The sequence below is a fragment of the Christiangramia fulva genome (genome assembly GCF_003024155.1).
GTDB lineage: Bacteria > Bacteroidota > Bacteroidia > Flavobacteriales > Flavobacteriaceae > Christiangramia > Christiangramia fulva.
The window spans coordinates 2,593,703-2,709,045 of sequence record NZ_CP028136.1 but is presented as its reverse complement, the minus strand read 5'-3'; the positions used below and the strand labels follow the sequence as shown (position 1 = coordinate 2,709,045).

General features: G+C 40.5%; 101 protein-coding genes, 1 tRNA gene and 1 other RNA gene (2 of these 103 running past the window's edge). 54 read left to right on the top strand and 49 right to left on the bottom strand.

Annotation, left to right across the window (positions count from 1 at the left end):
• Window positions 1-137, top strand: the 3' end of a protein-coding gene (locus C7S20_RS12090) for a hypothetical protein (RefSeq protein WP_107012707.1). It extends 1,003 nt beyond the left edge of the window; 137 of the gene's 1,140 nt are visible here — the last part of the coding sequence; the start codon falls outside the window, past its left edge; the stop codon is at window positions 135-137.
• 45 nt (window positions 138-182) lie between these two features.
• Here the strand turns inward: C7S20_RS12090 and C7S20_RS12085 are convergent, their stop codons facing one another.
• A complete protein-coding gene (locus C7S20_RS12085) occupies window positions 183-602 on the bottom strand; it encodes a nucleoside-diphosphate kinase (RefSeq protein WP_107014225.1) in 420 nt (139 codons plus the stop codon).
• 300 nt (window positions 603-902) lie between these two features.
• Between C7S20_RS12085 and C7S20_RS12080 the strand changes: the two genes are divergently transcribed.
• From C7S20_RS12080 to C7S20_RS12070, 3 genes are read left to right on the top strand one after another with little or no spacing between them, the layout of a single operon-like run.
• The gene (locus C7S20_RS12080; RefSeq protein WP_107012706.1) at window positions 903-1,919 is read left to right on the top strand and encodes a DHH family phosphoesterase; all 1,017 of its coding nucleotides are present in this window, start codon (window positions 903-905) and stop codon (window positions 1,917-1,919) included.
• Window positions 1,916-2,476, top strand: a complete 561-nt coding sequence (gldI, locus tag C7S20_RS12075; RefSeq protein ID WP_107012705.1) for a gliding motility-associated peptidyl-prolyl isomerase GldI — start codon at window positions 1,916-1,918, stop codon at window positions 2,474-2,476. Before C7S20_RS12080 ends, gldI begins: the two co-directional genes overlap by 4 nt.
• Window positions 2,477-2,482: 6 nt before the next feature.
• The gene (locus C7S20_RS12070; RefSeq protein WP_107012704.1) at window positions 2,483-3,622 is read left to right on the top strand and encodes a peptidylprolyl isomerase; all 1,140 of its coding nucleotides are present in this window, start codon (window positions 2,483-2,485) and stop codon (window positions 3,620-3,622) included.
• A 180-nt stretch (window positions 3,623-3,802) separates the two neighbouring features.
• Here the strand turns inward: C7S20_RS12070 and C7S20_RS12065 are convergent, their stop codons facing one another.
• Window positions 3,803-5,260 (bottom strand): aminoacyl-histidine dipeptidase, encoded by a 1,458-nt coding sequence (locus C7S20_RS12065; RefSeq protein ID WP_107012703.1) that lies wholly within the window; start codon window positions 5,258-5,260, stop codon window positions 3,803-3,805.
• Window positions 5,261-5,348: 88 nt separating this feature from the next.
• Between C7S20_RS12065 and C7S20_RS12060 the strand changes: the two genes are divergently transcribed.
• The 8 genes from C7S20_RS12060 (at window position 5,349) to C7S20_RS12025 (ending at window position 16,975) form a co-directional block, all read left to right on the top strand.
• Complete coding sequence (locus C7S20_RS12060; RefSeq protein WP_107012702.1) at window positions 5,349-6,416, top strand: DUF3810 domain-containing protein; 1,068 nt, start codon at window positions 5,349-5,351, stop codon at window positions 6,414-6,416.
• A gap of 87 nt (window positions 6,417-6,503) precedes the next feature.
• The gene (locus C7S20_RS12055) at window positions 6,504-9,476 is read left to right on the top strand and encodes an amidohydrolase family protein (RefSeq protein ID WP_107012701.1); all 2,973 of its coding nucleotides are present in this window, start codon (window positions 6,504-6,506) and stop codon (window positions 9,474-9,476) included.
• Between the two features lie 12 nt (window positions 9,477-9,488).
• Entirely contained in the window at window positions 9,489-10,805 is a 1,317-nt protein-coding gene (locus C7S20_RS12050; protein WP_107012700.1) for an amidohydrolase family protein, read from the top strand.
• Window positions 10,806-10,880: 75 nt separating this feature from the next.
• Window positions 10,881-11,687 carry a TrmH family RNA methyltransferase gene (locus C7S20_RS12045; protein ID WP_107012699.1) on the top strand — a complete coding sequence of 269 codons (807 nt, stop codon included), beginning with the start codon at window positions 10,881-10,883 and terminating at the stop codon, window positions 11,685-11,687.
• A 39-nt stretch (window positions 11,688-11,726) separates the two neighbouring features.
• A complete protein-coding gene (locus C7S20_RS12040) occupies window positions 11,727-12,965 on the top strand; it encodes a M48 family metallopeptidase (RefSeq protein ID WP_107012698.1) in 1,239 nt (412 codons plus the stop codon).
• Window positions 12,966-13,000: 35 nt separating this feature from the next.
• Window positions 13,001-15,211 (top strand): RelA/SpoT family protein, encoded by a 2,211-nt coding sequence (locus tag C7S20_RS12035; RefSeq protein WP_107012697.1) that lies wholly within the window; start codon window positions 13,001-13,003, stop codon window positions 15,209-15,211.
• 24 nt (window positions 15,212-15,235) lie between these two features.
• Entirely contained in the window at window positions 15,236-15,691 is a 456-nt protein-coding gene (locus tag C7S20_RS12030) for a Fur family transcriptional regulator (protein WP_107012696.1), read from the top strand.
• 12 nt (window positions 15,692-15,703) lie between these two features.
• Window positions 15,704-16,975, top strand: a complete 1,272-nt coding sequence (locus C7S20_RS12025) for an adenylosuccinate synthase (protein WP_107012695.1) — start codon at window positions 15,704-15,706, stop codon at window positions 16,973-16,975.
• A 64-nt stretch (window positions 16,976-17,039) separates the two neighbouring features.
• Here C7S20_RS12025 and C7S20_RS12020 read toward each other — a convergent pair whose 3' ends face one another.
• Window positions 17,040-17,897, bottom strand: coding sequence for a ferritin-like domain-containing protein (locus tag C7S20_RS12020; RefSeq protein WP_107012694.1), 858 nt, complete (start codon window positions 17,895-17,897; stop codon window positions 17,040-17,042).
• A 36-nt stretch (window positions 17,898-17,933) separates the two neighbouring features.
• Complete coding sequence (locus tag C7S20_RS12015; protein WP_107014224.1) at window positions 17,934-18,722, bottom strand: ferritin-like domain-containing protein; 789 nt, start codon at window positions 18,720-18,722, stop codon at window positions 17,934-17,936.
• A 233-nt stretch (window positions 18,723-18,955) separates the two neighbouring features.
• Between C7S20_RS12015 and C7S20_RS12010 the strand changes: the two genes are divergently transcribed.
• The 8 genes from C7S20_RS12010 (at window position 18,956) to C7S20_RS11975 (ending at window position 29,222) form a co-directional block, all read left to right on the top strand.
• Window positions 18,956-20,731, top strand: a complete 1,776-nt coding sequence (locus tag C7S20_RS12010; protein ID WP_193510813.1) for an OstA-like protein — start codon at window positions 18,956-18,958, stop codon at window positions 20,729-20,731.
• Window positions 20,724-21,902, top strand: coding sequence for an aspartate aminotransferase family protein (locus tag C7S20_RS12005; protein ID WP_107012692.1), 1,179 nt, complete (start codon window positions 20,724-20,726; stop codon window positions 21,900-21,902). The genes C7S20_RS12010 and C7S20_RS12005 overlap by 8 nt, the downstream gene beginning before the upstream one ends.
• 110 nt (window positions 21,903-22,012) lie before the next feature.
• Window positions 22,013-23,410 carry a tetratricopeptide repeat protein gene (locus C7S20_RS12000; RefSeq protein ID WP_107012691.1) on the top strand — a complete coding sequence of 466 codons (1,398 nt, stop codon included), beginning with the start codon at window positions 22,013-22,015 and terminating at the stop codon, window positions 23,408-23,410.
• Between the two features lie 39 nt (window positions 23,411-23,449).
• On the top strand, window positions 23,450-24,388 hold the full coding sequence (locus C7S20_RS11995) for a DUF368 domain-containing protein (RefSeq protein ID WP_107012690.1): 939 nt from the start codon (window positions 23,450-23,452) through the stop codon (window positions 24,386-24,388).
• On the top strand, window positions 24,375-25,391 hold the full coding sequence (locus C7S20_RS11990) for a DUF368 domain-containing protein (RefSeq protein WP_107012689.1): 1,017 nt from the start codon (window positions 24,375-24,377) through the stop codon (window positions 25,389-25,391). Before C7S20_RS11995 ends, C7S20_RS11990 begins: the two co-directional genes overlap by 14 nt.
• Window positions 25,388-26,116: a shikimate dehydrogenase family protein gene (locus C7S20_RS11985; RefSeq protein ID WP_107012688.1), complete on the top strand. Its 729-nt coding sequence runs from the start codon at window positions 25,388-25,390 to the stop codon at window positions 26,114-26,116. The genes C7S20_RS11990 and C7S20_RS11985 overlap by 4 nt, the downstream gene beginning before the upstream one ends.
• Window positions 26,117-26,234: 118 nt before the next feature.
• Window positions 26,235-28,586, top strand: coding sequence for a DUF349 domain-containing protein (locus C7S20_RS11980; RefSeq protein ID WP_107012687.1), 2,352 nt, complete (start codon window positions 26,235-26,237; stop codon window positions 28,584-28,586).
• Between the two features lie 9 nt (window positions 28,587-28,595).
• Window positions 28,596-29,222, top strand: a complete 627-nt coding sequence (locus tag C7S20_RS11975; protein ID WP_107012686.1) for a class I SAM-dependent methyltransferase — start codon at window positions 28,596-28,598, stop codon at window positions 29,220-29,222.
• On the opposite strand, the gene mazG is transcribed toward C7S20_RS11975, so the two are convergent.
• The 4 genes from mazG to C7S20_RS11955 form a co-directional block, all read right to left on the bottom strand.
• Window positions 29,219-29,992, bottom strand: a complete 774-nt coding sequence (gene mazG, locus C7S20_RS11970; RefSeq protein ID WP_107012685.1) for a nucleoside triphosphate pyrophosphohydrolase — start codon at window positions 29,990-29,992, stop codon at window positions 29,219-29,221. The two genes, C7S20_RS11975 and mazG, sit on opposite strands and share 4 nt — an antisense overlap.
• 229 nt (window positions 29,993-30,221) lie before the next feature.
• A tRNA-His gene (locus tag C7S20_RS11965) sits at window positions 30,222-30,295 on the bottom strand.
• A gap of 59 nt (window positions 30,296-30,354) precedes the next feature.
• On the bottom strand, window positions 30,355-31,071 hold the full coding sequence (bshB1, locus tag C7S20_RS11960) for a bacillithiol biosynthesis deacetylase BshB1 (protein WP_107012684.1): 717 nt from the start codon (window positions 31,069-31,071) through the stop codon (window positions 30,355-30,357).
• 11 nt (window positions 31,072-31,082) lie between these two features.
• Window positions 31,083-32,225 carry a trans-sulfuration enzyme family protein gene (locus C7S20_RS11955; RefSeq protein ID WP_107012683.1) on the bottom strand — a complete coding sequence of 381 codons (1,143 nt, stop codon included), beginning with the start codon at window positions 32,223-32,225 and terminating at the stop codon, window positions 31,083-31,085.
• Between the two features lie 178 nt (window positions 32,226-32,403).
• Here C7S20_RS11955 and C7S20_RS11950 point away from each other — a divergent pair, with 178 nt between their 5' ends.
• From C7S20_RS11950 to C7S20_RS11940, 3 genes are all read left to right on the top strand, one after another.
• Window positions 32,404-33,450, top strand: coding sequence for an NAD(P)-dependent alcohol dehydrogenase (locus C7S20_RS11950; RefSeq protein ID WP_107012682.1), 1,047 nt, complete (start codon window positions 32,404-32,406; stop codon window positions 33,448-33,450).
• 118 nt (window positions 33,451-33,568) lie between these two features.
• Entirely contained in the window at window positions 33,569-34,804 is a 1,236-nt protein-coding gene (gene hutI / locus C7S20_RS11945; protein ID WP_107012681.1) for an imidazolonepropionase, read from the top strand.
• A 1-nt stretch (window position 34,805) separates the two neighbouring features.
• Window positions 34,806-35,801, top strand: coding sequence for a formimidoylglutamase (locus C7S20_RS11940; protein WP_107012680.1), 996 nt, complete (start codon window positions 34,806-34,808; stop codon window positions 35,799-35,801).
• A gap of 2 nt (window positions 35,802-35,803) precedes the next feature.
• On the opposite strand, the gene C7S20_RS11935 is transcribed toward C7S20_RS11940, so the two are convergent.
• Both C7S20_RS11935 and treF read right to left on the bottom strand, forming a co-directional pair.
• Entirely contained in the window at window positions 35,804-36,166 is a 363-nt protein-coding gene (locus C7S20_RS11935; RefSeq protein WP_107012679.1) for a DUF1622 domain-containing protein, read from the bottom strand.
• A 9-nt stretch (window positions 36,167-36,175) separates the two neighbouring features.
• Window positions 36,176-37,798, bottom strand: coding sequence for an alpha,alpha-trehalase TreF (treF, locus tag C7S20_RS11930; RefSeq protein WP_107012678.1), 1,623 nt, complete (start codon window positions 37,796-37,798; stop codon window positions 36,176-36,178).
• Window positions 37,799-37,903: 105 nt separating this feature from the next.
• On the opposite strand from treF, the gene C7S20_RS11925 reads away from it, so the two are divergent.
• Window positions 37,904-38,362: a GNAT family N-acetyltransferase gene (locus tag C7S20_RS11925; RefSeq protein ID WP_107012677.1), complete on the top strand. Its 459-nt coding sequence runs from the start codon at window positions 37,904-37,906 to the stop codon at window positions 38,360-38,362.
• Window positions 38,363-38,425: 63 nt separating this feature from the next.
• Window positions 38,426-39,253 carry an MBL fold metallo-hydrolase gene (locus C7S20_RS11920; RefSeq protein ID WP_107012676.1) on the top strand — a complete coding sequence of 276 codons (828 nt, stop codon included), beginning with the start codon at window positions 38,426-38,428 and terminating at the stop codon, window positions 39,251-39,253.
• Between the two features lie 68 nt (window positions 39,254-39,321).
• Here the strand turns inward: C7S20_RS11920 and C7S20_RS11915 are convergent, their stop codons facing one another.
• Both C7S20_RS11915 and sucC read right to left on the bottom strand, forming a co-directional pair.
• Window positions 39,322-39,642: a hypothetical protein gene (locus C7S20_RS11915; protein WP_107012675.1), complete on the bottom strand. Its 321-nt coding sequence runs from the start codon at window positions 39,640-39,642 to the stop codon at window positions 39,322-39,324.
• 145 nt (window positions 39,643-39,787) lie between these two features.
• Entirely contained in the window at window positions 39,788-40,981 is a 1,194-nt protein-coding gene (gene sucC / locus C7S20_RS11910; protein ID WP_107012674.1) for an ADP-forming succinate--CoA ligase subunit beta, read from the bottom strand.
• Between the two features lie 219 nt (window positions 40,982-41,200).
• Between sucC and C7S20_RS11905 the strand changes: the two genes are divergently transcribed.
• Both C7S20_RS11905 and lysA read left to right on the top strand, forming a co-directional pair.
• Window positions 41,201-42,382 (top strand): MFS transporter, encoded by a 1,182-nt coding sequence (locus tag C7S20_RS11905; RefSeq protein WP_107012673.1) that lies wholly within the window; start codon window positions 41,201-41,203, stop codon window positions 42,380-42,382.
• 99 nt (window positions 42,383-42,481) lie between these two features.
• On the top strand, window positions 42,482-43,684 hold the full coding sequence (lysA, locus tag C7S20_RS11900; RefSeq protein ID WP_107012672.1) for a diaminopimelate decarboxylase: 1,203 nt from the start codon (window positions 42,482-42,484) through the stop codon (window positions 43,682-43,684).
• 61 nt (window positions 43,685-43,745) lie between these two features.
• Here lysA and C7S20_RS11895 read toward each other — a convergent pair whose 3' ends face one another.
• Window positions 43,746-44,825, bottom strand: a complete 1,080-nt coding sequence (locus C7S20_RS11895; protein WP_107012671.1) for a hypothetical protein — start codon at window positions 44,823-44,825, stop codon at window positions 43,746-43,748.
• Window positions 44,826-44,998: 173 nt separating this feature from the next.
• Here C7S20_RS11895 and C7S20_RS11890 point away from each other — a divergent pair, with 173 nt between their 5' ends.
• Window positions 44,999-45,892 carry a CHAD domain-containing protein gene (locus C7S20_RS11890; RefSeq protein WP_107012670.1) on the top strand — a complete coding sequence of 298 codons (894 nt, stop codon included), beginning with the start codon at window positions 44,999-45,001 and terminating at the stop codon, window positions 45,890-45,892.
• A gap of 71 nt (window positions 45,893-45,963) precedes the next feature.
• Window positions 45,964-46,506, top strand: a complete 543-nt coding sequence (locus C7S20_RS11885; protein WP_107012669.1) for a 2'-5' RNA ligase family protein — start codon at window positions 45,964-45,966, stop codon at window positions 46,504-46,506.
• On the opposite strand, the gene C7S20_RS11880 is transcribed toward C7S20_RS11885, so the two are convergent.
• The 5 genes from C7S20_RS11880 to C7S20_RS11860 form a co-directional block, all read right to left on the bottom strand.
• Window positions 46,503-47,801, bottom strand: coding sequence for a cation:proton antiporter (locus C7S20_RS11880; RefSeq protein ID WP_107012668.1), 1,299 nt, complete (start codon window positions 47,799-47,801; stop codon window positions 46,503-46,505). The genes C7S20_RS11885 and C7S20_RS11880 overlap by 4 nt on opposite strands.
• A gap of 66 nt (window positions 47,802-47,867) precedes the next feature.
• Window positions 47,868-48,524, bottom strand: a complete 657-nt coding sequence (gene trhA, locus C7S20_RS11875; RefSeq protein WP_107012667.1) for a PAQR family membrane homeostasis protein TrhA — start codon at window positions 48,522-48,524, stop codon at window positions 47,868-47,870.
• A 116-nt stretch (window positions 48,525-48,640) separates the two neighbouring features.
• Window positions 48,641-49,747, bottom strand: a complete 1,107-nt coding sequence (locus tag C7S20_RS11870) for a sensor histidine kinase (protein ID WP_107012666.1) — start codon at window positions 49,745-49,747, stop codon at window positions 48,641-48,643.
• On the bottom strand, window positions 49,747-50,508 hold the full coding sequence (locus C7S20_RS11865) for a LytR/AlgR family response regulator transcription factor (RefSeq protein WP_107012665.1): 762 nt from the start codon (window positions 50,506-50,508) through the stop codon (window positions 49,747-49,749). Before C7S20_RS11865 ends, C7S20_RS11870 begins: the two co-directional genes overlap by 1 nt.
• A 143-nt stretch (window positions 50,509-50,651) precedes the next feature.
• The gene (locus C7S20_RS11860) at window positions 50,652-51,206 is read right to left on the bottom strand and encodes a hypothetical protein (RefSeq protein WP_107012664.1); all 555 of its coding nucleotides are present in this window, start codon (window positions 51,204-51,206) and stop codon (window positions 50,652-50,654) included.
• Between the two features lie 403 nt (window positions 51,207-51,609).
• On the opposite strand from C7S20_RS11860, the gene C7S20_RS11850 reads away from it, so the two are divergent.
• From C7S20_RS11850 to C7S20_RS11830, 5 genes are all read left to right on the top strand, one after another.
• Window positions 51,610-52,980, top strand: a complete 1,371-nt coding sequence (locus tag C7S20_RS11850) for a short-chain fatty acid transporter (RefSeq protein ID WP_107012662.1) — start codon at window positions 51,610-51,612, stop codon at window positions 52,978-52,980.
• 529 nt (window positions 52,981-53,509) lie between these two features.
• The gene (locus C7S20_RS11845) at window positions 53,510-54,799 is read left to right on the top strand and encodes a hypothetical protein (RefSeq protein WP_107012661.1); all 1,290 of its coding nucleotides are present in this window, start codon (window positions 53,510-53,512) and stop codon (window positions 54,797-54,799) included.
• Between the two features lie 65 nt (window positions 54,800-54,864).
• Window positions 54,865-55,224, top strand: a complete 360-nt coding sequence (locus C7S20_RS11840) for a cupin domain-containing protein (protein ID WP_107012660.1) — start codon at window positions 54,865-54,867, stop codon at window positions 55,222-55,224.
• A gap of 214 nt (window positions 55,225-55,438) precedes the next feature.
• Entirely contained in the window at window positions 55,439-55,906 is a 468-nt protein-coding gene (locus tag C7S20_RS11835) for a DUF4168 domain-containing protein (protein WP_227009002.1), read from the top strand.
• 326 nt (window positions 55,907-56,232) lie between these two features.
• Complete coding sequence (locus C7S20_RS11830; protein WP_107014222.1) at window positions 56,233-56,814, top strand: M48 family metalloprotease; 582 nt, start codon at window positions 56,233-56,235, stop codon at window positions 56,812-56,814.
• On the opposite strand, the gene C7S20_RS11825 is transcribed toward C7S20_RS11830, so the two are convergent.
• Window positions 56,815-58,341 carry a GH3 family acyl-acid amido synthetase gene (locus tag C7S20_RS11825; protein ID WP_107012659.1) on the bottom strand — a complete coding sequence of 509 codons (1,527 nt, stop codon included), beginning with the start codon at window positions 58,339-58,341 and terminating at the stop codon, window positions 56,815-56,817.
• 99 nt (window positions 58,342-58,440) lie between these two features.
• On the opposite strand from C7S20_RS11825, the gene C7S20_RS11820 reads away from it, so the two are divergent.
• The 3 genes from C7S20_RS11820 (at window position 58,441) to yidC (ending at window position 62,374) form a co-directional block, all read left to right on the top strand.
• A complete protein-coding gene (locus tag C7S20_RS11820) occupies window positions 58,441-58,719 on the top strand; it encodes a DUF3820 family protein (RefSeq protein ID WP_107012658.1) in 279 nt (92 codons plus the stop codon).
• Window positions 58,720-58,827: 108 nt separating this feature from the next.
• Window positions 58,828-60,471, top strand: coding sequence for a CTP synthase (locus C7S20_RS11815; protein WP_107012657.1), 1,644 nt, complete (start codon window positions 58,828-58,830; stop codon window positions 60,469-60,471).
• 40 nt (window positions 60,472-60,511) lie between these two features.
• Window positions 60,512-62,374: a membrane protein insertase YidC gene (yidC, locus tag C7S20_RS11810; RefSeq protein ID WP_107012656.1), complete on the top strand. Its 1,863-nt coding sequence runs from the start codon at window positions 60,512-60,514 to the stop codon at window positions 62,372-62,374.
• Window positions 62,375-62,439: 65 nt separating this feature from the next.
• Here the strand turns inward: yidC and C7S20_RS11805 are convergent, their stop codons facing one another.
• Window positions 62,440-63,414 carry a fasciclin domain-containing protein gene (locus C7S20_RS11805; RefSeq protein ID WP_227009001.1) on the bottom strand — a complete coding sequence of 325 codons (975 nt, stop codon included), beginning with the start codon at window positions 63,412-63,414 and terminating at the stop codon, window positions 62,440-62,442.
• Between the two features lie 86 nt (window positions 63,415-63,500).
• Here C7S20_RS11805 and C7S20_RS11800 point away from each other — a divergent pair, with 86 nt between their 5' ends.
• From C7S20_RS11800 to C7S20_RS11780, 5 genes are all read left to right on the top strand, one after another.
• On the top strand, window positions 63,501-64,166 hold the full coding sequence (locus C7S20_RS11800; protein WP_107012654.1) for a toxin-antitoxin system YwqK family antitoxin: 666 nt from the start codon (window positions 63,501-63,503) through the stop codon (window positions 64,164-64,166).
• 45 nt (window positions 64,167-64,211) lie between these two features.
• On the top strand, window positions 64,212-64,607 hold the full coding sequence (locus C7S20_RS11795; protein WP_107012653.1) for a lipocalin family protein: 396 nt from the start codon (window positions 64,212-64,214) through the stop codon (window positions 64,605-64,607).
• 97 nt (window positions 64,608-64,704) lie between these two features.
• Window positions 64,705-65,892, top strand: coding sequence for a tRNA 2-thiouridine(34) synthase MnmA (mnmA, locus tag C7S20_RS11790; RefSeq protein WP_107012652.1), 1,188 nt, complete (start codon window positions 64,705-64,707; stop codon window positions 65,890-65,892).
• 22 nt (window positions 65,893-65,914) lie between these two features.
• Window positions 65,915-67,501, top strand: coding sequence for a S8 family serine peptidase (locus tag C7S20_RS11785; protein ID WP_107012651.1), 1,587 nt, complete (start codon window positions 65,915-65,917; stop codon window positions 67,499-67,501).
• Entirely contained in the window at window positions 67,498-68,442 is a 945-nt protein-coding gene (locus tag C7S20_RS11780; protein WP_107012650.1) for an NAD(P)H-dependent flavin oxidoreductase, read from the top strand. The genes C7S20_RS11785 and C7S20_RS11780 overlap by 4 nt, the downstream gene beginning before the upstream one ends.
• Here C7S20_RS11780 and C7S20_RS11775 read toward each other — a convergent pair.
• Genes C7S20_RS11775 through guaA form a run of 4 tightly spaced genes read right to left on the bottom strand, consistent with a single transcriptional unit; the run spans window position 68,433 to window position 72,903 of the window.
• The gene (locus C7S20_RS11775) at window positions 68,433-68,966 is read right to left on the bottom strand and encodes a DUF922 domain-containing protein (RefSeq protein WP_227009000.1); all 534 of its coding nucleotides are present in this window, start codon (window positions 68,964-68,966) and stop codon (window positions 68,433-68,435) included. The genes C7S20_RS11780 and C7S20_RS11775 overlap by 10 nt on opposite strands.
• Window positions 68,967-68,986: 20 nt before the next feature.
• On the bottom strand, window positions 68,987-69,385 hold the full coding sequence (locus C7S20_RS11770; RefSeq protein ID WP_107012648.1) for an OsmC family protein: 399 nt from the start codon (window positions 69,383-69,385) through the stop codon (window positions 68,987-68,989).
• Window positions 69,382-71,346: a PBP1 and LysM peptidoglycan-binding domain-containing protein gene (locus tag C7S20_RS11765; protein ID WP_107012647.1), complete on the bottom strand. Its 1,965-nt coding sequence runs from the start codon at window positions 71,344-71,346 to the stop codon at window positions 69,382-69,384. Before C7S20_RS11765 ends, C7S20_RS11770 begins: the two co-directional genes overlap by 4 nt.
• 27 nt (window positions 71,347-71,373) lie before the next feature.
• Window positions 71,374-72,903 carry a glutamine-hydrolyzing GMP synthase gene (guaA, locus tag C7S20_RS11760; RefSeq protein ID WP_107012646.1) on the bottom strand — a complete coding sequence of 510 codons (1,530 nt, stop codon included), beginning with the start codon at window positions 72,901-72,903 and terminating at the stop codon, window positions 71,374-71,376.
• A gap of 178 nt (window positions 72,904-73,081) precedes the next feature.
• Here guaA and C7S20_RS11755 point away from each other — a divergent pair, with 178 nt between their 5' ends.
• Window positions 73,082-73,807: an SIMPL domain-containing protein gene (locus C7S20_RS11755; RefSeq protein WP_107014221.1), complete on the top strand. Its 726-nt coding sequence runs from the start codon at window positions 73,082-73,084 to the stop codon at window positions 73,805-73,807.
• 11 nt (window positions 73,808-73,818) lie between these two features.
• On the opposite strand, the gene C7S20_RS11750 is transcribed toward C7S20_RS11755, so the two are convergent.
• The 3 genes from C7S20_RS11750 to bshC all read right to left on the bottom strand — a co-directional run bounded on the left by C7S20_RS11750 (window position 73,819) and on the right by bshC (window position 77,364).
• A complete protein-coding gene (locus C7S20_RS11750; protein ID WP_107012645.1) occupies window positions 73,819-74,271 on the bottom strand; it encodes a YybH family protein in 453 nt (150 codons plus the stop codon).
• Window positions 74,272-74,381: 110 nt separating this feature from the next.
• Window positions 74,382-75,746 (bottom strand): pyridoxal phosphate-dependent decarboxylase family protein, encoded by a 1,365-nt coding sequence (locus tag C7S20_RS11745; protein WP_107012644.1) that lies wholly within the window; start codon window positions 75,744-75,746, stop codon window positions 74,382-74,384.
• 1 nt (window position 75,747) lies between these two features.
• The gene (gene bshC, locus C7S20_RS11740; protein ID WP_107012643.1) at window positions 75,748-77,364 is read right to left on the bottom strand and encodes a bacillithiol biosynthesis cysteine-adding enzyme BshC; all 1,617 of its coding nucleotides are present in this window, start codon (window positions 77,362-77,364) and stop codon (window positions 75,748-75,750) included.
• A gap of 111 nt (window positions 77,365-77,475) precedes the next feature.
• Between bshC and C7S20_RS11735 the strand changes: the two genes are divergently transcribed.
• From C7S20_RS11735 to C7S20_RS11715, 5 genes are all read left to right on the top strand, one after another.
• Window positions 77,476-79,959: a M14 family metallopeptidase gene (locus C7S20_RS11735; protein ID WP_107014220.1), complete on the top strand. Its 2,484-nt coding sequence runs from the start codon at window positions 77,476-77,478 to the stop codon at window positions 79,957-79,959.
• A gap of 1 nt (window position 79,960) precedes the next feature.
• The gene (locus tag C7S20_RS11730; RefSeq protein ID WP_107012642.1) at window positions 79,961-82,786 is read left to right on the top strand and encodes a M16 family metallopeptidase; all 2,826 of its coding nucleotides are present in this window, start codon (window positions 79,961-79,963) and stop codon (window positions 82,784-82,786) included.
• Between the two features lie 102 nt (window positions 82,787-82,888).
• Window positions 82,889-83,581, top strand: a complete 693-nt coding sequence (locus C7S20_RS11725) for a TVP38/TMEM64 family protein (RefSeq protein ID WP_159039920.1) — start codon at window positions 82,889-82,891, stop codon at window positions 83,579-83,581.
• Between the two features lie 79 nt (window positions 83,582-83,660).
• Window positions 83,661-84,947: an erythromycin esterase family protein gene (locus C7S20_RS11720; protein ID WP_107012640.1), complete on the top strand. Its 1,287-nt coding sequence runs from the start codon at window positions 83,661-83,663 to the stop codon at window positions 84,945-84,947.
• A 25-nt stretch (window positions 84,948-84,972) separates the two neighbouring features.
• Window positions 84,973-86,031: a class I fructose-bisphosphate aldolase gene (locus C7S20_RS11715; RefSeq protein ID WP_107012639.1), complete on the top strand. Its 1,059-nt coding sequence runs from the start codon at window positions 84,973-84,975 to the stop codon at window positions 86,029-86,031.
• A 75-nt stretch (window positions 86,032-86,106) separates the two neighbouring features.
• On the opposite strand, the gene rimO is transcribed toward C7S20_RS11715, so the two are convergent.
• The 16 genes from rimO to recR all read right to left on the bottom strand — a co-directional run bounded on the left by rimO (window position 86,107) and on the right by recR (window position 101,900).
• Window positions 86,107-87,459: a 30S ribosomal protein S12 methylthiotransferase RimO gene (gene rimO, locus C7S20_RS11710; protein ID WP_107012638.1), complete on the bottom strand. Its 1,353-nt coding sequence runs from the start codon at window positions 87,457-87,459 to the stop codon at window positions 86,107-86,109.
• Between the two features lie 94 nt (window positions 87,460-87,553).
• Window positions 87,554-88,417: an aminotransferase class IV gene (locus C7S20_RS11705; protein WP_107012637.1), complete on the bottom strand. Its 864-nt coding sequence runs from the start codon at window positions 88,415-88,417 to the stop codon at window positions 87,554-87,556.
• Window positions 88,418-88,581: 164 nt separating this feature from the next.
• Complete coding sequence (locus tag C7S20_RS11700; RefSeq protein ID WP_107012636.1) at window positions 88,582-91,827, bottom strand: S41 family peptidase; 3,246 nt, start codon at window positions 91,825-91,827, stop codon at window positions 88,582-88,584.
• A gap of 105 nt (window positions 91,828-91,932) precedes the next feature.
• On the bottom strand, window positions 91,933-92,217 hold the full coding sequence (locus C7S20_RS11695; RefSeq protein WP_107012635.1) for a hypothetical protein: 285 nt from the start codon (window positions 92,215-92,217) through the stop codon (window positions 91,933-91,935).
• Entirely contained in the window at window positions 92,210-93,850 is a 1,641-nt protein-coding gene (locus C7S20_RS11690) for an amidase family protein (protein WP_107012634.1), read from the bottom strand. The genes C7S20_RS11695 and C7S20_RS11690 overlap by 8 nt, the downstream gene beginning before the upstream one ends.
• Before the next feature lie 5 nt (window positions 93,851-93,855).
• Window positions 93,856-94,809 carry a signal recognition particle-docking protein FtsY gene (gene ftsY, locus C7S20_RS11685; RefSeq protein ID WP_107012633.1) on the bottom strand — a complete coding sequence of 318 codons (954 nt, stop codon included), beginning with the start codon at window positions 94,807-94,809 and terminating at the stop codon, window positions 93,856-93,858.
• A gap of 136 nt (window positions 94,810-94,945) precedes the next feature.
• Entirely contained in the window at window positions 94,946-95,098 is a 153-nt protein-coding gene (locus tag C7S20_RS11680; protein ID WP_107012632.1) for a DUF4295 domain-containing protein, read from the bottom strand.
• An 8-nt stretch (window positions 95,099-95,106) separates the two neighbouring features.
• A complete protein-coding gene (gene rpmG, locus C7S20_RS11675; protein ID WP_083644977.1) occupies window positions 95,107-95,289 on the bottom strand; it encodes a 50S ribosomal protein L33 in 183 nt (60 codons plus the stop codon).
• 21 nt (window positions 95,290-95,310) lie between these two features.
• The gene (rpmB, locus tag C7S20_RS11670; protein WP_107012631.1) at window positions 95,311-95,550 is read right to left on the bottom strand and encodes a 50S ribosomal protein L28; all 240 of its coding nucleotides are present in this window, start codon (window positions 95,548-95,550) and stop codon (window positions 95,311-95,313) included.
• 204 nt (window positions 95,551-95,754) lie between these two features.
• On the bottom strand, window positions 95,755-97,023 hold the full coding sequence (locus tag C7S20_RS11665; protein ID WP_107012630.1) for a competence/damage-inducible protein A: 1,269 nt from the start codon (window positions 97,021-97,023) through the stop codon (window positions 95,755-95,757).
• Window positions 97,023-97,361, bottom strand: a complete 339-nt coding sequence (locus C7S20_RS11660) for an Hpt domain-containing protein (RefSeq protein ID WP_107012629.1) — start codon at window positions 97,359-97,361, stop codon at window positions 97,023-97,025. The genes C7S20_RS11665 and C7S20_RS11660 overlap by 1 nt, the downstream gene beginning before the upstream one ends.
• A 5-nt stretch (window positions 97,362-97,366) precedes the next feature.
• Entirely contained in the window at window positions 97,367-97,981 is a 615-nt protein-coding gene (locus C7S20_RS11655; RefSeq protein ID WP_107012628.1) for a fumarylacetoacetate hydrolase family protein, read from the bottom strand.
• Complete coding sequence (locus tag C7S20_RS11650; RefSeq protein WP_107014219.1) at window positions 97,982-98,758, bottom strand: 3'-5' exonuclease; 777 nt, start codon at window positions 98,756-98,758, stop codon at window positions 97,982-97,984. It abuts the gene before it with no gap.
• 138 nt (window positions 98,759-98,896) lie between these two features.
• Window positions 98,897-99,532, bottom strand: a complete 636-nt coding sequence (locus tag C7S20_RS11645; RefSeq protein ID WP_107012627.1) for a fasciclin domain-containing protein — start codon at window positions 99,530-99,532, stop codon at window positions 98,897-98,899.
• 216 nt (window positions 99,533-99,748) lie between these two features.
• Window positions 99,749-101,086, bottom strand: a complete 1,338-nt coding sequence (locus C7S20_RS11640; RefSeq protein ID WP_107012626.1) for a dihydrolipoamide acetyltransferase family protein — start codon at window positions 101,084-101,086, stop codon at window positions 99,749-99,751.
• A 196-nt stretch (window positions 101,087-101,282) separates the two neighbouring features.
• A complete protein-coding gene (gene recR, locus C7S20_RS11635; RefSeq protein ID WP_107012625.1) occupies window positions 101,283-101,900 on the bottom strand; it encodes a recombination mediator RecR in 618 nt (205 codons plus the stop codon).
• A gap of 77 nt (window positions 101,901-101,977) precedes the next feature.
• Here recR and C7S20_RS11630 point away from each other — a divergent pair, with 77 nt between their 5' ends.
• Window positions 101,978-103,423 carry a sodium:solute symporter gene (locus tag C7S20_RS11630; protein ID WP_107012624.1) on the top strand — a complete coding sequence of 482 codons (1,446 nt, stop codon included), beginning with the start codon at window positions 101,978-101,980 and terminating at the stop codon, window positions 103,421-103,423.
• Here C7S20_RS11630 and C7S20_RS11625 read toward each other — a convergent pair.
• A complete protein-coding gene (locus tag C7S20_RS11625; protein WP_107012623.1) occupies window positions 103,394-103,756 on the bottom strand; it encodes a CoA-binding protein in 363 nt (120 codons plus the stop codon). The two genes, C7S20_RS11630 and C7S20_RS11625, sit on opposite strands and share 30 nt — an antisense overlap.
• Before the next feature lie 306 nt (window positions 103,757-104,062).
• On the opposite strand from C7S20_RS11625, the gene C7S20_RS11615 reads away from it, so the two are divergent.
• A complete protein-coding gene (locus C7S20_RS11615) occupies window positions 104,063-106,423 on the top strand; it encodes a TonB-dependent receptor (protein WP_107012621.1) in 2,361 nt (786 codons plus the stop codon).
• Between the two features lie 75 nt (window positions 106,424-106,498).
• Here the strand turns inward: C7S20_RS11615 and C7S20_RS11610 are convergent, their stop codons facing one another.
• Window positions 106,499-108,124, bottom strand: coding sequence for an ABC-F family ATP-binding cassette domain-containing protein (locus C7S20_RS11610; RefSeq protein WP_107012620.1), 1,626 nt, complete (start codon window positions 108,122-108,124; stop codon window positions 106,499-106,501).
• Between the two features lie 169 nt (window positions 108,125-108,293).
• On the opposite strand from C7S20_RS11610, the gene C7S20_RS11605 reads away from it, so the two are divergent.
• Window positions 108,294-109,709 carry a TlpA family protein disulfide reductase gene (locus C7S20_RS11605; protein ID WP_107012619.1) on the top strand — a complete coding sequence of 472 codons (1,416 nt, stop codon included), beginning with the start codon at window positions 108,294-108,296 and terminating at the stop codon, window positions 109,707-109,709.
• Window positions 109,710-109,851: 142 nt separating this feature from the next.
• Here the strand turns inward: C7S20_RS11605 and fsa are convergent, their stop codons facing one another.
• The 3 genes from fsa to ffs all read right to left on the bottom strand — a co-directional run bounded on the left by fsa (window position 109,852) and on the right by ffs (window position 111,510).
• A complete protein-coding gene (fsa, locus tag C7S20_RS11600) occupies window positions 109,852-110,508 on the bottom strand; it encodes a fructose-6-phosphate aldolase (RefSeq protein WP_107012618.1) in 657 nt (218 codons plus the stop codon).
• 37 nt (window positions 110,509-110,545) lie between these two features.
• Window positions 110,546-111,367, bottom strand: coding sequence for an SDR family oxidoreductase (locus tag C7S20_RS11595; protein WP_107012617.1), 822 nt, complete (start codon window positions 111,365-111,367; stop codon window positions 110,546-110,548).
• 43 nt (window positions 111,368-111,410) lie between these two features.
• Window positions 111,411-111,510, bottom strand: an RNA gene (gene ffs, locus C7S20_RS11590) — signal recognition particle sRNA small type.
• Window positions 111,511-111,594: 84 nt separating this feature from the next.
• Here ffs and C7S20_RS11585 point away from each other — a divergent pair.
• Window positions 111,595-112,653, top strand: a complete 1,059-nt coding sequence (locus C7S20_RS11585) for a glutaminyl-peptide cyclotransferase (protein ID WP_107012616.1) — start codon at window positions 111,595-111,597, stop codon at window positions 112,651-112,653.
• Entirely contained in the window at window positions 112,653-113,057 is a 405-nt protein-coding gene (locus C7S20_RS11580) for an acyl-CoA thioesterase (protein WP_107012615.1), read from the top strand. The genes C7S20_RS11585 and C7S20_RS11580 overlap by 1 nt, the downstream gene beginning before the upstream one ends.
• 48 nt (window positions 113,058-113,105) lie before the next feature.
• Here C7S20_RS11580 and C7S20_RS11575 read toward each other — a convergent pair whose 3' ends face one another.
• On the bottom strand, window positions 113,106-114,380 hold the full coding sequence (locus C7S20_RS11575; RefSeq protein ID WP_107012614.1) for a serine hydroxymethyltransferase: 1,275 nt from the start codon (window positions 114,378-114,380) through the stop codon (window positions 113,106-113,108).
• 110 nt (window positions 114,381-114,490) lie between these two features.
• Between C7S20_RS11575 and fahA the strand changes: the two genes are divergently transcribed.
• On the top strand, window positions 114,491-115,343 hold the 5' portion of the coding sequence (fahA, locus tag C7S20_RS11570) for a fumarylacetoacetase (protein ID WP_107012613.1). 437 nt of this gene lie beyond the right edge of the window; 853 of the gene's 1,290 nt are visible here — the first part of the coding sequence; it begins with the start codon at window positions 114,491-114,493; the stop codon falls past the right edge of the window.

Genomic DNA, 115,343 nt, shown 5'->3' with positions numbered 1-115,343 from the left:
ATTTCTGGCTCGATCCCAAAAATCATGAAAGTTTCACCTGGAAAGACCATCTGGATATTAATCAGGTTTCCCATGCTGCAAGTTTACTGGGTAATCTTGAACCTGAAGTATTTCTGGCACTTCCAAAAAAGGCATAAAAAAACCGGGCGTTAATCCCGGTTCCTTTTACATTTCCAGTTTAACTAGAATATTTCTCTGCCGGCAAAATGGAAAGCACCTTCAATTTCAGCGTTTTCATCACTGTCGCTTCCATGAACAGCGTTTTCACCCACATTTTTAGCATATTTCTTTCTGATAGTCCCTTCAGCAGCATCTTCAGGATTTGTAGCCCCGATTAAGGTTCTGAAATCTTCAACTGCATTTTCCTTTTCAAGAATAGCAGCAACGATAGGGCCGCGGGTCATAAATTCCACCAATTCTCCAAAAAATGGGCGCTCTTTATGGATAGCATAAAAAGTCTCAGCATCTCTTTGGGTCATTTGCGTAAGCTTCATTGCCACAATTCTAAATCCTGAAGCCGTGATTTGTTCTAAGATCGCACCAACATGTCCGCCTTCAACTGCATCAGGCTTAATCATGGTGAATGTTCTGTTTCCTGCCATTGTATGGTTTTTTAATTTTGCTGCAAAAATAAATAATTCCTTTCCAATAACAAGCCTATTAGGCATTTATGTGAAGTCATTTATAATCAATGCGCTAATCTTAATTTGAATTGTCTTTCAAAATCCTTTGGAAGGCAAAAACCGGCATTTTCAGAAATTATTTTTCGGTTTATTAATAGGAAAAAGGCTGGCATCGCAGCAAAAAAAAACCTGTTATTTTCATGAGGTGGGAAATTGATCCCAAATTTAAAATATCTATTATTTAAAGAGTATTATTAAATTGTATATTTAGCCCTTGATATGATTGACTCCAGAATATTCGAAATAACGGCCGAGCTGGCCAAAGCTGAAAATATTGTTATTGTACCTCATAAAGGTCCTGACGGTGATGCGATAGGAGCCTCACTCGGACTTCTTCATTATTTCAAAAACAAGGGCCATAAGGCAAAGGTGATCGCTCCAAATGATTATCCGCATTTCCTTAAGTGGTTACCGGGTAATGAGGAAGTGATCAATTATGAGCAGTCTAAAACCGAAGCTGAAAAACTAATTTCGGAAGCTGAAATAATTTTTACCCTCGATTTTAATGACCTCTCGCGTGCCGGGGATATGCAGGAAGTTCTGAAAACCTCCAAAGCTGTTTTTGTGATGATCGATCATCACCAGGAACCTTCAGATTATGCTGAATTCACCTACAGCGATGCAACGATGAGCTCCACCTGTGAAATGGTCTATGAATTCCTACACAAACTTCGCGCTGATAAAGAAATCACTCCTGAAATTGCCACCTGCCTTTATACCGGCATTATGACCGATACAGGTTCTTTCCGCTTCAGCTCCACGTCCAGCGATACTCACAGGGCAGTAGCAGAACTTATTGATCGGGGAGCAAAAAATTTTGAAATTCACAGTAGGGTTTTTGATACGAACTCTGAAAATAAACTTCAGCTTTTGGGCACCGCGCTTCAAAATCTTAAAGTGAACAAGAAATTCAAAACCGCCTACATCAGCCTTTCACAGGAAGAACTGCAAAGGCATAATTTCAAAAAAGGAGATACCGAAGGTTTCGTTAATTACGGACTTTCCCTGGAAGGAATCATTTTTGCAGTGATTTTTATAGAAAAGGAAAATGAAGACCTTGTGAAGATCTCTTTCCGCTCAAAAGGTGATTTTGACGTCAACCAGTTTGCCAGGAAGCACTTTGAAGGCGGCGGACATATAAACGCGGCAGGCGGAAAAAGCAATCTTTCATTGAACGATACCATTGTGAAATTCAACAGGATCCTGCCTGAATACAAAGAGGAATTAATGAAATGAAATTCAGAATAATTAGCATACTATCTGTTTTTCTGCTTTTGGCAGCTTGCAAGTCGCCAGAAGCCCGATATCCGGTGAGCAGAAAAAGCGGTTCCTATATTGATGAATCGGTTGCCCGGAATAAAAAGATCGTGGCACAGGAAGAAGCTCAGATACAAAAGATCATGGAGGCCGATTCTTCCACAAATTATGAATCTTCCAGCAATGGTTTTTGGTATTACTACAATAAAAAAGTGGAAGACAGCATTAGCAATCGCACGCCTCAATTCGGGGATGTGGTTACCTTTAATTACAGCATCTCCACACTCGACGGAGAAACCATTTATCCACAATCTGATGAACCCCGCCAATACGCGATAGACAAACAAAAGCTCTTCAGCGGGTTGCGCCAGGGGCTTAAATTGATGAAGAAGGGCGAAACGGTTACTTTTCTTTTTCCTTCCCATAAAGCCTTTGGTTATTATGGCGATAAGAAAAAAATAGGCACAAATGTTCCTATTATTGCAGAGGTAACCTTATATGATATAGAAAAAGAAACCAACAATAAAAACCAATAATCAAGAATGAAAACAAAAAGCATTTTTTTAGTACTATTAACGGTAATTACACTGTTTTCCTGTAAAGAGGAATATCCTGATCTCAACGATGGATTGTATGCCGAATTCAATACTTCCATGGGGCCAATAGTGGCGGAATTATATTATAAAGAAGCACCCATGACCGTGGCGAATTTCGTTTCCCTGGCTGAAGGCAATAACAAAATGGTCGATAGCGCTTACAAAGACAAAAAATATTATGATGGTTTAATTTTCCATCGTGTCATTGACGGCTTCGTTATCCAGGGAGGAGATCCTACCGGCACCGGAAGCGGCGGACCGGGTTATAAGTTCCCTGATGAATTCAGCGACAGCCTGAGCCATAATGCCAAAGGAATCTTATCTATGGCCAATGCAGGACCTGGCACTAACGGCAGCCAGTTTTTTATTACCCTTGCTCCTACTCCAAATCTTGACAAAAGGCATACTGTTTTCGGAAAAGTGGTAAAAGGCCTCGATGTGGTAGATGCCATAGGAAAAGTGGAAACCGGTCCTAATGACCGCCCCACAAAAGATGTCACCATCAAGGAAGTCAATATCATCAGAAAAGGGAAAGATGCTAAAGATTTCGATGCATCAAAAGTTTTTGAAAATCAGCTTCAGAAAAGAGAAGAAGAAAAAGCGGAAAGAGAAAAAGAACAGCAGGCTTTTAGGGATCAAAAAGCTGAAGAACTCAATCAGCTCGAAGCAAAAGCCGATTCCCTGGATAGCGGATTAAAGATTTATTTTGAGAAAAAAGGTGAAGGCCCAAAACCCAAAAACGGTCAGCAGGTACAAGTTTCGTATGAAGGCTATTTTGAAGACGGAACACTTTTCGATACCAGTGATCCTGGACTTGCTAAAGAAGCCAATATTTTTAACGAACAAAGGGCGGCGATGAACCAATATGGCCCAATGACTGTTAATTATGGTCCTGATGCCCCAATGATCCCCGGCTTCAAAGAAGCCCTTCAGCAAATGAAAATTGGAGATAAGGCCGTGGTTTGGATTCCCAGCGAATTAGGTTATGGCCAAAGAGGCGCGGGAGGAATCATCCCTCCTAATACCGATCTCGTTTTCCGTTTGGAAATGTTAGGAACCGCTGATTCTGATTCCCAGAAAAAATAAAAATAGAATTCTAAATAGAAAACCCCCGTGTTTGAACCGCGGGGGGTTTTTTATTTAAATTCCCTAAAGCTAATTGGAGAAAAGGGAATGATCGAAATCTAATACTGAATTTTCACTTAAGAAAAGCGTTTACATCCCTCCTAAATTCTTTAATTATCCAATCATATGGCAATTCGCCATTTACTTCTTCGGAATATTCTTCAATACTTCCAGTAAGAACTTCCAGTATTTTTGTGCCGAAGAGATACTTGCTCTTTCATCGGGCGAATGTGCTCCCCGGATGGTAGGCCCGAAAGAGATCATATCCATTTCAGGATAATGACTTCCTATAATTCCGCATTCAAGACCCGCATGACAGGCGGCAATATCGGCTTTTTCGCCGTTCATTTTTTGATACAGTTCATCCAGAGTTTTCAGAATTGGAGAATCCATATTCGGTGCCCAGCCCGGATACTCACCGGAAAGATTTACCTCAAATCCAGCCAACTCGAAAGCGGCTTTAAGGGAACCCGCAAGATCATCTTTGGTAGATTCAACTGAACTTCTGGTAAGGCATTTGACCTCAGCCTGCCCCTCCCTGATCGTAACATTCGCGATATTATTTGAAGTCTCCACGAGATCCTCAATATCGGGACTCATTCGATAAACGCCATTATGAGCTGCGGCAAGCGCTTTCAGAATCCTTTCCTGAGTCTCCAGGTTCATTACCTTTTCTTGAGAAGCGATCCTGTTAAGGCTGATAGCCATATTTGGTTCCAGGGAGGCATATTCGTTTTTGATCTCTGTTGCTCTTTTATCAAATTCTTTTCTGAAACTTTCTTCTTCTGTTTCGGGAAGAGCAAATTTCGCCACACTTTCCCTCGGAATGGCGTTTCGTAAACCACCACCATCAATTTCAGAAATTCTCAGCTTATAATCTGAAGTATTGATCAGAAGGCGGTTCATGAGTTTATTGGCATTTGCCAGGCCTTTGATGATATCCATTCCTGAATGACCACCCATCAATCCTTTTACTTTGATCTCATAAAAGCGGTAACTTTCAGGAACTTTTTCCTCTTCATATTCCATTTTTGCGGTAACATCTACGCCACCGGCACATCCAATTCCTATCTCGTCATCTTCTTCGGTGTCCAAATTCAGAAGAATATCTCCTTCCAGGATATTTGGATCCAGGCCTTTTGCACCGGTCATTCCGGTTTCTTCATCAATAGTGAAAAGAGCTTCGATAGCCGGGTGATCTATTTTATCACTTTCCAAAATTGCCATCATGGTGGCTACTCCCAGCCCATTATCAGCACCAAGAGTGGTTCCTTTTGCACGCACCCAGTCACCATCTACATACATTTCTATTCCCTGTTTGTCAAAATCGAAACGGGTATCGTTATTTTTTTGGTGAACCATGTCAAGATGAGCCTGGAGTACAACTTTTTTGCGGTTCTCTAAACCTTTGGTTGCCGGTTTGCGAATAACCACATTTCCTATTGCATCAACTTCAGTAGGAAGATTGAGTTTATTTCCAAAATTCTTTATGAACTCTATAACCCTTTCTTCCTTTTTTGAAGGTCTTGGTACCGCATTCAAATCTGCGAATTTGTTCCATAGTTCCTTAGGTTGGAGGGTTCTTATTTCTTCATTCATAGATTTATAATTTCATTTGCGGGCAAAGGTATTGTATTTAGACGATTTCTAAAATTTGCCGCCTTCCAAATATTTGTAATTTTAAGGCGTGAGAAAAAAATCTACTTTACTGCTGGCCATTTTTCTGCCAATCCAGATCCTGGTAATTAAACTAATTTCCGGGCACCCGCTACTGGTGGAAGATTATTATTCTAATGGCCTCTATCCGGTGATTTCTAAAGTAATGCGCTTTAGCCTGGGTTTTATTCCATTTTCACTGGGTGATTTCCTGTACGCCGCTTTTGTCATTTTAATTATCAGGTGGCTCATTAAACTCATTCGGAGCAGGTTCAGAAATCCGAAACAATGGATTCCGCAAGCTCTCGCCTCTCTTTCTATTGTTTATTTTTGTTTTCATCTTTTCTGGGGATTGAATTATTATCGGCTTCCTCTGCATGAAAGTCTGAAGATCGAAAATGACTACACCACAGAAGATCTCATCAGACTTACCGAATCACTTATAGCAGAATCTAATCAACTGCATACCCAGATCATGCACAATGATACGCTGAAAGTTCCCTTTGATTTTACCAAAAATGAGCTTTTTAAAATGACCATTAACGGTTATGATCATCTTGAAAAAGAATTTCCGCACCTCGGTTATCATGGTCATGCATTAAAACGTTCGCTTTACAGTATCCCGCTGACCTATATGGGCTTCAACGGCTACCTTAACCCGCTCACAAACGAAGCCCAGGTAAATACCATTATCGTTCCTTATAAAATTCCAACCACAGCAAGTCATGAAATTGGGCATCAACTGGGATATGCCAAAGAAAATGAAGCCAATTTCATCGCGTGTCTCGCCACGATGAACCATCCAAATATTTACTTCAGGTACTCTGGATATACCTTTGCTCTTAGCTATTGCCTGAGTGAATTGAACCGGCGGCAACCCGGTATTGTAAAAGAAATGACCAATAAACTCCATCCCGGAATTCTTAAAAATTACCGGGAAGTAAATGAGTTCTGGCTTGAACATCAAAATCCTTTTGAGCCTCTTTTTCAGGCCACTTACAATCGCTATCTAATAGTAAATAATCAGGCCGGGGGAATGAAAAGCTACAGCTATGTGGTAGCACTTTTAGTAAACTATTTAAACATGGATGAGGATTAAAACCAACTCTAAACTTTTTAAAAATTTTAGTATTTTAAGCCTCTCAATTTTTAGTATCGAATATTATTAAAAACTCCCTTAAATTTTATGAAATTAAAATTATTGATTTTGGGAGTGATCCTTTGTGCTTTTTCAGCCAATGCTCAGGATTACTTCCCGAAGAACAATGGTGTGAAAATGCGACACACCAACTACACTGTATTTAAAAATGCAAAGATCCATGTAGATCCCAAAACAGTAATCGAAAACGGAATGTTTTCTATTAAAAATGGCAAAATTGTGACCGTTGGGAAATCTATTAATGTCCCTGCAAATAGCATTATTATAGATCTTAAGGGTAAGGAAGTATATCCTTCTTATATCGATCTTTATAGTGATTTCGGGATTGAAAAGCCAAAAAAAGCACAGGGCGGAGGCGAACCTCAGTACGATGCAGGACGTGAAGGTTATTATTGGAATGACCATATTCGTCCCGAAACTGATGCCGTTTCTCATTTTAATTACGACAGCAAAGCAGCAGAATCTTTTCAGAAAGCCGGCTTTGGTGTGGTGAACACTCATATGCCTGACGGGATCATCCGCGGAACCGGAATGCTGGTTGCCCTTACTCCAGATGTAAGCGAAGGTGATCGCATTCTGGACGAGCGCTCGGGCCAATATTTGTCTTTCGAAAAAAGCGTACAGTCTAACCAGGTTTATCCTACTTCCATTATGGGGGTAATGGCACTGATCCGTCAGGCTTATCTTGACGCGAAGTGGTATGCAGGTGGAAATGCCGACAATACCGATCTGGCACTGGAAGCTTTGAACGAAAATAAAAATCTAACACAAATTTTTGTTACCGATAACCTGCTGAATGAATTGCGCGCCGATAAGGTGGGTGATGAATTCGGAATACAATATGTGATCGTGGGTAGCGGAAATGAATATCAGCGACTCGATGAAGTAAAGGCTTCCAATGCCACCTACATTATTCCGCTGAAATTTCCCGATGCTTATGACGTGGAAGATCCTTATATGGCGAATTATGTGAGCCTGGAGGAGATGAAAGAATGGAACCAGGCTCCTGCCAACCTGAAAATGCTTCAGGAAAAAGGCGTTCCTTTTACATTAACAACTCATTCTATTAATCCTGAAAAAGACTTCCGAAGCAATCTTATTAAAGCGGTTGAATATGGACTTCCTAAAGATGCTGCACTTGCCGCTCTCACCACAGTTCCTGCTCAGACCATAGGAAAAAGCGGAAAAATTGGGGTATTAAAAGAAGGTGCATGGGCCAATTTCATCATTACTTCCGGAGATTATTTCGATAAGGAAACAACATTATTTGAAAACTGGGTTCAGGGAAAGAGGAAGATCCTGCAGAGCATGGATGTGACCGATATCACCGGTGATTATAATTTAAGCCTCAACGGAAAGGATTACAGCCTTAAAATTTCAGGAGAGCCCATTAAACCAAAGGTCGAAGTAACTATGGATGACAAAAAAATAGGTTCAAAACTTACTTTTGAAAACAACTGGATGAACCTCCTTCTGTCTTCTCCCGACACCACAAAAACTGAATTTTTAAGACTTGTCGCCGATGTTCCTTCAAAAACCGACAGGATCTCGGGAAAAGCGATACTACCAGACGGAAAGGAAACTTCTTTTACCGCCGTTAAAACTTCTCCGGCAATTGAAAAAGAGAAAAACGAAAAGGATAAAAAACAAGATTTGCACGAATTAGTGCCGGTAACCTACCCGAATAAAGCCTACGGTTTTAAGGACCTTCCAGCTCAACAGGACCTATTGTTTAAAAATGCGACTGTCTGGACCAGCGAAGAGAATCCCGTTCTTGAAAATACCGATGTACTGGTAAAAGATGGAAAAATCGCCAAAATTGGAAAAGATCTTAATGCCGGGAGAGCCAAGGTCATCGACGCGACAGGAAAATATCTAACCGCGGGAATTATCGATGAACACTCCCATATTGCTGCTTCATCTATCAATGAAGCCGGACATAATTCTTCAGCTGAAGTACAAATGGAAGATGTGGTAGATCCTACAGATATCGCAATCTATCGCGATCTTGCGGGTGGTGTCACCACTATTCAGTTGCTGCACGGTTCGGCTAATCCAATCGGCGGGCAGTCGGCGATATTGAAACTTAAATGGGGAAAATCTGCTAAAGAGATGACCTTTGAGCAGGCGGCTCCCTTTATCAAATTCGCCCTGGGTGAAAACGTAAAGCAATCAAATTGGGGCAGCCATTCCCGTTTCCCTCAAACCAGAATGGGCGTAGAGCAGGTTTTTATAGATTACTTCAGCAGGGCGAAAGCTTATGAAACCGAAAAGAAGAATAATCCGAATTACAGAAAAGACCTTGAAATGGAAACTCTTGTTCAAATTTTGAACGGAGAGCGTTTCATAACTTCCCATTCTTATGTGCAAAGTGAAATAAATATGCTGATGAAGGTGGCTGAACAATTTGGTTTCCGCGTAAACACTTTCACCCATATTTTAGAAGGTTATAAAGTAGCCGATAAAATGAAAGAGCATGGAGCAGGTGCTTCAACTTTTTCTGACTGGTGGGCCTATAAATATGAAGTTAACGACGCGATTCCTTATAATGCTTCCATCATGAATGAAGTCGGACTCACCGTGGCCATCAATAGTGATGATGCCGAAATGAGCCGCAGACTCAACCAGGAAGCTGCGAAAAGCGTGAAGTATGGTGGAATGAGTGAAAGCGATGCCTGGAAAATGGTCACTATAAATCCGGCAAAACTGCTTCATATAGACGATTATGTGGGAAGTATAAAAGAAGGAAAAATGGCCGATCTGGTTCTTTGGAATGCCAATCCGCTTTCCGTCTATGCAAAACCTGAAAAGACCATGATCGAAGGAGTGGTTTATTTTGATGTTGAAAGAGATCAGCAATTAAGAGAACGTATCCGGAAAGAGCGTAATGAACTAATCGGCCAGATGCTGGAAGCCAAGAACAGCGGGCTTAAAACACAGCCTGTAATGAAAAAGGAAAAAGAACGTGTTCATTGTGACCTTCTTGGAAATATTCAATAAAAAGCATAGAAAATGAAAATAATCAAATCATATATTATACTCATTGTCCTGTTTCTGTCAGGTCAAATTTTTGCGCAGCAAACACCCGCTCAGGAACAAGCAGGACCTGTTAGCATTGTAGGAGCCACCGCGCATATAGGAAACGGAAAAGTGATCGAGAACAGTGTGATTACTTTTGAAAATGGAAAGATCACCAAAATAACCGAAGGGACTTCTTCTACTCAGCCTTCCGGGAAGATAATAGATGCAAAAGGTAAAGATGTATATCCCGGTTTTATCGCTCCAAATTCAACCTTAGGCCTGGTGGAGATCGATGCGGTAAGAGCAACCGACGATGAAGACGAAATGGGAGAAATGCTTCCTAACGTTCGCAGCCTTATCGCTTATAACGCTGAAAGTAAAGTGGTGGAATCTATGAGACCGAATGGAGTATTAATGGGTCAGATCGTTCCCCGCGGCGGAAGAATTTCCGGCACCTCCTCTATCGTGCAATTCGATGCCTGGAACTGGGAAGATGCCGTGGTTAAAGAAAATGACGGACTTCATATCAATTGGCCTTCTTCCTTTAAAAGAGGACGTCCCTGGAGAGGTGAAGAGCCGGGGTTAAAGAGGAATGAAGACTATGTGGCCGATGTCCAGGAGTTAACCGGTTTCTTTGCTGCGGCAAAAGCCTGGCTGGCCGGCGATCGTTCTTATACCAATCTTCCGTATTTGGCCATGGAACCTGTTTTTAACGGAAGGAAAAAGGTATATGTTCATGTAAATGGTGAAAAAGAGATCCTTGATGCCATTCAGTTTAAAAAAGAGCAAAATTTAGATAATTTCGTGATCGTGGGTGGTTACAATTCCATTGGAGTTGCAAAACAGATCAAAGAAAACAATATTCCCGTGCTGGTAAATCGCCCTCACAGTCTGCCGAAACAGGATTTCGAAGATTATGACTATCCCTATAAATTAGCAAAATTACTGGCTGATGAAGGTGTGCTGGTCGCTTTAGAAAGCAGCGGCGAAATGGAACGCATGCAAACCAGAAACCTGCCTTTTTATGCCGGAACGGTAGCAGCCTATGGAATGGATAAGGAAAAAGCGCTTCAGCTTATCACCCTCAATACCGCGAAGATACTCGGAATAGACGATAATTATGGAAGCCTCGAAGAAGGTAAATCAGCAACGCTTTTCATATCTGATGGTGATGCGCTGGACATGCGCACTAACCGTCTTTCACACGCGTTTATCGATGGCAGGGAAGTGAGTCTTGAAACTCATCAAACTGAACTTTGGCATCGTTATTCCAACAAGTACAAAAATCAGAAAGAAAATAGTAAATAAGAGCTATTTATTTTACAAAAAGCCTTCGGAAACGAGGGCTTTTTTTATGTTCAATATCTGTGTATTTTTACACATATGTTAAAAAAAATTACCAGTTTTCAGAACAGGGAAATTAAACGCCTTATACAATTGCAGGAGAAATCCCGGAATAGACGTAAGGAAAATGTTTTTGTAGTAGAAGGCCGGCGCGAGATCTCACTTGCTCTTAAAGGAAAATATCGCCTGTTGAGTCTCTATTTTCAGCCTGAAATTATCGATTTTGAAGAGGTTATTCAAATAGCCCGGGAAAACGAAAATCCTGAAATTACCGAACTAAATGCTGAAGTCTACTCGAAAATTGCTTACCGCGGAAGCACAGAAGGACTGATCGGGATTTTTGAAAGCCGGGAAAACTCGCTGGAAGAACTTCAGTTTAAAAACGAAAATCCGCTTATCCTTGTTGCCGAAGCCCCCGAAAAACCGGGAAATATCGGAGCTTTACTGAGAACGGCCGATGCCTCAAACCTGGATGCTGTGATCATCGCCAACCCGAAAACCGATTTGTATAATCCCAATATCATTCGCAGTAGTGTTGGTTGTGTATTTACCAATCAGGTTGCGACCGGCAGCACTTCAGAGATCATCGAATTTCTTCAGAAAAAGAAAATATCAATTTTTGCTGCCGCTCTCCAGGCTTCCCAAGCTTACCATCAGGTAGATTTCCGCCTGGCTTCGGCAATTGTCGTTGGCACCGAAGCCACGGGCCTTAGCGAAGAATGGCTTCAAAATTCCAAACAGAATATCATCATTCCCATGCAGGGTGAAATTGACTCTATGAATGTTTCTGTCGCTGCAGGAATTCTTATTTTTGAAGCAAAACGTCAGCGCGATTTCAAGGCATAGAAATTGCTATTTCAAATTATAAATCCCAAATCCATAAACTTGAAACCTGAAACACTTTTTTACATCATTATAGCGATCATTGCAATTGATTTCATAATAGACAAAATCCTGGACGCCCTCAACGCCAAACATTTTAACGATCCTGTTCCTTCAGAACTGGAAGATGTTTATGATAATGAAGAATATGAAAAATCACAGCGTTACAAAAAAGAGCGTTATAAATTCGGATTGGTGAGCTCTACCTTTTCGGTGTTGCTTACCCTTGTCTTTATTATTTTTGGCGGCTTTGCCTGGGTTGACGAGATCGCCAGAAGCATAAGTGATAATGAGATTGTTATCTCTCTTGTTTTCTTCGGAATTATTATGTTGGGAAGCGATTTACTGATGACACCGTTTTCCTTGTATTCGACCTTTGTGATCGAGGAAAAATACGGGTTTAACAAGACCACTAAAAAAACTTTCATTTTAGATAAACTGAAAAGTTTTGCAATGATGGCGGTCATTGGCGGCGGAATTTTATCGTTAATCGTTTGGTTTTATCAAATTTCAGGAGATGATTTCTGGTGGTATGCCTGGATTCTGGTGGCAGTTTTTTCAGTATTCATGAATATGTTCTACGCGAAACTCATCGTTCCGCTTTTCAATAAACAAACACCGCTGGAAGAGGGTTCTTTAAGAACAAAAATTGAAGAATATGCCAGAAATGTTGGTTTTAAGCTGGATAATATCTTCGTGATCGACGGCTCTAAAAGAAGTACCAAAGCCAACGCTTATTTTTCAGGATTTGGAAAGGAGAAACGCATCACCCTTTACGATACGCTTATCAACGATCTCGAGGAAGAAGAAATTGTTGCCGTTCTGGCCCATGAGGTAGGACATTATAAAAAGAACCATATTATTATCAATCTTTTTGCTTCGATGGTCGTGACCGGTTTTACGCTGTGGCTGTTATCATTATTTATTAGTAGCCCGGTATTATCGCAGGCTTTAGGTGTAGAGCAGCCCAGTTTTCATATTGGCCTGGTCGCCTTCGGGATTCTTTACAGTCCCATTTCTGAAATAACCGATCTTCTTATGAATTTCATCTCTCGAAAATTTGAATATCAGGCCGATAATTATGCTAAATTCACCTATAATGCAGAATCGCTGATCAGCAGTCTGAAGAAATTATCCAGAAATACGCTCAGCAATTTAACACCACATAAAGCGTACATTTTTGTACATTACTCACATCCCAGTTTGTTGCAGCGATATCGTAACTTAAAGTGTCGGGCCTAGTTGTGTCATTTTAATCTTAATCGTATTTTTAGACTATGACAGAAGCAGCTATAGAAAAAGAAAACAAGCAAATTGCCAGGCAATACAAAGAATTGCTTCGGATAAGCTATCAAACTCTCACCGAGGATGATAAAAAGCTTATCAGGAAGGCTTTTGACACTGCTGTGGACGCACATAAAGACCAGCGCCGAAAATCTGGCGAGGCTTACATTTTTCATCCTATTGCCGTAGCTAAAATTGTAGCTTCTGAAATTGGCCTGGATGCAACTTCCATCGCCGCCGCTCTTCTTCATGATGTAGTTGAAGACACCAAATACACCCTGAAGGAAATACAGAAAATGTTTGGTGATGCAGTGGCTCGAATTGTTGACGGACTCACAAAAATTTCCAGTCTGAAAAAAGACAAGGATGTTTCGCTGCAGGCAGAAAATTTCCGGAAAATGTTGCTTACTCTTAACGATGACGTTAGAGTGATCATCATTAAAATTGCTGATCGTCTTCACAATATGCAAACCATGGATGCCATGCGTCCAGATAAGCAGGTAAAGATCGCTTCAGAAACCCTTTATATTTATGCGCCTCTGGCACACCGTATAGGCTTGTACAATATCAAAACTGAACTCGAGGATCTTGGCCTGAAGTATACCGAACCCGAGGTCTATCATGATATTCTTACCAAAATCAAGGAGAGTAAGGAACAACAGGATGCGTATATCCAGGAATTCAGCAAAGTTATAAGGGATTCTTTAGATAAAGAAGATCTTCAGTACGAGATCAAGGGAAGGCCAAAATCTATTTATTCAATCAACCGAAAGATCAAAGCTCAAAATATCAGTTTTGATGAGGTCTATGATAAATTCGCGATCAGGATTATTTATAAAAGCGATCCTGCCAATGAAAAATTTCTCGCCTGGAAGATCTATTCGATCGTTACCGACCACTTCCGCCCTAATCCAACGCGCTTAAGAGACTGGATCTCTTCACCCAAATCTACTGGATATGAAGCCCTCCACATTACGGTCATGGGACCAAAAGGTCGCTGGGTTGAAGTACAGATTCGAAGTGAGCGAATGAACGAGATCGCTGAAAAAGGCTATGCCGCGCATTATAAATACAAACAGGGGGATAGCAAAAATGAGGAACGCGGTTTCGAAGAATGGGTAACGCGACTTCAGGAAGCGCTGGAAAGCCCCGATATTAATGCCGTTGATTTTGTGGAGCAGTTTAAACTCAACCTGTATTCCAAAGAGATCTTTGTATTTACCCCTCAGGGAGATTTAAAGTCTTTGCCAAAAGGTTCCACACCTCTGGATTTTGCTTTCAGTATACACACTGAGATTGGTTTACACACGCGCGGCGCAAGGGTAAACAACAAACTTGTGCCTTTGAGCCATGAGCTCAAAAGCGGCGATCAGGTAGAAATTATCACTTCAGACAATGCCAAGCCTAATATCAACTGGCTGGATTACGCCAATACGGCAAGGGCTCGTGCGAAAATAAAGTCATCACTCAAGGAAGAGAAAAAAGAGATCGCCGAAGAAGGAAAAGCTGTTCTCGCCCGAAAATTAAGGGCGCAGAAAATTCCTTTTAATGAGAAATCTATCAATGAGCTCGTGGTTTTCTTCAATTTAAAGACCAGCCTCGACCTGTTCTACCGGGTTGGTATAGGAAAGATCGATAACCAGATGCTGAAGGATTTCGCTTCTTCAAGGAGCAATGCCTTTGTTAGTTACTTCAAAAATAAGATCAAAAAACCGGCGGTTACAACCGATATACACAAGGAAGAGATCACTTCAAAATATGATCAGCTTGTATTTGGAAAAGAAGAAGAAAAACTGGAATATAAACTGGCCAACTGCTGCAACCCTATTCCGGGTGATAATGTTTTCGGGTTTATTTCGGTAAACGATGGTATAAAAGTGCATAAAAAAGACTGTCCCAATGCCTTACAGCTGCAGAGCAATTATGCCTACCGGATCATTCAGGCAAAATGGATAGACAGTTCCCAACAGGACTTCAGGGCGGTCATAAAATTGCAGGGTATTGATAATATCGGCCTCGTGAGCGAAATCACGCAAGAGATCTCGAGTAATATGCATGTGAACATGCAGAACTTAAATTTTGACAGTTCAGACGGCGTTTTTAGCGGAAGAATTACCTTAGTGGTGAAAAACAATAATATCCTGAATACCATCATTCAAAGGCTCAAAAAAATTAACGGCATAGACAAGGTTAGCCGTGAATAAAAATTTACCTTTGCAGAGCAAATTATGAGCAAAAAAGTCGTAAATAAAAACGATCAGGCGGTCGTTAAAAACGTTTTCACCAAGTATCTTGAAGAGAAAGGCCACCGAAAAACACCGGAGCGTTTCGCTATTCTTCAGGAGATCTATAATTCAGATGATCATTTTGATATTGAATCCCTCTATATTAAAATGAAAAATAAGAAGTACCGGGTTAGCCGCGCCACTCTTTATAATACCATTGAATTATTGCTGGAATGCGGTTTGGTGCGAAAACATCAGTTTGGCCAAAACCAGGCACAGTATGAAAAATCGTATTTTGACCGTCAGCACGATCACGTCATTCTTACCGATACCGGCGAAGTGATCGAGTTTTGCGATCCGCGAATCCAAAGTATAAAACAAACTATCGAAGAGGTTTTTGATATCGAGATCAAAAAACATTCGCTTTACTTTTACGGAAATAAAAAATCAACCAATTAAGTTTTAGTTTTCATGGCAGTAGATTTACTACTAGGTCTCCAGTGGGGTGACGAAGGAAAAGGAAAAATCGTTGACGTACTCACCACCAAATATGATATTATTGCCCGCTTTCAGGGCGGTCCCAATGCCGGGCATACCCTCGAATTCGACGGACAAAAGCATGTGTTACACACCATCCCTTCAGGAATTTTCCACGATAACAGTGTGAATCTGGTTGGAAACGGCGTGGTGATAGATCCGGTGATCTTCAAAAAAGAACTGGATAATCTGGCAAAACATAATATCGATTATAAATCAAAATTGCTTATTTCACGGAAGGCTCATCTTATCCTTCCAACTCACCGATTGCTGGATGCAGCTTCTGAAGCTTCTAAAGGAAAGGCAAAAATCGGTTCTACTTTAAAAGGTATAGGCCCGACCTATATGGATAAAACCGGAAGAAACGGTCTGCGTGTTGGCGATTTGGAAATGAGCGACTGGAAAGACAGATATCGTGCCCTGGCCGATAAACATGAGAAAATGATCGCTTTTTATGATGTGGATGTTCAGTACAACCTCGAAGAACTGGAGAAAGATTTCTGTAAAGCTGTGGAAAGCCTTAAAGAATTAAAATTTATTGACAGCGAAGAATACCTGCAGCAGGCGATTAAAGGCGGAAAAACAATTCTCGCCGAAGGCGCCCAGGGTTCGTTGCTTGATATCGATTTTGGAACTTATCCGTATGTAACTTCTTCAAATACCACTGCAGCGGGTGCCTGTACCGGTTTGGGAGTAGCTCCACGACAGATTGGCGAAGCTTTTGGAATTTTCAAGGCTTACGCCACACGTGTTGGAAGCGGCCCCTTCCCTACCGAACTTTTTGATGAAGTTGGTGAAACCATGGGCCGTGTAGGAAACGAATTTGGAGCGACTACCGGAAGAAAGAGACGTTGTGGATGGCTGGATCTTGTGGCTTTGAAATATGCTGTTCAGGTAAACGGGATCACCCAGCTTATCATGATGAAGGGAGATGTTCTGAGCGGATTTGACACACTGAAAGTTTGTACCGCTTATAAATACAAGGGTGAAAAAATTACTCATTTCCCTTATAATATTGAACCGGAGAATATTGAACCTATCTATACCGAGGTGCCCGGCTGGAAAGAAGATTTAACCAAAATGACCTCTTCGGAAAGCCTTCCTAAGGAATTCAATGATTATGTTGATTTTCTTGAAAAGGAACTTGAAGTTCCCATTAAAATGGTTTCGGTAGGTCCCGACAGAAAACAAACAATTAACAGATAAAAAAATCCCGCTTCGATGGCGGGATTTTTTTTTAGTGCAATTTTCCTTTTTCAAAATTTTCAAATTACATGCTGCTGTCATCAACGATGAATAAACTCGCTATGGCCACGGCGGTATCTCCGCTAATGGGTTCATCAAAAGCCTGGGTCACGGCAGCAGAAAGATCACCAACGATCTCACTGGAATAATTGATCGAAGTAAGGTCAATTCCCCCCTGCATCAGGTTTCCTTCACCATCGTAAACCGGTTGTGTTGCCTCCGGCATACCTTCGCCTCCCATACTTCCGGTGAGCCATCCTTTTAAACCTCTAATTCTTCTGATCTCAGAAGCATGGCGCGCTTCTACTGAATGGATCTGAAGTGCGGGTTCAAGATACGGTGTGTTCATTAAATTGGCCGCCTGACCTTTATAAGCTCGTACTCCTGTATCTTCAAAAGCTTGCGCCAGCGCTAAAAGCTGAGCGTACGCAGTTTCCTGACCGATTCCGTTTTCATTGAACGGATCGAAAGCTCCACCCGCGGTAAAATCGAAAGTGGGCTTTTCAACAGGAGTGACGCCTGCGCCTTCCAAACCTGTTTTTAGAAATGCAACGTGAGCCGACTCATGTTTAGAAATTTGCATATAGACCGCTTCTTCTCTGGCGTAGCCGTTCAGTACACCAGATTCCAAAGATTTCATATAGAATTCGGCTTCAAGATATTCAAGGGTTAATGCAAGTTGTAAGGCATCCACCGCCGAATTTTCCTGGAACATCATTGATGTTGCCGCCTTCATTTTAGTAGAGGCAAGACCAAAAGGAATCGCAGCCACGGCAGCTTTCTTACCGAAGGAAGATAATGTACCGAACATTTCTCTTCTCGAGGTAGATTTACTGGTTAATTTTTCAGATGTAAAATCATCTAGCAATTTTATAATACTCATAATTTCTTCTTTTTGTGGTTTATAAATGGGATTTGATTAAGAACCTGTCTTTGGTGCAGGCGGATTGTTCCAGGCGAATTCCGTTACAAAGAAGCCTCCTGCAGCTTCAAATACTTCCGAAGGATCGAGCTGTGTACCAAGGCCGGTTTCCGGATCTACAATATCATCTCCGGCAAAATAAGTTCCGTTGGTATTAATTAAAGATCTTATGGCTGAAGCATGTCGCGCTTCTACCGAAACGATTTTCCCGGCCAGTGTTAGATATGTGGCATCTGCAATGCGATCTCCGGCCCCGTTGTAAGCTCCTACGCCGGTATCTTCGAGGATCTGCGCAAATTGTAATACTGAATCCCTGCTGTCAAAATCGATAGCTGAAACATCGAATTCAAGATCGGGCAAGGTCATTTCAGCACCCACAGTGGCTGTAATTGCCGTTTTAAAGAACTCTCTGTGAATAACTTCGTGATTGTAAAGATCGTCAAAAAGAGCTATTTCGTCGGCCTCAGCACCTGCATAGTAAGCGCCGGCCCGGACTTGTGTATAAAAAGCGGCTTCAAGCTGTTCCAAAGCGTATGCATAATTTAAAATACCAACATCACCTTCACCCAGGTCAAAAACTTCAGCATCGGGATTTTCAGGTGGCATCGGATTTCCGTTAGGGTCCGCGCCTGGATTAAACATTTCATCTTCGCTGCAACCATACATAAGTACACTTGCACCCGCCAATCCCAGGCCACTCAGCCTGATAAATTGTCTTCGTGAATCTCTCTTTGATTTTTTGGAAGATGCTTCAACTACATCCACCTTAACAACAGGTTTTTTCATAATAAAAATTTTTAGTTTCATAGAAACCTACGCTGAAAAGCCCCTTGCGGTTTTTGAATAAAAGTTAAGTTTATCTTAAAGCGCCTGATATCGGGAAAGATTTATCATTTTACTGGCCTCATATTTGAAAGCATTTTGAAACAATAAAGTTGCTTACATTGCTTATTTAAGAAATTTTCAACCGCAATTTAAGTCGGCTGATTTTCGTTACTTTTGTCAAAAATTTAATCTTGCTGAAACAAATCTTTCTATTTCTGATTTTTAGTCTTTGTTTCCTGCCTTCGGCCTTGGGTCAAACTCAAAAGATCAATTATGAATCTGACCGGACCCTGCGGAATGAAGAGCGATATCCCGGTGCTTTTATCCTCAGCAAGGTCGATAACCAGGTGTATTTTGATCATAACGGAATAGAAGTCTGGTGCGATAATGCCATTTTTTATAAGGAAGCCAACTTTTTTAAAGCCTACGGAAACATAAGGATGCAGCAGGGCGACAGCGTAAGCATGACCAGTAATTATGCGGAATATAATGGAGATACTGAATTTGCCTTCGCCAGTGGAAACGTAAAAATGAGGCGTCCGGAAACCACCCTGGAAACTGACAGCCTCTTTTTTAACAGAATAACACAACAGGCCTATTATAGAAGTGGCGGAAAAGTAACCGATACCGCCAGCGTGCTTACCAGTCGCGTCGGGCGCTATTTTCTGAATGAAGATAAATACAGTTTTATTACCGATGTGGTGGTAAAAAACCCGGATTACACCATTCATTCCGAACAAATCGATTTTTATTCGGAAAATGGAAATGCCTACCTCTATGGCCCTTCAACTATTGAAAGCGAAACCAGCACAGTTTATTGCGAGCGGGGTTTTTATGACACCCGGGAAGATCATGGCTATTTTGTGAAAAATTCCCGAATAGATTATGACAACCGAATTCTCAAAGGCGACAGCCTTTATTTTAACAGAAAAAGAAGCTTTGCTTCGGCTACCAACAATATCAGGGTAATCGACACCATCAATAAAAGCAAAATTACGGGCCATTACGCAGAAGTTTACCGGGATAAAGATTCTGTTTTTATAACAAAACGAGCGGTTGCGGCAATGCTTCAGGATAAAGATTCAGTTTTTATTCATAGCGATACACTTATGGTCACCGGGAAACCTGAACAACGTGTCATCCGAGGATTCTATGATGTTCGCATTCTAAAAAATGACATGAGCGGTAGAAGCGATTCCATTTATACCAATCAGAGTTCCGGGATCACTAAACTGATCAATTTAAGGCGTATGGGAGATAAAGATCCCGTGCTATGGTCGGGCGAAAATCAAATGACCGGTGATACGATCCAGCTTATTAGTAATCCCAAGACCGAGAAACTTGATACCCTGCTGGTTTTCAACAATGCTTTTCTTATTCAGAAGGATACGATCAAGGGGTACAACCAGATAAAAGGAAAATACCTTGTAGGTTTATTTGATGATAATGAGCTTTCGCAGGTAGATATCGATAAAAATACCGAAACGCTGTATTATATGCGGAATGAGAAGGATACTTTAATAGGGATCAATAAAACACTTTCCAGTTCTATCAAAATTCTGTTTGAAGATCGGAAAATAACCGATATTTATTATTACAACCAGGTAGATGGAAAATTAACTCCCGAGCCGGACTTCCCTCCCAATGCAAGGCAGCTGAAAGGTTTTAACTGGCGTGGCGACGAACGCATTATGAGCAAAAAAGGCCTTTTTGAAGGTCAGCCGGAACCAAAACTGACCAAAATTCAGGGTATTCCGCTTCCTGATGAACCAGAAGAATTTTTCGACCAAAGAGAAAAAAATAAACCTTTGCTGAATAAAAATTCCAGGTTGGATCCAAAGATCCTTCAAAATCGAAAAGAAGACACTTTGAAATTCAAACATCCTAATTTGCCAGATATAAAAGAAGACCTGAAAAACGAAAAAAAGAAGGATTCTTTGGAAACGAAAGAGGAAGTAAAGATTGAATAAAGATTTTTTCAAATACCAGGCACAAACCACACCGCATCCTCTTGGACTAGAAGTTTCACATGCAATTGGCAGTTACATCTATACTACCGATGGCAAAAAACACCTCGATTTCGTCGCGGGTGTTTCGGCTTGTAGTCTTGGACATTCACATCCAAAAATTGTAGCCGCCATTAAAAAGCAGGCAGAAAAATATCTGCATGTAATGGTATATGGTGAATATGCACAGGGTCCTGCCGTAGAACTCTCCAAATTACTGGCGAAAAATATGCCCGGAGATCTTTCCAAAACTTATCTGGTAAATTCAGGTACCGAAGCTATAGAGGGGTCTTTGAAGTTGGCCAGAAGAGCTACGGGAAGATCTGAAATCATTGCGGCTCATAATGCCTATCATGGCAATACCATGGGTTCATTGAGCCTTATGGATTATGAAGAACGGGTAAAACCTTTCCGGCCTTTGCTGGGAGATATTTCTTTTATCACTTTCAATAACGAAAAAGATATCGAAAAGATCACTGAACGAACCGCGGCAGTGATCCTGGAAACGATACAGGGAGGCGCCGGATTTATCATGCCCCGGGATAATTATCTCAAAAAAGTCAAAAATCGGTGTGAAGAAGTTGGCGCTTTGCTTATTCTCGATGAGATACAACCCGGTTTTGGAAGAACAGGAAAGTTGTTCGGATTTGAGAATTTTGAGGTAGTTCCAGATATTGTTGCGATGGGAAAAGGTATGGGCGGCGGACTTCCTATTGGAGCCTTCACCGCTTCAGAAAAACTGATGGACCAGCTAAGCGATAATCCCAAAATGGGTCATATCACTACCTTTGGCGGAAATCCGTTGATTGCAGCATCGGCTTTGGCAACTTTAAAAGAAATCACTCAAACCAGTCTTATCAATAAAACCCTGGAAAAAGAAAAACTTTTCAGAAATCTGCTTCAGCATCCTCTAATTGAAGAAATCCGCGGCCAGGGCCTTATGCTCGCTCTTATTTTAAAGTCTGCCAAAATTGCCGATGAGCTCGTATTGAAAGCCAAAGAGAATCAGCTTGTTCTTTTCTGGCTACTCTATGAAAAACAGGCAGTCCGGCTTACTCCTCCCCTAACTATTTCAGAAGAAGAGATCAAAGAAGGTTGTGGCATTATTATTGACATCTTAAATAACTTAAAATGAAATATTAATGTAGTGTTAATTAATTTGTTAACAACAATACTTCCCAGTCCGAAAATTGCTTTTAATCATTTTTAACTTTAGTTCAGAAGAAATCCCCTAATCCCGATCTTATGCAGTTAAGCCATAACGATGAAGATAATTTCTCACTTGCCCGCTTCGAATCTATGCTGAAAACCAATGATGTTCTCTTCTTTGATTCCAATGAATTCGAAAATATTATCCATCATTATCTTGAAAACGGAAAATTTTCGCTTGCCAAAAAAGCGGTGAAAATGGGCCTTACCCAACATCCTACTTCTGTAAACCTTAGACTATTTAAGGTTGAAATTCTCGTTTTTGAAGATAAGTTAGATCTGGCAGATGGGATCCTTAACGAATTGAAAGAACTGGAGTCTTCAAATGAAGAAATTTACATTCAAAAGGCCCAGATCTATTCTAAACGCGATATGCATCATGAAGCTATTAAAATGCTGGAGGCCGCTTTGGAAATCACCCTGGAAGATGCAGAAATTTTCTCGCTGATCGGGATGGAATACCTTTTCCTCGAAGATTTCGAGAATGCGAAGTATAGTTTTATGAAGTGCCTGGAAGCCGATGAAGAAGATTATTCGGCACTTTACAATATTATGTACTGCTTTGATTTTCTTGATCAGAAACAGGAAGCTATCGAATACCTGAATATGTACCTCGATAAACATCCTTATTGTGAAGTTGCGTGGCACCAGGTAGGAAAACAGTATTTTGATCTTAAACAGTATAATAAGGCTCTCGCTGCTTTCGATTTTGCGATTATCAGCGATGACCATTTTGTTGGAGCTTACCTTGAAAAAGGTAAAGTACTTGAAAAGCTGAAACGCTATAACGAGGCCATCGAGAACTACAATATTACTCTCGAGCTAGAAGATCCTTCTTCTTTTGCTTACCTGCGAATAGGAAAATGTTTCGAAAAACTTGGATGCGACGATCTTGCACTTAAGAATTACAAGGAAACCGTGAAAGAAGATCCTTTATTGGATAAGGGATGGATCGCTATAACCGATTTTTACCTTCGTAAACTCAATTACCAAAAAGCGCTTTATTACATCAATAAAGCTCTCAATATTGATGAAGACAATGTGTTGTACTGGAAGCGGTACGCGAAGATCAACAACCGCCTGAACTTCTTTGAAGAAGCTGAATATGGCTACAAAAAAAGTCTCGAGCTGGGCAATTATGAGCTGGAAACCTGGATTAAAAGATGTGATATTCTAACCAGTCTGGGTGAATATGACACCGCGATTTCCTGTATGCTGCAGGCATTGGAATTTTATCCGGATACCGCAGAGATCGAATACCGACTTGCCGGGCTCTTTTTCTCGGCCAATAAAGGTGAAAAAGGTTATTTCCATCTTAAAAACGCCCTGAAGATAGACGCGGAATATTATATCATTATCGAGGAACTTTTTCCGAAGATCTTTAGCCGAAAAAGCGTAAAGCAAATTATAAATTCTTTCGTAAACCTCTCTTAGTTATTTTGCTACCTTTGGGCAGATTGACAAAAAAAGAGGATGCAACGTAATTTACTTGATTATTTCAAGATCACCCTCAAGGGAATGGCAATGGGAGCTGCCGATGTCGTTCCCGGTGTCTCGGGTGGAACGATAGCTTTTATTTCAGGAATTTATGAAGAATTGATCGCCACCATTGGAGGCGTTAAAATCGAACTTTTTTCTACCTGGAAAAACGAAGGATTCAAATCGATGTGGAAAGAGCTAAACGGCAATTTCATCATCGCCCTTTTCGCCGGTATTCTTGTTAGTATTTTCACCCTGATGCGCCTTGCGAATTACCTGTTAGAAAATCATCCAGTTTTAATCTGGTCTTTTTTCTTCGGGCTGGTACTTTCAAGTATCTGGTTTGTGGCCAAACAAATCCCAAAATGGAATTTTAAGATCGTTCTGGCATTAATTCTCGGCGCTGCTCTTGCTTATTATATTGTGAGCCTTCCACCCATGCATACCAGTTCCAGCTACCTTTTCATTTTCTTTTCCGGTGCTCTGGCCATCTGTGCCATGATACTTCCGGGAATTTCCGGTGCTTTTATACTTGTACTTTTAGGAGCTTATAAATCTATTACCGAAGCTGTTCATGATTTTGATTTCAAAACCATCGCTTCCTTTGGAATAGGCGCAGTTATTGGCTTGCTTTCCTTCTCAAGATTACTGAAATGGCTCTTTGAACATTACGGCAATATCACCCTTGCTGCCTTAACCGGATTTATTGCCGGTTCACTTCCAAAAATTTGGCCATGGAAGGAAGTCCTTGAATCGGCTACTTTTGGAGAAAAGAAAGTGGTGCTCAAAGAAGCTACCGTATTACCCTGGAATTTTGAAGGCGATCCTCAAACTTTATGGGCCATCTTGCTAATGATTGCAGGATTCCTCTTAATTCTTATCTTAGAATCGGTTGCCACTTTAAACTCAGATTCTGCTAATGCAGCAAACTAGAACTTTAACCGATAAGCTTCTCCTTTTTTTAAAAGGATTAGGCATGGGTGCCGCCAATAAAGTTCCCGGAGTCTCGGGAGGGGTCGTCGCTTTTGTCGCGGGGTTCTATGAAGAATTTATCTATTCCCTTCAAAAAATCAACCTAAAGGCTTTTAAATTGCTGATCTCGGGAAGGTTTAGAAGTCTTTACCGATACCTTAACGGAAAATTCCTTGGGTTATTAATCCTGGGTATGCTGGTGAGCTATTTCAGTGTTTCCAAACTTCTGGATTACCTGCTCGTACATTATGAATTATACGTTTGGTCAGCTTTCTTTGGTATGATCATCGGCTCGATCTATTACATCAGTAAAGATTTTGACGAATGGGACCGGAACTCGGTTATTTTCGCCTTAATAGGAGTTGTTGTTGGTATAGGTATCAGTTTTCTGGAACCGGCAAAAGAAAATGACAATTTATGGTTCGTATTTTTCTGTGGAATGATAAGCGTTTCAGGAATGACACTCCCCGGATTATCGGGTTCATTTATTCTTATTTTGCTGGGAAATTATGTGCTGCTACTGGTAGATTCTGTCAATGCATTATTTGATACTATCGCCAGTATCATCGCTCTTGATTTCTCGTTTGTCAGTGACCCCGAACGTTTAAATATGTTGCAGGTTTTGATAGTTTTCGCAGCCGGTTCCCTGGCGGGACTGGTAATTCTTTCCCATTTGCTGGGTTATGTCCTGAAAACTCATAAAAAAGAGACTTTTGCAACCATCATCGGTTTTATTACCGGATCACTGGGAGTAGTGTGGCCCTGGAAAGAAAAAATTTATAAGATGAACCAGGCCGGTGAAATTCTAATCGACCGCGAAGGGCATAAAATTATTGATAATTACGACCGTTACTGGCCAGATTTTAGCCTTTCAGAGACCTGGCTGGCAATATTTTTTATTTTTGTAGGTATATTTATTGTTCTGGGCCTGGCCTGGTACGAAAAGAAAAAATCTACAAAATGAAGCTATACGGACTTATTGGAAGGAATATTGATTACTCTTTTTCTCGTAAATATTTTTCGGAAAAATTCAACAATGAAAATATTGATGCAAAATACCGAAATTTCGATCTTGAAGATATTTCACAATTGACTGACATTATCAAGGAAGAAGAAATTGCAGGCCTGAATGTAACTATTCCGTACAAGCGGGACGTCATGCTCTATTTAGACAGGCTTGATGAAAATGCCAAAGAGATTGGGGCTGTTAATACCATAAAATTTGAGGAAAATGGAAAGCTTGCAGGTTATAACACCGATCATTTTGGATTCCGTAAATCCATAGAACCTTTCCTGAAAAAGCATCATCAAAAAGCACTGATTTTGGGTACCGGAGGCGCCTCAAAAGCCGTAGCCTTCGCGTTAAAATCCATGGAAATTGAATTTAAATTTGTTTCCCGTGAACCCCGTGAAGATCAATTTTCATATACCGATCTGAATAAAAATCTTCTGGAGGAATACTCGGTGATCATTAACACCACTCCACTCGGCACCTTTCCTAATATCCAGGAATCGCCTGATGTTCCTGTTGAATTTTTAGGAAAAAAGCACCTGGTGTACGATCTCATCTACAATCCTGCAGAGACTGCAATTATGAAAATGGCCATCAAACAGGGTGCAACCGCCGTGAATGGCCTGCGTATGCTGCAGTTACAGGCTGAAAAAGCATGGGAAATCTGGAATTCCTGATTTTCAGTCTTCCATTTCCTTCTGATTCATAAATAAAACCAATCGCTTGTCCATTTTTAGGGGAGTTGTTATCTTTCAGCTTTAAAAGATTACACGACGAACCCTAACATTGAAAGATATGTCTCAACAAGAAAAAGAAAATAGTAAAAAGGATCTTTCCGCAGAGGAAGTGAATAAAACCGGCCCGGAAAAGGAGATGACCGAAAACTCTGCGAAAGAAAATGAGAAGAAGGCGGAAGATTCAGTTGAGAATCAGGATACTGCTAAAAAAGATTCTGCAAAAAAAGACGATAGCGACCATGAAGATGCGATGCTGAAGGAATCGGCTTCAGGCAAAGAAACCTCTGAACAAAAAGCAAAGGAAAAAGCCAATCCTGAAGAGGAAGATCCATATCACGATATTGATGAAAAAGAAGAGGTTGAAGACCCGTTTTTCAAAAAGCCGGAGATAAAAGAGGAAGCACTGGAAAAAGAAGATCTTCCCAGCGAGAAAAGTCCTAAGGAAGAAGCTGTTGAAGATACAGAGCACGAAGACGCAATGATTGATGAAGCTGCTTCCCAAAAAAAGAAAAAAGCAAAAGAAGCAGAAAAAGATCATGATGATGAGGAGGAAGATGAAGATGATCTTGACAGCGATATAGGTCATGCAGTTGTTGAGGAGAATAAAAAATCTTCAGGCAGCCATGAAGAAGATATGGAGCGTTCGGTAGCCGAAGACAGTGAAGACGAAAGTACCAGCGAACGCCATAATATTGAAAAGAAAGATTATCATTCTATGAGCAAAGAGGCGCTAACCGATGAACTGGAGCGTCTTCTGAAAAAAGAAAAAGTTCAGGCAATCAAAGAACATGTTGCCGAAATTCGCGCTGAATTCAACGCGAAATTCGATGAGGAAATGGAAGAGAAAAAAGAAGATTTTCTTGCCGATGGCGGAAATATCATCGACTTCCACTACTCCACTCCTTTGAAAAAGCGTTTTAATTCGCTTTATTTCGATTATAAGGAAAAAAGGAATAATTACTATCGCCGACTTAAAAAGGATCTTAACGAAAACCTTCACCGGCGTTTAGAGATCATCGAAGAACTCAAAGGTTTGATCGATGTTGAAGAAAACATCAATACCACTTACAATCATTTCAAGGAAATTCAGGAAAAATGGCGAACTGCCGGTCCTATTCCCCGCACCGAATACAATAACGTCTGGAACACGTATCACCACCATGTAGAAAATTTCTATGATTTTCTGCACCTCAACCGTGAGTTCAGGGATATGGATTTCAAACATAACCTTGAACAGAAATTAAAAGTGATTGATCGCGCCGAGGAACTTCTCCAGGAGTCTGATGTCAACCGCGCTTTTCGCGAGTTACAGATGCTTCATAAAATGTGGAAGGAAGAACTTGGTCCCGTAGCCAGGGAATACCGGGAAGTGATTTGGGATCGTTTCAGCACAGCGACCAAGAAGATACACGATAAAAGGCAGGAATATTTCAGTCATCTTGATGAACAGTATGAGAAAAACTGGGAACACAAGCAGGAGATCATTGAAAAAATAAAAGCTATTGCAGAAGAAGATTTTGATTCTCATAGCAAATGGCAACAAAAGATCAGGGAAATAGAAGCTTTGCGGGAAGAGTTTTTCAAGGCCGGAAAAGTTCCGCGAAATAAAAATCAGGAAACCTGGAATGCCTTTAAGGAAAATGTACGGCGCTTCAACCGCAAGAAAAATGCGTTTTATAAAAATCTGAAAAAGCAACAGTACGATAATCTTGAGAAAAAGAAAGAGCTTATACAAATAGCGCAGGATAACAAAGACAGTGATGACTTTAAAACCGTCACTCCCCTGATGAAAAAGATCCAGGCAGAATGGAAAAAGGTCGGGCATGTTCCGCGCAAAGACAGTGATAAGATATGGAAAGAGTTCAAACAGGCCTGTAATCACTACTTCGACAGGCTTCATGCGCAACGCAATGAAGATAACAAGGAAGAACTGGAAGCTTTTGACAAGAAAAAAGAGATTCTTGATAACTTAAAAAATATTGAACTTACCGGTAATAAAAAGGAAGATCTGGCCAAAATAAAGGAACAGATCAATGCCTGGAAAGAAACAGGAAAAGTTCCCTATAACAAGCGATTTATAGAAGGTAAATTCAACAAAGCACTGGATCAGTTATTTGGTAAGATGGATATTGACAATACAAAAGCCGAAATGCTGAAATATGAGAACAAGGTGCAGGCTCTGGATAATGCCGATGACGAAAACAAAATCAGGAACGAGCATTACTTTTTAACCAAGAAAATTGAAGAAACCAAAGCTGAAATAAGGCAACTTGAAAACAATCTTCAGTTTTTCTCTAATGTTGAAGATAAGAATCCGCTGGTGCAGGAAGTTCATAAGAACATTGCCAATCATAAGGCCGATCTAAAGGTTTGGGAAGAAAAACTTCGCAAGATCAAATCGCTTTATTAATAATTGAATATGCTTTGCAGTTTATGCAATGCCGGTACCCGTAAATTTGAAATTTTTCAGAAACGGGAATTTCTGCAATGTACAAACTGCAAAGCCATTCTTCTACACTTCAAAAATTACCTCTCTCCCGAAACTGAGAAAGCCCGTTATAAACTGCATGAAAACGATGTGGAAGATGAAGGCTATATCCGTTTTGTACAACCTCTGGTAGAAAGAATAATCCAGGATTTCCCGAACACTTCCCGAGGTCTTGATTTTGGCTGTGGAACCGGTCCAGTTGCCACAACCGAATTAAAGAAACAGGGATTTGAGATAAGCCTTTACGATCCCTATTTTATGCCTGATCCACAGGTATTGAAAAGCAAATATGATTTTATTTTCTGTTCAGAGGTGATGGAACATTTTCATAAACCAGCCTCCGAATTTGCTTTACTGAAATCGCTTCTGAAAGATCAGGGGAAAATTTACTGCAAGACCTCATTATGGAACGAAAACATCGATTTTGAGACCTGGTATTATAAGAACGATCCCACTCACGTGATTTTTTACCACTCCGAAAGTCTGCACTGGATCAAAGAGAAATTCCGGTTTCGGAAACTCGAAATTTTACCGAATTTAATTGTTTTCGAAAATTAAAGTTTTTTAGCTTCATTCCAGAAAACATCCATTTCAGCAAGGCTCATATCCTTCAAATGCTTTTTATTTTCCCTGGCTTTCTTCTCGAGGTACTGAAAACGTTTAATAAATTTTTTATTGGTCCGCTCAAGAGCATTCTCGGGATTAACTTTCAGAAACCTGGCGTAATTGACCATTGAGAACAAAACATCGCCAAATTCAGCTTCAATTTCATCCCGATTGTCGCTGTTGATCTCATGCTGCAGTTCCGCAAGTTCTTCTTTTAATTTTTCAAAGACCTGCTGCGGTTCTTCCCAATCAAATCCTACCCCGGCTACTTTATCCTGAATTCTGTTCGCTTTTACCACTGCCGGCAGCGACCGGGGCACGCCTTCCAGAACGCTTTTTTTACCCTCTTTTAATTTCAGATTTTCCCAGTTTTTTTTGACATCTTCTTCATTTTCAACTTCCACATCACCGTAAATATGAGGATGCCGGTCAATAAGCTTATCACAAATGCTATTTGCCACATCGGCTATATCAAAATGATTGGTTTCACTTCCTATTTTTGCATAGAAAACGAGGTGAAGTAACACATCGCCAAGCTCTTTTTTAATTTCTTCCATATCCTTGTCGAGGATAGCGTCTCCAAGCTCATAGGTTTCTTCAATGGTCAGGTGGCGAAGAGATTCCATAGTTTGTTTGCGGTCCCACGGACATTGCTCCCGAAGTTCGTCCATTATCGTCAATAAGCGATCAAAAGCCTTCAGCTGTTCTTTTCTGGAATTCATAGAGATTAGAATTTTGGTAAAAATAGAATTTAGAATCCTGAATACCTCGATACAGCCAACAAAAAAACTCCCGATTTCTCAAGGAGCTTCTTGGATGGATGATGGGTTTCCCCTCGACTAGCTCGGGACACCTGCCTACCGGCAGGCAGGGGCTTCTCACCCATCCTTTCCACTCCCTACGTAGATTTAAGGTACAAAAAAAGCTCCCGATTTCTCAAGGAGCTTGTTGGGTGGATGATGGGTTTCGAACCCACGACCTCCGGAACCACAATCCGGCGCTCTAACCAGCTGAGCTACAACCACCATTTGATTAGCGGTTGCAAATGTAAGTTATTTGAACAATTTCGCAAAGAAAAAATTTTTTAAATAAGGTCAAAAACCGAATCTACGGCGACATGCCTTTCAAGCGTAAAACCTTCAGCATGATCTGTATTGATAAGCCTTCCCAGGTCACGGGCACGGTAGTTAATGCTTTCCAGGAAGTTACTGCTGGAAATAGGAGTTTCAGGCTCATCGCTATCCTTTTTGAAGAATTGCGATTCGTAAGCTCTTACCGCGTCAAGCTTTTTATCAATATACCCTGAAATATCGATCACCACATCAGGTTTAAGATTTTTCCATTGAATATAATGCAGCACATTTTTTGGCCGCCAGGCCTCCTGTTTTTTACCATCCATAATGGTTTCTATCTTCCTGAGGCCACTCAAAAAGCAGGCATCACTTACCAGTTTTGCGCCCTTTCCATGGTCGATATGACGGTCTTCCACCGCATTGCAGATAACGATCTCCGGTTTATATTTTCTAAGAATTTTAATGATCTCCAGTTGATGGGCAGTATTATTCTCAAAAAAACCATCACTGAATTCCAGGTTGTGGCGCAATACCACACCAAGGATTTCGGCGGCTGCTTTTGCTTCTTTTTCCCGAATTTCAGCCGTTCCCCGTGTTCCCAATTCTCCACGGGTAAGATCTAAAATTCCTACTTTTTTGCCTCTATCTATTTCTTTTGCCAGGGTTCCTGCACAGCTCAGCTCAACATCATCGGGATGTGAACCTACTGCGAGTATATCTAATTTCATTTTCTAATTTTTTAATTTTCCATTGCCTGGGTAAGATCTTCTGCCAGGTCTTCAAATTCCTCAATACCTACTGAAAATCGCATAAGATTATCATTTATTCCCTGCTTTTCCCGCTGCTCGGGAGTTAAAAGTCCATGTGAGGTCTGCGCCGGCAAAAGAATGGTACTTTCCACACCGGCAAGGCTCATGGAAGGCTTTATGAGTTTTAGCTTCTTAAGGAATTCTGAAGCATTAAAATTTTCTTTCAGTTCAAAGGAGAGCATGCCCCCAAATCCGTGCATTTGCTTTTTAGCAATTTCATGACCGGGATGATCTTTCAATCCGGGATAGAAAACTTTCGCCACTTCAGGTCTTGAACTTAAAAATTCTGCCAGTTTCATCGCGTTTTCATTCTGAGCTTTCACGCGAATACCCATCGTTTTAAGACTTCTTTCCAAAAGCCAAACGGTATAATCGCTAAGGCTTCCGCCTAAGTTCTTCGCCATTTGAAAGATCCGATCGATATTTTCTTCAGAAGAAATAACCGTTCCAGCAAGAATGTCACTATGCCCACCCATATATTTTGTAGCCGAATGAATTATTATATCGATACCAAAATCAATAGGATTTTGATTCACAGGGGAAGCAAAAGTATTGTCGATCATACTTACAAGTCCGTGCTTTTTCGCAAGTTTTGCCACGGCTTCCATATCGGTGATCATCAACAGCGGATTGGAAGGAGTTTCAATATAAATAAGCTTAGTATTCTTTTTAATCTCCTTTTCAAGGGATTCAACACTGGCATCTTTGGCGAAAGTATATTCAATACCAAATTTTTTAAATTCCTCGGTCACCAGATTACTGGTTCCTCCATACAGCGCATCCTGAAAAACCACATGATCGCCCATCTTCAAAAAAGCCATTAAACTGGTACTCACAGCGGCCATACCACTTCCGAAGATCAATGAGGCTTCACCATGCTCGAGCGCGGCCATCTTTTTTGCCAGGGCAACCTGGTTGGGAGTATTAAAATATCTTGGATATCGTTTGGTTTCGACCTCTTCAAAGGCATAGGAAGTAGACATGTATAAGGGTGAAACAGCACCTTTAAATTCATTGTCTTTGAGTTCACCAATATGAGTGCATATGGTGTTGATCCCTCTGGGTTTCTTCATAAGTAATATTTGGTTCAAAAAATAGAGGTCTAATTTACTAAGAATACTTTAAACACTTCTATTTTGGATGGCTGAATATCTAAAGGTTTACAGCTGGTAAATTATAGTTAAAGCTCGGGGCTCATTTCAGGAAAAAGTCTTTAATTAAGTAACTTTAGGCAACATTAAAAAATTTGCTATGAAGAACATCAATGCCTATGCGGCCAAAACAAAAGATTCAGATCTTAAACCTTTTAATCTGGACCGGCGGGAAGTTCTTGCCGATGACGTGAAAATTGACATCCTTTATTGCGGCGTGTGCCACAGTGATATTCATACCGTAAGAAACGATTGGGGAAATTCCAAATATCCTGTGGTTCCGGGCCATGAAATTATAGGAAGAGTATCCGAAGTAGGTAAAAATGTTTCCGATTTTAAAGAAGGGGATCTTGTGGGAGTAGGTTGCATGGTAGATTCCTGCCAGGAATGTGCCTCTTGCAAAGATGATCTGGAACAATACTGTGAAAATGGATTTGTTGGCACCTATAACGGTGAGGACAAGCATATGGGCGGACATACCTACGGCGGTTATTCTGAAATGATCGTAGTAGATCAAAAATTCGTGCTTCGAATTCCGGAAAACCTGGACACCAAAGCAGTCGCTCCCCTTCTATGTGCCGGGATTACTACCTGGTCGCCGCTTCGACAGTGGAATGTAAAAAAAGGAGATAAAGTTGGGGTTATCGGCCTTGGAGGCCTTGGCCACATGGGAGTTAAATTTGCTCATGCATTGGGCGCCCATGTGGTAATGATCACCACTTCGCCTTCAAAAGCTGAAGATGCGAAGGAACTGGGTGCCGATGAGGTACTGATCTCAAAAAATGAGGAGGAAATGAAAAAACATGCCGGAAGCTTCGATTTTTTATTGAATACCGTCCCCGTTGGTCATGATACCAATCCATATATCAATCTGCTAAAACGAGACGCGACCATGGTACTGGTAGGAGCTATAGACTCTCTTGGCGTTCACGGTGGCGGCCTGGTGATGGGCAGAAAAAGAATTGCCGGTTCCTTAATTGGTGGGATAAAAGAAACACAAGAAATGCTCGATTTCTGCGGAAAGCATAATATCGTTTCAGATATTGAAATGATCGATATTCAGAATATTAATGAAGCTTATGAGAGAGTGATAAATTCAGATGTGAAATATCGATTCGTCATAGATATGGAGTCTTTGAAAAATTAGATCTTTATGGGAAACCGGCTTCTTTTTCTTAAATAGGAAGCCGGTTCAATTCAAAGCCATCTTTCATCTCCAAAGACTTTTTTATCTTTAGCTCACCTTTCAAAAAAATCAATTTTTAATGAAATTATTGATCACCAACATCAAAGAATTACTACAGGTAAGGGAGAAGCCGGTCAGGAAAGTTTCGGGAGAAGAAATGAAGTTTTTGCCTACGATAAAAAATGCATGGCTCCTTATAGAAGATGATAAAATAGCCGATTTTGGTGCTATGAAAGACATTCCGGAAATGCTGGTAGATAAAGAAATTGATGCTACCGGAAAAATGCTGTTGCCAACCTGGTGCGATTCCCACACTCATATTGTGTACGCCGGAAATCGTGAGCAGGAATTTGCCGACAGGATAAACGGCCTCACTTATGAAGAAATTGCCAGTCGTGGCGGTGGAATTCTCAACAGTGCCAAAACCCTTCAGGAAACTTCAGAAGAAGATCTTTATAAGCAATCGGCGGCAAGGCTGGAAGAAGTTATGAAACTGGGTACCGGGGCCATTGAGATAAAATCGGGCTATGGCCTCACAAAAGAAGCCGAATTGAAAATGCTTCGGGTAATCAAAAAATTAAAGCAGAATTATGAGCTTCCGGTAAAGGCAACTTTTCTGGGAGCGCATGCGATTCCTTCAGAATATAAAAAAGATCCCGAAGCTTATCTTAAACTCGTTATTGAAAAAATACTTCCGGAAGTAGCTGAAGATGGAACAGCCGAGTATATTGATATTTTCTGTGAAAAAGGATATTTCAGCGTGGAAGACACTCAAAAACTCTTAAAAGCAGCCTCGAAATTTGGTTTACGGCCCAAGATCCACGTCAACCAGTTCAATGCGATTGGCGGCGTAAAAGCAGGTGTGGAAAACAACGCATTGAGCGTCGATCATCTTGAAGTAATGAATGAGGAGGATATTGAGATTTTGAAAAATTCTGAAACCATGCCCGTAGCCCTTCCCTCCTGCTCTCTTTTCCTTAGTATTCCTTATACTCCTGCCAGAAGGGTCATAGATGCCGGCCTTCCCCTTGCTCTGGCAACCGATTTCAATCCCGGCAGCACGCCCAGCGGAAATATGAACCTGGTGGTTTCCCTCGCCTGTATTAAAATGAACATGACGCCTGAAGAGGCGATCAACGCTGCGACCATTAACGGTGCTTATGCGATGAACCTCAGCGAGAGTGTTGGCAGTATCACAAAAGGCAAACAGGCAAATTTGATCCTTACAAAAGAAATTCCTTCCTATACTTTTTTACCTTATGCTTTTGGTACAAATTCAATTGAATCGGTTTTTATAAACGGAAAAGAGATCTGATATGGAAAGGCTGAAAATTTATCAGAAAAAAGACATTGAAAAATTGATTTCAACGAGGAAGGGCGAAAAGAAATTTGGTGAAGAGCTCATTTTTATAAAGAACCTTAATGAGCTGGAAAATCATTCTGCCCAATATGTTTTACTGGGAATTCCCGAAGATATTGGAATACGCGCCAACTCTGGTAAATCCGGAGCTTCCAAAGCCTGGAACGCGGCTTTGAAAGCGCTTGTAAATATTCAGATCAATCGGTATAACGATCCTTCAAAAATGATCCTTCTTGGAGAATTAAAGTGTGAAGAATGGATGCAAAAATCGGCGAATATCGATGCCCAGGATCCTAACTATTTTGCCAAATATGGAGATATTGTCAAAGAGATCGATGAAACGCTTTCCGAAATCATTGAAAAGATAGTTTCCAAAGGTAAAATTCCGGTAATAGTTGGCGGCGGCCATAACAATGCTTACGGGAACATCAAAGGCACGGCCAAAGCCCTTAAAAAACCTATTGATGTGCTGAATATCGATGCCCACACCGATCTTCGCCAGTTAGAACACCGGCATAGCGGTAATGGATTTAGTTATGCCATAGAAGGACAGTTCTTATGTAAATACCACATCTTCGGATTGCATAAAAATTACACTCCTGAATATATTTTCGAGGAGATGGAGCTTTCAGAAAATATCAGTTTTCAATTTATGGAAGATTTACTGGAGTTTCCCGATGAAGCCCACCGGAAATTTCAGACAGTTTTAAAAGAAATGAACTGCAGCGATATGGGCCTTGAACTCGATTGTGACTCCATTGCTGATTTTCCCAGCAGCGCCATGTCTCCCGTAGGATTTACCGTAAACCAGGTACGGGATTTTATCAGAAAAAGTAAGAAAACCGGGGTCTGCAGATATTTTCATATTTGCGAAGCAGCGCCGGATGATAAAAATGAAGGCCAGGTTGGGAAAGCCCTGGCCTATTTTATAAGTGATTTTATTCAGAATTAGGATTATTTTTCCATTCTTTTTTCTCCCGGCTGCCGCTGCCAGGGAAACCTTCCTTCTATTTCCAGTTCAATAGATAAACTTAAGAAAGTCCTTATCAAAACTATAACTGCCAGAGCCAAAACTCTTCCCATGGTTGGTTCTGTCACAACAGTCGCGATAATATCGCCGGCAACAAGTATTTCCAAGCCCAAAAGAATAGCTTTTCCTAATTCCTGTCTTAACTTCCTATAAGATCGTCCTTCAGAATTCTGCATGGAAAAAAGATATTTAAAAAGCGCTAAAAAGGTTCCCACTACAATGGTCACAATTCCGGCTACTTCTATAAATTTCGCTGTATATTCTATGTAAAGCTGTACTTCTTCCATTCTCAAAATTTATTCATTTGAAAGTTTCTGATAAACGCCATTGCTCCATCCAAAGCCGTCCTGGGTGGGATATTCACCACCACCGCTTTCTTTGGAAAGATCAACAACATTGTATTTTTCGGTCATTTTATAGGTGCGGTTATATACATCTTCATTAAGCTTCAGCCAACGGGATTTTATTTCTTTTGCCAAAGGAAGATCATAATTTTCAAGGCCTTTGATGGTCATCCATTCCAAAGGTGCCCAGCCATTAGGAGCATCCCACTGCTCCCCGGTATTGTTATTGGTCGTTAGCGCCCCACCGGGAGCCAGTAATTTTTCCCTGATCACCGAGGCTACCTTTTGTGCCTGTTCTTTAGTGGGAATTTCAAAAAATAAGGGATAAGCAGCTGCAAGGGAATAGATACCGGTTAACTGCTGTTTTTTGAAATTATAATCCATATAAAAACCTTCCTTCACATTCCATAAATATTTTTGAATAGCGGCCTTACGAGCACCGGCTTTTTTAGAAAATTCATCTGCTTTTTCTTTATCTCCAGCCAGGGAAGCAGCTTTTGAAATGGTGGTTTCCAAGTTGTAAAGCAGGGAATTAAGATCTACGGGGACAATATTGGTGGTATGAATGGTAGAAAGATCATATTCTCCCTTCTCATTTTTATCGAGCCACCTACTTGAAAAATCCCAGCCCGATTCAGCAGCGGCGCGAAGATTTCGAAAAACCTCTTCTTTGCTTAGTTCCGGATTCTTTTTTACTGCTGCTTCGGCCGTATTGATATCTTCGCGATAACTTTCAGGCCGAGGCGTGGCATTATCGTCCCAATAGCGATTCAGAATTTCACCGTCTTTCATTTTTACAACCCGGCGGTAGGCTTTTTCGTTTTCGAGTCTATCCAGGCCATCCATCCAGAATTTATATTCCTTCTCTAGTTCGGGTAAATATTTTGTCAGCACTTTCTCGCCTTTTGATTCTGCCAGAACTTTTACCATCATGGCGAAAAATGGAGGCTGGGAACGACCCAGGTAATAAGTTCGGTTTCCGTTAGGAATATAGCCGTACTCATTGATGAGATAAGCAAAATTATCAACCATATTTTGAATGGTTTTTATTTCACCGTCCTGCTGCAGGCCTAACATGGTAAAATAACTGTCCCAATAATAGATTTCACGAAAACGTCCACCGGGAACTATATAAGGATTTGGAAGGGGAATGAGAGTACCCGATTTTTGTTCATCGGCCGGTCTTTTCAAAACCTCCCATAGTTTAGTGATATGTTCACCAATCGAAGATGAATCGGTTTTATAGGTATTTTCATCATGCCCGGGGACCGTAAAATGCTGCTCAATAAATTCGGAGATCGCAGCTTTGCTGGTATCATCAAGCATTCTATAGCGCTGGCGAATGAGTCCCACATTATATTCGGGCACCACATCTACGAAGGTCTTACTATCCGGGAAAATCTGTTTGTTTTGTGCATCATAGAAAAGATCGCCGTAAAGCTCACCAGGCGGAAGCACTTCAACTTCCTGGTCAACCATTTCAAGTTCCTGTTCAGGATCCGGACCGGTTCTACATGAGAATATTGAAAAAAGAATGAGTAAATAATAAAATCTGAAGAAAATTTGGTTTTTCATGAACCTGGATTTTAAAGAATGATCATAAAGATAAATGAATTTTTAAATCTGATTCTTCTGCTTTTAAACCAATCTTGCTAATTTTGCGCCCTTCAAACATTTTGTATGGAAATAATTTCATGGAAACCGGAATATGTCGAAGATTTCAAAAATCTGAATTTTCAGTGGCTGGAAGAGTTTTTTTGGGTGGAACCTCATGATGAAGAAGTTCTTGGAAAGCCTCAGAAATATATTATTGATCCAGGAGGAATGATCTTTTTTGTACGCGAAAATGAAGAAATAATCGGTTGCGTTGCATTGATGAAAATGGAAGAAGACACCTTTGAACTAACGAAAATGGCTGTCAAACCTGGATTCCGTGGAAAGAAAATCGGACAAAAGCTGCTTCAGCATACACTGAAGTTTGCTCAGGATAAAGGCTGGAAAAGCCTCGTTATTTATTCAAATCGAAAACTGGAAAACGCCATTCACCTTTACCGAAAATACAGATTTGAAGAAATTCCAATTGGAGAGAATAATCCATATTCCCGCGGCGATATAAAACTGAGATTGAACCTTTCTTAAATCTTTACTAATTAGATAGCCAGAGACTTAGGCCTTTTATAATTTTGGGGTAAAATTAAAATTATGAAATCTATAATAAGCCTTTTTGTAACGATTATTTTGCTTATCGGGTGCAAAAACAATGAAAGTGAAAAAATGGTAGAGGAAGATCAGGCAAACGATGTAGCCGAAAATGCCTCTGTTCAGGAAATGCCGCAGGATTCTACCGAAATTGAGATCACTCCTATTTCTCATGCCACTGGAGTTTTTGACTGGGGAGATACCGTATTCTATACCGATCCGGTTGGGGGTGCAGAAGCCTTTAGCGACCAGAAAAAGCCTGACTTTGTCCTAATTACCGATATCCACCCGGACCACATGGATGCCGAAACCCTCAAGGCTTTGAATCTGGGCGACACTAAAATAATAGTCCCTCAGGCAGTAAAAGAAAAATTACCCGAAGAACTACAGACTAATCTTATAGTGATGAATAATGGTGATACCAAAGAAATTATGGACTTTAAGATAAAGGCAGTTCCTATGTACAACCTTCCTGAAAGTAAGGATGCGTTTCATCCCAAAGGAAGGGGAAACGGATACGTACTTGAAAAAAATGGTAAACGCCTTTACATTTCAGGAGATACAGAAGATACTCCGGAAATGAGAAATTTAGAAAATATTGATGTGGCCCTTGTTTCAATGAACCTGCCTTACACCATGCCGGTTAAACAGGCTGCGGAAGGAGTACTTGCCTTCAAACCTAAAAAAGTAATTCCTTATCATTACCGCGGAAAAGATGGTTTTGCAAATATTGAGAAATTCAAGGAACTTGTAAATGAAGGCGATAAAAATATAGAAGTTGAATTGATGGATTGGTATCCTGATACCGATTCTGAAAAAACGAAAGAATAGAAACAATTTTAAAAGCAATAAAAAAAGCCCGGCTGATGAACCGGGCTTTTTTGATTTTTAATGATCTTTTAGGGAGTGATCCTAACAGGAAGTGTGTATTCCTCAAAAGAAGAATCAAGACTGGCGTTCATCTTTACATGGTCCAGACGCTTTGTAATAAGCTTTCTAAGAAAAACATTTGGTGCTTTAACCGAATGAACAACCATCTCGTTTTTCTCATTCAAACTGAAGCTTACTTTTATTGAAACATCATGTTTAATTTCCAGGGGAAGATCCTGCAGGTAAGTTTTTACTTCCGAAACAAAATCAGAAGAAGGTTTTGTGCTGGCACTACAAATACTTGTTGTGATAAGAGCCAGTGTGATGAAAACTAACTGTAACTTTTTCATTTTTTGATTGTTTTAAGGTTCATAATAAAGACCCTTAATCCAATCTGTTTGTTACAGTAAATTTATTTTTTAAGAAAAATTTAATAGCATAAAAAAGAGAGCCGCATCGCTGCGGCTCCCGTTTTTCTATTGTTTGAGAAAGTTATTATGAAAGTACTTCCTGTACTTTATCGGCAGCTTCTTTAAATTCTACAGCACTGTAGACTTTAAGTCCGCTACTATCTATCAATTCTTTGGCCTGCTCGGCATTGGTTCCCTGAAGTCTTACAATAATCGGCACATTAATCGCGTCACCCATGTTCTTATAGGCATCTACAATTCCCTGGGCTACACGGTCGCAACGAACAATACCTCCAAAGATATTCACAAGAATAGCTTCAACATTATCGTCTTTTAAAATCAATCGGAAAGCCTCTTCGACCCTTTTAGCATCGGCAGTACCACCAACGTCAAGGAAGTTAGCAGGTTCCCCGCCAGCCATTTTGATAAGGTCCATGGTCGCCATTGCAAGTCCGGCACCGTTAACCATACATCCAACATTTCCGTCAAGATCTACATAATTAAGGCCTACTTCTTTTGCTTCTACTTCGGTAGGGTTTTCTTCACGAATATCACGCATCTCGGCATAATCTTTATGGCGGAAAAGCGCGTTATCATCTAAAGTTACTTTAGCATCAACAGCCAGGATCTTATCATCGCTGGTCTTCAAAACCGGGTTGATCTCGAAAAGTGAAGAATCAGATTTTTCAAAAGCGGTGTAAAGGGCCATCACGAATTTTGTCATTTCTTTAAAGGCAGTGCCGCTTAATCCAAGATTAAAAGCGATACGACGCGCCTGGAAAGGAAGCAATCCTGTAGCCGGATCAATTTCTTCAGTAAATATCAAATCTGGAGTCTCCTCGGCAACAGTTTCGATATCCATCCCTCCTTCGGTAGAATACATCACCATATTTCGGCCGGTCGCACGGTTGAGCAGTACTGACATATAATATTCTTCAGGCTCGCTGTCACCGGGATAATAAACATCCTCGGCAACCAATACCTGATGAACCTTTTTACCTTCAGCAGAAGTTTGCGGAGTTACAAGATTCATCCCGATAATATTACCGGCGATCTCTTCAACCTCCTTTAAATTTTTGGCAAGTTTTACACCTCCGCCTTTACCACGGCCTCCCGCATGCACCTGTGCTTTGATCACATGCCAGCCGGTTCCGGTTTTCTCGGTTAGTTCTTTGGCAGCCTCTACAGCTTCCTTTGCATTACGAGCTACGGTACCGCGCTGAACGCGTACGCCGAAACTGCTTAAAATTTCTTTTCCTTGATATTCGTGTATATTCATAATCAGGTATTCTACTGTATTATTTACGAAGAGCAAAAGTAACAAATACAATACGACTGTACTAATATTTTTGAGCATCTTAACGCTGAAAAAGGCTTATTTAGCTGGGTTTTTTCTTTTATAGGAAGGCGATGGCAACGAAAAGGTTATCGTAGAAAACCGAAGAATTACTGCAATTAAAACCTAATCTCTTGTAAATTTAGCACTTAACAGAAGAATATGAAAAAGGCAATTTTAGCCCTGGCAATAGGAGGATTTGGAATAGGAATGACAGAGTTTGTGATCATGGGGATTTTACCGGAGGTTGCAAGCGCTTTTAATATAAGTATTCCCACCGCGGGGCATTTTATTTCGGCTTATGCTCTTGGTGTGGTCGTTGGCGCCCCAATTTTGACTGCTGTGGCAAGTAAATGGGAGGCTCATAAGGTTTTGCTGGGATTAATGCTGTGGTTCACCGTTTTTAATTCACTTTCGGCTTTTGCCAATTCGTATTACCTGCTGCTCATTTCAAGATTTCTCTCAGGCCTTCCCCATGGAGCTTTCTTCGGAATTGGTGCCGTAGTTGCCGGAAAACTGGCAAAACCGGGTAAAGATGCGCAGGCGATAGCCATGATGTTCACCGGACTTACCGTCGCAAATGTTTTAGGAGTTCCCCTGGGCACCTGGCTGGGACAGAATTTTGACTGGAGTGTTTCTTTTATGGCCGTGGGAGTGGTTGGAGTATTCGCTGTTACAAGTATAAAACTCTGGATGCCTGAATTGCCAAAAGCTACCGGAAACGGGTTTCGTGCTGATGTAAAAGCTCTTAAACGACCTGAACTATGGATGATGATCCTGCTCACCACTATTGGCACCGGCGGATTTTTTGCCTGGTACAGTTATATCGCGCCTTTGATCACCGATGTTGCCGGTCACCCTGAAAGTATCGTTAGCTATGCGATGATCCTGGCCGGACTTGGAATGGTTGTCGGAAATCTTCTGGGAGCCAAACTCGCCGAAATTTTCAAGCCTTTAAACGCGGTTCTGATCGCTTTGAGCCTGATGGTAATCGGCCTTCTTTCGAATACCTTTTTGGCTTACGACAAAATTGGTGTGCTTGTAATGACATTTTTGTTACCGGTAATCGCTTTATGTGTCGCAACTCCCATACAAATGGCGGTGATCAATACCGCCAAAGGGTCAGAAATGCTGGGATCTTCGCTAAACCAAAGTGCCTTTAATATGGGGAATGCCAGCGGGGCTTACCTGGCCGGACTGCCCATCGCCTTCGGGTATGGGATCGTTTCCGCCCAATATGTGGGGGCGGCTATGGCTGCAATAGGAATTCTTATTGGTTTTGGCATTATTTATCTTCGGAAAAAGAAAACTTCTGAAAATATGGAAATTAGCAGCAGTTCTTAAATTTTCAGATATTACAAAAAAAATAAATCGGTTATATTTGAGATATGCCTTGCCTGACATTGCATAACTCATGTATTTTTGCCGCAAAATCTGAATAAAATGACAAATAAGGAGCTGCTTTCCGTTGCAGAAGAATTTGGGAGTCCGGTATATGTTTACGACGCTGAAAAAATCATTAGTCAGTATAACAGACTTACCAGCGCTTTTAAAGTAAACGAACTAAGAATTCATTATGCGGTAAAGGCGCTTTCGAATATTTCTATTCTGAAACTCTTAAATTCACTGGGCTGCGGATTAGATACCGTTTCGGTGCAGGAAGTGAAATTAGGACTGGAAGCAGGCGTAGATCCGTCAAAGATCATTTATACACCCAACGGAGTTTCCCTTGAAGAGATCGAAGAGGTGATGCACCTGGGAGCCCAGATCAATATTGATAATTTGTCTATTCTTGAACAATTTGGGAGCAGGCATCCAAAAGTTCCGGTATGTATCCGAATTAATCCGCATGTGATGGCGGGAGGTAATTCTAAAATATCTGTTGGCCATATCGATTCAAAATTTGGAATTAGCATTCACCAGATGCCACATTTGCTCAGAATAGTTGAAAATACAGGTATGCGGATCAACGGCATCCATATGCACACAGGAAGCGACATTCTTGATATTGGTGTTTTTCTGTATGCTTCTGAAATTCTTTTTGAAACCGCCCAACAATTCAAAGACCTGGAATTTATCGATTTCGGAAGTGGTTTTAAAGTACCTTATCGCGAAGGTGATATTGAAACAGATATTGAGGATTTGGGAAAACAGCTTACCAAAAAATTCGAGGTTTTCTGCAAATCTTATGGCAAGGAAGTCGCGCTGGTATTTGAACCGGGAAAATATTTGGTAAGTGAGGCGGGTAAATTCCTGGCAAAAGTGAATGTTATCAAGCAAACCACCTCAACAGTTTTTGCCGGAATTGACACCGGTTTTAACCATCTTATTCGCCCTATGTTCTATGGAGCGCATCACGACATAGAGAACATCTCCAACCCTGATGCGAAAACACGTTATTACAGTGTGGTAGGATACATCTGCGAAACCGATACTTTCGGAAACAATCGGCAGATTTCTGAAATTCGCGAAGGAGATCTTCTATGTTTCAGCAATGCCGGTGCCTATTGCTACTCTATGGCCAGCAATTTTAATTCAAGATATCGCCCGCCTGAAGTTTTATGGTACAAGGGAAAAGCCCACCTTATAAGAGAGCGTGAAACTTTTGAAGATCTTACGAGGCATCAGCATATTTTGGAGTTTTAAACTCCGTCCAATAAAAAAGCAGCATTTTTAAATGCTGCTTTTATCTTTATAGAATATTTCTTTATTCGTAAACGGTTTCAGCTAAATTTCCATTTTCATCATAATATTCTGTGTAATCTAGATCACCATTGGAAGTAAAATACTGAATTAGATGAATACTTCCATTAAGGTATTCTTTATGCATCCTCAAAAAGTAATTTTCCTCCTGATTTTTATAAATATCTACTTTTGATAATAGGCCATTCGCTTCAAAATCTTCGATTATTATTTCATTTTCATTGTAATTAATTACATTTTTAGAACCATCACCAAAATTTGTTATTCTAGTTAAATATTTTTCATTTAAGTCATAAGTATAAATTTTAGTCCCAAAACTTTCCTCTCCATCCTTAAATTCTTCTTCTAGTTTTTCCAAAGTATTATCTTCTCTGTAAAAATATTCCACTTTACTAAATAGACCCTCCTCATTCTGAAAATAGTAACTTTTGGGATCACCAAAATCAGTATAGGTATAATCCACTGAAGCATTTGTCATATAATATTGATGATAATCACTCGTGTATTTAGTAACATTTCCTTTTTCATCGTACGCATAATTAGTGGTCCATAATTTTACTCCGTCAGGTACCACATAACCTAATTTCGTAACAAAATTTTGAGAATTGAGTTCATCAAAAGTCCGGTAACTTCCATCTTCATCTGTCAATTTTTTTAAAGAAAAATCATCATTTAACTCTAAAGCATAAAACTTCTCATCTACCAAGGGAAAAGAAAGAAAATATGTGAAGATTTTAATCTTAACTTTCATACTTAGGTCATCTGCAGAATAATCTGAAAATGATATTTCTTTTAAAACCCTGGAAGGATATTTTTCATACATTACAGATTTGGCTAACCTTCCCTTTTCATCATATTCATGTTTCCAATCCACGGCTAAAGATGCACCCCTATAGGTATGAGTACCTATGTCTCTTCCGAAATAATTTGTAAAAGTGGGCAAGAAACTGGTTTGAAATAGTTCTTTTGTAGAAAGAACTAAGTTTGACTCCTCTTGACCAGAGCCAGGTAACTCCTTATTGTCTTTTGAGCAATTAGTTAAAATAAAACATACGAATACCCCAATTAAAATATGTCTTCTCATGATAAAAATATTGTGAAAACCTGTAGGGAAGTAATTCTGATTTATTATAAATATAATAAAATTATTTTTAAATATCTGTATTTCAATTTTTTAAGCCGTGTTCTGTGAAAATTTTAATAAATCTATAACCCTTACGATTATTCTAATTAGGTATCTTAAAATAAATTTTTAGAATGAACTACAAATTACAGCCAGGCCTTTCACTCAAGAAAAATATCGTAACGGTAGCCGAAGATGAAGTCAATGCTTCCCTAAAGTCTATTGATGAAATGAACATTCATGAAGCCGTGCATAATATTCGAAAGCGCTTTAAGAAGATCCGTGCCCTCGCGAGACTTGTGCGAGATGAAATGGGAGAAGAAAATTATAAGAACATAAATATTTTCTACCGGGATTTTGGAAGAGAACTTTCTGAATTAAGAGATCTTACCGCTCACCTGGAGACCATCCAAGCCCTGAGACAAAGTTACGGCGATCACCTATATGCGAATTTTTTTAATTCGCTTACCAAAGAAATCCAAGCTCTACGAGATAAACTGGAAGAGGAATTAAAAGAAAAAAAATTCTTTTCAGAATATATCCCCCGGCAGTTAAGGCTGGCATCCAAAAAAAAGGTAACCTGGCCGGTGGAAAAAGATGATATTCAAATAATCCTTCCCAGCATTAAAAGGGTCTATAAACGTGGGCGCAAGGCAATGTTGAAAGCTGAAGAAGAACCTACTGCCGCAGTGTATCATGAATGGCGGAAGCGAGTGAAATATTTGTGGTACCAGTTACGCCTCCTGGAAGACGCATGGCCAAATCTTTTCGACGCCTGGGAAGATGAGGTACATAGCCTTGCAAATTTTCTCGGTGACGATCACGATCTTGTGGTTTTAAAGGAAAAGATCGAAAATGGCTCTCTGGAAATTCCCGACAAACAAAAAGAACTGCTACTTGCCATTATTAAAAAATCCAGTGAAAATCTGCGGAAAAAAGCACACGAGATTGGAAAACTGATTTATGCTGAAGAGCCAAAAACCTTTAAAAACCGAATAAAGAATTATGCTGAAAATGGTTGGAAATAAGCTTTTATTAAAAAAAAGAATTTTCATTTTGTTTCCAAAATTTTTGGTTTGTAAAATGATCGCTTAAAAAAATGGAGGTCAAAAAGCTTTATTTTATTGCAGTGGTTCCGCCGAAGGAGATCGGTAAAAAAATTAGAAAATTCAAAGAGGAAATAAAGCAGAAATTTGATGTAAAACACGCATTAAAACTTCCGGCACATATCACCCTCCAAATCCCGTTTAGAATTGAAGAAAAAAAGGAGGATCTTTTAATCGTGATCTTGCAAAATCTTGTTGAATCGCTTCAAGCATTTCAAACCGCTTTAAAAGATTTCGATCATTTTTCTAGGCGTGTCATCTTTATTCCCGCCACCAATACCACAGGCTTTAAAAACCTTCATAGCGAACTTCAGAAAAAACTGCTTTCGAATTTTGATCTTCAGGGGAATGAGATTTCCACGAAGATCCATCCTCATATTACCATTGCCACAAAGGATCTTCATCATAAGGTCTTTCCCCAGGTTTGGGCAGATTTTAAAGAGAAAGATTTTTATGCTGAATTTGAAGTCAACCAACTTGTTTTATTTAAGCACGACGGTAAAAAATGGAAGATCCTAAAAGAATTCGGATTTTAGGCATTTTCCATTTCTTCTTTTTGCTCTTCCTTTCGTTCTTCTTTTCGCTCCTCTTCGTTTATTCCGATCTTTTTTATGAGTTTTCCAATACTAAGACCCTGCGCGAGTATAGAAAAGATCACTATAATATAGGTGATCACAAGAAACAATTCTCTATGCATATCGCTGGTAAGACTAAGTGCCAGGGCAATGGAAATCCCTCCCCGAAGGCCTCCCCAGGTCATCACTAAATTTGTGTGTGGGACGAAATCCAGTTTCCTTTTAAAAAATTGTATAGGGGCCAGTAGTGATATATAGCGGCATAATAAAACAACGGGGATGGCAATGAATCCAGCAAGAAGATAATGCTCTTTGAAAGTTAGCACCAGCATCTCCATACCAATTAACACAAACAGAATAGTATTAAGTAAAATATCCATCAATTCCCAGAATTTATCAACGTAAGCTTCAGTGGTTTCACTCATGGTGGAAGACCTTACGGTGTCATTTCCCACAAATAATCCTGCAGAAACCATGGCTAAAGGCGCTGAAAAATGAAAATGATGCGCGATCGCCGTGCCACCCATGACAGTCGCCAAAGTTATAATCACTTCGCTGGTATAATCGTCAATAGACTTCATTAGGCGGTAGGTAATATATCCCAAAAGCAAGCCTATAGCTATTCCGCCTAAAACTTCAGTACCAAAAAGTTTAAGAACGTGCTCTATTTTTACGGTATCTTTTGCAGAAGAAGCTATTTTAAAAATGGTTAAAAATACCACTACTCCCACTCCATCATTGAAAAGTGATTCTCCCACGATCTTTGCTTCCAGTCGTTTTGGAGCCCCGGCTTTTTTAAGAATTCCGAGAACAGCAATAGGATCGGTTGGTGCAATAAGAGAGCCAAATAAAAGGCAGTTAATATATTCTACTTTAAAAGAAATCATTTGCAACAAATAGTACATTGCTGTTCCTACCAGAAATGTTGAAACCAATACTCCAAGGGTTGCGAAGACCAGGATTGGCCACCGTTGCAACTTGAGCTGTTCAAAATTGGTATGTAGCGCCCCCGCAAAAAGCATAAAGCTCAACATGACATCCAAAAGCACCGTATGAAAATCAATGCTATTAATAATTCCTTTTTCGGCGTTCAATAATGTGGAATCATAAAAACTTAACCCCTGGACCCCCAAACTGAAAATTATTGTTATCAGCATGAGTCCGATACTATTGGGCAGTTTGAGAAATTTCACATTAATAAAGCCAAAAATGGCAGCAAGGCTCACAAGAACAGAGGTAATAAGGAAATAATCCATGCCTTCTTTAATTTTTTGGAAAGGTTTTCTGAAATGGTTTCAGCGATAAGGGATTCAACATGCTTTTCAGGTAACTGGGATCGTATAAAAATAAATTGAAATAAAATGACAAAAAGTTCCCAATAAGACGAAAATATGAAAGATAGCATGATTGAAGGGAATCTTTTCCTTCAGAAAAATAATTGCACCAAGGGTATAACTTATCCCGCCTCCAAACAACCACCAGAGCCCGGCGCCGGGCAGGTTATCAATGAGTGGTTTAATGGCGAAAACAATTAGCCAGCCCATTACCACATACATAACAGTAGATAATAACTGATAACGTCCCGTATAAAACATCTTCAAAATTATGCCCGTCAAAGCCATAAGCCATACGATTATTAAAAATGTCCATCCGGTTCTTCCGCTAAGCGTAATAAGGGCAAAAGGAGTATAGGTTCCTGCTATTAAAATATAAATAGAAGCATGATCCAGTATATTCAGCCTGTATCGAAGCCTGTTACTTTTCGCACTGTGATAAAAAGTGGAAGCAGCATACAGCAAAACCATACTTGCCCCAAATATGCTGAAACCAACGAGGTATTTTATTCCGCCCAGCTCACTGGCTCTGAATATAAGAAGGATCAGGGCAAGGATGCTCAGGGCAAATCCGATGCCATGGGAAATCACATTCCATTTCTCTTCAACCGGTGGATAAAAAGTGGGTTTGGTAATTTTCGGCATTCTAATTAATCAATTTATTATTTCTTTAATTTAGCCGAAAATTGGAGTTTACACAAGCTTTTACGTAAACTGGCTATACTTTTAGGTAATATTTATAAAAAATTGTGAGGGAGTTCTTAAATTTCAGGAATTCTTATGACTGTTTCCACACCAGATCCATCATCTTTATTTTTCATTTCCAGGTAGTACTTAGAATTATACAGGTTTTTCAATCGGTCGTTTAAATTCTTTAAACCAACTCCTTTTTTCAATAAATCTTCATGATCCAGCTCCAGTAATTTTCCATTATTTTCGACCCTTATTTCCAGTAAATCGTCTTTTTGAAAAATGGAGATCTTAATTTTTAAATCGGTATGATCATAAGAATAGCCGTGTTTAATAGAATTCTCAATGAGTGGCTGAAGGATTAGAGCCGGCACCTTCTTAAACAGAAGTGAAGTATCGATATCTTTGGAAATATGAAGATGATCGGAAAAACGGATGTTCACAATATTTAAATAATACTCCAGAATTCGCAATTCTTCTTCCAGAGTGATCCTATTGCTATCACTGTTATAGAGAATTTCCCTTAAAAAATCACTTAGGTCGGCAATGGTGTCTTTAGCCTTCGCCGCATCAATATCGGTAAGAACCGCTATGGAATTCAGGGTATTAAACAAAAAATGAGGTTGTAGTTGCGACGACAACATTTTCATTCGTGTATTCACAAGCTGATTTTCAAGTTTTGCATGGCGCTTTTCGGCTTCTTTGACCTGCTTCAGATAATAATAGGTGTAAATGATGAAAACCATGGCAAAATAAATCAGAAAGTTCAGATCAATGACATACATGAAGGCAAAGACGCTTTCAGAAAAATCATAATCAGCCAGAGTTATACGGCCAATAAGAATGGAATAAAAATCACCTATCAGCCGAATCACCAGTCCGATTAAAAGAGAAAAAACGGTGTGGATCGAGATGATCTTTATCCAGGAGTAATTCTTGTGAAGGAAACGTTTCGTGCTAATGGCAATGAGCGTCATATAAGTAATTACCACCACGTAATCAAAAAGAATATTATGAATAAGGAATTCATGCCAGGTGAACCTTTCCGCGGGATTTTCCATAAAAGCACGTAAATACGCCACTTTACAGATAAGTACAATGTCGAACAGAAGATAAAAACCGGCAAGAATAAGCACCAGTTTTCCATCGACATACTGTTTTAAATTATTTTTGGCCATTAGATACCTATTTTCTCCAGGAAATCTTTTTTATGGGATTTACTGATCCTCAATAACTTTCCGTCAGCCATTCGGGCATCAATTTCAGAATAATCGGAATGCAGGATTTCCTTTACAAAATTCATGTTTAAGATCGTGGAGCGGTGAACCCTGACAAAGCGACTATCAAGATTTTCATCCAAATTATTGAGTGATTCCCTAAGTACATATTTTTTCGAACCGGTAAAAATTTCAGCGTAATAGCCGGATGCCTGTATATAAAGAATTTCTGAGGGATCTACCAGTGCCGTTTTATTTCCCTGTTTTACGGGTATTTTTGCAACCGAATTCAAAATAGTGCCGCCCCTGGAATATTCATGGAAAAATTCCATCATTCGTTTTTCAAAAGTTGAATTAGCCTCGGCTTTGGTAGTTTTTAAAACCTTATCGATGGTTTTGAAGAATCTCTGATCTTTAAAAGGCTTCAGCAGGAAGTCAAAAGCTTCCACATCAAAAGCCTTCAGGGCATAATTATCATAAGCAGTAACAAAAATAACAATTGGTTTGGGCGAGATCTCCACATTTTTAAGCACCTCAAATCCATTCATGTCCTTCATGCTGATATCCAGAAAAATGAGATCAGGTTTCAGATCATTGATGTCTTTAATGGCTGTTTTACCGTTTGAACATTCTCCTATAACCTCAATTTGGCTGATATCTTCGAGAAGATTCAATACTCTTTTTCGGGCGAGTTCCTCATCGTCAATGACCAGTGCTTTCATAATGCTGTGCTTAACTAATGCAATTTATAATTATTTACGGTAGGGTGGATAAACCTAACTCTTATAACTAATAAGTAAGATCATAAAAGGCTATCAAAAAAATGCATTTTTGATAGCCCGGCCAATTCAAATAAAATAGATTTCTAATTACTTGCCACATTTGTTTTTCTAATTTCCATCGGATCTAATTTTACGATCTTTTTTTGACCGTCTTTTTCAAGTTTGATACGATATTTTTCTTTTTCCAGACGATCTCCATTTCCTGAAGCTACATATTTATTCTTCGTAACGGTCCAGCCAATGTTATTCCTGTAAACCTCTTGTCTTATTTCATGCGGCAATAGAATATTTATAAATTTCTGAGAAGTATTTACTAAATCTCCTTCCTTATTAAAATTGGCATGAAGAGAACCTTTTGAGCAGGAAAAACTTACCAAATAAGTGTCGTAATCTTCTCCTTCATTCTCTTCTATAAAATTCTGAATATCAAAATTGGCTTTCATAAAAGCAATAGGGTCCTGGATGAATTCACCGGTGTAGGTTTCCTTTACTTTATACGAAAAGGTATTTCCCACACGGGTTATTTTAGTGTTAAGAGAAGCGAAACCTACTTCTGCCTCATCCAGCTGAGTGATTTCCTGCGCCTGGGTAAAAGTTGCCGCCACTAGCAGCAATAGTGAAAAGATGACTGATTTCATGACTGATGAATTTTAAGATTAATGAATAACTGTTCTTTTTTAACTGATGATTAGTTGCACTAATTTAGAAGGAAAGACAGCCTGCTAGTGCTAAAATGATCTTATCTGCCTGTGAATGATGTATATAATCGGAAACTATGGTTTAAGCTTTAAAAGCTTCCCCATACATTCAAAAAATCCGAAAAGTGGTATTTTATCAGGTATTTTCGGTCACTGGAATCAATAATGAAGGGATTGACCGCAGTTTGCCCAATTTTTTGGTATATTGAATTGTTAATTTGGCAATTCTCAGTAATGTTTTTATCTGTAGTTTTTGTATCTAATTCAACAACCTGGTCAATGGCTTTAATTCTCTGATTAATGCACTTACTTTTAAACATTCTTTCCAACCTGTAGATTCAATATGAAAGCTTCCCGGTTTATCGAAAAGACTTTCAGAAAATTTATCCCGGCACCATTTACACTGGCAGTAATCCTTACGCTTTTTACCATGATCATGGCGTTTCTATTTACCGGTGATCAAAGTTTCTCTTACGGTATAGATATTCTTAAATACTGGCAATTTGGAATGTGGGATCCTTCCCTGCTGGTTTTTGCCGTTCAGATGATGCTGATCCTGGTACTCGGGCATGTACTGGTGCTAAGCAAACCGGTTTCTCTTTTGATCGATAAGCTCCTGGGTTTTGTGAATAGCCATATAACCGCGGTAATTACTGTGGCCGTCTCCACCATGCTCGTAGCATTTTTTAATTGGGGCCTCGGACTCATTTTCGGAGCAATTATGGTCCGTAAGATTGGTGAAAAGGCAAAACGGGAAAACTTCAGAATAAATTATCCTCTTCTTGGCGCCGCGGGTTATGTGGGACTCATGGTCTGGCATGCCGGGATAAGCGGAAGTGCTCCACTGAAAGTGGCAGAAAGCGGACATATGGCAAGCCTGTTCAGTGCCGATAAGAATCAGGCGATCATCGAAAAGCTACCGGAATTCATTTCAACCAATGCCACTATTTTTGCAAGCTGGAATTTGATTTTATTTGGCATCCTTTTAATTCTCATTCCTTTTGTACTGGTTTTGGTGGCGAAAAAAACTTCCGCAACCCAAATTGATCTTCCTCCCGCAAGAAAGAAAAATTCTGAAATTATTATATCAGGCGCTGAAAAACTGGATCATTCAAAATGGTTTCATTTAATTTTTGGGGCAATTTTACTGATCGCCTTTTTTGCAAGTTACTATCAGGAATTGGTTGCGGGATTGCTAACACCAAACATGCTAAACTTCTTTATGCTTTCCCTTTGCATATTACTACACCGGTCTTTTGCCGATTTCCTTGCAGCACTGGAAGAAGCCATACCGGGAGCCGCAGGAATTCTTATTCAGTTTCCGCTTTATTTTGGAATTATGGGAATTATGAGGGAAACGGGCATGGTGGGAGATATTGCCAATTTTTTCCTGGTGATAGCCACACAAAAAAGCCTGCCAATTTTTACATTTTTTAGTGCCGCCATAGTAAATATCTTTGTTCCCAGCGGTGGCGGACAATGGTCCATTCAGGGTCCAATCGTTTTGGAAAGTGCAGTAAAACTTAGGGTTCCATTAAATAAAGTAGTAATGGCTTTTGCCTATGGCGACCAGATCACCAATATGCTTCAGCCTTTCTGGGCATTGCCCCTTCTTGCTATTACCCGTTTAAAAGCAAGAGAGATCCTTCCCTACACTTTAATATTAATGTTGGTGGGAAGCCTGGTTTATATTGCAGGTTTACTATTGATGTGAAAAAAAATTAATTTTTGGCGTTTGCTTTTTTCACCTCGGCTATATCTCTACGATGCCGTGCAATTAGTTTTTCCTGTCTGGCATTATCTTTAAGTAAATATACCCAGATTGCCCCTACGACTATGATGCATATAATCGCAATCGAATAGAAAGCTGTTTCACTCATTAAGCTGAAATGTTATAAATAAATATTAGAGGGTAGGGAACTGCTAATATATTCTATTCCCCTGATCCTACATTTATTCCGTACTTCTTTAATAAAATTTTAACAAGTATTGTAAGTAGAATTCCTACGTAAAGCCACTTCGATTTTTTGCTGAAATTAACGGTGGAAGTTAGATCTGGATATTTTTAAAAACCAGTGATTCCAAAAATTTTAAATAGAACAGTAGAAATCTGTGGTGAATTTTCCTTTTCAGAAATTGAAATTTTTACTAAAACTTCATAAAATCAAGCTAAAAAGAGGATCTGCAGCAACAAATAGCTCCTAAAAATTATAACTTGTCTTTAACCAATAAAAAAACCTCATATGAAGAAACTGCTCGTCGGTTTTCTTATGATTATAGTGCTCTTTATCGGACTTCTATATATTTCAGTTTCCAGTACCGACAAAAAAAGAAGCAGTGTCACCGTCACATCTGGCAAAAAGTTAGAAAACATAGATTTTAGAAAACATGATTCTATAAAACTGGCAATCTCGACACTGTATGAAGGTGAAGAAATAAAAAATCTGATGCAGGGAAGCAATTATCGCCAAACCTGGGCTACTCCTGTAAAATTTCCGGTTGCTTACCTTGATACACTCAAAGGAGGAATGAAGATTTTAGGGGAAGGTGGCGGTCACCAGACCCATTCCTTAAAATTGCTTGCCAGTAATGGCGTGGAATATTCCCTTAGAAGCGTAAACAAAGATCCTGCTCCTGTGGTTCCCGAAATAGCTAAAAAACTGGGGCTGGAAAATGTTGTTATCGATGGGATATCCGCACAACATCCCTATGGAGCCATTCTCGCTGCAGCGCTTTCTGAAAAAGCAGGCGTTCTCCATACGCATCCGCAGATGGTTTTTATTCCGAAGCAAAAAAAACTGGGAAAATATAATGACCAATACGGAAATCATCTTTACCTGCTGGAATATGAAACGGAAAGCGATGTGAACTGGACCTCCTTCGATGCTGATAAAATTATAGAAACCGATGATCTTCAGGAATTAAAGCAGGAAAAAGGGGACAAATTACATATTGACAAACCGGCTCTTGTCAGGGCGCGATTATTCGATATAATTATTGGCGATTGGGACCGGCACGCCAAACAATGGGGATGGGTATTGAAAAATGAAAAGGGCAATTATATCACAGCCATTCCCCTGGCAGGGGATCGGGATAACGCCTTTTTTGATATAGATGGAATACTTCCTGAAATTTTAACCAACCCTCATATACAACCTCTCGTTCGGCCGTATAATAAGGATATTGACTATATGAAAGGCCTTGTTTATCCGTTTGATGTTTACTTTTTGAAAGATACACCGCAAGAAGTTTTTATAAACCAGGCTGAAATCCTTCAGAAAAATCTCAATGATAAAGCGATTGAAGAAGCTTTTAAGGTCTGGCCCGATACTATTTATAAACTTACCGGCAGGGAAATCAAATCAAAAATTAAATATCGGCGGGATCATCTAAAAGAATATGCGAGATCTTTTAAAAATATCATAGACCAAAAAGGGTATGTAGATCAACCGTTAAAAGGTTCAGATGACGTGGATATTGATAAGGCTTTAATAAAATGTTTTGAGTGTGATTCCATTAGCAATAAAAAATGAAATATACATCTCGCGTCTTCGGTTGTCGAAGAATTATCTTTGCCTAATGCTAAATTGAAACAATCATGGAAAAAGTAAACCTGGAAGAAAAATTTAAAATGTTCCACGACCACTGGCACCCCAGGATCGTGGGAGAACTTAACGGCCAATTGGTAAAACTGGCAAAACTCAAAGGAGAATTTATCTGGCATTCCCATAAAGATGAAGATGAAATGTTCATGATCATCAAGGGAAAACTGAAAATAGAATTCCGGGACAAAATGGTAGAATTATCAGAAAATGAGCTTTTTATAGTACCCCGGGGAGTGGAACATAAACCAATTGCCGAAGAAGAAGTACATGTAATGCTTTTTGAACCGGCTTCTACCAAACATACCGGCGAGGAGGAGCATGAGCTCACCCAAAATCAACAGGAAAGAATTTAGGCAAAAGTCTTTTCACACTTGAAAAGACAATTCGGCCCTGTTAATAAATTCATAATACAGGAAATCTGCTTATAAAATATTTGGTATTGGCAGCTGTTGTCCATAGCTTTCGCTGCCTAAATCAAAATGAGAAGGTGTGAAATTCAAATTATTGATTATCAGTATTTTGAAAATTAAAAACATACAGGCTCAATTCAAAAACAAAAATTTACAGATGAAAATTAAAAATGTAGTAAGCAGTTTACTTTTAATATTGGCTATGGGCATAATGCCTGGAAATGCTCAGAACACCCAGATGCCCCAGCAGCAAAAGGTTGAAGTAAACGATGCCGAACTTGCAAAATTCGCAGAGGCTTTTCAGAAAATGAGATTAGCCAATCAGGAAGCTCAACAAAAAATGATGCAGATCATCCAGGAAAAAGGCATGGAACTTCAAAGATTTAATGAAGTTCATCAGGCCCAGCAAAATCCCGATAGCGATGTGAAAATGACGGCTGACGAAAAAGAAAAATATAAAGAGATCGTAGCAGAATTTCAGGCTCTGCAGCCCAGCTTCCAGAAAAGAATGGAAGATATTATTTCTGAAAGCGGCTTAACTGTAGACAGATATCAGGAACTGGCAATGGCATTAAGGTCAGACCAGGAACTACAACAAAGGCTTAAGGATATTTTACAGAAATAAATATCCCGACCATTTTAATAGACCAGGCTGTCTAAAAAGACCTTTTTTCGTCAAGCTGAACTGATTTCAGGTTCTAATTAAATTTGATTTTCAATTAGTAAAGATCCTGAAAAAAATATAGGATGACGTTTTATAGCTTTTTTAGACAGCCTCTTTTTTATTTCTGAATTTTGTCAATTTTATGGGTATTTTAAAACCTCTGATTTTACAAGGCACCAATTTTGTTGTAATTTCAGGAAAAATCAAAAATGAAAGGTGTCCGGAGAAATATTATATTAATGCTCATTTCCCTTTTGCCTTTTGTTTCTTTTCCAAAGAATCTTCATATGAAGCAAAAAGACAGCCTCGAATACTCTCATAAAATCGTTCCTGACGAAATTTGGAGAGAAGCCTATATCGCCCTTTCCCATTATCCTGAATTAAAAGACACCCCTATCGAATTCCGCTTCAAAAAGAATATTAAAAAATCTTTTATGCAGGCGCAGCCTAAGTTCGGCGGACTATTTAAGAAAAGAAAGAACCGCGGCTATCTTATTTTTATCAATAGAAAGATCAATATAGAAGGTCATGAATTTGATGTGACCACCGTACCTTCAGATGTGCTCATTGGCTGGATTGGTCATGAACTGGGGCATATTATGGATTATCGTGACCGCAAAGGGATCGATCTGGTATGGTTCGGGATGAAATACCTTACTTCAAAAAATTACATCCGCGAAGCTGAAAGGGAAGCTGATACTTACGCCGTGGCACACGGACTTGGTAAATACATTATCGCTACCAAAGATTTCATCCTTAATAATGCACACCTTTCAGCTGCCTATAAAACCAGGATCCAAAATCTTTACCTTTCTCAGGAAGAGATCATGATGCTTATAGATGAAGCGCACGCTTCTTCCGGGAAATGATTAAGAGTGTTTTTTTACGAATTGCTGCCAATTGGCAAATTTTTCTTCCTTCATCACCTTTTCCATTTTTACCTGTCCGCCTTTCTTTTTATTTGCGGCATTCCACTCATGAAAAAGATCGGGTTCAATAGTAAATACTTTAACTCCTTTTAAAGCTTTGGAACGGGCAACCTTATAATTTTTATTGGCTTCCTTCAGATTTCTATCCAACGACCGGGCCAGTTTTTCCTCGTTCACTCCATCTTTTGTTCCCAGGTACCAGAAATGGTAATATTCACCATCTTCTCCCCTTTTCGCCGCTACCACAAATTCAGGAATTTTAATATTGAATTCTTCTTCAAGTTCTTTTACAGCATCGTTCATTTTATTAACTGAAAGCTGGGAACCAACCACATTCAAAAAGAATTTTGTTCGGCCGGTAATTCGTATTTCAAGTTTTTCTTTATCGGTAAATTTGATGGTATCACCTATGATATATCTCCACGCGCCGCTAACGGTGGAAATGAGCAGGACATAATCTTTTTCTTCTTCAACCTCTGCAAGCGGAATCGCCGGCGCATCTTCGGTTAAAGAACCGTCCTGCCTGATGAATTCAGGTTTAAACGGAACAAACTCAAAATAAACTCCATTATCTATGATCAGTTTCATGGAATGCGTGCCGGGGCGGTTTTGAATCGCCAGAAAACCTTCCGAAGCAAGATAGGTATCGATGACCTGCACCGGTCTTCCCCAGATTTCCTCAAAACTTTTTTCATAGGGCTCAAACGCGACTCCTCCCGAGGCATAAACCTGTAAATTGGGCCAAATTTCATGAATATTCTCCGCCTTATGATAATCTATAACCTTTTTAAGCATTAGTTCCATCCAGGAAGGAATTCCACTTAAAGCTCCAATATCCCAGTTTTTGGCATTTTCAGCAATTTTCTGTACCCGGTCATCCCATTCATCGATCTTCGAAATTTCTTCACCAGGTTTGTAATACCCGCGAAACCAAAAAGGAATATTGCTCGCGCTAATCCCGCTAATCTCACCTTCCTTATGATCGCCTTCTTTTTGCAGATCGGTTGAACTTCCCAGCATCATGATCTCTTTTTCAAAAAAATCGGAAGGCAGGTCAAAATTACTCAGGGCACTCACCTGCTTAATGCCAGCCTTTCGGATGGATTCCAGCATATCTCCAGTAACTGGAATTCTTTTACTTGACTTGCCCGTCGTTCCAGAACTCAGCGCAAAATAAGGCGGTTTTCCGGGCCAGGAAACATTTTCTTCCCCTTCATGGTAGCGGTGCCACCATTCTTCATTCATTTTATGATAATCGAAAAAAGGAAGTTTTTCAGAAAAACTTTTTTTAATATCCTTTTCTTTAAGGATTTCACTGAATTTATAATGTTTACCAAAGGCCGTGTCCCGGGCCGTTTTCAACAGATTTTTTAGCACCTGCTCCTGCTCTTTTTCAGGATCTGTTTCAGAAACTAAATTTTCTCGAAGATCGATCAGACTTTTTATGATGGAACCTATGATCGCCATTTCTTGTTTTTGCTAAAACTATGAAGACCGGTATAGACCTTCAAATGATTACAAAATATTTAACTACTCATTTCCACAATAAAATCAACAGGCTAAAAAATGGTTCTTTTCTGGCTTTTTTCGGAACTTTCCGCAAAATCTGAAAAATTGCCACAGCCCGATCAAAAGATCCTGATAGAACTTGCCCACGCCAAAATGCCTTTCGGAAAATATAAAGACCGTTATTTGTCTGATCTTCCCGAACCTTATTATGTGTGGTTTCAGCAAAAAGGATTTCCAAATGGAAAATTAGGAGACCAGATGCGACAGGTTTATGAGCTTAAACTCAACAGCCTCGAGGGCCTTTTGCGAGAGATAAGGAAACGCTATCCCAAATAAAATGTGGTGTTAAGAGGCTCTTAATATTAGCCCCTGAATTTAGGTGCTTTTTATATTCTTCTTTGTAATTTAGCGGCCAAAATAAACAACACAGCAAACCCTACCACAATGGCCGAAACCAAATATATATTTGTAACCGGAGGTGTGTCTTCATCACTGGGGAAAGGTATCATCGCGGCATCGCTTGCGAAGTTGCTTCAGTCTCGTGGCTTTAAAACCACTATTCAGAAGCTGGATCCATACATTAATGTAGATCCCGGAACATTAAATCCGTATGAGCATGGAGAATGTTACGTGACTGAAGACGGCGCCGAAACCGACCTGGATTTGGGCCATTATGAGCGTTTTCTCAACGTCAACACCTCGCAGGCCAATAATGTCACGACCGGCAGGATCTACCAGAGTGTAATTGAAAAAGAAAGGCGCGGAGAATTTTTGGGAAAAACCGTACAGGTGGTTCCTCATATTACCAATGAGATCAAGGAACGAATTCAGATACTTGGTCAAAATGGCGATTACGACATCGTCATCACCGAAATTGGCGGAACGGTGGGAGATATTGAATCCCTTCCGTATATAGAAGCGGTAAGACAGCTAAAATGGGAACTTGGCGATGATAATGCACTTGTAATTCACCTTACTTTGGTGCCCTATCTTTCAGCAGCTGGCGAATTAAAGACAAAACCTACCCAACACAGTGTGAAAACGCTGATGGAAAGCGGTATCAAGGCCGACATACTGGTTTGCCGTACAGAGCATGAACTCTCTGATGATATTCGCCGTAAACTCGCGATCTTTTGTAATGTTAGGCAGGAAGCGGTGATCCAAAGTATTGATGCTACTACCATCTACGATGTACCAAATATGATGCTGAAAGAAGGCCTTGACATCGTAACCCTGAAAAAACTGGCACTTCCAGACGACAGTACACCGAATCTGGAAAGATGGAACCAGTTTCTCCAACGCCATAAAAATCCGAAAGCCGAAGTTCATATCGGTCTTATTGGAAAATACGTGGAACTTCAGGATAGTTATAAATCAATTCTGGAATCTTTTATTCATGCCGGTGCCGAAAATGAAGTCTTTGTGAATGTAGAATATATTCATTCAGAATTCATTAATGAAAACACCATTCATCATAAAATAAGCCATCTCGACGGAATTCTGGTAGCACCGGGATTTGGAGAAAGGGGAATTGAAGGAAAGATCGATGCCGTTCAATATGCCAGGGAAAATAATTTGCCTTTCCTTGGAATTTGCCTTGGAATGCAAATGGCGGTAATAGAATTTGCACGAAATGTGCTTCAGTTAAAAGGTGCCAATTCTACTGAAATGAACCCAAAGACAAAGCATCCCGTGATAGATTTAATGGAAGCGCAGAAAAAAATCACTCACAAAGGCGGAACTATGAGGCTTGGGGCCTGGGACTGCGAACTGAAGGAAGGAAGCATCATTCGCGATGTCTATAAAACAAAAAAAATTAAAGAACGTCACCGCCACCGCTACGAATACAATAATAAGTATAAAGAACAGCTTGAAAAAGCGGGAATGGCGAGTACTGGAATCAATCCCGAAACGGGACTGGTAGAAGTGATCGAGCTTGTTGACCATCCATGGTTTGTGGGCGTACAGTACCATCCCGAGTATAAAAGTACCGTAGCCAACCCGCATCCGCTTTTTACAGCATTTGTGAAGGCTGCACATGAATTTTCTGTCAAAAATAAAAAAGCCGGAATGGCTCAAAAACAGTAAACTTTTTTTGATAATATCAAAAAACAAGTAATTAATTAGAATGGAAGAAAAGAAAGTAGATATTCAATCCATTATTGGATTTGTATTGATCGGAGCGATCTTGATATGGATGCTCTATAATAATGCTTCTCAGGAAGAAACTAAAACCGAAGGAACTGAAACAGAACAGGTTCAGGAAAATCCGGTAAATGATGATAACCTCGTAGAACCTCCAAGGGAGCAGGAAGCCACTGTTTTAAGTGATTCAGCTGCGGTTGCCCAGGCACAGAGCAAATTGGGGGCTTTCGGTTATTCAGCTACTTTGCCTTCGGCTCAGGGCGGCACCACTACCCTGGAAAACGATCTTTTGGAATTAAAAGTTTCGAATAAAGGAGGTTATATCGAGGAAGCGCGGCTTAAGAATTATAAAACCTATGACTCGGTTCCCGTTTATCTTATTAAAGACGGAAGTGCCTCTTTCAATCTGAATTTAAAGACTTCTGATGGTCGTACACTTGATACCAAAAATCTATATTTTCAGCCTGAACTAACCCGGAATGATGAAGGAAATCAGGTTCTTTCGATGAAATTAAAGGTTTCTGAAGATGAATTTCTGGAATATCGCTATGTAATGAAACCGGATCAATATATGCTTGATTTCGGCATACGTTCACAAGGACTCAGCGACGTTCTCAACACCTCTGAAAAACCAATTCTGGACTGGCAGCTTAAAGGTTACCGTCATGCAAAAAGCATCACCTATGAAAACAGGTATACCGATCTTGTTTACGAATTTAACGGCGATGATGACGATAAGGTAAGAAGCGGTGAGGAAGAAGATAAAGATGTTAGTTACATTGCTTACAGGCAACATTTTTTCACTTCTATTCTCCTAACGGACAATCCGTTCGAAAAGGCCAGATTCAAGGTAGAAAACCTGGTAAAAGATGAAGAAGTAGATACTCTTTTCACCAAAAGTTTTGCTTCGGAAGTCCCATTGGCGTTTAATAACGGGGAGCTGAACTATGATATGAACTGGTTCTACGGGCCTGCGGATTATAAGCTTCTGAACGATTATAACAGGAACCTTGATGAAATTGTTCCGCTTGGCTGGGGAATTTTTGGATGGATAAATCAATATCTTTTCATTCCTTTCTTTGCCTTTTTAAGCGGATTTCTTCCAAGTTATGGTCTTGCGATCATTGCGATGACCATTGTGGTGAGGATCTTCCTGTCGCCTGTTACTTATAAATCTTACCTGTCTCAGGCCAAAATGAAGATCTTACGTCCCGAGATCAATGAGATCAATGAGAAGTATAAAGATAACGCCATGAAAAAACAGCAGGAAACCATGAAGCTGTACAGCAAGGCCGGAGCCAGCCCGATGAGTGGTTGTTTACCCGCGCTGGCACAGATCCCGGTTTTCTACGCGTTGTTTCAGTTCTTCCCCAGTGCTTTTCAGCTAAGACATAAGAGCTTCCTGTGGGCCGATGACCTCTCCAGCTATGATGTGGTGGCACATTTGCCATTTAATATTCCTTTCTATGGTGACCACGTGAGCCTTTTCCCTATTTTGGCTTCCATCGCGATTTTTATTTATATGACGATGACCACCGGCCAGAATATGCAGGCGAATCAGCAGCCGGGAATGCCCAATATGAAATTCCTAATGTACCTGTCCCCATTGTTCATGCTGATCTTCTTTAATAACTATGCCAGCGGACTTTCTCTTTACTATTTCACCTCAAACCTGATTACCATTGGTATTATGCTGGTGATCAAACATGTGATCATCGATGAAGATAAGATCCATGCAAAGATCCAGGAGAACAAAAAGAAACCGAAAAAGCAAAACAGGTTTACCCGAAAATTCCAGGAAATGATGGAACAGGCCGAAGAGCAACAGAAAAAAGGAAAAAAATAAAAAATAAAAAGGCTGTCCGAAAAGGCAGCCTTTTTAATTCTGAAGTAGCAGATAGTTCTTTTTCGCTACATTGAAGGAAGAATCACTGTATCCAGTGCATGTATCACGCCATTAGTGGCCTGGACATCTGCAGCAATCACAGTGGCAGTCCTTGCGTTTGCATCGGTGATCGTTACATTATCTCCCAGGTTAACCGTAAAGTCATCTCCGTTCAAAGTCGAAACCATCATTCCATCAGTAAGATCAGAAGATCTTACATTTGCACCAGTAACAACGTGATAACTCAAGACCGCCGCAAGAGTATCAGCATCTATATCATCTAAAGAAGATAAGTCAAGTTCATCAAGTAAAGCTACAAATGCCGAATCTACCGGGGCAAAAACTGTAAATGGCGCAGGTGCGTTAGAAGATTGTAAAGTACTTACAAAACTATAAGAGTCCTCACGGGTCAAAGCTGATACAAGAATTGAAAAATTAGGATCGGCAAGCGCGAAAGTTGTAATATCAGGTAGACCTATCACGGCATCCACGGCATGGATTACACCATTATCTACCTGCACATCAGCTGTAGTTACCTTGCTCACTCCATTAAGAGTTACCCCGCCTTCGGTATTTACGTAAAGGCTAAGAGGTGCTTCTGAAGTACCATAAACGGCTAAACTTGGGATATAAGCGGTAGAAAGGTCTGCTGCCATTATGCTGCCTTCCTGAACATGGTATAACAATAGCTGCGTTAAAAGATCTGTAGGCACTTCATCAAGGCTGGTAAAACCGTTAGCATCAAGAAAAGCGGCAAAAGCAGCGTTGTTCGGAGCAAATACGGTATATTTTGTAGTTCCATTGAGCGTCGCGGTTAAACCGGCCGCATCAATAGCAGCTGCAAGTGACGAATAATCATCATTACTGTTAACAAAATCCACAATGGTATTTGTTTCAGGCTCGGGCATTGGAGTATCTTCGTCGTCATTACAGGAAGTAAAGGTGAATGCAAAAAAGAGAAATATCATTCCCATTTTCGCGTTTTTTAAAATAATTTTCATAGTTCTTAGTTTAATTAATGATCATTTTGAGTTTTGAGCTAAAGTAGATGCAAAGGCGTTAGACCTTTGTTTAATGTTTGTTAAATATGATTAAACATAACATAATATTATATATATCTCTCTTATTTCCAATAATTTGCCTGTCCCAGCTAAATAAAAAAGACACCGAAGGAAGAAGAGACGGTAAATGGAAAGTAAATTTTGAAGGCACCAATAAACCGAAATTCGAAGGAACTTTTGAACATGGCAAAAGAATTGGAGAATTCAAATTCTACAAAAGAGGATTTTATGAATATCCATCAGCCATTATGGATTTTGGAAAAGGGAATGACACGGTTAGCGTTACTTATTACACCCAGCAGGGAAAACCCATCAGCAAAGGAAAAATGCTGGACAAAGAAAGAGAAGGAAAATGGATCTATTTTCACAAAGATAGTGATAGTATCATGATGAGCGAGATCTATAAAGATGATCAACTCAATGGCCTGCAGGTTACTTATTTCCCCAATTCTCAAATCGCCGAAAAGACGCTGTATAAAAATGGGGAAAAAGAAGGGGAAAGTCTTATTTATTCTGAAAAGGGGCAATTGATGAAAAAACTCCAATATCACCAGGGAGAACTTAACGGCCATGCGATTTACTATAATTCTTCCGGAGAAAAAATGATGGAAGGAGATTATTCCATGGGAGAAAAAACCGGCAGTTGGAAATATTATAAAGACGGGAAATTAGATGAAGAAAAAGAATTCTGATAAAGAAAATTGAATATATTTAACAACAACTAAAACCTACTTATTATGAAAAAGATTTTAATTATGATGCTTAGTGTGGTCGCCTTAACAGCATGTAGCAAAGACGACAACAATAATGACACTGGCGAAGAAAAAATTCTTGGAACCTGGTTTCTTGTGGAAGCTCATAATGCTCCCGGTATTGAAATTAATGATTGTACTACTCAATCAAACATTACTTTTAATGCTGATAATACTGCAATTTCAGAATTTCATGCTTATTCGGATAATAATTGTGTTTCAAGCACCGACAACACTACCTGGAGCAAAACGGAAACCAAGTACACTTTTAATATTCCAACTTTTGGGCCTGCAACCGGTACAGTAACCTTTAATGGATCAAAGTTTACATTTGTCCCTGATGTTTCCCCTACCACATCTATTGTTTTTGAAAAACGCTAGCAATAAAAACCTAATTATGAGGTGGCTTTCGCCACCTTTTTTTATTTCGTAATTTTGCACCCGGTTTACCGACCATTATAGCGCATAATAAAAAGTGATGAAAAAAGTAGTTGTAGGCTTATCGGGTGGAGTGGATTCCAGTGTTACCGCATATTTACTGAAAGAACAGGGTTATGAAGTGATCGGGTTGTTCATGAAAAACTGGCACGATGATTCTGTAACCATTTCTGATGAATGTCCGTGGCTGGATGACAGCAATGATGCCATGCTCGTGGCTGAAAAACTGGGAATTCCTTTCCAGACCGTTGACCTAAGTTCTGAATATAAAGAGCGCATTGTCGACTATATGTTCAGGGAATATGAACATGGCCGAACACCTAATCCCGATGTACTTTGCAACAGGGAAATAAAATTTGATGTTTTTCTTAAAATTGCACTTTCTCTTGGTGCCGATTTTGTAGCTACAGGACATTACTGTAGGAAAGATACCATTGAAAAGGACGGACAAACTCTTTACCGTCTCCTTTCCGGAAAAGACAGGAACAAAGATCAAAGTTATTTTCTATGTCAGTTAACCCAGGAGCAACTTGCTAGAACGCTCTTCCCTATTGGCGAGCTTCAGAAATCGGAAGTCAGGAAAATAGCCGCTGAACAGGAGCTTGTCACTGCTGAAAAGAAAGATTCTCAGGGGCTCTGCTTTATTGGAAAAGTGCGACTACCGGAATTTCTTCAGCAAAAATTAAGTCCGAAAGAGGGCCAAATAGTGGAAGTTCCGGCAACTATGGAAACTTATGTGGAAGAGCAAAAAGATTTTGACTCCAAAATAGAAGAACTGAAATTTCTATCCAGAAAATACAAATACCAGCCTGAAGACGGAAAAGTGGTAGGAAAACACCAGGGAGCTCATTATTTTACCAAAGGCCAGCGCAAAGGCCTTGCTGTGGGCGGTACTCCTGAACCTCTCTTCGTTATAGATACCGATGTGGAAGAAAATGTGATCTACACCGGCCAGGGAAAAGATCATCCTGGAATCTACCGTCGCGCCCTTTTTGTAAAAAACGAAGAAGTTCACTGGATTCGTAAAGATCTTGCTATTAAAGATGGTGAAGAAATGAAACTTAAAGCACGAATTCGTTACCGCCAGCCGCTTCAGGATGCCACACTATTTCAAACCGCCAACGGACTGTACGTGGTTTTTGATGAACCTCAGGCCTCCATTACCGAAGGTCAGTTTGTAGCCTGGTACCAGGAAGAAGAATTACTCGGTTCAGGAGTAATTTCGTAAATTGTTCCGGCAAATACCTTTCATGAGAAAATTGTTGCTTCTGTTGCTTTTTTTAAGCCTCTCCGGCTTTTCACAGGAGCACGCATGGGTTTATTTCACAGATAAAGCGAATGTCGAAGAAGCTCTCACTCATCCCGAAAGTATTTTATCAGCCGAAGCCATTCAGAGAAAAGCACTTCATAATACGCCCATTGACGAACGGGATGTACCGGTAAATGAAGATTATATTGTCGCGGTTAAAGCACAAAACGGAATCCAGATAAAAGCAAAATCTAAATGGCTGAACTGCATTCATGTAATTGGAACTACTGAAGCCATTCTGGCGCTGGAAAAACTCAAATTTGTCGATTCTATTGAGTTTGCTGCCGATGCACTCAATCAGCGGGCACCATTAAAACAAACGAAAAGACATGGAAAATTAGAACAGGCTGCAGATTACAATTATGGCAGCACCGCTAATCAGGTGATGATGTTGAATACAGATTACCTGCATAAAAATGATTACACGGGCGATAATATGATAATTGCTGTTCTGGACGCAGGTTTTCCCAATGTTAAATCCCTACAGGTTTTCCAGGATATGAGAAATAATGGCCATCTTCTGGGCGGGTATGATTTTCCAAATCGATCGGATGATTTTGATAATCCTTCCCTGAGTGATCATGGAACCTTGGTTCTTTCCACCATGGGTGGCAAAATCCCAAATCTTTTTATCGGAACTGCACCTGAAGCTTCCTATTACCTTTTTCGTACCGAAATTGCTACTTCTGAAACTCCGGTGGAAGAAAGTTACTGGGTAGAGGCCGCAGAACGTGCCGACAGCCTGGGTGCCGATGTGATCAATTCTTCCCTTTCCTACTCTTTATTCGATAATCCCGCATATAATTATTCAACCGAAGATATGGACGGGGAAACTGCATTTGTTTCACGCGGAGCCGAAATCGCAATGGAAAAAGGAATGCTGGTGGTAGTATCGGCAGGGAATTCTGCCGAAGATGAAGAGTTCCCGGTTGTAGCAGCTCCCGCCGACGCCAATGTCCTCACGGTTGGTGCAGTAGATCCCAATGAAAATTATGTTTCCTTCAGTTCTACCGGCCCCAGTGCTGATAATCGGGTAAAACCCGAGGTCGTGGCACAGGGCAGTCAAGTCGCCGCAATAGATGAATCTGGGCATCTGGTGGGTGTGGTAGGAACTTCCTTCTCCTCTCCTATTCTTGCGGGTTCTGCCGCAAGTTTCTGGCAAAGCAAACCATCCTTAACCAATTTGGAGGTCAAAAATTTTATTATTGCTTCTGCTTCCTTATATCCCAATTTCAATTATAAAATCGGCTACGGAATTCCCAATTTCAAAAAAGCCTATGAACTGGCTTTTCCAGAGAATTTTGGTTCAGTAGCTTTTGCTCCTAACCCAACGTCTAATATTCTCAAAATAAGAAATACAAATTCGGAGCCCTTTCATTTTATACTTTTTGATACTCTGGGACAAAAATTATTCGAAAAACTGGACGATAACTACGAAATAAATATGGCAGGTTTTTCAAGAGGAATTTATATTGCTATGTTTGAACAGGACGGAATACGCAAATCATCACTCATCATAAAGAAATGAAAAACAACAGGATCACCAAACTTTTCAATATAGAATATCCTATCATCCAGGCAGGAATGATCTGGGCCAGCGGATGGAAACTCGCCAGCGCAGTGTCAAATGCCGGCGGCCTGGGAATTATCGGTTCTGGCTCTATGTATCCCGAAGTGCTGCGCGAACACATTCAAAAATGTAAAAAAGCGACCAACAAGGCTTTCGGAGTAAATGTTCCCATGCTCTATCCGCAAATAGAAAAGATCATGGAAATCATTATTGAAGAAGAGGTGAAAATCGTGTTTACCTCGGCTGGAAATCCTAAAACCTGGACCTCGCATCTTCAAAACCATGGAATCAAAGTTGTTCATGTGGTGAGCAGCCTGAAATTTGCGTTAAAATCGGAAGAAGCCGGTGTAGATGCCGTAGTAGCCGAAGGTTTTGAGGCAGGAGGCCATAATGGCCGGGATGAAACTACCACTTTTACACTTATTCCCATGGTAAAGGAAAAAATTAAAATCCCATTGATCGCTGCCGGAGGAATAGCTACCGGCCGTGGAATGCTTGCCGCAATGGTACTCGGCGCCGATGCGGTACAGGTAGGAAGCCGTTTTGTAGCTACTCCCGAAGCCTCTTCGCACCAAAAATTCAAAGAAAAAGTAGTTGCTGCTCAGGAAGGAGATACTATCCTCACCCTGAAGGAACTTGCGCCTGTAAGACTCATTAAAAATAAATTTTACGAAGATATTCTTAAACTCTATACTCAAACGCCAACCAAAGATGAACTTATAAAATTACTGGGGCGTGCGCGGGCAAAGAAAGGTATGTTCGAAGGGGACCTTGAGGAAGGAGAACTGGAAATTGGTCAAATTTCAGGTTTAATCCATGAGATAAAACCTGCCGCGGAAATTGTAAAAGAGATGATGGAAGAATTTGAGATCGCCAGAAAGGAAATGGTTCAATTCTGACTGGTGTTATAATTTTTTAGCCTTTCCAGTTCCTGTGCGATCTTTTTCCGCCAGGCCATTTCAGCTTCGTAATCTTCGCTATGCCTGGTTTCCCGGTCAAACTGTTTTTCAGCAGAAACCCTTTCAGATTCATATTTATTATAGATGTTCCGAAGATCCTGCCTTATCGATCTGCCTGGTTCATATTCTGCGAGGGCTTTTTTTAGTTTGCGGGCATATAATTCGGAGATGTCAAAATGTAACTGTTCATGGGCCAGTAAATAATCTGGATCTGCCGGATTTTTTACCCATGAAAGCTTCGGATAAAAATTACAGCTAACTTCAAAAGTAAGTTGAGGCTCCCCTGACGCGGTACTGTAGCTCCAGGTGTACCCAATTCCAGAATTCGTATTGGCGGTATAGCTGCTTGAGGCATCGGGTTCTCCTTTAAAATCGCTCCAGCTAAGAGGACGATCAGGATCCCAGGCAATTTTTTCATCTTTAACCTGTGCTGAAAGCAAATTTCCGCATAAAAGGAAAACCAAGAATATCAGGCTTCTTTTCATCAAAACCGAAAGGAAAGGTCTAATTCTATATTTGGGTTAAGGCTTTGGAGAACCGGACAATTTCTGGCGGTATTTTCCAGAATCTTATTGTTTTTCTCACCATAATTTGATGGAAACTGCACATTCACCTCGATTTTAGAGATCCGTCGCGGATCGGAGGCCATGGTTTTAGTCACTTCAGCAGTTGTTCCTTTCATATCTATGTCCAGACCTTCAGCTTTAATTCCCATAACGGTAAGCATGCAGGTAGCCAGCGCATTTGCAACAGTATCGGTTGGTGAAAAAGCCTCTCCCTTACCATGATTGTCTACAGGTGCATCGGTTATCATTTTAGTCCCGCTTTGCAGATGTTCAGATTCTGTTCTAAGATCTCCTTTATAAATTACTTTTGAAGTCATTTTGCATCATTTATGGTTAAATCTTCATCTAATTCCAAAATATAAACGGCATCGTTGATAAAACCTCCGGTGGTATTTGGAATATAATGGAATTTACTTTCGTAATATTCGGTATATCCGGGATATCTTTCAAATGAATCGTAAAGACTGTCAGCCGATGCAAGACGAAGCAGAATATCCAAAGTCAGGTCATATCCTCTCAAAGCAAAACGGTTAGGTTCAATTCCATATTTTGCCACATAATCATTAATAAAATCTTCAGTTCGGGTGTTGTCGTATTCGCGATCTACCGAAGGATAATGGAACTTGAGTTTTCCCAGGTGATTATTAGAAATGATATCGCTTTCAAAAGCACTGTTTTTATTGGTGGTAAGCAGGGTAATATCGTAATCCCGTGCCAGCCTGTTAAGTGCCGAAGTCGCACTGCTTACAACATTAATATTATCTGATTCCAGGATCACCCAGTTAGGCAGTCCCGGTTGCAACAGGTTCACAATCTTATTATCGGCTACAAAATTATCTGTAGGATTGACAAATTTTGCCGATGGAAGCCGCTGCGAAAGCTGGTTTTTGACCTGATAAGATTTACCATCTGCAATAATTATGATATTTTTCCCTTCAGCATGGCTTGAAATATAATCCAGCATAACCTTTCTCAGCAATTCGTCGGTAGGCCTCGACTGGAACAGATTGCGATAACCATTCATGCTGCTATTGGAAAGCGGATTAATCACGGGGATATTACGGTTTTCAAGTTTAGAGGCGGCGATTTCAGTGGTGGTTTGAATAAGTGGCCCAATTACCACATCTACATTATTAAAATTATGAGTATTAATAATATTGGCAACTTCTGAAGAGTTCTGATGAGTGTCATAAACCTGAAGATCCGTATTGATCCCCAGCGATTTGGCCTTATTGAGAGCCATTAATACCCCGCTGTAGAAATCAAGGGAAATTCGAACCACGCGTTCATTAAGAATTACATCTTTATAAGTCGCAAGGGAGTCTTCTTCTACTTTTTCGGTATGAAACGGCAACATCAAAACGAGCTGTTTTGTTTTAAAATTGCTAATCTCCCCCGAAAGATCGATTTTGTTTTCCAGATTTGGATTGTAACTAATCGCCGAGGCAGGATCATAATCAGGATTTTCCTTTTCCGGAACTTTTAAAACCATTCCTGATTTGAGGCCGTCAACCAGTCCCGGATTCAATTTCATAAGTGAATCCTGACTCACGCCGAATCGCTGGGAAAGGCTAAAAAGGGTTTCCTGTGGTTTCACTTCGTAAAAATGGAAACGTTCATCGGTGATAATTACAGGCTCATCTTTCAAAACATCAGTTCCAACCCTTATCATCATTCCCGGTTGAAGTACCTCAACATTAGGATTAAGATCTTCCAGCTCACTGACCGTCATACCATATTTACGAGCGATCCCGTATTTCGTTTCCTTTGGAAGCACAATATGCTCCCGCGTTTTTTTGGTTTGTATGGCAGGATTTTCAGAAGGTTTATTTCGGTTTAGGATACTTTCCTTGGGTTTGGTTTGAGCCGCTTCAGCTTTCCTTTCTATGGGAATGCGTATCGTTTCTCCCGTTTGAAGTTCTTTGGAATAGAGCTGTTTATTATATTTTTTTATTTCGTCTATACTTACATTGTATTGCTTTGAAAGACTGTAAAGAGTTTCCTTTCGCTGCACCACATGTTCCTTAAAATCTATATTAACATTCTGAGCAGGCTTATTTTCTGAACCACTTATTGGAATTACAAGTTTTTCATTGATTTCAATTCCATTTCGGGCATCCGGATTGTATTTGTAGATGTCTTCTTCATCAATATTGTAGGCCTGGGAAATACTAAAAACAGTTTCTCCCTTCTTAACAGTATGGTATTTATAGGCCTGGGCAAATGCCGGAGCCACATAAAACTGAAGAAGAAAACAAATTACAAACAGATATCTCATTTTGTCTTTTTTTATATTTTTCCGGTACTATTCCCACTCGATTGTGGCAGGTGGTTTCGAACTGATGTCATACACCACTCTATTAACGCCTTTTACCCGGTTAATTATTGTATTGGAAATCTTTTGTAAGAACTCATGGGGAAGGTCAACCCAATCTGCCGTCATTCCATCGGTAGATTCTACCGCACGTAAAGCCACCACCTGCTCATAGGTTCTTTCATCTCCCATCACTCCTACAGATTGAATGGGAAGCAGAATCACTCCTGCCTGCCAGACTTTATCATACAGCATCCAGTCTCTCAATCCCTGAATGAAAATATGGTCTACCTCCTGAAGGATGCGCACTCTTTCCTCAGTTACATCACCCAGAATACGAATCGCAAGTCCAGGACCCGGGAATGGATGTCTTCCTAAAAGTTCTTTATCAATACCTAGCTCAGCTCCCACTCTACGCACCTCATCTTTAAAAAGCATTCTAAGAGGTTCCACGACTTTCAATTTCATAAAATCCGGCAAACCGCCTACGTTATGATGCGATTTGATGGTCACCGACGGGCCGTTTACAGAAACCGATTCGATCACATCGGGATAAATCGTTCCCTGCGCAAGGAAGGTAACATCCTGAATTTCATGGGCCTCGTCGTCAAAAACCTCAATAAAAGTATTTCCAATAGCTTTTCTTTTTGCTTCAGGATCTACCAGGTCTTTGAGAGCATCCAAGAAACGTGCCGAAGCATCGACTCCTTTTACATTAAGCCCCATATGTTTGTACTGATCGAGAACGCTTTCAAATTCATTCTTTCTCAGTAAACCATTATTCACGAATATGCAGTAAAGATTTTTTCCTATCGCCTTATTCAGCAAAACAGCGGCCACTGTTGAATCAACTCCTCCGCTAAGACCGAGAACCACTTTTTTATCACCGATCTTTTCCTTTAATTCTGAAACGGTAAGATCGACAAAAGCACCCGGAGTCCAGGTTTGTTTTGTTCCTGCAATTTTCACCAGAAAATTTTCCAGAAGCTGTTTTCCATCGGTGGAATGATATACTTCAGGGTGAAACTGGATCCCGTAGGTTTCTTCGCCTTCAATTCGGTAGGCGGCATTCAGCACATCGGTGGTACTGGCGAGGCGGATCCCTCCTTTTGGCAGTTCGATAATACTGTCGCTGTGGCTCATCCAAACCTGCGAGTTTTCCTTGATCTTATCAAACAACTTCTCTCCATCTTTGATCACCGTAAGGTTAGCTCTTCCGTATTCACGGGTATCAGAGGCTTCCACCTTTCCGCCGCTGAAATGAGCAAAATACTGTGCGCCGTAACAAACTGCCAGAATAGGCAATTTTCCACGAATCTGACTCAGGTCAGGATGCGGAGCATTTTCATTTCTTACAGAAAACGGACTTCCCGAAAGAATCACGGCTTTAAAGCCCGAAAGATCTTCAGGAATCTTCTGATAAGGATAAATTTCACAGTAAATATTTAGTTCTCTAACTCTCCGAGCAATGAGTTGTGTGTACTGAGAACCAAAGTCCAGAATGAGTACGTTATTTTGCATAGGCAAAAATAGGAATTTGAGGCAAAAATAAAACCCGCCGAAGAATTAAATTTCCTGCTTCGAAAATACTGCGTTCATGATCTATTATTCCTAAAAATATCACAATGTATATAGCTTTCAATCTGAATAATCGCTAAGTTTAAACCCGCTATTGCTTTCAATCAAATCAGGTAAAAAAATGAAATTCATCGGTGCCATTATTTTCTCCGTAGCCATAGTCCTGGCTGCTTATTTTTTAGGTCATGCCTATGTCGCCCGGGCTAATCCGGATGGAGTAATAGCCGTAACCGGATCGGGCAGCGAAAATTTCACTTCAGATCTTATCGTTTGGGAAGGACAATTCAGCAGAATGAATCCCGACCTTGAACAGGCCTATAAAAGTTTGAATGACGACAAGGAAACCGTGAAAAATTACCTTGTTTCGAAAGGAATCGCTGCCGAAAATATCGTTTTCAATTCGGTTAATACCATAGAACAGCAGGAAAATCAGTATCAGAATGGCAATTATGTAGGCAGCATTTTTAAAGGATATGAACTCACCCAATCTGTCAAAATTGAATCTAAAGATGTAGAGAAGGTCGAAGAGGTTTCCCGCGAGATCACCGAATTACTGAACAAAGGTGTACAGTTCAATTCCCAACCGCCACGTTATTACTATACCAAACTTTCTGATCTCAAAATACAGATGATCTCCAAAGCCACGGAAGATGCCAGGCTTAGAGCAGAAAAAATTGCTGAAAACAGCGGTGAGGAACTTGGCGACCTTAAAAGCGCCAATATGGGAGTTTTCCAGATCACCGGGCAGAACAGCGGGGAAGATTTCAGCTGGAGTGGTGCTTATAATACAGCCGATAAAAATAAAACAGCCTCAATTACTATGAGGCTGGAATATGAAATTAATTAGGGTAAATATGATCAGTGGTCTTGGGCATTAATAGGCATAGTGGTACTCACCATATCCCTGAAAATTTTCCAGGTTCCATTTTCTTTTTTCCATAAAGTTCCAAAAGAACCTTTATCGACTACTTTTCCGTCTGCGGTCTGGATTTTATAATTACCGCTTTCATAGGCATAACCATTCAAATCTATTACCTCATCGGTATCAAGGACCAGTTTTATCTTCTGTTCTGCCATGGGCTTGTGAGCAGCCACTACGGCATCTACTCCCTTTAAAGTTTCATGACCAGGCATTTTCATGGTCACATCATCATCAAAATACATTGCAAAGGTACCAAAATCACCGTTATCGAGAGCTTCTCCAACTTTTTGTGAAGTCTCTTCTATTTCCTCTTGAAGATCGGAGGATTGTGCATTTGCCGAAATGGCTGCAAAAATAAATAATACAATTAAAAAACTACATTTTCTCATAATGGTGGGTTTAATTAGTTAATAAATTTTTATGGGGATAAGTAGGGTCGCCCGAAGGCTTATTCCACTTTAAATTACAAAAATTTATTTAATTAAATTAAACCTCCCTATTAATGAAGCGTTTCCAGGATTTTCCTGATATCCTCTTCGGTCGTATCAGGATTGATAAAGCAGAAACGAATGACACTTTCATTTTTATAAGTAGATGGCGTGACCAGTGCAAATCCGTCACGATGGTTTCTATAGGTCCATTCCTTATAATCCTCAGCCGTCCAGCCTTTTCTTTTAAATAAGACAACTGAAAGGCTGGCGGGCCTTACCAGTTCAAGTTCATCATCTTCAGAGATCATTTTCTCCGCGATCTTTGCCAGCTGGATGCCTCTTTCTATAGCGTCCCGATATTTATTGGTTCCATGCATGGCTAGCGAGAACCAAAGCGGAAGTCCGCGCAATCGCCTGGTGAGTTGAATTTGATAATCTGCCGGATTGAAGCCCTGAGCTCCTTCGTCTTTGAAAATTTCAAGGTAAGCTCCTTTCTGAGAATGCGCTTTTTCAGCCAGTTCCAGATTTTTATAGATCACCGCACCGCAATCATAGGGCGAAAACAGCCATTTATGAGGATCAATGGTAATACTGTCGGCCTTTTCGATACCTTCAAATAAATGTCTAACCGACTGTGCTGCGAGAGCGCCACCACCGTAGGCACAATCTACGTGCAGCCAGATCTTTTCGTTTTCACAAACTTCAGCGATGGTTTTAAGACCATCGATAATTCCGGCATTTGTAGTTCCGCCGGTAGCCACTACCGCGAATAACCTTTTATGATCTTCTTCGGGAAGGCTGTCAATTTCATTTTTAAGGTCTTCTCCCGAAAGATATTCATCTTCAGTTTCGATTAGCCGCACGTCAGCGTCCATCACCTTGGCCATAGATTTAATGGAACTATGAGCGCCGTTTGAAGTAAGCAAAAGAGCCCGGGTCCTGTCATTACCCGGATTTTTCTCCCGCCAGTCTTCCCGGGCTGCAACCAAAGCCGAAAGATTTGCCGCAGTACCGCCACTGGTAAAAACCCCGAAAGCGTTTTTTGGAAGGCCGGTTAAGGAAACCAGCCATTTCATCGCCTGGTTCTCGCAAAAAATCCCTCCTGCGCCTTCCATCCAGTAAGCGCCATGAATACTGGAAGCCGAAGTCACCAGGTCGAACATAATGGCTGCGCGGGTAGGCGCGGCAGGAACAAACGCAAGATGACGCGGATGGTCGATAGGCACGGTGGCTTTTACCAGAACATCCCTGAATAATTTAAAGGCATTTTCACCTCCAATTCCGGTAGGTGTAATGGTCTCACCAACAATTCGAAGCAATTCTTCTTCCTTTTTGGGCGAACCAAGTTCAGGAGTAACATTTGAAATACGGTCTATGGCATACTTCATGACGTCGAGCGTCATTTCTACCAAATCCATATCTATGGTGTGCATTTTAGTCTTTTCCAAAAGTGAGAATTTTAAAGTTAGACTCTAAAGGATCTAAATTTTCCAGCAGTGCTGAAATCAGCTCTTTTCCATATTCTACATAAAATTCTGAAAAGTTCGTCTGTCTTTCCTGAAGACTTCTGTTGGGAAAAAGTTCATTCTGGATTTTCGCAATTCGCTGCACCTCATCTTTTAATTTTCGTTTTTGGGCTTTCAGCAATCTTTTTTCGAGGTTTTCAAGGCCTTTTAGTTGCTTGACTTCCTGCGCCTTTACAGTCCCAAGGAAAGATTTATCGGTTTTTTCAGCCAATTCATAAAGATGCTGAAACTGTTTTACCAGATGTTGCTTCTGAGGTGAAAAATCAATGTCAATATTTGAAATCTGACGAACCTTTCTATTGATGAGCTCATGTTGCTTCAGAAAAAGTTCCTGAAGGGAAATATTCAGTTTTTGCCTTTTTTCATCCTGCTTTTCGGTTTGAAGCAATGCAGAATTCCGAAGTAACAATATGGGAAAAGTCACTTTCTCAGCATCGAAATACGATTTAAGCTCCATCCAGTAAGCCAACTCACCTCCCCCGCCAATATAGCAGAGATTTGGCAAAATCACCTCTTCATATAGCGGGCGCAACATCACATTTGGACTAAATCGCTGCGGATTTTCCTCCAGTTCTTTAAGCATTTCATCTTTAGACCAGGAAATATCGTGTTCATGTACATAAAATCTCCCATCGTGTTCAATAATTCGTTCCCTTATTTCAGAATTGAGGTAAAAAAGATTGATCTCCCTGGGATTCACCTGAACATTATAATCCAGTTTTGAAAGTTTTTCAGCACTTTCTGAAGTTTCCCGGTGAGAAATCTTTTCAAAAAGCTCATTTTTCACATAGGGGCTAAAATGTTTTTTCAGGCGCTTATCCTGTGCGTCGAGAATAACCAGGCCTTCTTTGCCAAAAAGCTCGTTGGCGATATAGCGGGTGGCATCGGTAAGGTTTTTATGCTCTAAATAGGCCTTTTTAAAGAGGTTTTTTAAGTAATCGGCTTTTTCACCTCCGCCTATTTCCGCTGAAAAAAGATCAAAAACCTCATCAAGTCCTTCGGTAGAAAGTATCCCGACCGCGGTATTACCGGCACGGTAATCGGCATTATTCCATTTGAATTTCTTTCCGTGCAGGTTGAAATAATTTATTTCTTCAAAATCATGGTCTTCCGTGGCCATCCAGTAAACCGGGACAAAATTGAATTCTGGCCAGGTTTCCTTCAGTTTTTTTGAAAGATTGATGGCTGAAACGATCTTGTAGAGAAAATACAGAGGTCCTGTAAATAAATTCAGCTGATGCCCCGTGGTAATGGTAAAGGTTTTATCAGATCGTAATTTGTTAAAATTCTGCTCTACTAAGGAATGGATTTCAAACTGCCTGTACTGATCGCTTAAAACCTCAACCAAATCTTTCCTGATTGACTGGTTATAATTTTCAGCTTTTTCTGAAATCTGTTCCCGGAAATTCTCAACGGAAGGATAGCGGTTATAAAATTCACCGATTTCCTTTTTCCGAGAGAGATAGTCAAGAATGAGAGGAGAAAAATAATTAGTTTCGGAATACGAAATACTTTCGGTTGGCATAGATTTCTGTTCTACCTGCAAAGATATTGAAGATAAGGATTTATTCACTAATTTTTAGTTAATTCAATGGTAGGTATTATATTTACTGGGTTTATAAAAATTTTTAATTTGATGAAAAATTACTTTCTAGCAGTTAGCTTTCTATTTCTAAACATCCAATTAGCAGTATCTCAAGAAGTTAAATCCCCTTCAGAATTTTTGGGTTATGAATTGGGATCTCAATTTACACGCCACGCTGATGTGGTTGATTATTTTTCAGATGTTGCAGAAAATTCTCCCTTAGTCGAATACCATACCTATGGAAAAACCAATGAACGCCGGCCACTCACCTATGCGGTAATCTCTTCCGAAGAGAACCTTAAAAACCTGGAACAGATCAGGGCCGATCATTTAAAGGAAGTGACCTCTCCCGGAACTGCTACCTCAAATAAAGCCATTGTCTGGCTTAGCTATAATGTACATGGCAATGAAGCTTCCAGTACCGAAGCTGCTATGAAAACCCTTTACACGCTCATCACCGAGAAAAAAGACTGGTTGGAAAACACTGTGGTGATCATCGATCCCTGCGTGAATCCTGATGGTCGCGACCGTTATGTAAACTGGTACAATCAGGTGAAAACCGAGCCTTACAACACAAAACAAATTGCCATAGAGCATCATGAACCATGGCCAGGCGGACGGCCGAATCATTATCTTTTCGATCTAAACCGTGACTGGGCCTGGGCTACACAGGTTGAAACAAGACAGCGATTAAAGGTTTATAATGACTGGATGCCTCATATTCATGTCGATTTTCATGAACAGGGAATTAATGAACCCTATTATTTCGCACCTGCTGCCGAGCCTTTTCATGAGGTAATCACTCCTTTCCAAAAAGACTTCCAAACCAGAATTGGAAAAAACCACGCGAAATATTTCGATGAAAACGGATGGCTCTATTTTACCGGTGAAAGATTCGATTTACTTTATCCCAGTTACGGCGACACCTATCCAACTTATATGGGAGCCATTGGGATGACTTACGAACAGGCAGGGCACGGAATGGCCGGTCTGGGCATTCAAACCGATGAAGGCTATATACTTACTTTGAAAGATAGAATAGCCCATCATTTTACCACGGGAATTTCTACTGTAGAAATGGCTGCAAAAAATGCGGATGAGCTCAATAATCAATTCAAAAAATTCTTCCAGAATGATGATTTTGATTACCAGAGCTATGTTTTAAGCGGAGATCCTGATAAACTGGAAGCGCTTACTGAATTGCTAGATAAGCATGAAATAAAATACGGCTACGGGAATCCCGGCCGTATAAGCGGGTATAATTATAAAACATCGAATAAAGGGTCTGGAAATTTTGGCGATGGAAGTCTTATCGTTTCTGTGAATCAGCCAAAAGGTAAAATGGTAAAGGTACTTTTTGAGCCAAAAACCAAACTGAATGATTCACTCACTTACGACATCACTGCCTGGAGCCTTCCTTATGCCTACGGACTTGATGCAGTCGCCAGTTCAAAACTTGTGGCTGCGACCGGAACTGCCCCCCAGAAAAATATCCAAAATACTCCTGCGCCGAATGCTGCCGCATATATTTTGAAATGGAACAGTATGCAGGATGCAAGTTTCCTCGCTGACCTTTTAAAAAATGATATAAGAGTTCGGTTTACAGAGACGCCGTTTCAGACCGGCGGACAAAAATTTAAACGCGGCAGCCTCATCATTACAAAAAGTGACAACCAGAAACTGGAAAATTTCGATGAGAAAGTGATAAAGATCGCTAATGATCACCAGCGCCAACTTTTCAATGCCAATACCGGATTTTCTTCGAAAGGTCCCGATTTTGGATCGGCTGATGTGAAGCTCATCAACAAACAGCGTATCGCTGTACTTCGCGGCAATGAAGTGTCTTCACTGAATTTTGGCGAGGTATGGTATTTCTTTGAAAAAGACCTTAATTATCAAATCACCCCAATCGGAACTGATTATTTCAAAAGAGCCGATCTGGATAATTTTGATGTTTTGGTAATGCCTTCCGGTTCGTATTCCGCCTTCCTTGACGAAGAATCCTTTAAAAAAATCACCTCCTGGGTAAAAGATGGGGGCAAATTGATCGCAATTGGCGATGCTTTACAGTCTTTCGCCGGCCGGGAAGGCTTTGACCTGAAAGAAAATAAACCAGAGCCAAAAGATACTATTTCAAAAAATAATTTGATTCCATATAGCCAAAGGGAAAGACAGAGTATCAGTAATCTCATCACCGGCAGCATTGTAAAAACAACAGTCGATCCTACACATCCCATGGCATATGGTTATGACGATGAGTATTTCAGTTTAAAATTGAGCAGCGACACTTATTCTTTTCTGGACAATGGTTACAATGTGGCGTATATTAAAAATCCGGAATTCGTTTCTGGCTTTGCCGGAAGCAAGGCTTCCAGAAACCTCAAGAATTCACTGGTATTTGGGGAAGAACGAATGGGAGAAGGAAGCATCATCTATATGGTGGACAATCCCCTTTTCAGGGCCTTCTGGCAAAACGGAAAACTGTTTTTCGCCAACGCCATCTTTTTTGTGAACAACAACGTTTTTTCACTATAACATGAAATTTTTAAAAGCTTTCTCTCTTTTTTTGGTGTTCTGCGGAAGCCTTTTCGCACAGGATAAGTCACCTAAATATCAGATAGATTTTGAAACCTTCAGCCTGGAAAACGGGCTGAAGGTGATCCTTCACCAGGATACTTCAGATCCCGTAGTGGCGGTAGCCCTTACCGCCCATGTGGGTTCGGCCAGAGAAAAAGAAGGCAAAACAGGCTTTGCGCATTTATTCGAGCATTTGCTTTTCCTTGAATCTGAAAATCTAGGCAAAGGTGGTCTTGATAAACTCAGTGCCCGGGTGGGTGGTTCTGGTGCAAATGGCTCGACCAGCCGTGATCGTACCAACTATTTCCAGACGGTGCCTGATGACGCGCTGGAAAAAATGATCTGGGCAGAAGCCGAAAAACTCGGATTTTTCATAAATACGGTGACAGAACCTGTACTGGCCAAGGAAAAACAGGTAGTCAAAAATGAAAAAAGGCAGCGGGTCGATAACCGCCCTTACGGCCACACCATGTATGTAGTCGACCGTAATTTATATCCGGAAGGCCATCCGTACCACTGGCAGGTAATAGGCAGCCTGGAAGATCTTCAAAATGCCACACTTCAGGATGTAAAAGATTTTTATAACCACTGGTATGTACCTAACAATGTGATCCTGACCATTTCAGGAAACTTTGAAAAGGAGGAGGCAAAGGAGTGGGTTCATAAATATTTTGATGAGATCGAGCGGGGACCGCAAATCGAAGAGCAGGAAAAGCAGATGGTAGAACTTGATCAAACAAAAAAACTTTATCACGAAGATAATTTTGCCAAACTTCCCGAGCTTACACTCGCCTGGCCTTCTGTTTATTCTTACCATGAAGATTCTTACGCCCTGGAAATCCTGGCAAATTACCTTGCCGATGGAAAAAATGCGCCGTTATATAAGAAATTAGTGGAAGAAAAAAACTTGAGTGGGGATGTGAAAATGGAAGATTATACGTCAGAACTTGCAGGGGAACTCCTGCTTCAGGTGCGAGCTTATGAAGGAAAGGATCTCGACTCTGTACAGCAGGCCATAAAGGAAACTTTTTCAGATTTTGAAAAAAAAGGCATTCCTGCCAAAGATCTTCAGCGTATAAAAGCCGGGCTTGAAACCAGTTTTTACCAGTCTATTTCCAGTGTGCTTGGAAAAGGTTTTCAGCTGGCACAATATCAAATCTTTGCGAATGACCCCAATTATATCAACAAGGAAGTGGAAAAAATGCTGGCGGTATCTGCCGACGATGTGATGCGGGTTTACAATAAATACATTAAAGGAAAGAATTTTGTAGCAACTTCATTTGTACCCAAAGGCCAGCCTGAGCTCGCACTCGAAAATTCAGAAAAAGCCAAAGTGGTAGAAGAAAAGATCGTTGAGGGTGCCGAAGAAGAATTTGATACCAGCAAACAGGCAAGTTATGAAAAGACCCCTTCCAGTTTTGATCGCAGCGTCGAGCCACCTTATCACGGAAAACCTGAGCTCTCAATCCCCGAGGTATGGGAAGCAAATATGCCTTCGGGAATGAAGATTCTGGGAATTACCAATAACGAGGTACCGCTGGTACAGTTCAGCCTGGATATCAAAGGCGGACAGCTTTTGGAAGAACCATCGAATGCCGGTGTCGCTCATATGCTTGCCAGCCTGATGACCAGGGGGACACAAACCAAAACTCCTGCTGAACTTGAAGAGGCCATCGAATTACTTGGTGCGTCGATCTATGTTCGTTCGGGTAAAGAGAAAATGAGCATTTTCGGCACTACCCTGGCAAAGAATTTCCCTGAAACCATGAAACTCGTAAAAGAGATTCTACTGGAGCCACGTTGGGACGAGAAGGAATTTGAATTGCTTAAACAGCAAACCCTAAGCGAATTACAGGAAGAAAAAGGGGATCCTAATGCGATCGCTCAAAACCAGTTTGACAAACTTATCTACGGAAAGGATAATATTCTTTCTTATAACGAATTGGGGACTGAAGAAACCGTGGAGGACATGAAACTTCAGGACCTGAAGAATTATTACGAAGAAAATCTCTCTCCACTAAATTCAAGTTTTCTGGTTGCTGGCGCTATCGAAAAAGATAAAGTTTCAGATGCTTTAAAAGCGATTTCTGCAAGCTGGCCCCCAAAGAGCGTCGACTTTCCAAAAGTTCCTGATTTCCAGCCTCCCAAGGAATCAAAGGTTTATTTTTATGACGTTCCAGGCGCCAAGCAGTCCGTATTCATGTTTGGAGCGCCAGCAGTTTCCGCAACCAGCAAGGATTTTTACCCCGCTGAAGTGATGAATTATCGCCTGGGAGGCGGAAGTTTTGCTTCCAGGCTAACCCAGCAACTCAGAGAAGGCAAAGGATATACCTACGGAATACGTTCAAGATTTGAAGACCGTAATTATATCGGCCCTTTTGTGATAAGCAGCGGCGTGAGAACAAATATCACCTACGAAGCGGCTTCTCTGATCAAAGAGATCTTAGAAAAATATCCCTCCACCTTTACCCCGGAAGATTTGGAGGTAACCAAAAGTTATATGATCAAAAGCAACGCGCGTAAATTTGAGACCCTGGGCGCTAAACTTAACATGCTAAGCGAGATCAGCGATTATGGCTATGATTACGATTATATAAAAAAGCAGGAAGCAAAGGTAGAGGACCTTTCGGTAATGGATATCCAGGAGCTCGCTAAAAAATATGTCAATCCAGAGCGCATGTATTACCTCATTGTGGGGGATGCGAAAACCCAGTTGGAGCGACTCAAAGAGCTTGGTTTCGGGGAGCCGATTTTGCTAAATCCTGAAAATGAGAATAGTCAGTAAACCGATATTATTTAAAGAAATTTTATAAAAGCTTTAATGATTGGCGGGAAGACTCTTTCCCGCCAATTTTTTATCTTCAGCTTTCAACAAAAAATTCAGGATTTGTCAGAAAAATTCTCGTACATCCTAACCGGAAGTTGTATTGCCGCCCTGGTAATATGTTATTTCGCCATTCCTTCTTTTCATGATTTTATAAACCAAACCTGGAATATCCTCTGGAGTCAGGATGAAATCAAAATTCGTGATTACTTCAAGGGTTTTGGTTTCTGGGGACCTTTTGCGATCATCATTATCATGATCCTTCAAATTTTCCTCGTGGTTTTTCCCTCCTGGCTTCCCATGATCGTAGCGGTGCTAGCCTATGGTTTCTGGGGTGGAGCGCTCATCTCTGTCGCCGGTGTTTTTTGTGCTTCAACGATCGCCTTCTGGATAGGAAAATTCCTTGGAGAAGACCGGCTTCAGAAAATGCTCGGCAGTTCTAAAAACAAGCAGATTAGTTACTGGGTTTCAAATTACGGCTTCTGGACCATCGCGATTTTCAGAATTTCACCTTTTCTTTCAAATGATGGCATCAGTATTATTGCCGGAATGCTCGGTATGAAATACCGCAAGTTTATTTTTGCCACCCTCTGCGGAATTACTCCTCTTGCCTTTGCCATTGCTTATTTCGGAAGAGAGACTGAAAAACTCAAAAATGGCCTCTATTGGATTGGCGGTGCCGGAATTCTGATCTACGCCGCTTATGTATATATTGATCATCGCAATAAGAAAAAACGCAAAAAGGAAAATGCTTAACTTTTTTTTAGGTTTTTTTATCATCCCTATAAGTCAGCTCCTTAACTAAAAATTTTACCTTCAGGAAAAAGCATGAATTATGTCTTTTTCTAATCAGATATCAAATTCAGAAATTTTCCATGCACTTCATTCCGAAGAAGATCTTGACCAGCTCATGGAAAAGATCGGGGATAAAAAATACGTGCTTCTGGGCGAGGCCAGCCACGGAACACATGAATATTATACCTGGCGGGCACAGATTTCAAAAAAACTAATAGAGGAAAAAGGTTTCTCTTTTATCGCTGTGGAAGGAGACTGGCCGGATTGTTTTGCCATCAATAAATGGATCAAAGGAAAAACTGAAGGAGAAATTTCAGAAGTTTTACACGAGTTCAAACGCTGGCCTACCTGGATGTGGGCAAACTGGGAGATCGCTGCATTTGCGACCTGGCTGAAAGCGCACAATGATCATTTACCATATGCCGAAAAGGTTGGTTTTTATGGCCTCGACGTCTACAGCCTCTGGGAAAGCATGGAGATCATTGTAAATTATCTCGAAAAGGAAGATCCTGAAACGGCAGATCTCGCGAAAAATGCGCTCACCTGTTTTGAGCCCTACAAGGCTAAAGATTCTTACGGTTCAATATTTGAACGTTCCAAACCAGGTTGTAAAGAAGAAGTGGTTAAGCTGCTGAAGCAGGTGCGGGAAAGAGCTCACCAATACGATAACGAGCCTGAAGCCGATCTAAATGCTGAGATCAATTCCCTGGTCATGGCAAATGCCGAAAAATACTATACGGCCATGGCCGATCTGGGCGAAAAGACCTGGAATATTCGCGACCGCCACATGATGGAAACCCTGAACAGCCTGATAAATTATCACGGCAAAGATAAAAAAGTGATCGTCTGGGAGCACAACACCCATATTGGAGACGCCAGAGCTACCGATATGCGACACAGCGGACTCTTTAATATTGGTCAGCTGGTACGCGAAGAAAAAGGGGTTGAGGATACTTTCCTTCTCGGATTTGGTTCCTACGAGGGATCTGTCATTGCCGGAAGTCGATGGGGAGCTCCTATGCGAAGAATGATGGTTCCGGAAGGTATTCCGGGAAGTTTTGAAAATGAGATGCACGAATTTACGAAAGAAGATAGCCTTTTTTTCTTTGATGAACCGAAAGCTCAGGAAATTTTCAGTGAAAGAATTGGTCATCGTGCTATTGGCGTGGTTTACCATCCCGAGCGGGAATCAGGAAATTATGTGCCTTCGCATATGCCAAAACGCTATGACGGATTCATTTTCATAGATAAAACCACTGCCCTTCACCCATTGAAATTGGAACCTGAAGGAGCTTTAACTCCGGAAACCTATCCTTTTGGAATATAAAAAAACAACCAAAAAATAAGTCATAATGAACACTATTGAATACGTAAAAGAAACACTGGGTAAAGAAGCCGATTATTATCTGGGGCATACCTGCGAAAAGATCAAAAAAGAACGGCTAAGCATTCCCGGGCCGGAAGTGGTTCGAACTTTTGAAGATTCAGACCGGAATCCACAGGTCTTAAGAAGTCTTGCCCAGCTTTATAACCACGGAAATTTAGGAGGAAGCGGATATATAAACATTCTTCCCATCGACCAGGGAATTGAACATTCAGCAGCATTTTCATTTTATAAGAACCAGGATTATTTCGATCCGGAAAATATTGTAAAACTGGCTATTGAAGCCGGTTGTAACGGTGTGGCCTCCACTTTTGGAGTATTAGCGAGGCATTCCAGAAAATATGCTCATAAGATACCGTTTATAGTCAAGATCAATCACAATGAGCTGCTCACCTATCCTAATAAATATGACCAGATTCCTTATGGATCGGTAGATGAAGCCTGGAATATGGGAGCCGTAGCAATCGGAGCGACAATTTATTTCGGATCGGAAGAAAGTAACAGGCAGCTTCAGGAAATAGCGGCAGGTTTTGAAAGAGCTCATGAGCTGGGAATGGCAACTATTCTTTGGTGCTATACAAGGAATTCAGCTTTCAAAAAAGAGGGTGAAGATTATCACAGCTCAGCCGATCTAACCGGGCAGGCAAACCACCTTGGCGTCACGATTAAAGCCGATGTGATCAAGCAGAAATTACCGACAAATAATTTCGGTTTCAAGAACATAGGTTTCGGAAAATTTAATGACGAAATGTATGAAGGGCTCACCACCGACCACCCCATTGACCTTTGCCGCTATCAGGTAGCTAACTGCTATATGGGTAAAATTGGTCTGATCAATTCCGGTGGAGGTTCCAAAGGAGATTCCGATGAAAAAGAAGCGATCAAAACCGCTGTGGTAAATAAACGTGCTGGCGGTTCCGGGCTCATTATGGGGCGAAAAGCATTTCAGCGGCCAATGAAAGATGGTGTGGCTCTTCTGAATAAAGTTCAGGAAGTTTACCTGGAAAAGAATATTAGCGTTGCTTAAACTCAATTTAAGCAAAAAATAAAACCTCCCAGGTTTTTGAAACCTGGGAGGTTTATTTTTATAGCAACTGTTCTATTAAACAGACCTTATCTTTAATTCTTTTCTCCCGGGTTTTTCAGTATTAACATTTAACGGAGTTCCGTAAAGGTCAAAATCGGCAGCATCGGTGATCTTTACATCATAGAATTCTCCAGTTTTCAGATAAATTTCGGTAGCGTCGATCAGCACTTCGTTATCCACATCGGGTGAATCATGCTCGGTACGACCAACAAAATAATTGCCTTCCTTACGATCTATAATCACTTTAAAGGTCTTTCCAATTTTTTCCTGATTCAGTTCCCAGGAGATCTGAGACTGGATTTCCATGATCTCGTTTGCTCGCTGCTGCTTCACATCTTCCGGAACATTATCTTCAAGATTAAAAGCATGTGTATTTTCCTCATGAGAATAAGTAAAACAACCCAGGCGTTCAAATCGCATTTCCTTTACCCATTCCTTTAATTCCTCGAAATGAGCTTCGGTCTCTCCCGGATAACCAACGATCAGCGTAGTTCTAATGGCCATTTCAGGAACCGTTTTTCGGAATTCCTTCAGCAATTTGGTAGTTTTTTCGTGAGTGGTGCCACGTCGCATCGATTTCAAAAGATCATCTGAAATATGCTGCAGCGGTATATCCAGATAATTGCATATTTTCGGCTCCCTTTTCATCACTTCCAGTACATCCATCGGGAAGCCTGTAGGAAAGGCATAATGAAGGCGAATCCACTCAATGCCTTCAACCTTGACAAGATTTTCGAGCAATTCTGCCAGGTTTCGTTTTTTATAAAGATCAAGACCGTAATAAGTTAAGTCCTGAGCTATAAGTATCAGTTCCTTTACGCCATTTGCTGCAAGTCCTTTGGCTTCTTTAACTATTTGTTCGATGGGTGTGGACCGATGTTTCCCGCGCATCAAAGGGATAGCACAAAACGAACACGGACGATCACAACCTTCGGCGATCTTCAAAAAAGCATAATTCTGCGGAGTCGTGGTCATTCGCTCCCCTAAAAGTTCATGTTTATAATCGGCTTCCAGGGCTTTAAGCAAGGATGGCAATTCGGTAGTTCCAAAATACTGGTCAACATTCGGAATTTCCTTTAGAAGTTCGGGTTTATAGCGTTCACTAAGGCATCCGGTCACAAAAACCTTGTCTACCTCGCCCTGCTCTTTCTTTTCAACAAATTCAAGAATCGTATTCACCGATTGCTCCTTGGCATTATCGATAAATCCGCAGGTATTGATCACGACAATATTTCCTTCCTGCTCATGTACCACATCTTTCTTGTTGGCCTTAAGCTGCCCCATCAAAACCTCGCTGTCGTAAACATTCTTACTACAACCCAGGGTAACCACATTGATCCTGTTCTTTTTTCTCGACTTCGTTCTCATACTAAAATTTAGGAGTGCAAAGATACAATCTAAAATTAGAAATAAAGAAGCTAATGAATTTGACTATGAGTTAAATATAAAATGCATTAAAAGCCTAGAGTTTTAAAGTTTTTTCCTTAAATGCCGATTGAAGTTTTTTAAGAGTTTCACTTTTCCGGCAATTTTTAAATACCGATTTTCCTTCAAAAATCATCTCATTTACCTGCATGATCTGGGTGGTGGTGCCGGTACAGAAGATCTCATCAATATTTCCGATTTCAGATAAAAGAACAGGTTTTTCCCTAATTTCAATACCGAGTTCCCGGCAAAGTCCAATCACAAATTTACGCGTGATCCCCAAAAGAATAGCAGGTCCTTCGGGATGGGTATAAATAGAATTTCCTTTAATAAAAAAGATGGAAGAATGTGAACCTTCGGTAATTACCTGGTCCCGATAGAGAATAGTTTCATTTAGGCCGAGTTCATGAGATTTTGAATTGGCCATGGTATTAGCCAGCCAGGACGTAGTTTTGATGTCACAGCGATGCCAGCGAAGGTCTTTAGATAATAGCACTTTCCAGCTCTTATTTTCAAAGCCTTCCAAGGTGGCCGGGAACGCATACATCAAAAAAGTAGGCTGAATATCGTTTGGAATAAAATGAGTTCTTGGAGCCATTCCCCGACTGATCTGCATATAAACAGCAGCATCAGAATTTGAGAGTCCAGCGCGCTCCAAAGCTTCGTAAACGAGATTTTTGATTTCAGAAGTATCGAAATTCAGTCCAATTTGCTCAAGGCAGTAATTGAGTCTTTCCAGGTGGTCTTCCAGCAAAAAAGCCATGCCATTATAAAAAGGGGTGACTTCATAAATACCATCACCGTGCATAAACCCACGATCAAATACTGATATTTTGGCCTCTTCGGTTTTTAGCCAGCTGCCATTTAGATATACTTCGGAAGGAAAAGCCGAGTTATTCATAATTTCAAAAATAAAAGAAACCGCGAAAAAAGTCCGAAATCTTCAACCTTAACTTGTTTAAGGGTCTTTTATAATTTCGTTTTTCAAATTTGCCAGTTTCTGAAATAAATTCAGAATGACAAAATTTCCTTTTTTCGCGGCTTCTTAAGAAGATTAACTCTTTATTATTCCTGATTCACCTCTTTAAGAAGTTCATTCACAGCGGCCTGAATTTGCGTATCCTTTCCATTTAGGAATGCCTTATAAGGTAGCGGTACCAAAATATCCGGTTCAAGCTGAAGGTTTTCGGTAGGTCTACCCTCGTCACCAATGGTTCCAATCATAGGAATTCCAAAAACGATCGTCGGATCTATCTGGCGTTCCCACCAAACGGCAGTACCAGTACCGGCAACCGGCATTCCAACCAGCTTTCCTATTCCATTTTGTTTGTAGATATAAGGGAAGATAAACGCGTCGCTATAATTGCTTTCGCTCATCACCACGATACTCGGTTTGGTCCATCGCGTCATAGGCTCGCCACCTTTCACAATATGACCCTGCGGAGAAAATTTCAGATATTCCTCGCCGCTTAAGAAAGTATTCAGGTCATCGTGTAGCCATCCACCCCCATTAAAGCGGGTATCGACCACAAGCGCTTTTTTACTGAGATTTTTTCCCAGGGCACTTTCGTAAACATCCCTGAAACTGCTATCGTTCATACCGCGGATGTGAAGATAACCCAACTGGCCATTGCTCAGCGAATCTACCTTGTGTTCCATCATATTGACCCAGCGGCGATACATCAATCCGCTTTCCTCATTAACCGAGATAGGCTTGAGCTTTTCTTCGAAAGTTGCGTCCCCACTTTTCACGCTCAAAAGCACATTTTTATCCTCAAGATTGAGCAAATATTTATTCCAGTTCTCCTCGCTGCCAATCTCCTCACCGTTAATCTTAGTTATGATATCACCAGCTTTAATTCGGCTTTTGGCTTTGTCGAGCGGTCCGCCGGCGATCACTTCAGAAACTTTAATTCCGTTACCAGTATAGGTTTCATCATAAAGCAATCCGAAAGAGGCTGTTTTCATACCATTGTTTTCAGGACGATATCTACCGCCGGTATGTGAGGCGTTGAGTTCTCCAAGAAGCTCGCTCAATAATTCCTGAAAATCATAGTTGTTATTGATGTACGGAAGGAATTTTGAATATTCCTCTTTATACATTTTCCAGTCAACTCCATGTAAATTGGGATCATAGAATTTCTTCTTCACCTGTCTCCAGGCATGATTGAAGATGTATTCCCTTTCTGCAGCGGCATTCACCATCATATCGCCGGCAATCTCGATATTCGTCACTTTTCCGCTTTCGGTATCAACTTTTACCAGTTTGCCATTATTGCTCAAAAATAAGGTCTTATCATCATCACTAATCTCAATACCACTGGGAGATCCACCAAGTTTGGCAAGAATTTTAGTCTCGCGAGTTCGCGGTTCAGTCACCCAAAGGTCATAGCCCTTTTCAAACGAGGAAAGATAGTATACCTTACTCGCATCTTTATTCAATACATAATCGCTAATGCTCGAGCTGTTAATTGTTAGTTTTTCTCTTCGCTGCTCAAGGTTTTTAAGATTAAGCTGAAGAGGCTCTTCTTTCTTCTCGTCATTTTTCTTCTTTGACTTTTTATTTTCCTCTTCTTTTGCTTTTTTCTCCTGCTCTACTTTTTCCTTCTGCTCACGATCGTTCAGAAGTTCATATTCTTCCTTGCTGAGCATATATTTATCGTAGGCCTCCTGGTCGAAAAATACACCGTAAATATCAACCTCTGAACTTCCCTGCATTGCCAGTGAACGTCGCCCTTCCTTACTACTTTCATAGGTCATCATTTTCCCTTTCATAGCCCACTTAGGATTGCTTTCACCAAAGCCGCTATTTACCGGGTGGAAAATCTCACCCGATCCATCGGCTTTTATAAGGGCGGTATTGTTGTTGAAAACATAACCTTTCTGATCATCTACCAGCAGCCACCGGCTATCAGGGCTCCACTGGTAAAACCAGTCGCCGTCACTGTAAGAATAGTTTCTGCCTTCCGGAAAAACAGTAGTTTTCTTCTTGCTGTCAAGATCCTTTATAACCAGGATATTTCGCTCCTCTATAAAAGCGATCTTCTTTCCGTCAGGTGAATATTTTGGCTGAAATTCTTCTGCCTCGGTGGCAATAATAGGCTCAGTATTCAATACGGTAGAAGCATAGAAATATTCTTCTTCAGGATGTGTTAAAGTAACTTTATATACATTCCAGCTACCGTCTCTTTCTCCGGAAAAAAGTAGTGTTTTTCCATCAGGAGACCAGCTGATCATGCGCTCCTGCTCCGGGGTATTGGTTATTCGTTTGGTGCGGGAATCATCAACGCCGGTTACAAAAACCTCACCTCTGTTTACAAACGCGATCTCTTTGTTATTTGGACTCACCGCAAATTCAGTTACCGTATTGATATCCATATTTTCAATCGGTTCATAACCCGCATCATCATTAACCTGAATATTCAGTTTTTGAGGCGTTCCACCCGGACTCAAAGTATAAACATCACCTTGCCAGGTAAACGAGATCAGGTCATCATTAGAAATACTTAGATGTCGAACCGGAAAATCCTTAAAAGTTGTAAGTTGTGTTTCTGAACCACCACTTACAGGCATCTTGTATAGGTTTTGAGTACCATCTTTTTCATTCAGAAAATAAACCGAAGTTCCATCAGAACTAAAAACCGGTTCACGGTTCTCCCCTTTAAAAGTACTTAACTGATCGTATAAATTATTATTAATATCATATAACCAAACATCGCGCGTAACTGCTGACGTATGATGCTTTCTGAATGCATCCTCATAGCCTTTCCTATCCTGGAAAACCAGTTTTGAGCCGTCGTTATTGTAGGTAGCTTCTTCAGCCCCAGCTGCAGACAGCAGAACCGGGCGACCTCCTTTTACAGGAATTGTATATAAATTATTGAAAAGTCCGGGGCTGGGAAATCTCACGCTTTTAGCAGGGGCGTTCCTTCCGCTCCCGAAAAGGACTTCCTGATTATCAGGAGTAAAGTCATAGGGATAGTCATCACTGCTGTTGTAGGTTATCCTAACAGGAGTTCCGCCTTCGGCAGGCATTGTATAAACATCAAAATTGCCATACCGATCACTGGCAAAGGCAAGGGTTTTGCCATCACTGCTCCACACCGGACGCATATCGTAAGCATCGCCGGTGGTGACAGGAGTTGCTACACCACCACTTGTATTTACGCGATAGAGATTGCCCATATATCCAAAAATAATGGTCTTACCATCAGGAGAGATACTGGGATATCGCAGCCAATGCACATCTTCCTGAGCACTCATAGTTAAGGCCAGAAAAGCGATAAAAATCGCAAAGAAAATTTTTCTCATAAATTCAATGGAAATTAATTTTTAAATTAAATGAAGTTCTAGTATATAATTTTGACACCAATCGCCATTGAAAGTTTAAAATCAAGCGATTTTGAGTCAGGTAAATTATTGAAAATACAGGTGCAGCTGCATCATCCATTCCTTTTCAAAATAACGCACCACGCTTATCAAAATAATCCCCGCGATCACGTAGATCCAACTATAGGAATTCCTTTTGAACATATAGCCGCCTATTAAGGCGAAAATGAGATAAGGGATTGTGAGGATCAGATTTGCCCAAATCCAGGCTCCCTGAAAGATCGCCAGTACCTTCATCACGATATAAAAAACCGAATAAAAGAAAATGATCTTCGAAATAGTTGAAAGATAGCGATCTCTAAGTTTACTCATTATAATTGTCTGGGGTTTGTCTGCGATTCGTGGTTTGTTCAAAAGTATAGGCCCAGTTCAACAATTGTTGCTCGGTAAAAGGTCTTCCTATAAAAGTGAGTCCTTCGGGAGCATGATTATCGCTGCTGTAACCCATTGGTACGGTAATCGCCGGATATTTAGCCACCGCCGCGTAACCCGCATGATAGTTATTGATGGAAAGGACCGCATCAAGATTGTGTTCTTTCATTGGCTTTTCAAAGAAACGGGTTCCATTTCGTCGCAAGGTATCTTTTATGGCCGCGAATTCTTCAGCAGTTGCCGAATCTTTGAGAATTCCGAGAAAAAGGGCCTGCCCGTAAGGAGCTCTTTTTAACGAATCCTGATTATTATATTCCACAACATCACCCACATTTTCAAAATCCACATCGCCGCCATAATTCTGAAAATAAGCGGGAAGATCCTTTTTCATATCGAGGTTGAGCAATCTGGTGAAATTTGGAAGATCGATATCTTCTGCCTCAAATTCCACAATTTCGGCACCTGCATTTTTAAGATCGTTGACGGCGCGCATATACAAAGTATCTTTCATAAGAGCTTTGATGGCACCAAAGCGTTTTCCGGTAAGAACGACTTCTTTTAAGTCTTTATAATAGTCCCGGGCATCTTTGCCTGCAGCTGCCGAAGCAGGATCTTTTTTATCAATACCAGTCATAGCGGAAAGCAAAATAGCATTATCAACCACAAATTTGGTCATCGGGCCTGGAGTATCGAGGGTGCTTGAGATTGGAACAATTCCGCCACGGCTAAGAAGTCCGATAGTAGGTTTTAAACCAACAACCGAATTCTGGCTTGACGGAGAAAGGATAGATCCCGACGTCTCTGAACCAACGGCTACCGGAGCTAAATTAGCTGCCACGGCGACACCACTTCCCGAGCTGGACCCCCCGGTATCGAGTATCTTTCTTCCATAAGGGTTAAGAGTTTGCCCACCCACGGCAGAATATCCGCTGGGACATTCGCCGCAAAAGAAATAAGCCCATTCGCTCAGATTCGCTTTTCCTAAAATAAGAGCACCGTTTTCCCTTAAACGCTTTACAATAACGGCGTCGTTGGCATTGTTCTCCTGAAGGGCAGCAGCCCCGGCCGTAGTAGGCATTCCTTCGGCATCGATATTATCTTTCAACAATACCGGAATTCCGTAAATAGGATTATGATCGGGATTTTTTTTAAGCTGTTCGTCTTTTTCGCGGGCTTCTTTCAGTAGATCAGGATTCAGAGCGATCACCGAATTCAGGGAAAGCTCATTGTTGCGGTCGTACTTTTTGATTCTCTTAAGGTAAAAAAGAGCGATTTCTTCGTAACTAAGTTTTCCGCTTTTAACCGCTTCCTGGATTTCGGGAATAGGCTTTTCAAAAACCAGGTCTTTTACTTCGTTGTATCGGGTTTCAGAAAAATTGGCTAGCGCGCTTTCAAAAGGCATCCAAAGGCTGTCATTATTGATATATTTGGAGTCGACGACCTTGAATTCCATTTCCTTAACCGTATCGGTAGAATCGGTTTCAGTTTGTATATTTTCCTGATCGTTTTGCGAGTCGTTTTTACAGGCCAGCATCGCAAAGGCCATGAGCAAAAGAAGTACTGATTTTTTCATATAAATTATTTAAAGAAGGAATCTACAAATTCATATTTATTAAATACCTGAAGATCTTCAACCCCTTCTCCCACTCCAATATACTTCACAGGAATTTTAAACTGATCGCTGATGCCTATTACCACTCCGCCTTTAGCCGTACCGTCGAGTTTGGTAACTGCAAGAGAAGTGACTTCAGTAGCTGCGGTAAATTGTTTTGCCTGTTCAAACGCATTCTGGCCGGTAGACCCGTCCAGAACCAGCAAAACCTCATGAGGAGCTTCAGCAATGGTCTTCTGCATCACCCTTTTCACCTTGGAAAGCTCTTTCATCAAGTTCACTTTATTATGAAGTCGACCCGCGGTATCGATTAAAACCACATCGGCGTCCATTTTTACGGCATGCTGAATGGTATCAAACGCCACGGAAGCCGGATCACTACCCATTTTCTGTTTGATGATTGGAACGCCGGTTCTATCGGCCCAGATCTGAAGCTGGTCGATCGCGGCTGCACGGAAGGTATCGGCTGCGCCTAAAACCACTTTTTTACCCTGACTTTTAAACTGATGTGCAAGTTTTCCGATAGTAGTAGTTTTTCCAACCCCATTCACTCCCACGACCATGATCACATAAGGCCTTTTATCGGCAGGAATATCAAGTTCGGCATACTCGCCTGTATTATTTTCTGAAAGCAAGGCGGCGATCTCTTCGCGAAGAATTTTGTTTAGTTCATCGGTGCCAACATATTTATCACGGGCCACGCGCTCTTCTATTCTGTTGATGATCTTAATGGTTGTAGCAACACCTACATCACTTCTCACCAGCACTTCTTCAAGTTCATCAAGCACCTCATCGTCGACCTTCGATTTTCCGGCAACGGCCTTGCTCATTTTATCAAAGAAACTGGTTTTTGATTTTTCCAGTCCTTTATCGAGGTTTTCCTTTTTTTCCTTAGAAAATATCTTTTTAAATAAACTCATTATTTCGGCAGGTTTTTTAAAACAAAGAAGCCTCCACGGCTTTTCTTTTTAGGGCCATAAATATACACAAAAAGAAAAAAGCCGTCCAGATAAATCCGAACGGCTTTTTTATATGATTTTACTCGCTGTTAAACGATTATTTTTGTTTCAAAAAGTCGTTTACATCTTCAGGAGCCATGATCTGCTCCACGAAAGTATAGGCACCGGTTTTCTCAGACTTTACCATTTTGATAGCTTTGGTAAGCCTTTTAGATCCTGTTTGAATACTTGCTACTGATTTCTTTGCCATGACTTATATTATTTTATTTCTTTATGAACAGTCATCTTCTTAAGAACCGGGTTGAATTTCTTCAACTCAAGTCTGTCTGGAGTGTTCTTTTTATTCTTGGTTGTGATATATCTTGAAGTACCTGGTTGTCCAGATGCTTTATGTTCTGTACATTCAAGGATTACCTGAACTCTGTTACCTTTCTTTGCCATTGTGAATGTTTTTTATCGGAATTATTTCTTAAGAAATCCTTTAGCTCTGGCCTCTTTGATCACGGCAGAGATTCCTTTCTTGTTAATATCTTTTAACGCAGATGTAGATACTTTTAAAGTTACCCATCTGTCTTCTTCAGGGATGTAAAAACGTTTTTTAACCAAATTCGCATTGAATTTACGTTTGGTCTTGTTCATAGCGTGAGAAACATTGTTCCCAACCATTGCTCTTTTCCCGGTAAGTTCACAAACTCTTGACATTGCTCTATACTTTTCTCGTTATTTCAAAACAGGCTGCAAATTAACGATTTTTTTACCTAACAGACAACTAATTGAAAAAAAATATTTCGAGGCTTCTCTACAGGCATAAAAAATCTCGCAGCACCCGGTATATATGACTTCCACTTTTTAAGAATAAAAAATTAAAATCTAAATTTCAAGTTTGATTTAAAGAATTTTTCGGGATTATTTCTGTTCCAGGTTCTCGCGGTATTCAAAAATGGCTTCCTGAAGCATTTTCATGGCCTTATTAACCGCTTTTCCTATCACTTTTTCGCGGTGGTTCCCAAAATTGAATTCTTCACTGAACACTTTCTGCGGAGTCGCAATGGCAATAAACACCGTCCCAACTTCAGCATCGCTATCTCCTTTTGTGGGCCCGGCATTTCCCGTTGTCGCTATGGAAAATTCGGTGTGAAATTTTTCGCGGGCTCCTTTGGCCATGGCCTGAGCGACTTCTGCACTGACCACAGACTTTTCTTCGATCAGTTTTTCTGAAACACCTAAAAGTTCGGTTTTAGATGGTGTTGCATAACAAACCACGCTTCCGCTGAAAGATGCCGAAGAGCCCGGAGCTTTTGAAAACTTGGTAGCCAGCCTTCCACCAGTACAACTTTCAGCAGTTGAAAGCTTCCAGCTATTCTGAGCCAGAAGCCTGCCAATAGCGACTTCTAAAGGTTCATCTTCTTCATAGCCGGAAATAATGTCTCCAATAAACTCGTGCAGACTGGTTATCTGATTCTCAATGGCATTTCTGAGGTTCTGCTCATTATCTCCTTTAGCAGTAAGCCGTAAGCGCACCTTTCCAAGATTTGGAAGATAAGCCAGCTTAATACCTTCAGGCAGGTTGTTTTCCCAGTCCTCAATACGACGCGCAATTTCACTTTCACCCACCCCGTAGGTAACCACCGTTTTATAAATAATATATTCCCGCGAAAAATTCTGCATCAGGCGCGGAACCACTTCTCTGGTGATGAGTTCCTTCATTTCGAAAGGTACTCCCGGAAGGGAGATCACTACTTTTCCGTCTTTCTCGAACCACATACCAGCAGCGGTTCCATATTCATTATGGAGCACTGTAGCTTTTTTTGGCAAAAGGGCCTGATCGCGATTAAGATCGGAAAAGGGAGTTTCTATATACTTATCGAAAAGCTCTTTGATATGCTTGAGGACATCTTTGTTTAGCTCCAGTTCATCATCAAAGAATTCACAGAGACATTTTTTGGTAATATCGTCTTTGGTGGGCCCCAGTCCACCGGTCATGATCACAATATCTGCACGGAGCATTGCTCCCTCTATGGTTTTTAATATGTGCTCACGTTCATCCTGAATGGAAGTGATTTGATGAACAGAAATTCCAATTTTGGTAAGTTCTTGGGCAATAAAAACCGAATTGGTATCTACAATCTGGCCAATGAGTATCTCGTCACCAATGGTAACAATTTCAGCTTTCATTAGAGGTCAAAATCATTTTTTAGAGCAACTACGGCTTCATCAACTTTTTTAGTGATAGCCGCGGCAGCATCAGGAACTTCATCCTTTCTCTGTCCCTGTTTAGACCAGGCCTCAATGATACGAATCTGATCCATTAAATTCAGGCCAAAAAGCTGAAGATTTGGCTTCATTTTATGCGCATATTGATAGGAGAGCGAAGGATTATCATTTTGTATGGCATCGTTCATCGCTGCGACATCTGGCGGGATTTCCTCAAGGAAAGTCTCGACCACGGTTTTCATAAATTCTTCATCGCCCCCGGCCATTTCACGAACCTCGTCAAGATTGTAGCTATCCATAGTACTTATTTTACTTTTATTGAAAACATTTTTTGGTTGTTCAGGAATCCGGTTAACCGGTCATCGGGAGAAACTTTCCCTACGCCCGCCGGAGTTCCCGTAAATATGATATCCCCTATTTTCAGGGTGAAATATGTCGAAATATAGGCAATTAATTCGTCAATTTTCCAAAGCATCAAAGAGGTATTGGCCGCCTGTACTGTCTCTTCATTTTTTTTAAGGCTAAATTCAAGATTGTCTAGCGCAGGCAAATCTTTCTTATTAAACCACTTATCACCTATCACCGCGGCACCGTCGAATCCTTTAGCTTTTTCCCACGGAAGGCCTTTTTCTTTTAATTTTTGCTGAAGGTCGCGCGCGGTGAAATCAATTCCCAGGCCGATTTCCTCGTAATACTTATGAGCGAATTTCTCCTGAATATGCTTTCCGATCTTATTGATCTTAACCAGAACCTCCACCTCATAATGCACATCATCAGAAAAATCAGGAATAAAAAAAGGCTGTTTCTTTAATAAAACTGAAGTATCGGGTTTGTGAAAAAGCACTGGTTCCTCAGGTTTTTCATTCTGAAGTTCCTCGATATGCTTCGCGTAATTACGGCCTACACAGATAATTTTCATTTACGACAATTTATTATTCAGCTTTCGCAATTTAATCGCCGTCAGGACCTTTTTTGTGTATAAAGGAAAATCGGCATTCTGTATCCACCCAAAATATCCTGGCTCCTCTTCCAGCACCCGTTCTACGCTTTTTCCTTTATATTTTCCGAAGGTAAAAACCTCTTTCCCTTTTTTATCCAGAGCAATAAATCCTGCAAAATCGACTGCTTTCTTCCTGGAGCTATATCCTGAAAGCCATTTGATATCATTCTCAAGATCCTCGTATCTATCAAGCTGAGATTTCAGTACTTCGTAAGTAGCTTCAGTATCGGCTTCAGCACTATGGGCATCTTCCAGGTTTTTTTCACAGTAAAACTGGTATGCCGCAGAAAGCGTTCGCTGTTCTTTTTTATGAAAAATCGTTTGAACATCTACAGCCACCACATTTTTCATTTCAAAATCGATTCCCGCCCGGAGCAGTTCTTCTACCAGCAATGGAATATCAAAACGGTTAGAATTATAACCTGCCAGGTCACAGCCTTTTATAAGATCGTGAACCTTGGTTGCCAATTCCTGAAAAGTAGGTTCATTGGCTACTTTTTCATTAGATATACCGTGAATCGCAACCACTTCTGCAGGGATCTCCCGCTCCGGATTTACCAGCCAGCTGTGGCTTTCTTTATTTCCATTGGGAAAAACCTTCAAAATGGCAATTTCAACAATTCGATCATGACAGATATTGGTACCGGTAGTTTCCAGATCAAAAAAACAGATTGGCCGCGTAAGATTAAGCTCCATATTCAAAAACTTTTTTTGCAAAGTTAGCATAAATTGGCAGTTGATCCCATTTATTAAAATCGAAAGACTCCCGAGCTATCTAAAACAAAAAACCGCTCCAAAACTGAAGCGGTTTCATCCTATTTATTTTATTGAAAATCAATTGGTAAATACGTCTTTGGTAGGTTCTACGATGGCGTCTACCGCATAGATAATTCCATTGGAAGCTTCCGTTCCAGAACCGATAACATGTGCACCACCGACCATAGAAATATCTCCGGGATTATTGGTGCTCACCGTAATCTCTTCTTCTGCAACGGTTTCAATTGCCTGGGTTTCATTGAAATCCATGGGGGTATGTTTTCCAACTAAAATATGTCGCTGCAAAAATAATCCAAGCTGTGCCCGGTTAGCAGGATCTATGAGTTTCTCAAATTTTTCTTCTGGCATCTTTTTAAATGCTTCATTGGTTGGCATGAAAACAGTATAATTTTTATCTGATTTCAATATCAGATCCAGATTTCCCATTGCCGCAAGTCTCCTAAAGGTGGAAAAATTCGCATCCTTCGCCGCAAGGGCAAGAATATTATAATTTTCAGGATTGTCAACATCTGAAAATGGATTCACATAATTGTCTTCATTTGGTGGTAGATCTGCAAAATCACCTATCACATCGGCCTCCTGAAAACCTTCATTAGCCGCCATGTCTTTTTTAGTATCTGATGTTCCGCCGCAGGAAGCCAGCATCAAACTCAATACTGTTGCGATTGCAAATAAATATTTCTTCCTTTTCATAATTATTGTTTTTTAATAGGTTTCTTATAAAAAGGTACGAAACACAGAAGCTGTATTCAACTGATATTCTTCATTTTAACCTTAAAACGGAGATTTTATCATTTCTTAAACAGATAAACGGACTTATCAGTTTAAATATGGACAAATTTTCTTAAAAATTTTAAATAAAAAACCCTGCGAGCGCAGGGTTTTCGGTAATTTTCATTATTTGAAAATCTAAATTTCACGATCTTTATCGAAACCTTCCAGGTACTGAGCAACTCTTTGAACAAACTGTCCGCCAAGAGCCCCGTTCACCACGCGATGATCATAACTGTGAGAAAGGATCATTTTATATCTAATTCCTATAAAATCTCCATCGGGAGTTTCGATCACCGAAGGCATTTTTCGTATCGCTCCAAGAGCCAGAATTCCAACCTGCGGTTGGTTGATAATTGGAGTTCCCATGATACTTCCGAAGGTACCCACATTGGTAACCGTATAAGTTCCTCCCTGAATTTCATCGGGTTTTAATTTATTTTTACGGGCACGAGCGGCAAGATCATTTACAGCTTTTGCCATACCCACCAGATTCAAACGGTCGGCATTTTTGATCACCGGGACAATAAGGTTTCCATCGGGCAGTGCTGCCGCCATCCCAAGATTGATATTTTTCTTTTTGATGACCTTTGTTCCATCTTCATTCACCGAAATGTTGATCATTGGGAAATCGCGTATCGCTTTGGCCACGGCTTCCATAAATATTGGTGTAAAAGTGAGCTTTTCACCTTCTCTTTTATGGAATTCTTCCTTGTGTTTATTTCTCCAGTTCCAGATGTTCGTTACATCCACCTCAATAAATGACTGCACATGGGCTGAAGTTTTTACACTTTCCTGCATATGATGGGCGATCATTTTGCCCATCCTGGTCATTTCAACGATCTCATCTTCTCCCGAGACAACCGGCTCTTCACTTTTAGCCACTGTAGATTCAAGGTCTTTGGTGTCTATAGATCTTCCTTTCGTTGCAGCAGGTTCTTTTTTAGCTGAAGGCTCCGCCTCGCGATTTTCAACATATTCCAGAATGTCATTTTTGGTGACACGACCGTCTTTGCCGGTCCCTTCTATACTATCCAGTTCCTCAAGACTAATACCTTCTTCTTTGGCTATATTCCTAACCAGGGGAGAATAAAAACGCGATGAACCTGAATAATCTCCTGTACTTTCGGTAGAAACTGTACTTTTGGCTGTTTCAATTGTTTTTTCAACTTCCGGAACCGCAGCAGGAGTTTCCTCTGTATCTTCTTCTGCAAATTCTTCCTCAGATTCCTCGCCTTCGGTTTCTATAATCGCAATAATTTGACCAACTTTTACTACATCATCGGCTTCGAAAAGCTTTTCAACCAGTTTTCCATCCACTTCACTGGGAACTTCACTATCTACTTTATCAGTGGCTATTTCGAGGACGGGCTCGTCCATTTCAATAGTATCTCCAACTTCTTTAAGCCAATTGGTTATGGTTGCTTCTGCAACGCTTTCACCCATTTTGGGTAATTTAAGTTCAAATTTTGCCATATCTATAAACGAGATGTGATTTTAGTTATCTGCTTTGCGAATTTAATTAAATTAAGGCGATTTCAGTATTAATAAAACAATAAAATTAATTTTCACTGATTTTTTTCTATTTTGAAATCACCTTGGAAATATGCCTAAAATTACAATTTCAGTAATGGAATTGAAAGAGATTAAGCTTATTTTAGGCTTCAGAAGATTAGCTCTTCATTGAATTTTCAAAAGGAACCCTGTGCACAATGCTTCTGCCAAGGGTCACCTCATCGGCATATTCGAGCTCGTCCCCGACTGAAATTCCTCGGGCGATCGTTGAAGTTTTGATGTCCTTCCCTTCCAGTTGTTTGAAAATGTAGAAGTTCGTCGTGTCTCCTTCCAGAGTGCTGCTAAGGGCAAAGATAATTTCCTGTATTTTCCCGGCCTCCACTTTTTCTATTAATGGTTTTATTGTTAATTGAGAAGGTCCCACTCCATCCATCGGACTTATTTTTCCGCCCAAAACATGATAATGCCCACGATACTGACCGGTATTTTCAATGGCCATCACATCGCGAATATCTTCTACCACGCAGACAGTTTCAGAATCTCTTGAGGGATTGGCGCAGATTTCACATAATTCGGTATCACTGATATTATAACAGTTTTTGCACAATTTGATGTTATTCCGAAGATTGAGCAAAGCCGACGAAAGCTGCTCGGTTTGGGCTTCGGGTTGTTTTAATAAATGCAGCACCAGCCTTAGCGCGGTTCGCTTTCCCACTCCCGGAAGTTGCGACATGGCATCTACCGCCTGCTCCAGTAATTTTGACGAAAAATCCATACGCGAATTTATGATTTTTTTGATGGATGGGATTACTTACCTCTTAATTTGTAAATTGCCGCGAAGAATTTTTTTGCATGCAACCATACCAAGTCTTAATTCTCGTCGCGGCCTATTTTGGCGTTTTAATTCTTATATCCTATTTCACCGGAAAAGGTGGCAGTAATGCCGAATTCTTTAAAGCAAACCAGCAGGCTCCATGGTACCTGGTAGCTTTCGGAATGATAGGCGCTTCCCTGAGCGGGGTCACTTTTATTTCAATTCCCGGAACGGTAGAAACAGATTCTTTCAGTTATTTTCAGGTTGTGCTGGGATACACGGTAGGTTATGCGGTGATCGCCACCGTGCTGCTGCCGCTTTATTATAAAATGAATCTCACCTCAATTTATACATATCTCGATAACCGCTTCGGAAATGCCTCGTACAAAACCGGGGCATCTTTCTTCCTTTTATCAAGAGTGGTAGGTTCGAGTTTCCGGTTATTTCTGGTGGCCAATGTACTGCAACTGGTTGTTTTTGATGAAATGAATGTTCCTTATTATGTGACGGTAACCATTACTATTTTGCTTATCTGGCTTTACACTTTCAGAAGCGGCATCAAAACCATCGTGTGGACCGACACTCTGCAAACGCTATTTATGCTCATTGCACTGGGAATTACCATTTATTTCATTTCCGAAGATCTTGGCCTTTCCTTTAGAAATCTGTTCACTTATATTGACCAGGACCAGCATTCCAAGATTTTCTTTTTTGAAGACTGGAAAAGCAAGGATCATTTTGTAAAGCAGTTCATTTCAGGTGCTTTTATCGCTATTGTAATGACCGGTCTGGACCAGGATATGATGCAGAAAAATTTAACCTGCCGCAGTTTAAAAGACGCCCAGAAAAATATGTTCTGGTTTACGGTGGTGCTCGTTTTTGTGAATTTCCTTTTCCTGGCTTTAGGTGTTCTTCTTACAAATTACGCCGATTTAAATGGAATCACCGAAACAAGAGATGACCTTTTCCCGGCAATTGCCACCAGCGGTCAGCTTGGTTTTGCGGTAGCAATTTTCTTTTTACTCGGTCTTATTGCCGCGGCTTATTCCAGCGCAGACAGTGCCCTTACAGCGCTCACTACCTCATTCAGTATAGACATTCTTGATATTGAAAAAAGATATGATGAGAAAAAGCAGGTGAAGGTTAGAAAACAGATCCACGTAGCGATCTCGATATTGCTCATTTTGGTCATGCTGGCTTTTAAATATGCCATCGCTGATAAGAGCGTGATCAACAAATTATTTCAGTTTGCCGGCTATACGTATGGGCCGTTACTTGGCCTTTATGCATTTGGACTTTTTACCAAATGGCAGGTAAAAGATAAATTAGTACCTATAATTGCAATTGCCGCCCCCGTTTTATCTTATATAATAAGTTTGAATAGCCGCGCCTGGTTTGGCTTTGAATTCGGATTTTTTATTTTGATCCTGAACGGATTACTGACTTTCCTTGGTTTAGTATTGCTGAGAAGAAAGCAGCACTAAGGTACAGGAATTTTCAAAATCGATATTGTTTTTCCTTAAAAGCTGATATAATTCGGGGTTTTCAGTACCGGGATTGAAAATAACGCGATTTGGCTTTAGCGATAAAATATAGTCATAATACTCGTGCTGTCTTTTCGCATTCAGGTAAAGGGTAACGGTGTCTATATTTTCAAAAGGCAGTTTTTCAGTTTGAATTTCCACTCCGGCAACCTTTCCTTTTTTTAAACCTATAGCAACCGTAGGCTGGCCATTACCTACTAACCTGTTGATTGCCAGGTACGAATATCGAGATGGATTTAAAGAGGCTCCTAGTACAAGTGTTTTTTTCTTCATAATTCCAAATTTAAACAAAATATGGTGTAACAGAAAGTGCAGTTTACAGTCTTTAGATTGAGAACCGGTTCTTGCAAGACCATCTTATTAATTTTGATGGTTAGTGTTAATTCCGATGGTTTTGCTGCCTGCATTTCTTTACCGAAATGCAGGTTTTTTTTAAAAATCCTGTAACGAACAGCTTTTTGCGTCGTCTTTATAGTAAGAGGTTTTGAATTTGCGCTGTAATGTGAATATGTATTATGCATTGCAAAGTAACTTGTAAAACCTTGTAATCATCAAATTAATCATCAAATCGATCAAAAAATGAAACAGTTTATTTTATCAATGCTATTATTCACCTCGGTATTATTAATGAGCTTTACCGATCCCGTGGGTAAAATTTCAGGATCTGTCATAGATCAGCAATTGAATGAGCCAATTCCCTACGCCACCGTAATTATTAATGATATGCAGGGCAATCTCGTTACCGGAATAACTTCCGGAGATAATGGCGATTTTACCATAGATAATGTCAGGGCCGGAAATTATGTCTTCAAAGTTCAATTTATAGGTTATAAGACCTTTTCCAAAGAAATTCATATAGATCGTGGAAGTCCGCGGGTGGATTTCGGAACAATTGCGCTCGAACCAGATGTTGCCATGCTCGATGAAACAGTGGTTGTTGCAGAAAGAACAACTATTGAACAACGCGTGGACCGCAAGGTGATCAACGTGGGAAAAGATTTAATGACCACCGGCGCAAGCGCTTCTGAAATTATGACCAATATTCCTTCTGTGAATGTTGACCAGGACGGAAATATTTCCCTGCGGGGAAATTCAAACGTAAGAATTCTTGTAGATGGAAAACCTACCAATATGGATCCTGCACAACTTTTAAAGACGATCCCTTCCACTTCTATAAAAAGCATTGAATTGATCACCAATCCTTCAGCAAAATACAACCCGGAAGGAATGAGCGGGATCATCAATATCGTACTTTTGAAAAATGCACGTCAGGGCTTTAACGGAAACCTGAATACCGGGCTTACCATCGGCGATCACACACGCTTCAACGGATCGCTGGATATGAATTATCGCACGGGAAAATTCAATTTCTTCGGAAACCTGGGAGCCAATTTCGGTACCAATCAAAACGGAGGCACTATCAATCTTATCGATCAGGACACCCGACAGACATTTTCGGTTCTAAATGAAAGAAATTCTTATCTCTACAAAATAGGTGTTGATTTTTATTTGAATGAGAAAAATACCTTTTCATTTTATACCAATCAGAATCCTTTTAGTGGGGGTCCTTCAGCATGGATTAGGGTAGAAGATTTCAATAATCCGTCAAGAGATCTTACCCAGTTACTTGACATGAATTTTGAAAGAAAAAACTCTACTTATAATTTCCTTTTCGATCATGATTTTGAAAAAGATGGCCACGACCTGCAGGTAGAATTAGATTACAATACTTACGACCAGGATGAAGAGACCTTTATCAGTTTTGAAAATACCATGCTCAATTTTTCGCCTTATACTGACTGGTTGAATGAAACCCGGGAAAATTTCACCGGAAATATCGATTATGTGAATCCCCTAAGCGAAGTTTCAAAACTGGAAATGGGAGCCGAAGTAAGATTGCTGGACACAGATAATAATTACCGCACCACCAGTGAAAATTATCAAAATTCTACCTACCAGTACGACCGTGATATTTACAGTTTCTATACCACCTTTGGTCAGAATTATGAAAAATGGTCATATCAGCTGGGAGCTCGTTTTGAAAACTATAGTGTGGACGCGATCTACCAGGGAGATAAGGTTTATGAGGACGATTATTTTACGGTATATCCTTCCGGGTTTTTAAGTTATAAGCCTGGGGAGAAAAATAATTACCAATTCAGCTTTAGCCGCAGGGTAGACCGCCCCGGATTCAGCCAGGTGAATCCTATTCGTGAAGTTGCTTCCCCGAGATTGACGGTAGCCGGAAATCCTCAACTTGACCCCCAATTCACCAACTCTTTTGAACTGAATTACACGCGCAATTTCACCAAAAAAGGAAATGCTACTGCCGGAGTCTTTTTCCGCAGAACTACCGATGAGATCAACCAGGTTTTCACTGCTGATGAAAATGAGCCCGGTTCACTATTCTTGACCTTTGCCAATTACGACACCAATAATTCATACGGGCTTGAGCTTTCAACCAATTATAAATTCACCGACTGGTGGAGCACAAATACTTCATTCGAATTATACAGCCAGACGCTGAAAGGAGCGGTAGGTGAAGATTTTATTGCAATTGATAATACTGCGTTCACCTTTAGAACAAACCATAATTTCAAGGCAACCGACGCGCTTACTTTCTCGCTATTCGGCTATTACCGCAGCAAAAGTCAGGATCTGCAGCTAGATATAGACGATATGTATTTTGTGAATGCCGGAGCCCGTTATTCTTTCTTAAAGGATGACAAGGCAACGCTAAGTCTTAACTTTAATGACATTTTCAATACCCAGGAATTTAATGTGACCGGGGGAAGGCCTTTTGACCAGGTGGGTCGATTCAAAGGAGAGACACAAACTGTTTATTTAGGCTTTTCCTACCGTTTTGGTGGCAGTAAGTTTAAAGCCGTCAAACGTAAAAATCGAGATGATAATGACGCCGGAGGAGGCGGACTTTTCTAAAGATTTGTTTTTTTTAGCCAAAAAAGCCCCACGCCGGAAAGCGTGGGGCTTTTTAATTTCTGATAATATAAAAGATCAGGCTTCTACAGCGTACATTTTTTCTCGTTGTTCCCTTATACTCTTATCACTCATATAATCATCGAAACTTAAATAACGGTCAATAATGCCATTTGGAGTAAGTTCAATCACTCTATTGGCAACCGTTTGAGCAAATTCATGGTCATGAGTTGTAAAAAGAACCGTTCCTTTAAAATTCTTAAGGGAATTATTGAAGGCGGTGATCGATTCAAGGTCCAGGTGGTTTGTCGGCTCGTCAAGCATTAGCACATTTGCCCTTATCATCATCATCCGGCTTAACATACAGCGAACTTTTTCACCTCCCGAAAGCACACGGCAAGTTTTAAGCGCTTCTTCCCCGCTAAAAAGCATTTTCCCGAGGAAACCGCGAATGTAAACCTCTTCTCTTTCCGGTTCGGTCTTGGCCCATTGGCGCAACCAGTCGACCAGCGTAAGGTCATTATCAAAATAATCGGAATTATCGGCAGGTAAATAAGACTGTGAAGTGGTAACCCCCCAGGAATATTTCCCGCTTACAGGATTCTGTTTTCCATTTATAATCTCATAAAATGCGGTAGTCGCCCTGGAATCTTTTGAAAAAACAACCACTTTATCTCCTTTAGCAAGGTTGATATCAGCATTTTTAAAAAGGGTTTCTCCTTCAATACTCGCTTCCAAACCTTCCGTATTTAAAATCTGGTCACCGGCTTCACGCTCTCTTTCGAAAATAATGGCCGGATATCGCCTGCTCGAAGGTTTTATCTGCTCAATATTAAGCTTATCGATCATTTTTTTTCTGGAAGTAGCCTGCTTGCTTTTTGCCACGTTAGCGCTAAAACGCTGGATAAATTCCTGTAATTCCTTTTTCTTCTCCTCGGCTTTTTTATTCTGCTGGGCACGTTGCCTCGCTGCAAGCTGCGAAGACTCATACCAAAAGGTATAATTTCCGCTGAAATGATTGATCTTTCCGAAGTCTATATCAGAAATATGCGTACAAACAGCATCTAAAAAGTGACGGTCGTGAGAAACCACGATCACCGTATTTTCATAATTGGCAAGGAAATTTTCCAGCCAGCCGATGGTTTCATAATCAAGATCGTTGGTGGGCTCATCCATGATCAAAACATCAGGGCTTCCAAACAGCGCCTGAGCCAAAAGCACACGCACTTTTTGTTTTGAATCCAGATCTTTCATTAACGAATAATGCAGGTCTTCAGGAATTCCCAGGTTAGAAAGAAGCGCGGCTGCATCGCTTTCGGCATTCCAGCCGTTCATTTCTTCAAATTTCACCTGAAGTTCTCCAATTCTGTCGGCATTTTCATCAGAATAATCGGCATAAAGTGCGTCCATTTCGGTTTTCACCTTGAAAAGAGGCTTATTCCCGCGCATCACTGTTTCCAGTACGGGATAATCATCATACAGGTTGTGATCCTGTTCTAAAACAGACATCCGTTTCCCTGGCTCCAGATGTACGTGGCCCGAAGTCGGGTCAGATTTACCTGAAAGTATCTTTAAAAAAGTAGATTTTCCGGCCCCGTTGGCGCCAATAATCCCGTAGCAGTTTCCCTGCGTAAAAGTGGTATTAACCTCATCAAATAAAACTCTTTTTCCGAATTGTACCGAAAGATTTGATACTGAAAGCATAAACGATCTAAATTAATTTTTTGCAAAAGTAGTTATAATCAATCTTTCGAGGAAAGATTAACGTTTTAAAAATTGCTTTTAACGCTGGATTAACACCCTTAGGCAGCGGCCCCGTTTATATTTGTTAAAAAATGAGGATGCCCGAACATCCACATACCCAATACTCCACATGAAGTATTATCTTTTAACCGGATTATGTGTTTTTTTTACTCTTTTTGGCTGCAAGGATACAAACCTGAAAGATGAGAATACAACCTATGTTGGTGGGCAAATCAACAATCCTGAGAGCAGTTATGTTATACTTTCCCAGGGCAATAAAATTATAGATACTTTATACCTGGATGAAAAAAACCAGTTTGGAAAAGATTTTCAGGATCTAAAAAGTGGTATTTATACTTTTAAACATCCGCCCGAAAACCAAACCCTTTATATAGAACCCGGTGATAGCATCGTAATCTGGCTAAACACGCTTTCTTTTGACAAATCGCTTAATTTTAGTGGTGAAGGTGCCGAGGAGAGTAATTTTTTGCTTAATATGTTCCTTAACAATCAGGAAAATAATGATCTTGTTCTTACTTACTATAAGATGTCTCCTGAAAATTTCGCCAGGGTTTCAGATTCAATTCGGAAAAGCCGATTGGAAAATTTGAATAAATTAAAGGCTAAAAATAATTTTTCAGAAGAATTTACCAGTATCGCTGAAAAGATCATTTCCTATGAATTTTATGATCTAAGGGAGCGCTATACTTTTTTAATTGAAAAATATTATCCTGAAATCGCCGAAACTATTCCCGAAGACTTCAATGATTATCGCGAGAACATCAATTTTAATGATAATGAATTGAAAGATTATTATGTCTACACTAATTTGATTGACGATTACCTCAGGACTAAAAGCATTGAATACTGCGAAAAAAATCATTTAGATAAAAAATGCTTTGATCTTAACAGTTTTGATAACATAAGGAGAAGAATGCTGCTGATCGATTCTTTATCAAATTTACAAGCATTAAAAAATGAATTTCTCGACAGGCTGGCCGACAGAAGTATCATAATGGCAGAAAGTAAAGAACGTATAGACTCCATACTTTCCACTCTTCAGGAAATAGGCTATTCAAATTTAGAAGAAGCAAAAAATCTGGCCGACGTCCAAAAAGGTTACTTTGTTGGCAATTCTTTGAAAGACCTCAAAGCCGAGAATACCAAAGGTGAAATAAAAACCTATGGTGAAATTATTAAAAAACCCACTATTACTTATGCATGGTCAATCTACGCTCCTGCCCACCACCGCTGGCAGCATAAGATCATAAAACAACTAAAAAAGAAATATCCCGAACTTGATTTTCTTGGGGTAAATATCGATCTGGGCGATCGGGAAGAATGGCTTAGGACGTTAGAAAATTACGATTATGATAAAGAAGATGAATATCAAATAGCCGAAAGATCCACCAGTAAAGAAACCTATAAGAAATATCTTAACAAAGTGCTTTTTATCGATCCTAAAGGTACCATTGTTCACGGGGATGTTCAGTTTGGAAATCCTCATTTTGAAGAAGAGATTCTCGAATTCCTTAATCGGGAATAAAAGAGCTGTTTAAAAATTTTTAACTGCGAGCAGGTTTCCCGGAAAAGCAATCTCAATAATAATGAGATTACTTCACCTCCTGCCTGCCAGCAGTCGTTCGTAATGACGATTAATTTTTAAACAGCTTTTTTATAGTAAACTCTTACTGATTTCCCTTCTTGTGATCAGAAAGAAATTTCTCCAGACCGATATCCGTAAGCGGGTGTTTCAGCAATCCTTCGATAGAAGATAAAGGCCCGGTCATTACATCAGCTCCTATTCGCGCGCATTCCAGCACATGCATGGTATGTCTTACAGATGCTGCAAGGATTTCGGTTTCGAAACCGTAGTTATCATAAATCAGGCGAATGTCTGCGATGAGATCGAGGCCGCTGGTAGAAATATCGTCCAGTCTGCCGATAAAAGGAGAAACATAAGTAGCTCCGGCTTTGGCGGCAAGCAAAGCCTGTCCGGCAGAAAAAATCAAGGTGCAGTTCGTCCTGATACCTTTATCGCTGAAATATTTTAATGCTTTTACACCTTCTTTAATCATTGGTACTTTCACCACAATTTGCTTATGCAAATCGGCAAGTTCTTCTCCTTCCCTAACGATTCCTTCAAAATCTGTAGCGATCACTTCGGCGCTGACATCACCTTCTACCAATTCGCAAATTCTTGTATAATGCCTGAAAATATTGTCTTTTCCGGTGATTCCTTCCTTGGCCATAAGCGAGGGATTGGTAGTTACACCGTCAAGAACACCAAGTTCCTGTGCTTCTTTGATTTGGTCAAGATTGGCGGTATCGATAAAAAATTTCATAGTTGTGTTTTTTATAGGAAAATTATATTTTCCAAAATTACAATTTATAATGTTTCATGAGAATTCTTTCGTATAGTTTATCGGGTAATAAACCTTTGAGTTTTACAGAGAATTTCTGAAGCTGCTCCCCCACTTTATAATGTACTCTCGGTTCCGGGGTGTTGATTATTTCAAGAATTCTTTCGGCCATCAATTGCGGATCTTTTCCCGCATCGACATGCTTATTCATGAGTTTCAGTGTTTTTCCGTAGGCATTTTTATAAGGAGAACCGTCACGAACAGGTGCATGATATCTTCCGGCAGCGATATTGGTGGCGAAATCTCCGGGAGCCACATTGGTCATTTTTATATTGAATTCTTTCAGTTCCATACGGTAAGCCTCGGCAGTAATCGCCAAAGCACCTTTTGTAGCCGAATAAATACCGCGATACGGAAGTCCCATATAGCCGGCAATGGAGGTGATATTGATGATAAGGCCCTGATTGTTCGCCCGCATGACGGGCAAAACCTGCCTGATGATATTCAGCGGGCCAAAATAATTGGTTTCAAAGGCCTTTTTGATCTCTTCTTCCGGGGTTTCTTCAACAGGACCCGTGATTCCCACTCCCGCATTATTGATAAGTATATCTATTCTTCCCTCTTTCTGAACAATATGTTTAATCGCGTCGCGAATGCTTTGCAGATTCGTAACATCAAGTTGTATCATTTTGAAGTCGCCGGAACTGGATTTTTCAGGATTCCGACTGGTACCGTAAACTTTGAAATTATTTTGCGTGAGATAAGAAGCAATCGATTTCCCGATGCCTGAGGAAGCGCCTGTAATAAGCACCACTTTTTGAGAAGCTGATCCCTGTTTCATATCGAACAAAGATGCAATAATTTTAGGAAAATTAAGAAACAAAAAATGGCAAGCGACCCACATCACACCGCTACGACCGCCTACCCTTGCTGCGTTCCCGCCCTGGGGGGATTCAGCAGGAGCTGGTTGTGTGGGACTTGCCGCTGCAAATATACAATCTTCTTAACTTTAAGCAAGCTTTTTTTAGTAGGATTTGGTTAATTTAGCCACTCATTTAAGTCCATTTTATGTTGCGAAAATTTAACTTTCTGTCTCTCTTTATCTTATGTTTTTTAATCATTTCCTGCGGAAGCAAAAACGCTAAAAAAAGCTCGCCTTTTTCGGTAGAAATTTCGGGAAACCAACAGGAATTTAAGTTACACGATCAAATAAATGCCGGAGTAAAAAGCAGGGAAAATATTCCTATAGATTCTCTTGCTCTCTATTTAGGAAACGACCGACTTCAGTATAAAGGAAATTCAAACCAGCTGAATATCAATCTGGACAATGTAAAACTGGGTAGCTTTCCGTTAAAATTCGTCATATTTTCAGAAGAAGGCACAGATACCCTGGTGAAAAACATCAAAATTTTAAATGATAAGGCACCAGTAATTTACACCTACGAAATTGTGAATACCTATCCGCATGATATCACTTCGTATACCCAGGGCCTGGAATTCCACGATGACTTTTTATATGAAAGTACGGGTTTAAGAGGTCAGTCTAAACTGCGCAAGGAAAACCTGGAAACGGGGGAGATCCTGAAAGAAATAAAACTTGACGACCAGTATTTTGCGGAAGGGCTCACGATTTTGAACGGTAAGATCTACCAGCTTACCTGGCAATCTGGTGAGGGTATTATATACGATCTTGAATCTTTTGAAAAAACTGGAATTTTCTCCTACAATCATAGTAAAGAAGGCTGGGGCTTATGCAACGACGGGGAAGTGATATATAAAAGCGATGGCACTGATAAAATATGGGTTCTCGACCCGCAAAGCCTTGAAGAGAAAGGCTATATAGAACCTACGCATCATAAATCATCGGCCACAAGGCTTAATGAGCTGGAATGGGTTGAAGGTGAAATCTACGCCAACACCTGGCAGAAAGATGGGGTCGCAATCATAAATCCTGAAAACGGGGCGATTGACGGACTTATTGATTTCAGCGGATTACGGGAAAAAGTAACACAACACGAACAGCTGGATGTTTTAAATGGAATTGCCTACAATCCTGAAACAAAAAAACTGTACGTCACCGGCAAAAACTGGGATAAAATCTTCGAAGTGAAAATTGTAAAAAAATAATGGAAATAAATCCCGAAATCTTCGAAAAACGCATTCGTGTAAGAAGAAAACATCTAGACAAACAAAAGCACGTCAATAATGTGCAGTTTGTGCAATGGATACAGGATGTAGCAGAAGAACATTGGGAAAGCAGGGCACCGAAGGAGTACAAAGACAAATTCTTCTGGGTGGTGATCCGGCATGAGATCGATTACAGGAAGGAAGCTCTTTTACGAGAAGAACTTCTGCTTCAAACCTATGTTGGTGAAACCACAAATGCTACTTCAGTAAGGCACGTGATTATAAAAAGAGTAAGCGATAAAAAGGTCCTGGTAGAAGCGAAAACCACCTGGTGCCTGATAAATTCAGAAACTAAAAGACCGGCAAGGATTACCGATGATCTCAAACGTATTTTTCTGAAATAAAAAAAGACCATTTTTCAATGGCCATTTTCTTATAATAAATTTTAGATCTTACCACTTAAACAATGGACGATCTTTCATCATTTCCTTTACTTCATTGTGAACCTTTTCAAGTTCGGCGTCATCGTTGATATTGTTGATCACACGATCTATAAAATTGAGGATTTTAGGCATATCTTCCTCTACCAACCCTCTTGTCGTGACTGCAGGTGTTCCAATTCGTATTCCGGAAGTCACAAAAGGTGATTTATCATCAAAAGGTACCATGTTCTTGTTCACGGTAATTCCGGCTTTTCCCAAAGCTTCTTCGGCCTCTTTCCCGCTCACACCTTTATTTCGAAGATCGATCAGCATCATGTGGTTATCGGTACCTCCGGAAATCACTTTATAATCTCTCTCTACAAAAGCTTTCGCGAGTTTTTCGGCATTTTTCTTAACCCTCACCATATAATGAAGGAATTCATCGGTCAAGGCTTCTCCAAAAGCCACTGCCTTGGCCGCGATGATATGTTCCAACGGACCTCCCTGGTTTCCCGGAAAAATAGCTGAATTAAGAATAGCTGACATTTTCTTAAGGTTTCCATTCTTTAGTTTTTCCCCAAAAGGATTGTCGAAATCTTCTCCCATAATAATGATTCCGCCACGAGGCCCGCGAAGGGTTTTATGGGTGGTAGAAGTTACTATATGGCAATAAGGTACTGGATCACTTATCAAACCTTTGGCAATAAGACCTGCCGGATGCGCGATATCAGCAAAAAGGATCGCTCCTACTGAATCGGCAATCTCCCTGAATCTTTTATAATCGATCTCCCGCGAATAGGCCGATGCCCCCGCAATGATCATTTTAGGCTTTTCCTTTTTGGCAATTCGGGCTACTTCATCATAATCGATCATTCCTGTTTCCTGATCAACACCATAAAAAACAGGCTGATAAAGTTTTCCGGAGAAATTAACCGGTGATCCGTGGGTTAAATGGCCGCCATGAGAAAGATCAAAACCAAGGAATTTATCACCCGGTTTCATGCATGAAGCATATACTGCAGTATTTGCCTGTGAACCGGAATGCGGCTGTACATTGGCATATTCAGCATTGAATAATTCTTTCAGGCGGTCTATTGCAAGTTGCTCCACCTTATCTACCACTTCGCATCCTCCATAATATCTCTTCCCGGGGTAACCTTCGGCGTATTTATTTGTAAGCACTGAGCCGGCTGCTTCAAGCACGGCATCACTTACAAAATTCTCGCTTGCAATAAGCTCCAAACCGTTTAATTGTCTTTCTTTTTCTTCAGTTATTAGATCAAAAAGTTGGGTGTCTCGCTGCATCTCAAATTTTTACGTTAAATATTCGGTAAAAATAACAAACATATTCGGTTAATTACAGGAAAATAATATATTTGACTCAACTAGATTTTAACAAAAAACCAACATTTTTTATGTCAATTACCGCTAACGATCCTAACAGAAAAACCTGGCTCGAAATTCCAGCGGATACCGATTTTCCTATTCAGAATATTCCTTTTGGCGTATTTCTAACACGGGATGATGTAATAACCATCGGTACCCGAATTGGTGACTACGCCATCGACCTTGGCGCTTTACACCAGCTGGGATATTTTGAAGGGATCCCTTTAACTGACGATATATTTTTACAGGATACTTTAAACGATTTTATTTCAGACGGTAAGAAAACCTGGCGGCTGGTTCGTAACCGTATTGCTGAAATTTTCGATGCTAAAAACGATAAACTGAAGAATAATCAGGAACATCGCACCCGCGTGCTTTTCACTTTAGATGAAATTGAAATGCAGATGCCGGTGCAGGTAGGTGATTACACCGATTTTTATTCTTCCAAGGAACATGCGACCAACGTGGGAACCATGTTTCGCGATCCAGATAATGCCTTATTGCCCAACTGGCTCCATATTCCCGTAGGCTACCACGGAAGGAGTTCTTCCATTATTCCTTCGGGAATCCCAGTACATCGCCCACAGGGACAGACAAAACCTGCCGATTCAGACACTCCCGTTTTTGGACCTTCACAAAAAGTAGATTTTGAATTGGAGATGGCTTTTATAACCACCGATGCTAATCATCTTGGGGAGCCTATTCCGGTTGATGAGGCAGAAGAATACATCTTTGGAATGGTGATTTTCAATGACTGGAGCGCGCGAGATATCCAAAAGTGGGAATATGTACCTTTAGGTCCCTTCCTTGCAAAGAATTTCGCCTCTTCCATCTCTCCATGGATAGTAACCATGGATGCATTGGAACCTTTCAGAACAGCAA

What these genes read in the sequence shown, in the direction of transcription:
- C7S20_RS12085 (WP_107014225.1), bottom strand. Translation starts at nt 602, where the DNA reads ATGGCAGGAAACAGAACATTCACCATGATTAAGCCTGATGCAGTTGAA.
- C7S20_RS12080 (WP_107012706.1), top strand. Translation starts at nt 903, where the DNA reads ATGATTGACTCCAGAATATTCGAAATAACGGCCGAGCTGGCCAAAGCT.
- gldI (WP_107012705.1), top strand. Translation starts at nt 1,916, where the DNA reads ATGAAATTCAGAATAATTAGCATACTATCTGTTTTTCTGCTTTTGGCA.
- C7S20_RS12070 (WP_107012704.1), top strand. Translation starts at nt 2,483, where the DNA reads ATGAAAACAAAAAGCATTTTTTTAGTACTATTAACGGTAATTACACTG.
- C7S20_RS12065 (WP_107012703.1), bottom strand. Translation starts at nt 5,260, where the DNA reads ATGAATGAAGAAATAAGAACCCTCCAACCTAAGGAACTATGGAACAAA.
- C7S20_RS12055 (WP_107012701.1), top strand. Translation starts at nt 6,504, where the DNA reads ATGAAATTAAAATTATTGATTTTGGGAGTGATCCTTTGTGCTTTTTCA.
- C7S20_RS12050 (WP_107012700.1), top strand. Translation starts at nt 9,489, where the DNA reads ATGAAAATAATCAAATCATATATTATACTCATTGTCCTGTTTCTGTCA.
- C7S20_RS12045 (WP_107012699.1), top strand. Translation starts at nt 10,881, where the DNA reads ATGTTAAAAAAAATTACCAGTTTTCAGAACAGGGAAATTAAACGCCTT.
- C7S20_RS12035 (WP_107012697.1), top strand. Translation starts at nt 13,001, where the DNA reads ATGACAGAAGCAGCTATAGAAAAAGAAAACAAGCAAATTGCCAGGCAA.
- C7S20_RS12030 (WP_107012696.1), top strand. Translation starts at nt 15,236, where the DNA reads ATGAGCAAAAAAGTCGTAAATAAAAACGATCAGGCGGTCGTTAAAAAC.
- C7S20_RS12025 (WP_107012695.1), top strand. Translation starts at nt 15,704, where the DNA reads ATGGCAGTAGATTTACTACTAGGTCTCCAGTGGGGTGACGAAGGAAAA.
- C7S20_RS12020 (WP_107012694.1), bottom strand. Translation starts at nt 17,897, where the DNA reads ATGAGTATTATAAAATTGCTAGATGATTTTACATCTGAAAAATTAACC.
- C7S20_RS12015 (WP_107014224.1), bottom strand. Translation starts at nt 18,722, where the DNA reads ATGAAAAAACCTGTTGTTAAGGTGGATGTAGTTGAAGCATCTTCCAAA.
- C7S20_RS12000 (WP_107012691.1), top strand. Translation starts at nt 22,013, where the DNA reads ATGCAGTTAAGCCATAACGATGAAGATAATTTCTCACTTGCCCGCTTC.
- C7S20_RS11995 (WP_107012690.1), top strand. Translation starts at nt 23,450, where the DNA reads ATGCAACGTAATTTACTTGATTATTTCAAGATCACCCTCAAGGGAATG.
- C7S20_RS11990 (WP_107012689.1), top strand. Translation starts at nt 24,375, where the DNA reads ATGCAGCAAACTAGAACTTTAACCGATAAGCTTCTCCTTTTTTTAAAA.
- C7S20_RS11985 (WP_107012688.1), top strand. Translation starts at nt 25,388, where the DNA reads ATGAAGCTATACGGACTTATTGGAAGGAATATTGATTACTCTTTTTCT.
- C7S20_RS11980 (WP_107012687.1), top strand. Translation starts at nt 26,235, where the DNA reads ATGTCTCAACAAGAAAAAGAAAATAGTAAAAAGGATCTTTCCGCAGAG.
- C7S20_RS11975 (WP_107012686.1), top strand. Translation starts at nt 28,596, where the DNA reads ATGCTTTGCAGTTTATGCAATGCCGGTACCCGTAAATTTGAAATTTTT.
- mazG (WP_107012685.1), bottom strand. Translation starts at nt 29,992, where the DNA reads ATGAATTCCAGAAAAGAACAGCTGAAGGCTTTTGATCGCTTATTGACG.
- bshB1 (WP_107012684.1), bottom strand. Translation starts at nt 31,071, where the DNA reads ATGAAATTAGATATACTCGCAGTAGGTTCACATCCCGATGATGTTGAG.
- C7S20_RS11955 (WP_107012683.1), bottom strand. Translation starts at nt 32,225, where the DNA reads ATGAAGAAACCCAGAGGGATCAACACCATATGCACTCATATTGGTGAA.
- C7S20_RS11950 (WP_107012682.1), top strand. Translation starts at nt 32,404, where the DNA reads ATGAAGAACATCAATGCCTATGCGGCCAAAACAAAAGATTCAGATCTT.
- hutI (WP_107012681.1), top strand. Translation starts at nt 33,569, where the DNA reads ATGAAATTATTGATCACCAACATCAAAGAATTACTACAGGTAAGGGAG.
- C7S20_RS11940 (WP_107012680.1), top strand. Translation starts at nt 34,806, where the DNA reads ATGGAAAGGCTGAAAATTTATCAGAAAAAAGACATTGAAAAATTGATT.
- C7S20_RS11935 (WP_107012679.1), bottom strand. Translation starts at nt 36,166, where the DNA reads ATGGAAGAAGTACAGCTTTACATAGAATATACAGCGAAATTTATAGAA.
- treF (WP_107012678.1), bottom strand. Translation starts at nt 37,798, where the DNA reads ATGAAAAACCAAATTTTCTTCAGATTTTATTATTTACTCATTCTTTTT.
- C7S20_RS11925 (WP_107012677.1), top strand. Translation starts at nt 37,904, where the DNA reads ATGGAAATAATTTCATGGAAACCGGAATATGTCGAAGATTTCAAAAAT.
- C7S20_RS11920 (WP_107012676.1), top strand. Translation starts at nt 38,426, where the DNA reads ATGAAATCTATAATAAGCCTTTTTGTAACGATTATTTTGCTTATCGGG.
- C7S20_RS11915 (WP_107012675.1), bottom strand. Translation starts at nt 39,642, where the DNA reads ATGAAAAAGTTACAGTTAGTTTTCATCACACTGGCTCTTATCACAACA.
- sucC (WP_107012674.1), bottom strand. Translation starts at nt 40,981, where the DNA reads ATGAATATACACGAATATCAAGGAAAAGAAATTTTAAGCAGTTTCGGC.
- C7S20_RS11905 (WP_107012673.1), top strand. Translation starts at nt 41,201, where the DNA reads ATGAAAAAGGCAATTTTAGCCCTGGCAATAGGAGGATTTGGAATAGGA.
- lysA (WP_107012672.1), top strand. Translation starts at nt 42,482, where the DNA reads ATGACAAATAAGGAGCTGCTTTCCGTTGCAGAAGAATTTGGGAGTCCG.
- C7S20_RS11895 (WP_107012671.1), bottom strand. Translation starts at nt 44,825, where the DNA reads ATGAGAAGACATATTTTAATTGGGGTATTCGTATGTTTTATTTTAACT.
- C7S20_RS11890 (WP_107012670.1), top strand. Translation starts at nt 44,999, where the DNA reads ATGAACTACAAATTACAGCCAGGCCTTTCACTCAAGAAAAATATCGTA.
- C7S20_RS11885 (WP_107012669.1), top strand. Translation starts at nt 45,964, where the DNA reads ATGGAGGTCAAAAAGCTTTATTTTATTGCAGTGGTTCCGCCGAAGGAG.
- C7S20_RS11880 (WP_107012668.1), bottom strand. Translation starts at nt 47,801, where the DNA reads ATGGATTATTTCCTTATTACCTCTGTTCTTGTGAGCCTTGCTGCCATT.
- trhA (WP_107012667.1), bottom strand. Translation starts at nt 48,524, where the DNA reads ATGCCGAAAATTACCAAACCCACTTTTTATCCACCGGTTGAAGAGAAA.
- C7S20_RS11870 (WP_107012666.1), bottom strand. Translation starts at nt 49,747, where the DNA reads ATGGCCAAAAATAATTTAAAACAGTATGTCGATGGAAAACTGGTGCTT.
- C7S20_RS11865 (WP_107012665.1), bottom strand. Translation starts at nt 50,508, where the DNA reads ATGAAAGCACTGGTCATTGACGATGAGGAACTCGCCCGAAAAAGAGTA.
- C7S20_RS11860 (WP_107012664.1), bottom strand. Translation starts at nt 51,206, where the DNA reads ATGAAATCAGTCATCTTTTCACTATTGCTGCTAGTGGCGGCAACTTTT.
- C7S20_RS11850 (WP_107012662.1), top strand. Translation starts at nt 51,610, where the DNA reads ATGAAAGCTTCCCGGTTTATCGAAAAGACTTTCAGAAAATTTATCCCG.
- C7S20_RS11845 (WP_107012661.1), top strand. Translation starts at nt 53,510, where the DNA reads ATGAAGAAACTGCTCGTCGGTTTTCTTATGATTATAGTGCTCTTTATC.
- C7S20_RS11840 (WP_107012660.1), top strand. Translation starts at nt 54,865, where the DNA reads ATGGAAAAAGTAAACCTGGAAGAAAAATTTAAAATGTTCCACGACCAC.
- C7S20_RS11835 (WP_227009002.1), top strand. Translation starts at nt 55,439, where the DNA reads ATGAAAATTAAAAATGTAGTAAGCAGTTTACTTTTAATATTGGCTATG.
- C7S20_RS11830 (WP_107014222.1), top strand. Translation starts at nt 56,233, where the DNA reads ATGAAGCAAAAAGACAGCCTCGAATACTCTCATAAAATCGTTCCTGAC.
- C7S20_RS11825 (WP_107012659.1), bottom strand. Translation starts at nt 58,341, where the DNA reads ATGGCGATCATAGGTTCCATCATAAAAAGTCTGATCGATCTTCGAGAA.
- C7S20_RS11820 (WP_107012658.1), top strand. Translation starts at nt 58,441, where the DNA reads ATGGTTCTTTTCTGGCTTTTTTCGGAACTTTCCGCAAAATCTGAAAAA.
- C7S20_RS11815 (WP_107012657.1), top strand. Translation starts at nt 58,828, where the DNA reads ATGGCCGAAACCAAATATATATTTGTAACCGGAGGTGTGTCTTCATCA.
- yidC (WP_107012656.1), top strand. Translation starts at nt 60,512, where the DNA reads ATGGAAGAAAAGAAAGTAGATATTCAATCCATTATTGGATTTGTATTG.
- C7S20_RS11805 (WP_227009001.1), bottom strand. Translation starts at nt 63,414, where the DNA reads ATGAAAATTATTTTAAAAAACGCGAAAATGGGAATGATATTTCTCTTT.
- C7S20_RS11800 (WP_107012654.1), top strand. Translation starts at nt 63,501, where the DNA reads ATGATTAAACATAACATAATATTATATATATCTCTCTTATTTCCAATA.
- C7S20_RS11795 (WP_107012653.1), top strand. Translation starts at nt 64,212, where the DNA reads ATGAAAAAGATTTTAATTATGATGCTTAGTGTGGTCGCCTTAACAGCA.
- mnmA (WP_107012652.1), top strand. Translation starts at nt 64,705, where the DNA reads ATGAAAAAAGTAGTTGTAGGCTTATCGGGTGGAGTGGATTCCAGTGTT.
- C7S20_RS11785 (WP_107012651.1), top strand. Translation starts at nt 65,915, where the DNA reads ATGAGAAAATTGTTGCTTCTGTTGCTTTTTTTAAGCCTCTCCGGCTTT.
- C7S20_RS11780 (WP_107012650.1), top strand. Translation starts at nt 67,498, where the DNA reads ATGAAAAACAACAGGATCACCAAACTTTTCAATATAGAATATCCTATC.
- C7S20_RS11770 (WP_107012648.1), bottom strand. Translation starts at nt 69,385, where the DNA reads ATGACTTCAAAAGTAATTTATAAAGGAGATCTTAGAACAGAATCTGAA.
- C7S20_RS11765 (WP_107012647.1), bottom strand. Translation starts at nt 71,346, where the DNA reads ATGAGATATCTGTTTGTAATTTGTTTTCTTCTTCAGTTTTATGTGGCT.
- guaA (WP_107012646.1), bottom strand. Translation starts at nt 72,903, where the DNA reads ATGCAAAATAACGTACTCATTCTGGACTTTGGTTCTCAGTACACACAA.
- C7S20_RS11755 (WP_107014221.1), top strand. Translation starts at nt 73,082, where the DNA reads ATGAAATTCATCGGTGCCATTATTTTCTCCGTAGCCATAGTCCTGGCT.
- C7S20_RS11750 (WP_107012645.1), bottom strand. Translation starts at nt 74,271, where the DNA reads ATGAGAAAATGTAGTTTTTTAATTGTATTATTTATTTTTGCAGCCATT.
- C7S20_RS11745 (WP_107012644.1), bottom strand. Translation starts at nt 75,746, where the DNA reads ATGCACACCATAGATATGGATTTGGTAGAAATGACGCTCGACGTCATG.
- bshC (WP_107012643.1), bottom strand. Translation starts at nt 77,364, where the DNA reads ATGCCAACCGAAAGTATTTCGTATTCCGAAACTAATTATTTTTCTCCT.
- C7S20_RS11735 (WP_107014220.1), top strand. Translation starts at nt 77,476, where the DNA reads ATGAAAAATTACTTTCTAGCAGTTAGCTTTCTATTTCTAAACATCCAA.
- C7S20_RS11730 (WP_107012642.1), top strand. Translation starts at nt 79,961, where the DNA reads ATGAAATTTTTAAAAGCTTTCTCTCTTTTTTTGGTGTTCTGCGGAAGC.
- C7S20_RS11720 (WP_107012640.1), top strand. Translation starts at nt 83,661, where the DNA reads ATGTCTTTTTCTAATCAGATATCAAATTCAGAAATTTTCCATGCACTT.
- C7S20_RS11715 (WP_107012639.1), top strand. Translation starts at nt 84,973, where the DNA reads ATGAACACTATTGAATACGTAAAAGAAACACTGGGTAAAGAAGCCGAT.
- rimO (WP_107012638.1), bottom strand. Translation starts at nt 87,459, where the DNA reads ATGAGAACGAAGTCGAGAAAAAAGAACAGGATCAATGTGGTTACCCTG.
- C7S20_RS11705 (WP_107012637.1), bottom strand. Translation starts at nt 88,417, where the DNA reads ATGAATAACTCGGCTTTTCCTTCCGAAGTATATCTAAATGGCAGCTGG.
- C7S20_RS11700 (WP_107012636.1), bottom strand. Translation starts at nt 91,827, where the DNA reads ATGAGAAAAATTTTCTTTGCGATTTTTATCGCTTTTCTGGCCTTAACT.
- C7S20_RS11695 (WP_107012635.1), bottom strand. Translation starts at nt 92,217, where the DNA reads ATGAGTAAACTTAGAGATCGCTATCTTTCAACTATTTCGAAGATCATT.
- C7S20_RS11690 (WP_107012634.1), bottom strand. Translation starts at nt 93,850, where the DNA reads ATGAAAAAATCAGTACTTCTTTTGCTCATGGCCTTTGCGATGCTGGCC.
- ftsY (WP_107012633.1), bottom strand. Translation starts at nt 94,809, where the DNA reads ATGAGTTTATTTAAAAAGATATTTTCTAAGGAAAAAAAGGAAAACCTC.
- C7S20_RS11680 (WP_107012632.1), bottom strand. Translation starts at nt 95,098, where the DNA reads ATGGCAAAGAAATCAGTAGCAAGTATTCAAACAGGATCTAAAAGGCTT.
- rpmG (WP_083644977.1), bottom strand. Translation starts at nt 95,289, where the DNA reads ATGGCAAAGAAAGGTAACAGAGTTCAGGTAATCCTTGAATGTACAGAA.
- rpmB (WP_107012631.1), bottom strand. Translation starts at nt 95,550, where the DNA reads ATGTCAAGAGTTTGTGAACTTACCGGGAAAAGAGCAATGGTTGGGAAC.
- C7S20_RS11665 (WP_107012630.1), bottom strand. Translation starts at nt 97,023, where the DNA reads ATGAAAGCTGAAATTGTTACCATTGGTGACGAGATACTCATTGGCCAG.
- C7S20_RS11660 (WP_107012629.1), bottom strand. Translation starts at nt 97,361, where the DNA reads ATGGATAGCTACAATCTTGACGAGGTTCGTGAAATGGCCGGGGGCGAT.
- C7S20_RS11655 (WP_107012628.1), bottom strand. Translation starts at nt 97,981, where the DNA reads ATGAAAATTATCTGTGTAGGCCGTAATTACGCGAAGCATATCGAGGAA.
- C7S20_RS11650 (WP_107014219.1), bottom strand. Translation starts at nt 98,758, where the DNA reads ATGGAGCTTAATCTTACGCGGCCAATCTGTTTTTTTGATCTGGAAACT.
- C7S20_RS11645 (WP_107012627.1), bottom strand. Translation starts at nt 99,532, where the DNA reads ATGAAAAGGAAGAAATATTTATTTGCAATCGCAACAGTATTGAGTTTG.
- C7S20_RS11640 (WP_107012626.1), bottom strand. Translation starts at nt 101,086, where the DNA reads ATGGCAAAATTTGAACTTAAATTACCCAAAATGGGTGAAAGCGTTGCA.
- recR (WP_107012625.1), bottom strand. Translation starts at nt 101,900, where the DNA reads ATGGATTTTTCGTCAAAATTACTGGAGCAGGCGGTAGATGCCATGTCG.
- C7S20_RS11630 (WP_107012624.1), top strand. Translation starts at nt 101,978, where the DNA reads ATGCAACCATACCAAGTCTTAATTCTCGTCGCGGCCTATTTTGGCGTT.
- C7S20_RS11625 (WP_107012623.1), bottom strand. Translation starts at nt 103,756, where the DNA reads ATGAAGAAAAAAACACTTGTACTAGGAGCCTCTTTAAATCCATCTCGA.
- C7S20_RS11615 (WP_107012621.1), top strand. Translation starts at nt 104,063, where the DNA reads ATGAAACAGTTTATTTTATCAATGCTATTATTCACCTCGGTATTATTA.
- C7S20_RS11610 (WP_107012620.1), bottom strand. Translation starts at nt 108,124, where the DNA reads ATGCTTTCAGTATCAAATCTTTCGGTACAATTCGGAAAAAGAGTTTTA.
- C7S20_RS11605 (WP_107012619.1), top strand. Translation starts at nt 108,294, where the DNA reads ATGAAGTATTATCTTTTAACCGGATTATGTGTTTTTTTTACTCTTTTT.
- fsa (WP_107012618.1), bottom strand. Translation starts at nt 110,508, where the DNA reads ATGAAATTTTTTATCGATACCGCCAATCTTGACCAAATCAAAGAAGCA.
- C7S20_RS11595 (WP_107012617.1), bottom strand. Translation starts at nt 111,367, where the DNA reads ATGAAACAGGGATCAGCTTCTCAAAAAGTGGTGCTTATTACAGGCGCT.
- C7S20_RS11585 (WP_107012616.1), top strand. Translation starts at nt 111,595, where the DNA reads ATGTTGCGAAAATTTAACTTTCTGTCTCTCTTTATCTTATGTTTTTTA.
- C7S20_RS11580 (WP_107012615.1), top strand. Translation starts at nt 112,653, where the DNA reads ATGGAAATAAATCCCGAAATCTTCGAAAAACGCATTCGTGTAAGAAGA.
- C7S20_RS11575 (WP_107012614.1), bottom strand. Translation starts at nt 114,380, where the DNA reads ATGCAGCGAGACACCCAACTTTTTGATCTAATAACTGAAGAAAAAGAA.